This is a genomic window from Burkholderia sp. Ac-20353 (genome assembly GCF_017104785.1).
GTDB lineage: Bacteria > Pseudomonadota > Gammaproteobacteria > Burkholderiales > Burkholderiaceae > Burkholderia.
Genome location: NZ_JAAGPL010000005.1, coordinates 56825 through 152741, shown reverse-complemented (window position 1 = coordinate 152741; position 95917 = coordinate 56825). Strand labels below are relative to the sequence as shown.

The window sequence follows — 95917 nt, the reverse complement described above, 5'->3', positions numbered from 1 at the left end:
GTTTGCACTCGACGTTGAATTACGTCAGTCCGATGCAATTTGAACAAGACTGGCACGCCGCACAGCGAAAGGAAGCGGCATAATAAATGCTCGGTTAGCGGATACGAAATTCGCGGGCAACGTCACAGGAGCGGGTCGAGAGTGTGAGTTCGCTGAATACAGGATGCTGACGTTCGGCTACTCGATGCAGCCACTGTCAGCAATCCGCCACATTGCCGACGTCGAACCCAGGCCGCCCCAATGTCAGCAAAGGCCGAATTCCCGCCTTCACGCCACTCGCACGGCTGACGATCCGAGACTTGGCTCGCGCAGCGTATTGCAACACTGGAATTTCAGGTCGCCCATCCCGAAAACGCTCACCATTCTGTTGCTTCCCATCGCATATCATTGGGTGGGTTGACCAATAATTCATGGCGCATCTTGGTCGGACAACTTCAGTGGCGCGCACCCCAACCAAGGCGATGCCTTCAGCGTTGTCCGCTACGTCGGCTTCTATTGCAGACGTCCTTCGGCGATCCACTTCTTGGTCTGTCCCAGCGTCAGGCGATAACGAGCGCAGTTGTGGAGGTCGAGCGCACGGAGTTCAGCCTCAAGCAATGGCCGAAACTGTCCCGCCTGCTCCGGCGTCAACGACAACGCGGCGATCGCCTCGTCAGTGGTCTTGCTGTCACGCACGATATTTCCGATTGCCTCAGTCAGCGCTGCCCGGAACTGCAAACGCATCGGATCTGGGATCCCCATCGCTTCGAGCGTAACGGCGTACTTCTTGATCGAGCGTCGGTATGCCCACTCGAACAAGTCTGCGGCGATTGCGACGTCGCGATGTTCATAGACGCCCATCATCGCAAACGCGTAGTCCTGTGCATCGACGTCGAGAAAAGACAGGGGTGCGCAGTTGTACAGCATCAATGGAATATTGGCCGAGAGGCGGCTCGTGCGCTTATTGCCGTCCTCGAATGGTTGCAGATAGGCAATATTGACCCACAAAAAGAAGGCCGACTCGACCGGGCTCTTGATCTGCTGCGCCTTTGCGACGATTTGGCCAAGCATCTCCTCCAGCAGCGAGGGAACCTGGGTCGGCATGTATGTGGTGTCGCTGATGTTCACCACCTTCTGCCGAATGCTGCCCAACCCGTCTGCATCAGCGAGAAGATCCTGCATCAGGATCGCATGCAGGTTCCGAACGAGTGCCGTCGTCAAGCCATACTCAGGGACAGCATCGACCAGGAATTCGATCGCCGCTTTGTGGTTAAGCAGCATCACCGCGTCCAGATCGCCTCCCGCGATCCCGCTCTCGAATAGCTCCTTCGTCGCAAGCAAGGAATAGCGATTACCTTCAAGACGGGATGAGGACCACGACAAGTCGATGAGTAGTGGCTCCAGGACCTTGCGCGCATAGGTCCCCGCCGGCTGCTGCCCTTTCATGCGTCCTTCATCGGCCAACGCTTGGGCCAGTCGCGCTGGCAACAAGGCGCTCTCGTTGGGGCGATAGCCATCGACGAAGGCCCGTTGATAGGTCACGGGATCACGCGTCGCCAGTGGACGCGTCAGCAATGCGCGAAGTGCCTGACTTTGCGTCGACCACGAGGGGCCTGTCGCCGATGTCGGCGACGATACCGGGACAGCGGCGACTGCGGGAGCGTCCGCGAGCTGATACCGTGTGCCACGCCCGCGTCCGGCCCGCACCACCTCACCCGTGCGCACCAGGGTGTCCAGCTGACGTTTCACGGTGGACCAACTGGCTGACAGCTTCCCCGCCAGCTCCGACGAACTGGCCGAAGCGATTCCGGCGAGTGCGCGCTGGCGGAGGATAGCTAGGATCTCGTCCTTTACCGCCATGGCAATGCTCCTATCAGCTCAAATCAGCTCATTTTATCCAAAATCAGCTCACATTGGCTCACTATCAGCTCACGCCGATCAAATCAGCTCACAAGAATGCGAATTTGAGCTCATCCGGTCTCGCGTTCCTTGTGCGCCATCCTCGATGCCCGCAACCGACCTTCAAGGTACTCGCCGTCTGCGGCGAAGGATACGGCGCGGCGTCGGCGGCCTCGGTCGCCCGCGCTCTTTCAGGCGACCATGCATGCGCGGACCGCGCGTGCCGGCGGCCCGGCTTGCCCGCTCGTCAACCTGCCGACACCGCCTGCTCGCCGAGCCATTCGAGCAGCGTCTGTGTGACGAACGCCGGATTCTCCAGATTGGCGATGGGGCCCGCGTCGGGCGCGAACACATGCCGGCAGCCGATCACCCCGGCCATCTTCACGGTTTCGGCCGGCGGGCACGCCACGTCGTTCGCGCCGTACATCAGCAGGGTCCGCGCGCCGTCCAGCGCGGCGAGTGTCGACAGTGTGTCCGGTCGGCCAAAAATAATCCGGCCGAGCGGTACGATCGACTGCCGCAGTCGGTTCGTCGAAAGCTTTGCCAGCGCCTCGCGGAACGCGGCCGGCACGGCACCTGTCAGGTCTGCCCCGGGCCGGAAGAACAGCGGCACGATGGCATCGAGCAGCGGCGGCGCGATCCGGCCGGCGGCCTCGATCGCGTCGAGCATCGCGAAATAGCGCGTGCGCGTCACGTCGGGCTCGGCCTCGAGCGACGTATCCATCAAGACCAGCGCGCGCACGCGCTCGGGCTCGCGTAACGCAAGCTGTGCCCCCCACATGCCGCCGACGCTCAGTCCGACGATCGCGCATTGCGCGATGCCGAGCGCATCGAGCAGCGCACTCGCGTGAGCCGCCAGATCGCCCAGCGTTCGTAGTACACAATAAACTTGTCAACTTTGCGACATTAAAATCGTCAACTCACGGGTCCGCTCTACGTTGAATGCCGCGAAGGCTTGCTGGACAATGGTTTCCGGGACGCGAATTAAACATGTCAACTGGAAACCCGCTTGCCCGCCGTCATGCGCAGAGGCCTACCTTGCTTGGACAAGCTCCTGCCCGTTCAATCGTTTGGTACTTCACTTGATCTTGACGACGACCTTGCCCTTGGCGCGTCCCTGGGCCAGGTATTCAAGCGCTTCGTTCGCCTGCTCGAACGGAAACACCTTGTCGATCACCGGACGGATGCGTTCTGACTTGAGCAGTTCGCCAATTTCGGTGAGCTGAGCACCATCAGGGCGTACGAAGAGAAATGAGTAGGTGACGTCGTGCTTCCTTGCGAGGCGCATGATCTTGCGGCTCATCAACCCGAACACTAACACTAAGAAGAAATTCAGTCGTCGTGCGCGTGCGAACGCGGCGTCCAACGGACCGATGAGCGAGACAATCTTGCTCCCTGGTTTGAGGATACCGACGGATTTCTTGATCGCGTCGCCCCGCAGCGTGCCGAGCACCACGTCGTAGCCGTGCAGCACTTTCTCGAATTCCTGCTTCTTATAGTCGACCACCTCGTTTGCACCCAGCCTGGTTACCAGCTGAACATTGCCCGCGCTGGTGGTCGTTGCCACTTTGGCGCCAAAGTGCTTTGCCAGCTGGATCGCAAACGTGCCGATACCGCCGGACCCCGCAGGGACGAACACCTTCTGACCGGCGCGAAGATTGGCGCGCTCCTTCAAGGCTTGCCACGAGGTGAGTCCGACCATCGGAACCGAGGCAGCCTGCACAAAGTCCAGATTGGCCGGCTTTAGTGCTGCAACGCTTTCCGGCACCGCCGCGAATTCGGCGATTGAGCCTCTGCCAAGATCGAAGAGGCTGGCAAAGATGGCATCGCCTGGCTTGAAACGTGTCACGCGGCTACCGACCTCAACCACCACGCCGGCAACATCGCTGCCCAGCGTGGCCGGCAATTCGAACTTGAGGACGGGTTTGAACGTTCCCGCCGGAATCATGTTATCGATTGGGTTCAACCCCGCCGCGTGGACCTGGACCAGCAGTTCATCGGGTTTTAGCGTGGGGCGCGGAACGTCGGCGAACCCGATCTCGGGGGACTTGCCATAGCGTTTGAATGTAAGTCCTTTCATGTTGCTCTAATTCCAATGTGGTTTAAATGATGGGCCGAGTTCAGCGTACCGCCAACATCCGCGAAGCGCGTGGACGTGGTGATATGGGTGTCAGTCATCGGGTTACCTGTTACCTGTTTAGGGCTAAGCCGGGGTGTCGGTCGATAAGGCATGGCCTGGTTTTCGAGTAAGACAGAAGCCGTAGTGGTCAGGCTTCCGGTCGATAGCGATCGGCCGCGTGCGCCTGTCGAATGTCCGACATGAGCCCTTGACGCGCGCCATCCAGCGCGTCCCAGCGCCCGGCCACATACAGCGGCGAAATGGTGACCAGCTCGCGGTGATCGAAGCCGACCAATGCCGCATCAACCAGTTCGCCGACCTCCATCACCTCGGTAAGCGAATTGACGTCGATGCCGGCGCGCTCCCAGATCTCCGTGCGGGTCGCCGCCGGGAGCACCGCCTGCACGTATACGCCGCTGGGCGACAACTCGATATTCAATCCCTGCGAGAGGAACAGGACAAAGGCCTTGGTGGCGCCGTAAATCGACATGCCGAATTCGGGTGCGAAGCTCACCACCGAGCCGATGTTGACAATCGCGCCAGTACCCGACTGCACGAAGCGCGGAGCGACCGCGGCCGCGAGCCGCGTCAGCGCCGTGGTATTGAGCGTAATCAGGCGTTCGATGCCCTCAGCGGTCTGCTGCACGAAGCCGCCCGACTGACTCATTCCGGCGTTGTTGATCAGGAGGCCGATGCGAGCGTCATCGCGCAGGCGAGTCTCGACCACGACCAGGTCCGCAGGCCGGGTCAGGTCTGCCTGCAGCACGTCGACGGCCACACCGCATTCTTCACGCAGTCGCGCGGCCAGCGTATCGAGGCGCGCCTCGTCGCGCGCAACCAGCACGAGGTCGTGGCCCCGGCGGGCGAAGCGCTCGGCGTAGGTGGCGCCGATCCCGGAAGAGGCGCCGGTGATGAGAACCGTCGGAAGCGTGGTCATGGGTTATTTCCTTTGCAAGGGTCGTTCGGACGCGGGCGCAAGCAGCGCGCGCCTCATGCGGTGATGGACGGGTAGTCGGTGTAGCCCGCAGCGCCGCCACCATAGAGCGTGGCGAAGTCCGGCCGCGCCAGCTGGGCGCCGGTCTTCAGGCGTTCGACCAGGTCGGGGTTGCTGATGAAGGCACGACCGAAGGCGAACAGGTCTGCCCTGCCCTCGGTGAGCCTGGCGGTGGCGAGTTCCAGGTCGTAGCCATTATTGGCCAGATAGGTTTGCTTGAACCGGCGGCGCAGCGCGTCGTAGTCGAACGGCGCGACATCGCGCGGGCCGCCGGTCGCACCTTCGACCACGTGCAGGTAGACGATGCCCAGCGCGTTGAGCTGCCCGGCGATATAGTCGTACTGCGGCTGAGGATCGCTGCTCGAAATACCGTTTGCCGGCGACACGGGCGAGATGCGCACACCGGTGCGGTCGGCGCCGATTTCTTCCCCCACTGTCGCGACGACTTCCAGCAACAGGCGCGCGCGGTTCTCGATCGAGCCGCCGTAGGCGTCAGTGCGCTGGTTGGCTCCGTCCTTGATGAACTGCTCCAGCAGATAGCCGTTGGCACCGTGGATCTCCACGCCGTCGAATCCGGCTGCAATAGCGTTGGCCGCAGCCTGGCGAAAGTCGTTCACGATGCCCGGCAGTTCGGCGAGTTCCAGAGCGCGTGGCTCGGAGACGTCGGCAAATCCGTTGTTCACGAAGGTCTTGGTCGCTGCACGGATCGCCGACGGTGCGACCGGCGCAGCGCCGCCGGCCTGGACATCGACGTGCGAAACACGGCCGACGTGCCAGAGTTGCGTGAAGATGCGCCCGCCCCTGGCATGCACAGCCTCGGTGACCTTGCGCCAGCCGGCGACTTGCTCCGGTGTGTACAGCCCCGGGGTGTCCTGATAGCCCTGCGCCTGAGCTGACACCTGGGTGGCCTCCGTAATGATCAGGCCGGCCGAGGCACGCTGGGCGTAGTAGGTCGCGGCCAGTTCACTGGGCACCAGCCCCACGCCTGCGCGGTTGCGGGTCAGCGGTGCCATGACAAAGCGATTGGCGAGTGTCAGGCGGCCAAGGACGTAGGGCTCAAAAAGCGTCTTGTCGGTCATGTTGCGTCAGCCTCTGGTGGGAATACATCAATGATGACGATCACAATCCAATCTGTCGATGTTTTGATGACGATCGACATCAATGTATAATGGAGCCGTCACAGACATGAACCCACAGTGGTCAACAAATGAAGATCACCAAGGCACAGGCGCAGGCCAACCGGGAGCACGTTGTCGAGACGGCGTCCAGGCTGTTTCGGGAGCGCGGCTACGACGGGGTTGGCGTGGCCGATCTGATGGCCGCCGCCGGCTTTACCCACGGTGGCTTTTACAAACAGTTCCGCTCGAAGGCCGACCTGATGGCGGAATCGGCGGCCTGCAGCATCGCGCAGACCGCGGCACTGAGCGCGGGTGTGGACGCGCCGGAGTTCGTGCGGCACTACCTTTCCCGCGAGCACCGCGACACCCGCGCGACCGGTTGCACGATGGCGGCACTGGGCGGGGATGCTGCACGTCAGCCGGAAGCGGTCCGGGCCACGTTCGCGGCCGGCATCGAGAGCCTGCTGGCTGCGCTGAGCCCCGAGGGCACTGCGTTGGACGGTGCCGATCCGGACCAGGTGAGGGCCCGGTCCCTCGACATACTGGCGCACGCGGTGGGCGCCATCGTCATGTCGCGGGCCTGTCCGGACGACTCGCCGCTGGCCGATGAAATCCTTGCGGTTTGCCGCGACGAGATCCTCGCGTCACTGAGCGCGTCCGCGCCTTCGCACGACCGGCGTATCTCTGGCATTCAGCGACCAGCCGATCTCCAGAACACAGGCGGGGACAGCGCCAGGCTGACCGCCAGGACGATACAGAAGGTCAAATAGGCGGGCACCGCCTGCGCAGAGACAACTCCGAAGGCGAGCGCCGCGCAGCCCATCTGCAGAAAGCCGAGCAGGGCCGAGGCGGCACCTGCCTGCGGCCCGAAGGGCGGCAGCGCGACTGCGGTGCCCGGCGGATGGATCAGGTCCATCCCTACCAGAAACAGTGTCCATACCGCCGAGAAGTAGTAGGCGTCCACCCGGCCGATCAGCAGGGCGGCGCTTCCTGCGAACGCAATGACAATCCCGGTCCGAGCCGCATGCGTCGTTCGCGATCGATGTGCGCTAGTCGTGATGCCAGGAAGCCTGGCACCGAACACTACGAAAATCGTGGACGCGAAGAACAGAGCCAGCCCCAGCGGGAATTGGCGAGTCTATCGCCATCGACTTCCATGAAGCGCGTTAGCGCGGTGGCGTGCATCGGTCATGTTGGAATCCTTGGCAAAATTCCAGATATCCCGTGCTCGGTGCGACCTGCCGAACCATGAGGTCTTTGTCTCAAACGGACCCTTCGCCCTTCCGGCGCGCCACCCGCGGTAATTGCGTAGCCGTCGAACGCCTTCCTCGAAGCCTATTTGGCAAGGAACTCAAGCGCCTTCGGCAAAAAGTTGACCTGGTTCTGAAACACCCCGCCATGGCCGGAATCAGGATAGATAATGAGGTTGCTGTTCGGCAGGCGCTGCGCCAGCTCTTGCGAGTCCTTGCTTGGGACCATCCTGTCGCTGTCGCCGTTGACAACCAAAACCGGGTTCTTCACGACCGACAGGTCATCGGGTTCTTTGTGGCCCCAGGCGCGCAGTGCCTTCAACTGAGCAAGAAACGCCGTCACGGATATTTCCTTGTCACGGTTCTCCGAGCGTTCGTTCAATCGCGCCAGGAACGCCTTGCCAGCGGCGATGCCGTTGGGCGTGCGAGTGAAGAAAAGATACTGTTTCGGATCCTGATGGGTGAAAAAGCCGCGCAGCATGTCCTGAAAAGTGACGCCCGCCACATCGCTGATCCCCTCTCCACCGGCGGGACCAGTGCCCGCAAGAATAATCTTGCGGACCAGTTGCGGGTCCTTCAGCACGATTTCCTGGGCGACCATCCCGCCCATCGAGAAGCCAAAAAGGTCTACCTGCCTGAACCCCATCGCGTTGATGAATGTGATGGCATCCTCAGCCATCTGCTCAATCGAGTCCGACGGCGAGCCACTGGAAGCACCGACGCCCCGATTATCGAACGTGATTACATGATGCTCCGCCGCAAAGCCGTCTACCAGACGAGGATCCCAATTGTCCAACACGGCGGCCAGGTGGGTAAGAAACACCACTGGCGTGCCATCGTGGTCTTTTCCAAGCTCCCGATACGCGAAGTCCACGCCGCCCGCCGAGATGGTTTGCGTTGGCACGTTCTTCCAGTTGACCTCCAATTCCTGTTGCAGCGTCAGCGGACTTATCGTCGCGCTATCTGGCGAAACGTCGGTCGCGCCCGCAGCCGCTGAAATGAGTGTTGCTGCCAGAGCAAGTCCGAGGACGCTTGCCTTCAGTAGATGACGCATTGTATTGGTCTCCAGGGTGAGGTATTTCCAGGTGTAGAAAGGAGGCGTACGGTCAAGCCCGCATGCGCTTGGTGCGATAGTTGCCCCAACTGCTATTCACGAGGCTCTTGAGAAAGGCCATCAGGCCGCTTTCGTTCGGGCGGGGGTTGCCTCCATCGGCGATGCGCTTGAGTTGCCGCGTGTACCACAGCACTTCCATGATCCCCATGCGGTCCACCGGTTTAATGCCCGTGCTGATCGGTCGCACGCGCTGCGGGCTGTCGCGCCCTTGCAGCAGGGCAGCCGGAGCATCGGGGTCGATGGCCAACAGCCGCGCCAGACCGACAATGTCGAGTGAACCCGAACGCAGTGCGGCGTTCATGCCGTCGGCTGTGCGGAAGCCGCCGGTGACCATCAGCAACACCAGGCTCTTCGCGCGGACTTTCTCCGCGAACTCCAGGAAGTACGCTTCACGCGCGGCCGTGGAGGCCTTTCGCGGCTGCTGGAAGGCGCCGCTCATGGCCGGCGCCTCGTAGGTGCCGCCGGAAACTTCGATCAAATCTATGCCCGCCTCGGCGAGCGCGTTGATGGTGGCCATCGACTCCTCTTCGGTGAAGCCGCCGCGCTGAAAGTCAGCCGAGTTGAGTTTGATGCCCACTGGAAAATCGGTGCCGACCTGGCGGCGGATTTCTGCGTAGACCTCCATCAGGAAGCGGCGCCGGTTCTCCGGGCTACCGCCCCACTCATCAGTGCGCCGGTTGTGATGAGGTGACAGGAACTGGTTGATCAGATAGCCGTGAGCGCCATGGATCTGCACGCCGCTGAAGCCTGCCTTCTTGCAGATGGCAGCGCTGCGTCCAAAGCGCTGGATGATGTCGCGGATCTCGGCGGTGGTGGCTTCGCGCGGGGTCTCAAAAAACGCCGACATATCGTCGCGAAACGGGATGGCCGACGGCGATAGATTGCTGGCGTTCAGGCCCTTGGGCGACTGTTTGCCGGGATGGTTGAGTTGCACCCACAGGGCCGCGCCCTGATCGGTGGCCGCGCGGGCCCATTGCTTCAGGATGAGCATGTCGGATTCGTCCTCGATCACGACATTGCCAGGCTCGCCCAGCGCACGGCGGTCGATCATGACGTTGCCGGTCAGCAGCAGGCCAACGCCTGAGGCGGCCCAACGCCGGTACAACTCGACGAGCCTGGGCGTCGCATGGTTGTCGTAGGTGCCCAGCGCCTCGCTCATGGACGACTTGGCAAGACGGTTGCGGAGCACGCTGCCGTTGGGCAGGCGCAAGGGCTGGTTCAGCGGGCTGGAGTTAGATGTGGACGGATTGGCCATGGTTAGCACTCGGAAGGAGGGTTGCAAGGGGCGATTTCGCGGGAATGTGGGACATCGCGTGCTCGGTCAGCGCGGTGATGGTCAGGCTGGGGTTCACACCCAAGTTGGAACTGAGCATCGAGCCGTCGCAGACCAGCAGATTCCGATAACCGAAGACGCGGTTCTGGACATCCATCACGCCGCGCTCGGGAGAGTCCGCCATCGCACACCCCCCCATGCAGTGCGCCGTCGTGGGGATGTTGAACAGGATCTCGGTCAACAGGGTCGTGGGAATGCCGCCCAGTGCCTTTGCCCCCTTTTCAACAAACGCATTCGCTTCAGGAATAAACGTGGGGATCGGGCCGCCCTCGGTGCACAACCGCTTTTTGAACGGCCAGTACCAGCGGCGCTTGAACTGTATGTTGATAAAAGCGTCCACCGTCTGCATCACCACGAACAGGACGGTCTGGCGCGCAAATCCGAAAGGGTTGTGCACCCGCGCCGCTTTCAGCGGATGGGTCAGCAGCGTCCATAGCCATGTAAAGATCCGCGTCCACCCGGCACGCCCGCCGGACAGCAAGGTCATCATCAGGCCTGTCGCGTCCGAGCCTTCCGGGTAACGTACTGCACCGATGTGCGTGCGCTCGTCGATATAGACGCCGGCGCCACCTGCCACGCCGGGCGACATGCTCTTGTCTTTGGCTGGAAAGCGCACACCGACGAGGGACTCGGCATTGGTGCGCACGCGTTTGCCAAGGTCGTCGCTGATGCGCGGCAGGGAGCCGCTGTGCTTGAGCCGGAACAACAGCTCCATTGTGCCCAGTGAAGAAGCGGCAAATACGACACCGCGGCAGCGGAAGCTACGCCGCTGTTTGTCGAACCAGGCGGTCGAACGCTCGGTGAAGACCTCGTAGCCGTCGCTACCGTCCTCCTTGCCGTTGAGCGGGCGCACGTCCACCACCTTGGTTTCGGCAAAGATCTGCGCACCACGTTTTTCCGCGAAGTAAAGATAGTTCTTGTCGAGCGTGTTCTTGGCGTTGTGCTTGCAACCCACCATGCAGCCGCCGCAACCGACGCAAGTTCCGCGCTCCGGACCTTCGCCGCCGAAGTAGGGATCAGGATAGGTCTTGCCGCCGGCCTCGCCATTGGGAGCAAAGAACGTTGCTACACGGCCGCTGTGGTACGTGTCGCCCACGCCTTGCAAGTCCGCCATCTTCTTGAGCCGCAGATCAGCCTCGCCCAGAATCTTGTTCTCGGTCACGCCCAGCATTCTTTCCGCCATGACGTAGTACTGCGGCATGGTGCGCTTCCAGTCCGTCAGGCCTGCCCAGGAACCCTCCTCCCACACTCTGTCGGGCGGAACCAGCAAGGCGTTGGCGTAGGTGATCGAGCCGCCGCCGACGGCGTTGCCGCTCAAGACCATCACGTGGCGGAAAATGCGCATGTTGTAGAAGCCGAACATTTTCAGGCCAGGTTTCCACATCCAGCGCCGCGCGTCCCAGTTGGTCCTGGGAAAATCCTCGGCCGTCCAACGCCGCCCCATCTCCATCACGCCAACCGAATAGCCCTTCTCGGTCAGCCGGCAGGCGGACACGCTGCCCCCGAAGCCTGAGCCGATGACGATGTAGTCGAAGTCGTAGGAAGCATTCATTGCGGGCACCTCGCGCCCGCACCGGTGGTGCCATCAACGCGGGCATCAGCGTGCAAGATGTTCATGGTTTGTCTCCGTTTTTCCTGGTTTGACGGTTCGAATAGTGGAAACCGAACGTCCGCCTTGAGGACGATTTGCATCGCCAACGCGAACCCGCTCCTTATCAGCGCCCACACGCAATCAACTTCGACGCTTGGTTTTGGGTGAATTCGCCTGACATGCACAGCTCGGCGTCCGACTGTCGCGCGACGCGGCGGTCAGTCAATGTTGCGAAGCTCTCGTCGAAGCATCTTTCCCACGGTCGATTTCGGAAGTGCGTCGACGAAACGGATACTCTTGGGCACCTTATACGCCGCCATGCCGGCACGACAGTGAGCGACCAGAGCTTCCCCAGTCACGTCGGCTCCGCGTTCCTTGATGACGAACAGCTTGAGCGCCTCCCCTGTCTTTTCATCCGGCACGCCAATGCACGCGCACTCAGCGACGCCGGGAAAGGTGGTCGCGACCGCTTCCACTTCGTTTGGGTAGACATTAAAGCCCGAGACGAGAACCATGTCCTTCTTGCGGTCAACGATCTTGAGGAAGCCCTCGTTATTGAAGATGCCGACATCACCCGTGCGGAAGTAACCGTCAGTGGTGAACGCTTTGGCGTTTGCCTCGGGATCCTCCCAGTATCCGGACATCACCTGCGGTCCCTTGACACATATCTCTCCGGACTCGCCAATGCCGACCTCCCCGTCCTTGTCGCCCAGCAGCCTGACATCGGTGGAAGGCACGGGCAGGCCCGTGCTGCCAGTGAAGTCGCTAATAAACTGCGGGTTAAAAGAAACGACAGGCGAAGTCTCCGACAACCCGTAACCCTCGCGAATGAAGCTGCCCGTCACCGATTTCCACCTCTCCGAGATAACGTCGATCACCGCCGCCCCGCCGCCAGCGGAAAGCTTCAGTCTCGACCAGTCCACCTCGGTCAGGCGCGGATGGGCGGCCAGCCCGGCGTACAGCGTATTGACACCCGCAAACACTGTCGGCCGCGCGGCCTTCAGCACATCGATGCAAGCATCGGTATCTCGCGCGTTGACTACGAGCCAGTTTTCGGCGCCGACGGAGAAATAGGTCAGGAAGTTCACCATGAGCGCGAAGATGTGGTACAGCGGAATCGCGGTCACGACAACCTCCGCGCCAGGCCGCTGTGCATCGGGCATGAAAGCCTTGAACTGCTCGATGTTGGCGATGAGATTACGGTGCGACAACGCGGCGCCCTTCGACAGCCCGGTCGTGCCGCCGGTGTACTGCAGGAAGAGCAAATCAGTGCCGCTCACTGTCACCGGATCGAATTCGAGCTTCTCGCCCAGGTCGATTGCTGCCTGCAGAGTGATTCCTTCGCATGCCGACTCATTGATGGCGCCCCCTGGAATCGCAGCGTCACCGTCGTCCGGGCCCGCTGTGATCACGTTTCTGACGCGCGTCTTGCCAGCCACTTGCGCAAAGGTGGACGTTGAACCGCTGTGGACGACGATAACTTCGGCGCCCGCGTCGTTAAGCTGATGCTCGAGCTCCCGCGCCGTGTATAGCGGATTGACGTTGACCTGGATCCCGCCGATTTTTGCAATGGCAATGAAGGCGATCGGAAACGACAGCACGTTCGGCAGCATCACAGCCACACGATCGCCTTTTTTCACGCCGACCACTTTTTGCAGGTAAGCGGCGAATGCAAACGAGAGACGGTCGATATCCGCATAGGTCAGCGTCCGACCGACGCCGCGGAAGGCTGGCTTGTCGGAGAACTGGCACATTGCGCTTTGCAGCAGCGCATTCACGGAAGGATAGCGATCGGCGTCGATCTCGGGGGGAATCGAGCCGTACGACCGGATCCAGTGTCTTTTGCTCATTTGGGTCTCCATAGTCCGCTAATGCGAAGGCCTCATGCAGTCGGGCCCGCTACTGAGTCATGCCCGCTGGCGGAAACGTCAGGCGAGAGTCGCCCGAGTCGAAGACCAACGATGCGTGGACCGCAGGCTGCGGTTACGTCCATCAATATACACTTTATATAACGATGGTACTATACAAATAGTATAGTTATACATGTGACGAACACTTTGGGACCTAGACTCACCCGTGGTCGCGCAGGCCATGGGGCCTAGCGCCAGCGACCCGGCCATCATCGAGTTCGCGTGGCAGGTTTCCCGCCTAGTCGGTGACTATCGCGTTCCGCCCCGCTTCGCTTGCGCAGGGCCTTGTACAATGTGACATGCCAAACAAAACCTACGGTCAACTTTGCCCAATGGCCCGCGCGCTGGACGTCCTGGGGGATCGGTGGACACTGCTCGTGATCCGCGAACTCCTGCTGGGTCCGAAGCGGTTCAAGGATCTGCTGGCGATCCTGCCTGCCATGGGCGCAAACCGGTTGTCCGAGCGTCTTGCCATGCTGGTGGAGAGCGATGTTATCCAATCGACCAAGCTGCCAGCGCCCGCCGCGGCACCAGCTTACGAACTGACGGAATTGGGTGAACAACTGCGCAAACCGGTGATCGCGCTTGGACTCTGGGGGCTTAGCCTGCCGGTCGACGTGCGCATCGATCCATCGAGTGCCCGTGCGGAACTCATCGCACTGTGCCTGACGGGTTCGAGCGATCCGGCGTCAAGCGCCGGCTTGCGAGCGGTGTACGAATTTCACGTGGGGGCGGAAGTCTTCCATGTCCCGGTGAACGACGGGAAGGTGCTGGTGCGCTCCGGCCCTAGCGCGGAACCCGCCGACGTCAAGATACAGTGCGACATGGAAACATTCATGGCGTTGGCCCTGCGCCAGATCACCCCAGCACATGCGCTCCGCGAGGGGCGCGCAACTCTGCTGCAAGGAAGCCGGCAAGCTTTTACGCAGGTATTCAAGGTTCTCGAGTACAGGCCCTGAGGCGTTGCCTTGTCGGTCTTCGCACCATGCCAATCGGCCGGCTCGCGCGTGAGCACGCTTACCTTTGTCGCCGATGCGAGAAGAGGCAGTGAATAGACGACGGCATGCCGTTTTTCCACTGCCGGCCGGCGAGTCGCGATAGCGATATTCAGGCCGCCGCGCCGAACCCACTCAAAGCGGAACTCGGACCCAAGGCTGGCGGGTCCGTCTACGCCGGCTATTAGCGACGCGACATCGCTCGAAGCTGTCTCCAAATAAATTGCGGGACGCCGTGACAAACCTCTCATCTGCTGGCAAACAATGCCAGCATTGCGCCACTTAACCAGTGGGAGCAAAGCTGCGATCCCTCCGCTCCACCCTCAATGCCGTCGATATCTGCGGCGAACTCAACTGCACCTGCCGGGTGTTTTGCTACCCGAAGCCCCTGCGGGCGAGGCGGGCGGCTTCATTTAACCCCAAACCTGGAGTAGGAGCCGCACGGCATTCCGGTTTGCGCGTCATGCCAGCCTGCGACTCAATGACCCAAGGACCGAATGCCGGTGCTCCGAGCACTTCGACATTCACCCTGGTTCACTGAATCACGAAAATCGTGCGTGATCTGCGAGCCGGATCGGCATGCCGCGCCCCTGTCGGCTCTCCCCATGGCAGACGATTCGGGTTTCTACCGACTATACATTTAATATAGTGCATATACTATACGAATTGCATAGTTCAAGTGCCGCCGCTGTAAGTCTCACTTCAGATTATGAAAACGCACGCGCTTCGGAGCGATCGTTCGCGACGCCACTGCCCGCCGCAGGTGCGGGGACGTCAGTCGCTTCCCTCCATCACACCGGACGCTCCGCGCTCGGATCGCTGACCGAGCTACGGCCACATCTCGTTTATCCGTGAAGCCGACGCGATCACAGACGCGCGACCGCAGTGGCCAGACACGCTGCCAGTTTCGTAGAAAACGATCTGGACAACGGGACCTGAAATCCATGGGTCCGCCCAGCTTTGAACCGCACACAGGAGGCAATGATGTTCAGAAAGGGACGCTCTATCGCGCAGGCGATTGCATCGGGCAACTATCACCAGATCACGGTATACCGCACGACCGAATCTGGAACTCGCCGCATTGTGCGCCACTACGACCCGCCTGCGTGCGAGTCACTCGATGAGGTTGTCGAGAGCTACCGAGGGCTGTTTGGCAGCCTGAGCGAAGGCTTCACCGCAGAAGGCAGTCGTATCGCCGGTGGCTCGAATCGGGGCCGCTATATAGAAGACGTTTGCGACGTGACCGAGTGCCTTCGATAGCGCCGTCGCGGCCGACTTCGCAGTTCCTTTGCCGTTTCACCTCATCATCCATAAAGTTAAAACCGGAGGAGACAGCGTGTTGCAGAAACGAGTATTTGCAGTTGCCGCCGCACTGATGACAAGCACGGCCGCTCACGCACAACGCGCGGGAGATTTCGTCGTGAACCTGGGCTGGTTCCATTTCGCACCACAGGACTCCAGTAAGCCGCTCACGGTCAACGCACTCGGCACCAGCGTGACGGCGGCGGGCTCAGGCACATCAGTTGACAATGCCGATACGATCGGGTTCGCTGCTACATATTTTTTTACCGATCACATCGCCACCTCGGCCGTAGGAGGCATTCCGCCCAAGTTTCGGTTATCCGGCAGCGGGTCGCTCAGCGCGCTCGGACGGGCTGGCTCAGCATATGAGTGGAGCCCGACAATATTGCTGAAGTACTACTTCAATGACGCCAGGAGCAACCTGCGGCCGTACCTTGCGGCGGGTGCGTCTTACGTCTGGTTTAGCGGAGCGAAACTGGAGCCGGCGGCGGCTAGCGGGGCACTTTTATATTCGCCGATCCTCGGGACCGCCCTCGAGGGGCCGACTACCGTCAAGCTAAGCCGCCAGTTTGCACCGGTGATCAATGCGGGCCTGACCTACAACATCACCGAACATTGGTCGGTTGATGCATCGCTTTCGTATATGTGGCTGTCCACTCGTGCAACGCTGACGACGCAGTCGAAGCTGGGTACTGTCACGAGCAATGCGAAGCTCAAGGTTGATCCCATCATTTCGTTCGTGTCCCTCGCATACAAGTTTTAGCGCTCACCCATCCGTATGAGGCGCGGGATCGATCCCGCGCCTCATACGTTAGGTTAGTTCTAGCCACGCACTTTTAAACGCAAGGCCTGTTCGGGTTTATGTTCCTGCAGTCCGACCTGTTTCGCCGCCACATGTTAATCGACCTCAGCAATCTATCGTCACTTCACCCGGTCTTTTGCGGCTCATTTGCTACGCGGGTTTCACGCTGACGTGATTCTTCTCCTACGTCCTGCCGTGGGCCAGGATGGCCCACGCAGCGCGTGCCATCTTGTTGTCTCCTGGATCGCCTTCTGCCATGTAGACGGCACTTTGGCGTGACACATCACCGAGCGCGCGCCGTGGACCAACAGCGTGCGCAGATAACCGCCTCGCCGCAAATCGCGTTTTCCACGGACTTCATCACCTTGCCCGTGTCAGCAAGTCACCGCCGCTTCGGCTCACTTCCTCTCGCAGCCGAGGAAGGGCATGCCCGGGTACTGCCATGTCAACTCCACCGGGCCCTGCATTCCAAACATGCTCAAGCAGCTTCACCCGATATGAGCGGGCTGCGCTGGCGGGCGTCTGGAGGTTATGTCCCCGCACCAGGCCTGATTTGGCATGGTGGCCTGAAGTTCTGGTTCAACCGTCGGCGCTGCCGGCAGGTCGTGCTGCAACTGGTCGTCGCATTGAATCTGTGCTTTTGCCGGCAGCGAAGCCCGAGCTTTTTGCGCAGCCGCATTATGCGGTGAACTCCGACTCCCATGCCGTGCCCGTCGAGGTGTTTCTGCAGGCGCTCGGGGACAAAGCTTGCGCGCTGTGCTGATGCGCCGCCAGTACTTCTGTTCGAGGCGCGGTTCCTGCTGTGCCCACAGCGACACAAGGCCGTATGCGCCAAGCGTATTACCCGCTCGCCGAAACGCCCAGCAGCCGGCACATCGGCGGCACCGCATAGTCCTGTCGCATCTGCACAATGACGCCGCACCTCACCGCGACTCCTTCGAGAAGTAGACCGCCTTATTGCGACAGATCCGTCGCGGGTGCACTCGGGAGCCGATCCATCGCGTACTCGGCGAGGGCGGTGATCGTGAGCGCGGGGTTGACGCCTGGATTCGCGGGCAGCGCGGCGGCGTCGCAGACGATCATGTTCTCGTAACCGAACACTTTCAGCTTCGCATCGATGACGCCGGTGGTCGCGTTCGAGCCGATGACCGCCCCGCCGAGGATGTGCGCCGTCCATGGGGCGTTGCGGAAGGCTTCGGTCAGTGTGCTGCCCGCAACCCCACCCGTTTCGTCGGCGAGCCACTTCGCGACCTTGTGCCCGACGCCGAGGAATGTCGGGGCGGGGCGGGACTTGTCGATCTCGCTGACGAGCGTGTAGCCGTTGCCGGTGCTACGCTTCTCCGCGCGTAACCGGACCGCGTTGTCGCGAGGCTGCATGACGAGCATCGCCAGTGATCGGGCGCTCCAACCCTCGGATTGCTTGGTTGCCTTCCACCGTCTCGGGTGAAGGATGACGTTCGTCAGCCACTTGATGCGACGGACGAAGATGTTCCCCTTGCCTGTGAGGACGGTGAACTTGCCCTGCCATGCGTCGGCGTGCTTCCCGACGGTGAGGAGTTCGACCTGGGTGTCCCCGTCGAAGAGCAATCGGCTGGGCGCTGTGACGTCGCGCCATGCCTCGAGATCATGGGGGAACTGGACGCTGAGGAAGGTCTCGCTGTTTGTGCGGACCAGGTGCCCGAGTCTGTCGCTGATCCGCGGTAGTGATCCTCGGTACTTGCAGTCTGCGAGCAGCTCGTTGGTTGCGACAGCTCCGCCGGCGAAGACGACGCCGCGCGCAGTGTACTCAGAGCGGGCGCGGGACCCGTCGGGGCTGCGTTGCTCTACGACCAGCCGATAGCCGTCTGCGCCGTCGGCTGCGCCGAGGGGCCGAACGTCGATGACCTCCCGCTCCGGAATGATCCGGGCGCCCCGCTTCTCCGCGAACCAGAGATAGTTCTTCGTCAGCCTGTTCGCCGCGCCCGTGCGGCATCCGATCATGCAATCGCCGCAACGTCTGCATCCGGTCCGTGCAGGTCCTTCGCCGCCGAAGTAGGGGTCATCGACTGTCTTGCCGGGTTCGCCGAAGAACACGCCGGTCGGCGCAAGCCTGAAGCCGTCGGAGACCCCGAAGTGCTCGCCGATGCGTTTGGTCAGCTGGATCGAGACCGAGTCCCACGGGGATTCCCGCACGCCGAGCATGAACTCCGCCTTGGCGTAGTGCGGGTCAAGCGCCGTCTCCCAGGACTCGAGGCCTCGCCACTGGGGGTCGTTGTAGAACCCCTGCTGCGCACGGAAGAGTACCCCCCCGTACATGAGGCTCCCACCCCCGACGCCCGTCTGCGAGGCGGTCTCGACATGTTGATACGCGACATCTCGGAGGATGCCGTAGAGCCCTTGCTCCGGGGCCCAGACGAATTTTTCGATCTCGGTTGTCGATGTGGGTAGATCACTGTCCTCGTAGCGACGACCGCGTTCGATCACGCCGACCCGGTACCCCTTCTCGGTCAGCCGGAGAGCGGCGACGCTTCCGCCGAATCCGGACCCGACTATCGCCCAGTCGAAGTCGAACTCCGAGTTCGGCGAGGCCTGCGGTGCGCTGTCGCGCGTTGTCTCTGAGTTTGCATTCCTCATTAAAGTCTCCATATGCTTATGTAATACGCAAGTCCGTATATCGCACTGTTCGGTCAAAATGCCACTACCATCTTCGCCCAAACCGCCTCCCCGGCCGATCGATTCCGCACGAGAAACTCCTTCACGACGCGTGCCTCGACGCTGACCTTGGTGAACTGATAGCGTAAGCCGGGACCCATCGCGAAGACCTGCCCACGAAATCCGTCTCCGGCTACCGATTGAGCGTTTTGTACATCGTCCGTCGTCTGCTTGATGAAATAGCCGGAAATTCCGACGCGGGCCGCTGGCGTGACCGCATAGCTCGCCGAGTAGTCAAAGTGGAACAGGTTTCCGGAGTGGTAATTCGTGTCATTGTTCGGCGAATTGAAGCTGTAGGTCACCTTCGCGGACAATTCCACCCTCTCGTTCGGCAACCACGACACGGCGAACACCGGCCGCGCCGTATAATAATTTTTGCCGATGTTCAGAACCGCGTTCTTGTCGTACTGACCGGTGGGCAATACGAACTCGACGGCCGCCGCAGTCCGAAGCGTGCCGGTTTCCCACGCGATTAATGCCGGACTCACGACCAGGTCGCCGAGATTGGTTCGGTCGGATGGCATCCCGCCTGCACTCAGCGAAAGCCGTGCGACCGGCAGTACCGCATAGGCTCCGTAGCGTCCGCCCAGCAACGACAGATTCGACATATATACGACGCGAGGAATCAGCAAGTCGGCGTCGAGCTTAAACCCCGGCACCGAATTGTTGCCGTGCGAATCGTTGAAGTGCGACGCATGGTAATGCGAGTAATACAGGATGCCGTACAGGCCAGCTGGCGGCAACGCGCCGGCGAAAAACGCCTCGGCACCTTCGCCGATGTTATCGCTTCCCCCTTCTGTGGCAAACGCAACCGAACTTAATGCCATGCTCGCGCATACCACCAGAACGCCCAAGCTAGGCGTCACATTCCGCTTCATCCTTTGTCTCCATATTTAGTTATACGAAATTAATATGTTATTCCCGTACTTCTTGCTTCTTCGCACGGCGTGTGTGGCTCACCACATTCTGCAGGTTTAAATCGGCATGTACGGAAGCAACCCACGCATTCCCGCACGAGCAAGTACCGACCGCTTTTTTGACCCTGGTTTGCCGACTATCGACCTATCGGGGGACGCGCAGTTGCGATGCCGACCGCAGGCGAGAACATAAGCCGAACTTCATCACAGGGATTTTTAGAATACCGGTGCGCCTTGGGGGGCGCCAGTGGCACCACCGTCGATAACTAGCTCCGCCGCATGCATGCTGCTTGAGCGATCGGAAGCCAGGAAGAGCGCGGCGTGGGCCACCTCCTCTGCGTTATTGAGCCGGCCAATCGGGATGCTTCTGATTAATCCCTGCTCGATTTCCTGCACCTGGGCTTCCGTTTGCGCCAGGGTGTTCCAGATTGGAGTTCGCGTAGCACCAGGAACCAGCGTGTTCACGCGGATGCCTTTAGGCGTTAGCTCTGAGGCCAAGGAGCGCGCCATCCCCGAAATCCCGGCTTTACTCGCGGCATAGACTCCGAATCCGGCGTATCCCATCGTGGACATGACTGAGCCAACGAGAATAACCGATGCGCCAGAGCGCAAGTGAGGAAGGGCGGCCTGTACGGAATAGAAGCTGCCGGCAATATTTATCGTGAGGACACGTTCAACAGTCTCAACGGACGCGCCGTCCAAAGGGGTAGTGGATGCAACGCCAGCGCCTGCAAACAGGACATCGATATGGCCAAACCGATCACCAACCTCTGCAAACGCAACGCCGAGGGTCTTGGGGATCGTGACGTCTGCCTGAATTGCCATTACGTTGGCACCAAGCTGATTTTTAGCAGCGCTGAGGTTTAGAGAATTGTTGCTAATGATCGCAACGGCGGCACCCTCTGCGAGGAATAAACGCGCGCAGGCCAACCCAATTCCGCTGTCTCCGCCTGTGATAACTGCTACTTTATCTTTGAGTTGCATTCGTGTCTCCATCCATTGTCATGAGATGATGATGTGCAGGTTCCTGTCCTGCGCTCTCACCGGAGATGATTCAGCGACCTCCGTCTCCCAGTCGCTTGCCAGTACGACCGGAATGAGCCCAGCAGACCGAGCTTGCTGCTCGGCCAGATATCGCCGCCGCAAGGTGAACAGATGTTCGGCTCGCAAGCTACTGCCGCCATTCCCTCACGAAGCTCCTGGGCGAAATTCGGGTGACCCGTTCGGTGCCCGGCTTCTTCTCTTCAGGCTGTGACAAAGTGGTGCCCATCAGATCGGGAATGATGGGCATCACTTTGCTGCCTCTCTCACCCACCATCTATAACGGCCGATTCGAGCCGCTTAGGTTGAAGTCACCGACTCTGCAATTGCTTCTAGCACAGATGGGTCTTCAATCGTCGTGATGTTTCCTGGTTCCCGGCCCTCGCAAATTGCCTGAATCGTTCGGCGCAGTAACTTACCTGATCGCGTCTTTGGCAGCGCTGGAACGAAAAGAACTCGTGCGGGGCGCGCTATAGCGCCGAGATTGAGCTCGACAAGTTTCAGAATCTCGTGTTTCTGTGCGGACGCACCCTCACTGGTAGCGACAGCACTTCGATCCTTAACAGTTATAAATGCAACAGCCACCTGCCCTTTCAAGGAGTCGGCAACTCCGACAACGGCGACCTCGGCGACGTTCGGATGGCCACAAATACTCTCTTCTATCTCCCGTGTGCCGAGCCGATGGCCGGCTACGTTGATGACATCATCGGCGCGCCCAAGAATGAAGTAATAGCCGTCTTCGTCGCGGACGCCCCAATCGAACGTTGAATAGACATACCGTCCGCGAATCCTGGACCAGTAGGTGTTCACAAAACGCTCATCGTCGCCTGCAATCGTCTGAATGCACCCGGGGGGCAGCGGCCCATCGATGATGAGAATGCCTTTTCGATTTGGGACCGTTATCTCCTCGCCCGTTTCATCGTCGAGCAAGCGTACCGCAAACCCGTACATTGGTCGCCCTGGCGAACCGAATTTACTGTCCGCGCGCTCAACGCCATTCGCGAGTGCAAGGATTGGCCACCCAGACTCGGTCTGCCAATAGTTGTCGATAATTGGCTTACGTAAGGCATCATTTATCCATTTCCCTGTTGGCGCATCGAGAGGTTCACCGGCCAAATACAAGCTTCGCAAGCTGGACAGATCCGCCTCGAAAAGCGCCTCTTTTTCATGTTGCTTCATCACCCGAATGGCTGTCGGTGAGCTAAACATGGTACTCACCTTGTACTTCTCGACAAGCCTCCACCAGATGCCTGGATCCGGACGTGTGGGCAGCCCTTCGTAGAGTAGAGTTGCCATACCCGCGATAAGAGGACCATAAACGATATAGCTGTGGCCGACCACCCAACCGATATCGCTCGTTGCGAAGAACGTTTCCCCAGGAGAGCCGCAAAAAATGTACTTCATGCTGGCTGCGAGCGCGACGGAATATCCGCCAGTGTCCCGTTGAACGGCTTTCGGAGTACCCGTTGTGCCGCTTGTGTACAACGTGTAGCTTGGGGCGCTGGACTCTAACCATTCGCAAGGAACAGTGGCGCCAAGAAATTCCCGCCTCAAGGAGTGGTAAGACTCGTCTCTACCAGCACGCATGGGGGTCGGCGCGAGTCCCCGGTCGACGATGAGGACTTTGGCGGACGGCGTCGACACAAGTCCGAGGGCCTCATCAAGTAACGGCTTATATGGAATGACCTTCCCGGCACGGCATCCCGCATCGGCGCTGATAATCAGTGTTGGCTTGGCGTCTTCGATGCGACTGGCGAGGCTTGAGCTGGCAAATCCACCAAATACAACAGAATGGACGGCGCCGATACGGGCGCAGGCCAACATCGCGAACACAGACTGCGGGATCATGGGCATGTAGATCAAGACCCGGTCACCTCTTTTCACGCCTAGGGACAAGATAATTGCGGCCATTGTCTGCACTTCGGCGTGCAGCTCACTAAAGCTATAAGTTTCTTCCTGTTCTGTCTCTGTAGAGACCCAGATCAGTGCGGTTTGATCTGCGCGATTGGCCAGGTGCCGATCAATAGCGTTGTGGCACAGATTTGTCACTCCTCCGACAAACCATCTCGTGAATGGAGGCGACCCATAGTCGCAAACTCTTTCGAACGGCTTCTTCCAATCGATCAATGAGGCCTGGTCGGCCCAGAAAGCATCTGGTTCTTCGATCGAACGCCGATAGAACTCCGTATAAGTGGTCATCGCAGCATCTCCTCCCGTGTGAAGGCAACAAGCAACTGTTATCTCTATTCCTGAATTCCTTTTCCGACGCCTTCGTCTTTTGATGTTCGTAATTCATCTAGCCGATTCATGGCGTGCTTCCACGCCATGAGGTCCGCAATACGAAGGGATTCAGCTTCGAAACACAGTCGCCACCGGTGCCTCCATCCTCTGTATGGTTTGAATCTTGGCCGGGCTACGCTGAAGGGAACGTATCAGCCGCGCCCGATAAAAAGCTAGAGCCGAGCCGATCAGGTCGTTGCCAAGAAGTATTCGATCTTCGCGGCCACCTCTTCGGGATGCTGCTGATGCGGCCCATGACCCGAACTGGGATAGGCGAGCAACTGTGCGTTGGGCAGTTCGCGATACAGCATCCAGATGTTCTTGAAAGGGAAGAACGGATCTCTGTCGCCGGAGACGATCAGCGTGGGCTGACGAAGGTCTTTCAGCTTCTCATAGTGACCGGTCTTCCCACTCATGAAGTCGCCAATTAGCGACACCATCTTGCCGATGACCACGGGCGTTACCGGAGGTTCCTGGCCAGAAGTCCGGGTTGCTCGACGGTCAAGATAGGCCCGCGTTTCTTCGTCGCGCCCTTCCGCGAAAAACAGATACCGGACATCCTCGAGCGAGTACTCAGGACGAAGCGCAATCTCGAAGACGATATCGGTCGGCGGTGCCGCTTCCGGATTGCCACCTCCGGCCGCGCCGACAATGATCACCTTTCGCACGAGCGTCGGCTCATCGATCGCAATCGCCTGAGCAACGAACCCTCCCATGGAAAAGCCGAGCACATCGATAGTTAAAAAACCTAATTCCTTCGCGAAATCTGCGGCGTTGCGCGCCTTTTCGTCCACACTCGTCGCTGCAGACCCCGACGACGAGCCGACTTCCTGGTCACTGAATAGAATGACGTGGCGGGTCTTGGCCAATGCGTCGACAAAGCCCGGATCCCAGTCGTCGAGCGTGCCCCGGAACCGATGGAGGAACAGAATAGGTGTCTTGTCCGCCGGATTAACGGGTCCGAGTTCCCGATAAGCGTAGCGTACGCCCCTGACGTCCAGGTACTTGGTCGGGGTCGTCGCCGCACGTTCTGCCGTTGTGTCCATAGTTTCTCTCCTTTGTGTACTGGTGGGTAAGTTAATAAATCCAGTTGCCGTCGTCAAGCGATTTGTGTATCATGCAGTAAGAAAATATGGATCCTAAGATGCAATGCTTACGACTGAGAAAAAGAGAGGGCGCGGGCGGCCACGCGCGTTTAATGTCGATACGGCGCTCGATCGCGCCGTCGAGATTTTTTGGAAAAACGGTTATGAAGGCGCCGATCTGGACACGCTCACTGAGGCGATGGGGATCAACCGTCCAAGCCTTTATGCCGCCTATGGCGATAAGCGCGCCCTTTTTTTTAAGGCTGTGGAGCGTTACTATCAAACTTATGCAATGCTCCAGCTTCCCAACGAGACGGACGGGAAACGCTTCGATCCGTCGCTCTTTAGCGAAGCAATTGTTCATCTCTTCTACGATCACGAACGGCCCCGCGGCTGTCTCATCGCATGCGTGCTCTCTGATGAGGCCAATGCTCACGACGACGCAAAAGCAATCCTCAAAGAGCTTATCGAGCGAGAGGAGCGCCGCATCGAGAGATGGGCGCATACCTTCCTTTCGGGCGACTCCGCTGCGGTGAATGCGCGGTGTTGCGCAAATCTGTTGGTCGCAACACTTCATTCGGTCGCTATCAAAGCGAGCGCCGGAATTTCGCGTCAAAAAATCAGTGCCGACCTCGACGCCACGATGTCCATTCTCATGGGAATCCTGAACGCCTGATGTTCAAGGGAAAACCTAATCGACGAAATTGTCCACGTTGAGGGTGCAAAGCCTGTCAACGCTTCACACCGCCTCAACGCGATCAGTGAGCTACGCCGGCGCAACAAATCAGTTTTGGGGTGCCGAAACTCCGCGTGGTTGCATCCTTGGCGAGGCAGCGGTGACCGCAAGCCGCCAATTGCACGTGTGACTGGCGGGTCCATGCGTTCCGTCGAGACAGCGCGAAATGTAAGCGGGGCTTGAGCCTATAGCTGCCGCCCAAACGCCAATGAGTCACCGTCGACTTTGGCCGTTTACTCGCCGACCAACTTGGCTGGACGAGCGGCGGTTGCTCCTGGAAGCGGCCGTTGCAGCGGCGCCGGTCTGAACGGCAGTTGGGGTCCGACAACGGGCTCTGGTTCCTCCGGAAAACGGCTCTTGGCCGGGGAGCCCGTCGCGCATCCAGCGACGGTGGGCGGCCGGTTACAAGTGCACATGCAGACCGCGCCCCTGAGATAAAACCTGCTGTTATCCTGGGGCCCATGATTTCTGCCTAAACTGGCAGATATGGAAACGCGTCACCCTTCACCGTACGGCGTCGCGCCCGCCTCGTCCAACCTGCCAGATGCCGACGCACTGGCCGCGCTGCGGGCATGGTATGCGGGACTGTCCACCCGTCACGCAGTCCGGCGCTACCTTCCTGACACTTCGTGCGGATCCACCTCCGCGCGCGGCACCATCGGACGGATCCGCCGCGAACTGGTGGCCCTTGCGCGGCGTCTCCATCGCGATGATCTGGTGACCCTCCTCAGTCATCGGGCGGACGAGCGGCTCGAGCGCTCCTAGGTCGTTTCGCAGGCCATCGAAACGCTTCGGCGCACGCGTGTGCCCGAGCCCCAGATCGGCGACGAAATCGGGCGATGGCTCCCGACGCGGGTGGTCGCAGCGCTGCACGCGCACGGCATCGCGACGCTGGCCGATCTGACTGTGCGGATTCCGCGCCGGCGCCAGTGGTGGAAAGCCATACCCGGCCTCGGCACGGCTGCGGGGAAGCAGACCGAGGCTTTCTTTGCGGCACATCCGGCGTTGACGGAGCGGGCGCCGGCACTGATTGCGGCTACCGATCGCGGAACAGTCGTCCCGTGGAAGTCGCTGCGGCTGCCGCGCGAAATCGACGGGTCGTCGGGCGAATTCCGTGCGCCGCAACGCACCTGCACGCTCGTCGCGACCGACGACTACCAGGCCGTGCAGGCGTAGCAGTCGCTTCACGAGCCGGAATCGACCCGGCGCGCCTACCGGAAGGAGGCAGAACGCCTGATGCTCAGGGCGATTATCGAACGCAACCGTGCCCTGTCGTCACTCACAACGGAGGACGCGATCGCGTACCGCACCTTCCTGCGCCGGCCTACGCCGCGCAGCCGCTGGGTCGGGGCTGTCCGCGCCCGCACTTCGCCAGAGTGGCGACCGTTCTCGGGTAGCCTGTCCGCCCGCTCGACGGCGTACACGCTGTCGGTGCTGGCGGCGATGTTCCGCTGGCTGATCGCACAGCGCTATCTGCTCGCCAATCCGTTTGCCGGCGTCAAGGTGCGCGGCAGCCGCCGCGCGACCGTACTCGACACGACCCATGTCTTCAGCGACGGCGAATGGATGCTGGTTCGAACTCTTGCCGACGGACTGGAGTGGTCGTATGGATGGGGCGCGCCGGCGGCGCAACGCCTGCGCTTCGTGCTGGACTTTGCCTACGCAACCGGTCTGCGCGTGAGCGAACTGGTCGGCGCCCGTCTCGGCAACATCGGGACCGACACGAGAGGCGATCACTGGGTGAGCCTTTTCAGGAAAGGTCGCAAGCAGGGCAAGGTCGCGTTACCACCGGTCGCCCGCTCCGCGCTGGACAGGTATCTCATTGTACGGGGACTTCCTGTCACACCGGTCCGGTGGCGTCCCGACGTTCCGCTGATCGCCAACCTTGCGCAAGGCAGCGCGGCGGGCATCACCAGTGCACACTTATGGGAGGTGATGCGGCGATTCTTTACGCAAGCCGCCGACCTTGTCGAGGCAGACAACCCGGTGCTCGCCGGAAAGCTCCGGCGAGCCAGCCCGCACTGGATGAGGCACACGCACGCCACCCACGCACTTGAAGGCGGTGTCGCGCTGACTACGGTCCGCGATAACCTTCGCCATGCGTCGATTTCAACGACCTCCATTTACCTCCACAGCGATGAAGCCGAACGCGCACGACAGATCCGGAGCGTCTTCGCGGACCGATAGTAAAAGACGCAGCGGGTTGATCACCAGAAGTGCAGCCTGTAGGACTCCCCGCAAATTGCAATGCGCTCCTCACGCGTCATGGGCTGGTGAGAGGCTGGCGAATACCCCTTGTTTCCAGAGGCCCAGCGGCAATACGCGCATCGATACGGCGCTTCAAGAAGCTGCACGTTGATCACGAATGGTGCTTCGTATCCGCAACGTCGGCACGCAGTCTCCAGCGGCAGATGATGGGCCGGGCAGACATCGACGCAGTTGAACTGATGGATGACGCTGTGGTAGCCGCGCCCCATACAGCGGCGACACCGGCGAAGACGATCGCTGCAACGGCTTCGCTCCGAAGTCTGTATCAGTGATCCATAAAGCGTCCTAGGTGGAAGATCGAATGCATGGCGAAGCCGGCGGACATCGACCACGTCGGCCCGCGGCGCGACGCCCTCATATGGATCGATCTCAGGACCGAGCAGGCGCGCCACGATGTGACCCGCCACCGAATTCGCCCTGGCAAACTTCCAGAAGATCGAAACAAGCGATTCACACGGATCCACCCACCTGTGGCTGAAGACGTAGCCCATCGCCGGCGTCAGTTTATGCTCGTCCATCGTCATGATCGGAAAGTGCGGCGCTGAGCCGCGCTTCCCGTCAGGCGGCGACGAGAACGCGGCCGGTCGCATGACGGGACTGGACATAGCCGCAATGATGCACCGCATGCGCCCACAGCGCAGTGTCCGGCGTGTACTGTAGACCGTCCTCGAGCTCACACTCCTTCAGCACGATTTCGACCGCCCGCGCGAACGACTCCATCGGTATCTCGAGATTGCCGGGCAGGTTTGCGCGGTGATGCGCAGACTCGAACGCGTGCCAGAGGACGCCGGCGTCGCTGACCAGACGGTATCCGGTCTCGAATGCGCGCGGGACGTAAAAGCGCGTAAAGCTCCAGTCACTGCCCTCCGGATAAGCGGTCCTGTCGTAACCGTCGAGGCAGGTGGCCACGTCCTCCGCGTCGCGGATGCCGTAGAAAGACAGCTCATCGACCATCAGTCGCGCGACGATCTGCGTCTTTCCGGCGATCTGCAGGCCGGTCTTCTGCACGAGAAGCTCCTGCTGACCCACCAGGAACGTGAAAAGCTTGATCTGCTGACTGTCCAGTGCATCGTGGACATCGCGCAGCCACTCATATTCGTTCTCGTTGTAGCGTTGCGCCTCGTCGCAAAAAAAGCAGTACGGTTCCGCTGCCGGCGCGGGCGGCCGCCTCGCGTATTCTTAGCGAGAGTCGCATCCGCTTCGACGGGTTCGAACCCGCGTTGGGATCAGGGTCCCCAACGGCCTCGAGCAGGATTGCAAAGAATGGGACTTCGGCATGCCGGGGCTTATGCTCACACTGCGCGTGATAGCTGGTCATCTTCGGATAGTTGCGCGCCAGCAGCAGTCTCACGTACTCGATCGCCCGCGTCTTGCCGATGCGGGATGGCCCGTAGATCAGCGCACCCATGATCCTGTAGTGCGGACACCGGACCACGAGTTCGTAGAAAGCCTGGATCGCCGGGGTCGCAATGCGGTAGTTGCGGGTAGCAAGCGGATGCAGCGATGGATCGATCGGTCTCGGAACGTCAACTAACATGATGCACCTCCAGTTTCTGCTGACGGGTTAGAACACCTGGCCTGAGGCGATCGAGTGCTTGCGCATGCGAACCCCCGTGCGAGGGCTCGGTGCCAGGGCCACGTCCGTGGGCTTTTGAATAACAGATGCAAAAGCGGGTGCCGCAGGCGCCGCCGCAGTGCGCACTGGCCCGGCTGGCGTGCGAACGGTCGGCGCACCTGCCAGTACCCGGACGGTCTGCGCCAGATCATTCGCCGCCCGGCGGCTCTTCTTGGCCTGCGCGAGTTTGGCCTGGACATACGCTTCAATTGGATTCGAGTCGATTCCGGCGCGGGATCGCCGTCTGCCGCGCAACTTGAGGATTTCCTGCCGCAGCTTCAGGTTATGTGGCATCACGCCCCATGCACCTTGCGCATTCAGGACGCCCAGCTCCGTGCCGTCTGGCAGGAACGCCCGCACGCTACGCAGATCGTCCGCGTTCAGGTACAGCAGCAGTTTCCTGCCTATCAACCGGGTGCTGGCAGCCAGGACGTCATTCGTATAGCGAACCCCATACATGTTGATATGCGGTCGCACGCCTTGCGGTAGGTACGCTCGGACGCTGCCGTGGCGCGCGGACTGCATCAGGCACAGCGTGCGACGATGGTGTTCGGCCAGCCATGTCACCATGACCTGTTTGCCCCGAACGAAATACTCCATCGCCTCGAGCGGCGTGACATTGTTCAGGCCGGCATGCGGGATGCCGTGATAGCTTGCGATCGCATATTCAACCAGCTCCTCCAGCTCATCGAGCGACACGTAGAGATGCAGGTTGCCCTTCGGATCAGCCAGTTCACGCCGGAGGTCGCGCGGATGGGAACCCGTATAACCCGGCAACCGCGAAGAAAGCCGGCTCGCGACTGTTCCGAAAAATCGCTCGATGTATGGACGCTCGTCCGGGCTGTACTTCGGCCCCGCATCAACACAACAGCCAACGAACTCACAGAGCGCTGTGAGCCTTTCATTCGCCCGATTCGCCTTCGCGTTGTCGAGCCTGATCCACTCGCACGTCGCCCACGCCAGTTCGTGCAGCGCGTCAAACAAGATGAGAGCAGCGCGTCAATCAGGATGAGAGTACTGGCGTGGCGGCAGCGGTGAAGGGCGTAGCCCGGAACCGCTGCCGCCACGCCGCGCCGAGGAGCCCCCCGTCATTGGAGAGCCTTGTCGGTGGTCGCGGTAGATCGGGTATGAACTGAGTCTTCCATGTCAAGGGAGGCGCAGTGCCCGGACGACACATCAACGACCACCAGATGAGGCTCTACATGAAGTACAGACTCAAGGAAGGACCAGCTCAAGCGGCTGCGCGCGCCGGGTTCAGCGCCGCCACGGGTTATCGCATCGAACAGGACGGGCGACTGCCATCGCAGAAGAAGGCGCCCCGCGAGCGCCGGCGCGCAGATCCGCTGGCTGCGATCTTTGACGCCGAGATCGTCCCGTTGCTGCAGTCCGCGCCGGGTATCCGGCCGGTGGCCGTACTGGACGAGATGCTTCGGCGCCATCCAGACCTCTCGCGCAACGTGCGCCGAACACTGGAGCGACGTATTCGCGACTGGCGCGCACTCCATGGCAAGGAGCGTGACGTCGTGTTCCGTCAGATACACGAGCCCGGTCGCCTCGGCTTGTCCGACTTCACCGAGATGGACAGCCTGGATGTCACCGTGGCCGGTGTCGCGCTGGAACATCGCCTGTATCACTTTCGCCTGGCCTGCTCGGGCTTTGAACACGCTCACGTCATTCTCGGCGGCGAGAGCTATGTCGCGCTGGCCGAAGGGCTCCAGAACGCACTCTGGGCACTCGGTGGCGCGCCGCGCGAGCATCGCAGCGACAGCCTGTCCGCGGCGTTCCGCAACCTCGAGCGTGAAGTGCGCGACGACCTGACCACGCGCTACGAAGCGCTGTGTGTTCATTACGGGATGCAGCCTACGCGCAACAACCGTGGCATCGCCCACGAGAACGGCTCCATCGAGAGCCCCCACGGCCACCTCAAGAGCGCGGTGCGTGATGCGCTGCTCCTGCGCGGCAGTAACGACTTTGCCGAGCTCGGGGCCTATCGCCGTTTCATCGACGAGATCGTCGGTCGCATCAACGCGCGTAATGGCAAGCGCATTGAGGCCGAGCGAGCGCTGCTTCAGTCACTGCCGGCGCAGCGTACGAGCGACTACGAGGAAACGCGCGTGTACGTCAGCTCCACCGGTGGCTTCGTCCTGCGCAAAGTGTTCTATACCGTCCCGTCGCGGCTGATCGGCCATCGCCTGCGTGTGCGGCTGTACGACGACCGGCTGGAGCTGTTCCTGGGCGGCACGGCCCTGATGACGCTGCAGCGCGGCCGGCCGGGTCCCAATGGCAAGCACGGCCACATCATCAACTACCGGCACATCATCCACGCGTTACGCCGCAAGCCCATGGCGCTGCTCAACCTGGTCTACCGCGATCAGGTCTTTCCGCGCGAAGCCTATCGAATGACCTTCGAACGCCTGCGCGAGCAGCTGCCGGAGCGTGCGGCATGCAAGACCATGGTTGAACTGCTCAGCCTGGCCCACGAGCGCAACTGCGAGGCGCAACTGGCACAGGCGCTGCAGCAGTGCCTGGACGATGGACAGTTACCCGATCTGGACGCACTAAATTCGCGTTTCGCACCGAAACCCGCAGCCGTGCCGCAGGTGCACGTCCAACTGGCTTCGTTACGCGACTACGAGGCCCTGCTCGACCTGGCAACGGAGGTGGCAGCATGAGTCATGATTTCGACGCCACCCGCCTGTCGCTGCTGCTGAATGATTTGCGCCTGCCCGCCATCAAGCAGATCTGGTCCAGCTTTGCCGAACGCTCCGATACTGAAGGCTGGCCCGGCGCTCGCCTGCTTATGGCGCTGGCCGAACACGAGATCGCCGAGCGCGATCGACGCCGAATCGAACGTCACCTCAAGGACGCAAAGCTGCTGCCGGGCAAGACGCTGGAGAACTTCGATTTCGACGCGGTACCGATGGTGTCCCGGGCGCACGTCTCAGCGCTTTGCGCTGGCGACGGCTGGTTGCGCAACGGCACCAACCTGATTCTTCTGGGGCCGTCCGGGGGAGGCAAATCGCACTTGTCGTCAGCCATTGGACTGAGCCTGCTGGAGAACGGCTGGAAGGTCCTGTTCGCTCGTACCACCGACCTCGTGCAGCGGTTGCAGGTCGCACGCCGCGAGCTGTCGCTGGAGTCTGCCATCAACCGGCTGGATCGCTTCGATGTCCTGATTTTGGATGACTTTGCATACGTCAGCAAGGATCAGGCCGAGACGTCGGTGCTGTTCGAGCTCATCAGCGCCAGGTATGAGCGCCGTTCTCTTTGCATAACGGCCAACCAGCCATTTGGCGAATGGGACAAGATCTTCCCCGACAGGGCCATGACGGTGGCCGCAGTCGACCGGCTGGTCCATCACTCGACAATCTTCGAGCTGAACGTCGAAAGCTACCGTCGGCGTGCCGCCCTGCAGCGCAAGCAACAGGGACCGGGACGCCCGGCCAGTATAGCGACACCAAAGAACGTCGGCGTGCCGCCGCGACAGGAGGATCAGCAATGACGAACAATTCGCAACTGACGGCCGTAACGCGTGACGACGCATCCGACAGTTCGATGGCGCCGCCCAGCGCGCTCACTGGAGCGCAACGGCAACGTGCATACCGCTTGCGGCGCAAGCGGGCCGTGATTGACGCCATTGGTGAGGAGGCTTTGGCGTCACGCGTTACGTTGCTGGCCCTGCTCAGTGACGGACTGGCCGCGCTGGAAGCCAACTGCACTTCGACGATGCTCGTCGAGATCAAACGCGAGAGCGTAAAGCGCGTGCTCAAAGCCATCGTCACGCGTTACGGCATCGACCTCACCGACTGACGCGCTGTTCTCATCCTGATTGACGCGCGGCATGCTTCACGTGCCGGCGTCAATCAACAAACGCTTGCCAGCGACAATTAAAAACGCGCGTCAATCAATAACCGCTTGTCAGCGACAATCAACATCGGCATCATCAACCTCGCCGCGACATTCTCATCTTGTTTGTCGCGCGTCTCTCATCCAGATTGTCGCGCCACAAGTTCGGGCAAACGATGTGGCGCAAAACCCTCATGCGGACCATAGTCAAGCCCGGGTATCGAAAATGACCGCTTCAAATGCGGCTCAAGCGCCTTCTCTACAGTCTTGATCACGTCGTAACGGCTGTATTCGCTCGCGAGGACGATGTGGTGGCCCAACACCATCCGCGTGCAAACGTCGATGATCACCAGCAGCCATACCCGTTCGATCTCGAATTCGTGCTCGAAGCCCAGCGGATCACGCACGAGCACCTTCAGACGGATGTCGAGCCGATGCCCGTCAAACTCGACAACCTGATACGGCCGCGTCGTGGCTGGAGTCGCATTCTCGTCGTGCCGTGGCAGACCTTTCAGATGCGATGCACCCGCCGAACGCGCAGCGGTCCCGAAACTGCGCAGCATCTCCGCTTTCAGTCTCTGCGATAGCGACCGGATCGCGTTCCCCGCCGTGTTGAAGGGATAGTCCGCCGCCGAGAGTCCAACAGCGCGGCATTGCTGCAAGAACTCGTCGTGCAGCGATCGCAGCCCACGCAGGCGGGTACGAAGGCGGCCGTCCGTACCGACCTGTTGCAGCAGGACACGGCGTTGTTTTACCTGTAACAGCAGCCATGCTGCCAGCGCCGGATATCGCTCGAAGAGCAACGACAAGGCACCCACGGCGCCGCGACTGCCGCGGTCACCGTGAACATTCACGGGACTTGTCCTGACATAGTCCGAGATGCGCACGTGTTTCAAAAGCGCGCGAAACCCGAAGATGCGCCCGTCAGGATGCTGTGCCAATCCCCTCTCAAGCAAGCGATAGAGTTGCCTTCTATTCACGCCTGTCGCCAGCTCGATGTCCCCGATGGACTCTCCTCGCGCATAACGCTCGACGGCACTCACACGAAGCTGGAAAGCGCGACGCTCTTCGTCGCCAAATTCCGTATAGGCGACGCTGGGCCATGCCGCAACGTCCAGAGCCTGAAAATCAGTGCGCCGCCGGTTCATGCCACATCTCCAACTGCGACAAACACCGTGAGCAGCGACAATTCGTGCGTGCGTAGTTCCGGTGCCCGCACACGGCCGGCATGCAGCAAGCCGAAAACTGCGGCACGTACGAGAACTGGATCTCCAGTCGTGAACTCGCGCTCAATCGAAAGTAGCCGATGCGGACGAGCAACAAACCGCTCAATCGCGCTGCTGAGCGACGGAGGTATGAGGCCACGCGTGGTGATGAGGGAAGAGAGCATACGCTTCCAGTTCGCGATCCACGTACGAGAGGCAGCGATTTCAGACGACTGAACCGCCCTGACCGTCAGCCCCGCATGCTCGAGGAGCGCGTCAGGTTTTGCAGATGGCTCGGATGCCAAATCGAATAGGATAACTAATTCATGACGATCAAAGTAACGCACCCAAAAATCCGCGAGATAGCGTTTCCCTTCAGATTGGATAAAACCCGGTCGCTCACAGAACGCGGTGACCGCTGGATCTGCCTCACGGATTGCCGCTGTGCACCGCAAGGAACCTCGGAGGGACCGCCCTATAATGTTGCACAGGCATACGTTCTGATCGCGCAGGATCTCCGAGATGGAGGCCACAGAGCGCCTCGCTTTGAAGATGCGGTACGACGGCACCGTATGCTTGCAGCGATCGAGGAATCCGCCCGCACCGGCGAGCGGCAGCATCTTTCGTAACTGACGCAAATGACCTGACGAAGAGAATAAATGGCGTAGTCGACTTTGTGAGAGGTCGCGCCCAGCCTCGGCACGCAATTGTAGGACGGCTCGTTCTTGAAGGTACCCTGGTTTTATTCTGCAATCCTAACGATAACAAGCAATACGACGTCGCTGCAGAGACTGGCGCAAACTTAATGCAAGTGTCAATTCGCATATCGCGAGAGCGTGCAAAAACTGGGGAGACATATCTCGTCAGAATGTCGATGCGACAGGGCCAGGCGCCAAACCCCAAGATTTTTACAATTCCTGTCGTTTCTTGTAGTTAATCGTCTCGAATAGCGGAACCAAGCGACCTCAACAGCGAGCGAAGAAAGCGCCATACGGTGGCAACTCGATGCCATCCACACGCCGCTGCCCTTGGAAACCGTGACCGTCCAGCGGTTCGAACCTGGCGATGTCCGGCGGCGTCACCACGATCGTTTCGCCGGACAGGTTGAAGATCGCGAGAATCGCGTCGTCGCCATACTCGCGAACGAATCCGATGGAATCGCCCGGTGTCTCGACGAAACGGATCGCTCCTCGGCTCAGGGCGGGATGTGTGCGCCGCCATGCGATGAAGCGGCGGCAAGCATTGAGCGCGGAATCTGCGTCGGCGTCCTGGACGTCGACGGCATCCGCCCGGTGCGCGTTGGCCAACGGCAACCACGGCCGGTGCGTCGAGAAGCCGGCGTGCTCGGCAAGCGAATTCCACGGAATCGGCGTACGGCATCCATCGCGCCCTCTGCCCTCCGGCCAGAACGCAATACCGCTTGGATCCTGCAGGTCTTCGAATGCAATGTCGGCCTCGGCAAGACCCAGCTCCTCGCCCTGATAAACGCATACGCTGCCGCGCAACGACAACAGCAACGCCATGATCAATTTCGTGAAGGCCTTCGGCGCATGTGCGCCGCCCCAACGGGTCGCGACCCTCGGCACATCGTGGTTGCCTGTCGACCAGCACGGCCAGCCGTCGCCAATGCAGCCCTCGAGCGTCTCGAGCGTCCGTCGGATGGCCGCCACGCTGAATTCGTCGGTCAGCAAACCGAAGCTGTACGTTTCGTGAAGACGATCCCGCCCCTTCGTGTACTCCGCCATCAGACTCAACGGCTCGGCGTGGCCGATCTCTCCGAGTAATACCACGCCTGGGTATCGATCTGCCAGCGTCCGCAGTTCCTTGAGAAACTCAATATTCTCCGGCCGGTTCTTGTCGTACAGGTGCCTCTGCCGATCGTATGGATTGACGGACGGCGTACCATGAGCGCGCTGCGCCCCGCCATCCAATGCCGGGTTGTTTCGCAATCCCGGATCATGCAAATAGAAATTCGTCGCGTCGAGCCGGCAGCCGTCCACGCCGCGATCGAGCCAGAAGCGGACCTCGTCGAGAATCTGGCGCCGGACATCCGGACGATGAAGATTCAAGTCCGGCTGACTGCTCAGGAAATTGTGCAGGTAGTATTGCCTGCGGCGCGTATCCCATTGCCAGGCCGGACCGCCGAATACTGACAGCCAGTTGTTCGGCGGCGTTCCGTCGGCCTGCGCATCGGCCCACACGTACCAATCAGCCTTCGCATTCGTGCGGTCCGCCCGACTCGCCAGAAACCACGGGTGCTGGTCCGACGTGTGGCTGAGCACCTGGTCGATGAGCACCTTGATGCCCAGCGCATGCGCGCGGGACACGAGTGCATCGAAGTCGTCGAGCGTTCCGAAAATCGGATCGACATCTCGGTAGTCGGACACGTCATATCCGAAATCCTTCATCGGAGAACGGAAAAACGGGGAAATCCAGATCGCGTCGACGCCGAGGCGTGCAACGTAATCGAGCTTCCCGGTGATTCCCTTGAGGTCGCCGATACCGTCGCCGTTCGAATCGGCAAAGCTGCGCGGGTAGATCTGATAGACCACGCTGCCTCGCCACCAATCGCGAGCCTCCTGTGACGGTGCGTCAAGCGCCACGATGCCCTGCTTCATCCATGAACCTCGTTCGTTTCGGTCGTCGCAGCGACGCGTGTCGTGGCCCTGGCAAAAAACATCCCGGGTCTTTTGACGGCTTCCCTCAACAAAGTATGTCTTTTCCGTCAGCCAGCGACAGGCCGATTTTCAGCGGTTCGAGGTCTCGGGAGCGGCGTTCAACTCGGCAGATTTCGAAAGACCCGGTTTCGCCATAGCCTGTGGTGGCGTCAATGCGGATTGTGACCTTCACTTCCACCTCCTGCGGTGGTGACTGCCGAAAGCCTAGGCGCCCTACGTTGAATACCCAAGGCTTCTAACGCTCCCTTCAATTCGGTCTTTTACACTTGACATTGCCGAGTGTCTGCCGGGATGTTCACCTCGCTCCCGCAGTATTTCGTTGGTGCGATGTCACGCGCCCCCAGCATTTCAGACCTTGTTGCCTGAAGGGTTCTGGTTTATCGTTTTAATCACTACATTTTACGTATTGAATAAAACATTCTAACCAATAGCTCCGCTCCCCTCTCTCGAAACCAGGATTGACAGTGCAGATACATGTACGCAGGCTCATAACTGCGTGAAACATTGAGGTTAAATGCGCGGCGAATCCCCTGAAATGCCTTATCCAGCTTGGCCCTCATAGGATTCTCTGTTCCGCCCCGGGTTGTTCCACGGCGGCGAAGCGTCGTGCGATAACTCGTGTACAAGATCAGACTCCGACGGGTCCTCAAGACCGTTGGTCGCGCCTTCCTGACCCTGCGTAGGGAGATTTGCGAGGCCTGCTGCGTGTTGAGGGGTAGATAACGGACTTGTTTCCCAGCTACCGAGCCACTCATACTTCACTCTACGCAAGCCTGCTCTTGTAAGGCAGCACAAACGGTCACACCAAAAGCCATGGCGATTGTCGGCCGCGACATGTTCAGCCCCCTTAAATCGGATACCTCGAGGCGTCGCAACGCGCTGTTCGGACACATCCGGCGGATTCGTAGTGCACCGGTTCGGCCAAGAAAGTCTTCACGCAGAAATGCGGACATGCCGGCCGGCGCACCAGTCTGCAGACATCGTTTTGTGTCGTGTGTGTCGTGCGGCGCCGAAAGGCGCAAAGCGTGGGACGTACGGGCAGGACTGTTAGTTGCGCATTGATGCACGAGTGTCATGGGAAGGCCTCCAGATCGCGCCGGTTGCGCTGGCACTCCGGTCCGCGCGCAGCCTGCCAGCTCTCCTTAGTCTCGTTTGCCCACAGCACCGGACTGTCAGCGCCTGCAACGTCAGCGCGGTGGCCACCCAGTGACTCAATCACGCGCCCTTCCCTACGTCATAGGTTTCGGGAGTGCTCTGAATTTTGCGGGTCTCGACTCGCTCGACACCACGTCAATCAATGTGACCGCGGAGATTCGCTGGCAGGTCTGCAAGGCCCAGACATTCCTGCGAGAGTCAGCCAGCTGAGACAGCTTTGGCTCTCGCGCCACGAAGTATGTCGGCGGCCGCCCTGCTATATCAGCGAGTGGCGCGATAATTTTAAAATAGCTATATTCAGACTAATAAATATCTCGCAATCGGCGGGGCACCGTCGAGCCAGTGTGATCGCTCCCTGTCACGGAGATTCCATGTGGAAATTTTGGTTGATCACGACAGTCATCAAACCCGTCCCCGCGGTAAGACTTTCGGTCCGACAGATAAGATCCTGCAGATCAATTCATGATGCTTTCAATCTTGCATACTCGCGATTGATAAGCATCGCGCGTTTCTGAGAGCAACGAAAATACTTCCGGATAGAGGCCACCGTGGCGCGAACCTCGCCCAACTCTATTCCAGCGTGTAAGCGCGTCAGATCGGCCGTCACATCCTCTGTCTGCAATGCGGCCGTAGCATCGCGATCATCGCCCGCGGGTAACGATGGCGCCTGCCGAACGATATCGTTACTCGCTTCGTTACTCCATCGCGCCTGAGTAACCGCGACTGGCGTTACTCTGTCGTTACTCACGGGGGCGTGAACCGACAGAGTAGCAGGCTGAGTAACTCCGTCGCGACTGGCATTGCTAGTGCCGTAACGCTTCCCTTCGAGAGAATTGATGGGTTCCTCGCTTACTGCTTGCGGCCTCATTGCAACACCGACGTCGTTTTGGACAGGCTGACCAAGATCCGGATCAGCCAGCGCAATTGTCCATGACAAGCTCCCAATTCCCTCGACAATCAGTCCCAACGCAACCGCCAGACAAAGGTTGATGGCGCCGACGTCCGCGCCGACCAGACTTGCTATGCGTATCGTCACTGGGTCAGCCGCAGCAGCGGTGCGATTGGCGCTTATCTCTGCTTGCTCCGCTGCTAGGGCATCCGCAAGGCGTTGTCCACGCTCAGACTGAGCCAACTCGACATCCAGCGCAACCAGGCGTGCCGAAGCCACGACCCGCCGGTAACGCAAGCGGTCGCAACTCTCGCGGCAGTGCAGTGAATCAATCCATGCCAATTCCCGCTGCACCAACGCCTTATCACTGGCGATTTTCGTCGGATCTCGACCTTGCGCCTGGGTTGACCGAGCGCCAGCCGGATCTTTGATCGTCGACGCACGGAGTTGTCCCGCATGGTCCTGAGCAAGGAGAAAGAAGGTGGCGTGGCCGTACGCCGTCGCAGCTAGGCAGAACACCCAGAAAAATAGCGAAGCGCCTTTGGCGAATCGACCGAGAGGCTTCGACATCGCTGGCAATAGATGCGCACCGAGAAGAAGTACAGCGCCGGCCAGCACCCATGCGGCCTTTTCGAAGATCGTTCCACCTCGATAGACGGCCGCAATAGTACTGACGACAATCGACGTAAATGTAGCCGCAACCGCAACGAAATAGGCGACGGTTCGGCGTCGTCCTGCTGCAGCAATGCTGGCGCCGTGGCGGGTGTCGAAATGGGTTAGGGTGAGTGCGTTCAAGGTCAGATGCTCATCATTGTTTTACATGCATTCCAGAGCGGGAGACGTTCAGAGTCGCCGAGCCGAATTCGTCGCGAGTGAGGCACCGCAACCTCCCGATTACCGCAACCCACCAAACAAGTGAATCAAGCTCTCGCGCAGCAGACCGAACTAGCGCAATCCATCAGTCAACATGTGGAGCGAGAACATAGCGGAACGGCGACCACATCGAGCAACGCGGTGGCGCGATCAGGCTACGCTAACGCGCCGACCACTGAGGCCATGACCCGCCGCCACAACCCGAGGTGGCGAACCTCTTCCTGGACCGGGAGAAAGGCATGCGCTCTCAAAGCCGAGAAGCCGTAGCGATGTTTCCACGTGGAAACCCAGCCCAAAACCGAACGAATCGGCGCCCGAAATACGACAACGAACCCTCATTAAGTGTGACCAGGAAACCCCTAACCAACCAGAGGTCCGTAATGTTTCCACGTGGAAACTCACACAATGATCGAAAGCACCGACACCCTCAGCCATCGAGGCACATACCTTGACATCGACCGAAAACACCCTTCCAACCAAACTCACGAGAGGTTTCCACGTGGAAACCAACCCACGGATTGACCGGCTCTGCGCAGATAAAATTTCGCCCATACCACCTCAGTTTTAATATATGCGGCCAAACCGTACAGCGAACCGCACCGGCAATCTCACTACAAGCCACCCCGCAGAGAATTCCCAAAAACACGCACCCAAGAGATCGAATCTGGAACATAGAACTACGAGAAACCTACGGCGCCCGATTACACGCTCGACTCCCAGTCACAAAAATTCCGAAACCTTGAACTTCCCGCGAGATCAATAACGTCACCGGACACGACCATCAGCATTCGGTTTCCACGTGGAAACCTGGCCACTTCAGAGTGAGTCTGATGCGAACAATCGAGGCGCCATTTGCTCAATCGGTTCGTGGGCAGAGTTCTATATCACGGCGAGCCAAGATTCCAGTGCCACGAAGATTTCACGAAGAACTACAAATGTTGTTGTTATTGTAACAAACACGCCAGATTTTTTTATTGCGTTTTTTGCCGAAATAATTTATTTTTGGCGATCATCTTTGAAAGAGAGAACGACATGGGAATAGTCATAGCCGTTGCCAACCAGAAGGGCGGGAGCGGGAAAACCACGATCACCCTCAACCTGGCAGGCGCGTATTGCGACGACGCCCCAGACCTGCGAGTCCTCGTGATCGACGCCGACTCCCAGAGTTCAGCCGTTCGTGCTACCGGTGCCGGTGATGTGCCGTATCCCTTCACCGTAGTGAACATGGCTGCGGCAGGATCGAATCTCAGCCGCGAGATCAAGCGGATGGCACAGGACTATGACCTTGTCCTCGTTGACTGTCCGCCCAGCGTTCACGACAAGAACACCGAGATTGCAATCGGCGCGTCAGACTTCGTGCTTGTTCCCATGGATGCCTCGGCTCTCGACGCGTGGAGCACGATCGGCATGCTGCAGCTGGTCCGCCGAACGATCGGTAGCGACCCGAAGGGATGCGGCATCGTGTTCAACCGCGTGAATACCAAAACCACCGGGTATGCGGAAGTCCGCGCCGCAATGGGTGAGGACAACCCGTACCCGATTCTCGAAAGTACGATCGCCCTGCGCGAGATCTACAAAACTTCGATCGGAATGGGTGCGACGGTGTTCTCCGTAAAGGGGCAACGAACTGCCAAGCAAGCCAAAGAGGAGATCATGGCCGTCGCAAGGGAAATTCTCGGTATCAAGGGCCTGCTGGAGGCGTGAAATGTCGAACAAGGATCAAGCTAAACCGAAGCAGGGACTCTTGGGTGCCTCCATTCGCAAGGGCATTGCCAACGAGAAAGCTGATGTGGACGGGCGCCTCGATGCGACCGGCGTGACCTCCGTCGAGGATCGGGCCGCTGCGCCTACCGGCGCAGCAATGTCGGGGGATCCGCTCGCGAGCACGTATGGAAGCCGAACTAACGCGTCGGCCGTATTGCCTCGCGTGCGGGTTCTGTTGAATGAACTCGTCTCGAACCCGTTCAATCCGCGTGAGTTCTACAGTCCGATCGCAATCGATGACCTAGCTGTCCGAATGAGGCGGGAAGGGCAGCATGTCGCGATCACCGTCACACGCAATCATCGGTTTCCCGGGAAGTACGTGATTGTCGATGGCGAATTCCGCTTCCGTGCAAAGAAGAGTCTTGGCGAGCAGTCGATCGATGCAGAGATCGTCCCTGATCTGTCCGACAAAGATCTCTATCTCATGGCCAGCAGCATCAACAAGAATCGAACCAAACAAACCGTGTTCGATGATGCCGTGGCATGGGAACGCCTTCTTGCACAAGAGGTCTTCGAAAATCAGGATGCCCTTGCGGAACACCTCAGTATCAACAAGTCCCTGGTTTCGAAAACGCTACTTATCGGCAAACTGCCGAAGAACTTTCTTCAACAGCTAGCGAGTGCGGAAGAGGTTGGCCTCGCCCATGCCTACAACATCAAACTCATCCTCGATCGTGCCGACCGCGCCACCGCCGAATCCATCCTCGAGCGTGTGCTCGCCGGGGAATACTCGGTGCGTCGACTCGAAGAGTATGTGAAAAAGCTCGATGGCACTTCACCCCCGCGCGCCGCAAAGACGCACTATAGCGGCAACGTTCCTTTCAAAACGGCAAGCGGCCGGGACATCGGTGCACTCAAGCGTTATCGCGATGGACGTACCGAACTGAAACTGACGAGTCTCAACGAAGATCAGCAGACCATCCTCGTCGCACAATTGGAGAAAGTCGTACGCGACTTCGTCGCAACACACCTCGCTGATGAGCGAGCAGGGGAGAGCGCCTAACGGAACAATGTCCTTCAGGCACACGATTCGTGCGTTTGTGCCTACAGACACAAGGCTGGCCAGCTAAGAACTGGCCCCTTCCCTTCATGGCAACACGACAGTTCGCGCAATTCGCATTTTGCAAAGCGAACAAATCGCCCGCTAGTCGCGTTCCGGTAAACGGCTTACGCGATTGGCTTGCCGCCCTGAAGCACAAAGGTCAAGAGGTCAGCGTCCGTGGGCTCTCCCCAAACAGCAGTAGCAAGCCACCCGAAGAAAGCCGCCTCGGCCGATTTCTTCACCTTCTTGGAAGCTGACAGCCTGAGAACCTCTGATGGCTGTTGCTCGTTGTACTGCGATACATACTTCGCCTGCTCCGTGGCATCCAATTCGTTGAAAAAACCGCGAATCTGCTCAGTCCGGTGAGCCGCATACTGAGCGTGCAGTTTGATCTTCAACTCATCGCCTGACTCGACCGGTGCTTTCGGTGGCTTTTCCGCGGGGGTCGACGTATTGGCCACTTCCCAGCCACCCTCAACAGCCTTTCGGAAATATGCTCCAACTTGAGCGACAGGCTCGACGCCAGTTTTCTTAAGGCGTTGCTCCGTGTAATCAATCGCTTTACGAATCGCATCGTTACCATGTGTCGATGCTAGCTTGCGTGCCTCGGCCAGAGGAATTCCAAGCTTCGTCATGCCGCCGACGAGATCCAGATCCTCCTCCTGCGTGATCTCGGGCTTGCGCTTTGGAGTGATCGAAAACTGGACAGCCGCAACCGCGCGGCCATTCTTAAATTCGGCCATCTCAATTTCGTGGTCAGAGACCTCGTTGATCTCGATGAGCGCTGGCTGAAGGACACGACTCTTGAAAATCTTGTACTGCGAGTACGAGCCTTCTCGCCAGTCGAGGCCCAAAAGCAGATCCCTAATCGTTTCGACGCTCATTTTAGGGGTCCGGCCTACCCCTTCGTAGCGAACCACGTTTTCCCAAAGCGTTAGGGCATGTCCCCGCTTAAACGACCTTGCGATCCGCATGTCGATACGCGCATAGGTCTGCGGGTTCATCAACAGCTCGCGCATGTTGTCCGAGAACTGGTACTTCAGTGTCGAGCCCGACATCTTTGCACCGGCAATCAAACCGCTCGCATTCCACTCAGGCTTCCCGGACAGGTGGTCCCAGTTGACCACAAAGCCAACTAACGAGTTGACCGTCGCTTTAACGTAGTCTCGGTTCTTTGTATTCAGGCCGACGTCCTCGATCAGATCCAAGATCTGGTATTCGAACCATACACGTTCACCCTGCTTGTTTTGCTCGATGGCGTTCTTGATCAGGGCGTTGAACATCTTGCCTTGTTGCAGCGAAATTGCTCCGGCCTGCGGCGCGACATGTACCGCGGGGACCGCCTTCCTAAAAGGCTCCGGTAGATCTGTCAGCGGGAACAGCGCGATCTGACCCGGGTCTGTGGGAAGGGTGATTTTTTTTTTGGGCACGTCAAGTCCGGAGCGCAGATGAACGAAAGGTAACAATACCCTGTTCCGCATTCACCTTCAAGCGCCTAGGAGATGCGCTTCCGCAAGTACACCAGAACCATAGGAATGCACCATTCTCAAAAAGTCACTGGCTTCCGTGCTGAAGCCAATCGAAATTCATTTAATAATCAAAGATCTACATGAGAGTTAGCGCACACTCACTTAAGCTCAAAGAACCATGGGCGTTGACCTTAAATCGCGAAAGGCCCTCAAAATCACGCAGCATTCGCTTGGCTTCTGAACCATAGACATGCACCTTAGCCCCGCTTTTGGTCGCTCAGCTCTACAAGCCCCGGCCCAGGAGCCATGAACCGCCTCCGTTCCTAGAGCCTGATAGACGTGTTCTTCGTTGGGTACCATAGACATGAACCCACCCATCTAACATGAGAACAAAAAATATTTAAAATCATAGACTTATTAAAACATCTTCTAGTGGATCATCAGAAGTTCTTGGAACCATAGACGTCTACCAATCATCGCTCGACGAGGGTCAGCGCTGACGCCATTGCCCGGACGGACCATAGGGATGGACCTCTGGCCCATATCCATTCACCTCTGGAACCATAGGTATGACCTGTCGAAACCATATCCATAGACCAGAAGAACCACAGGAATGCACCAAAGGAACCATAAAGATAGACCCGACCCTCTTGAAAGCCTTGTCAGATAAGGATTTCACTCCGCGTAAACGTAGTTAAAGGGTTGAAAGTGTTTATCGAAAACACGTAAACGCCCGAGTGCTCTCAGATACAGAACCAGAGGCTTTCACCCATGGTGCCTAAGCTGATGCACAGGACCATAGACGTTCACCCATAATTCCTAGCCGATATGCGGAACCATACGTATTCACCCATGGCGGCTAACGGATGTGTAGGACCATAGGCGTTCACCTACGGTACCTAGTTGATATACGGAACCATAGGCGTTCACCATGATTCCTAGCCGATATGCGGAACCATACGCGTTCACCCACGATGCCTAGCTGATGTGCGGAACCATAGACGTTCACCAATAGAGCCTGGCTTTTTATCCAGAACCATAGGCATGCACTCGTGAAAGCCAACGCACATGCGGCCACATGGTTGGCAACTTGGGTTGCCCGAACGTGCATCCCTATTTAGCCGTTCGCATCGTGAGCACCACAAGCTCCGGTCCGCAGTTCGGCCGCATTCCGACAATTGACATCTCATCGCCCTGAAGGCCGAGGATTCCGACGGTACCCGGTCGAGATGGCCCGGCTCACTTCGGATTGGAAAGGACTTTCCCCAACCATCGTGGCATAGCGATATGCCACGATGGTTGGTGCTGGCCTTCCGGAACATCGCCTGCTGGCGTCGTTGCATGAACTGATCGTATCGATCAGACATGGTCAAGGACGCCTGCGGGGGTTCGCGTCCTCTTTGCCGCCTGGAGGCCGGGCCTTGCCCACTTCCCGGTCAAAACTTGCGTCGCAGAAGTGCACCTCACCGCTGCCTCCTACGTCGATCGGGTGGGAAGCGAAGGATCATTTCCAACGATGCTTCTACACTCGGAAGGTGGGTGATGAGGTCTTCAATGCGAGGAGACTTGATCTTCAGAAAGGAGCCACTGCGGCTAACCGTGATGGACACTAATCGCTCGCTAGCAAGCGGATGCCGCCCCGACGCAATAAAAGAGAGTACGTCTGCGGTCGACATTCTTTGCCCGCCATACAGCCACGATGCTCGTAGGCGAGCGACATCAGCCCCTACGGCACGAATTACCTTCTCGAGTGCAGACGCGACCCGGAAAGAGATACGGTTTTTGCCGCCAACAGCTTCAATGACTTCGTCAGGGAGCTTGGATGCGCGTAGCGCCTTGGAAACATGATCTTTGGACATACCGATGGCCTGCGCGATTGCCGCCTGATTCGTCCACAAGCGGCTATCCAAGGCTCTTTTGTAAAAGTTGCCTAGATCGATGACGGATGCCGCGGATTTGCGAAGTCGCGCGTGCTCTTCGATGAGTTGGGTTTGTGGATCTTTGGCTTCGAACTTCATCGGTGGACCGCTCATTTCTTGATAGGAAACAAAGCAAGGGGACGTGTGAGTACATGGAGGTCGCTCAACCGGGTGAGCCCCTCGCGTTGCTAACTCGTTGATCTGCTGGAAAGTTGGTTGGTGTTTTTCCGTCTTACGCGTTAGACGAATTCCAATGCTAGCGAGGCGACGCGAACGGGTGGCATGGAATGAGGGGGATTTTTATGGCTCTTTCAGGGAGATCCTTCTCAACCGGTTGAACTCCACCGGCGAATCGATGACGCCGTCACGGCGTTTCCGTACCTGTGCGCCACTCAACGAGCAGCTTGCACAGTCCGACATAACCGAGCCTCTTCTCGTTGCGCTCGTAACACTGCTTCTGCAATGCTCGTGCCTTATCGATGTCGTCCAGCGAAGCAGCGCATCTTGCGCTGCTGTTCGCCGGTTTCCAGCAACAGTTCGTTTTTGAAGGTTTGAAGACGTTACACGATCCGATCATATCGTCGAGAACACGCTGTCAAGGGAGCCTACAGTGTTCACTAGGCTTACTCGCCGTTAATGCTTGCCGCACACTGAATCAAGACCCAAAAGAGGCGTCAATTTCGTGAGCTTTCCGGCTGAAGGGCCTCAACCGGTTGCACGCTCTGGGCGGCCATTCGTCGGTCGGGGCGGACCTCTGGAAAGGCCGTCAAAATCGCCCCTCTTTTGCCGGGATGCGTTGTTTCTCGGGCTGTTCCAATTGATCCGGTCCAATTGGAACAACCGCCATGCGTTTCCCTCGACTCTTCCCGCGAAGCAAGAAGCAGGTCGCCCTGTCGCCTGCGCCCGGGTTCTACTCGAACGAAGATCCTGAGCAGGTCATCTTCGATCAGTCCACGCGCCTGCGCGTGGAGGCGAACCATTGGAAAACCTTTTGCTTCATCCTCGCGTTCGTTGCGGGCGGGGCGGTGTACACGCGCAATCCCGCGCCGTCGGTCGTCAAAGCCTACGGCGTGTCGTCCGATGCAGCCGGCCACCCGGTTGTCACCCAGCTGACCGCCTACAACCCGGACGACCAAACCAAGCGCACATCGCTGCGTGAGAGTGTCGAGCGCTGGTTCACGATCGAGCCGGTCCTGAGCGACGACATTCAGAAGTCGCGCATGGCCAAGAACATCAACGCGGTCAAGAACCAGATGACGGGCAACGCCCGCAACCAGTTCGGTGACTGGCTCAGTAACGACAAGCCGTTCCAGCAAATCACGGCCAACCCGAAGCTCGTTCGCGAGGTGAAGGTGACGAACGTGTCGCTGCTGGAGGATTCCACCGCCGTCGTCGAGTTCACGACGTCCACGACGCAGTCCCCGTCCGACAAGCCGACCGTCCAGCGCTTTGCGCTGACGATGCGCTACCAGATCGCCCCGCCGACGCAGGAAGACGCACTCGGCTCAAACCCGTTCGGGATTTACATCCCGTTCTTCACTCTGCAGAAGACCGCGGCATGATCCGACCACGTACCTTCCAATCCTGGGGCGCGCTCGCGCTTGTCGCACTGAGCGCCCACGCGTTCGCCGCAAAGCCGGCGTCGGCGTCGGCGTCCTCGGCGATGTTGCCGCCGGCGCCGAACTTCGACGTCGGCAGCATCATCGGTGATCCGATGAGCCCGGTGAACCCGTACAACGCCGGCACCGATCCGATCACGATGCCGGGCGATGCGCGCATGGCGGTGTTTCCGTACAGCCGCGACCAGATCTTCCGGATCATGACCGCGCCGCTGAAGCTGACCACGATCGAGCTGGCGCGCGGCGAAGTCCTCAACGCCGATCCCGCGATGGGCGACTCGATCCAGTGGGTCATCGACACCGATGGCGCGAACCACGTGTTCATCAAGCCGACCAAGCCCGGTCTGGTCAACACGCTGCATCTGTCGACGAACCAGCGCGAGTACGACATGACGCTCGTCTCGTCGCCGGTCGGCGGCCTGTTCTATCAGACCGTGCGGTTCAACTACCCGAATTCGTTGATGGCGAAGGTGCGCGCACGCGCCGACAGCGGCGAGGACAATGGCAGCCCGCACGCCAACGACTCGGGGCCGATCGGCGTGTCGCCGGACAAGCTCAACTTCGACTACACGGTGTCCGGGTCAGGGGCGATCAAGCCGGAAACCGTGTTTGACGACGGCAAGTTCATCTGGCTGCGCCTGCCGCCGAACGCGCCGTTTGCGGTGCCGATCGTGCGCGACCACGGCGACATTGCCAGCCCGAACTTCATTCGTCGCGGCCAGTACATCGTGATTCAGCAACTGGCCGACGAGATCACGTTGCGCGCGGCGTCCGAGGAAGTCACGGTCAAGCGCGGGCGTCGCGGCCTGTTCGGGTTCTGAGGCGCGTCATGGCGAAATCGAACGAGTCCCTGTCCTCCGACCAGGCGGCGATCGTCAAGGGCAAAGTGCCGCGCAATGCGCTGATTGCCGTGGGTGCGATCGCGGCGGTCGTGATCGGGGCGATCGGCTTCTACTACCAGGTGCAGGAAAGCCATAAGGCGGAAGCGGACGCGCGTGAGCTGAAGAAGACGCGTGCGGCGGAAGTCGTCGACAAGAGCAACCAGACGGAAGACGTCGACAAGATTATTCTTGATCAGCAGGCGGACGCCCGGCGTGCGGCTGCTGCCGCGCGCGCCGCGTCAGCAGCGGCGGCCAGCGAGCCGCGTCCGACCTTGTCGGCCGATGCGCTCGTACCGTCCGCCCCGGGCGGGGAAATCAAGGCGAAATCCGATGAGGACGCGATCTACGCGTCGCCGGTGTTCCGGGCCGGCGTCAAGGCCAAGGAATCCACGCCGCAGCAGGCGTCGCCCAATGGCCTCCCCACTCCGCAGCAGATGATGCTGCAACAGGCCGCGGCCCAGGACGCCGCGATGAACGCGGCCAACCTTCAGGCGGCACTCGCCGCGAAGGCTGGTCAGGGTGGCGGGGCGATGACGACGCAGCAACGTGACACCGATTTCATGAAGTCGGTCGCCGGCGAAAGCGATAACGGGCGGGACTTCCCGCGCACCGGCTTTGTTGGCCGCGCGCGTGGCTGCACGCTGTCGCCGCCGGCGCATATTCCGGTGCTGTCCGTCGAAGGGCTGAACTCGGATCGTCCGGGCACGGCGTCGCTCGTCGTCGAAAAGGACGTGTACGACAGCATCACCGGCACCTGCCTGATGATTCCGTGGGGCACGACGATCACGGCCCCCTATAGCTCGGATGTCCAGCCGGGGCAGGAGTCCATTCTCGTCGCGGCGACGGAAATGCGGCTGCCGAATGGCAAGCACGTTCCGCTGTATGGCGCGCAGGGTGCGGACGCCGATGGCGTGGCCGGTTTCTCTGGCCACGTCAACAGCCACTTCCTCAAGATCTATGGGACGTCGTTCCTGACGGCCATCCTGCTGCGTCGTTTCGATGGTGGCGACTCCTCCACGACCACCGGCCCGCTCGGCGTCACCCAAGTCGGCAGTACGGCCGGGCAGGTTGCCGCGCAGACCGCGCAGTCCGTGCTGAGCCGCTACCAGAACATCCCGCCGACGATCACCACGAAGCCCGGCGAGCGCCACTTCATGATCAAGGTGAATCGCGACATCACGCTGGAGCCGTACCGCAATGATTAAGCGTCTGCTCCTCGCCACCTCCCTGGCCATGACTGTCGCGCAGGCGGACGCGGCCGTGATTTCGCAGGTCATCAGCCCCGCGAGCTTCGTGATCGCGCAGGGCCAGACCCGCGAGATCGCGAAACTCGCGGGCAAGCCCGTGTACTACTGTGGCCTCGAGCCGTTCATCGCGTGGGCCGCGCCGCTGGTCGGTCAGCCAGTGCGCAGCACGCCGGAAACTGGCATCACGATCACGATCGACGGGCGCGACGTGCCGCTCACACAGCTGCTCGTCGAGCGGGGCTGGTTGCAGCCGCCGATGCTCGACGATGACGCGCAGGCCGCGATGACCGAGCGCCGCGGTGGCTGGGCCTGCGCTGATGCGGTGACGCCGTTCGACCTGCTGTTCACGAGCGTCGATCCGAAGGTGCTCGCGGGCATCGCGCTCAACGAATCGGCATATGGCGCTCGCGCGTGGCCGTGGACGCTTAACGTGGCGGGCCAAGGCTACTTCTTCAAGACGCGGACCGAGGCGTATAAGGCGATCGAGATGCTGCTCGCGCACGGTCGATGCGACTTCGACGTGGGCCTCATGCAGGTGAACTGGTGCTATCACGGCAAGCGCTTTGCGTCGGCGTGGGACGCGCTCGCGCCTGCCACCAACATCCGCGTCGCCGAAGCAATCCTCAACGAGAACTATGCCCGCACCGGTTCCGTCGAGAAAGCCATCGCGTACTACCACAGCGCCAACCCGGCTCCCGGCCGCGCCTATCTCGCGCGGTTCGCGCGGCACCTCAACCAGATCGAAGCTGCTCGATGAAACGCGCTCTCACTCAACTCGCCTGCGTTTGTGCTGCGCTCATCGGGAGCGCGTCGACCCATGCGGCCAATACGGATCCGTTCGACTTCGACTACGAGATCCTGGGCGGGATCGCCGAGCGGCCGGCCCTGATCTTCAACGATGGGGCCAAGACCTACATCCAGCCGCGCGCCGGACAGGTGATCACGGCCGATGGCGGGCATCACGAAGGCCCGTACGTTGTGATCGACAGCACGCCTCAATCGATCACCTACAAGGTGGCGGGCCGTGCGGCGACCGCGCGCTGGAAAAAAGCCAACACGTTTATCGGCGGCACCGGGGCGCTCGCAGCATTGCGCGACGACCAGCAGGCCGGTTTCGACGGCTTCACGAATCGTCTCGTGCTGATCGGCACGCACGGCAGCCTCGAGCCGGTGCGCCCGCTCAACGCATCGATGCCGGTGGCAAACGTGGTCAAGGCGTTGGTGCCGCAAGGCTGGACGGGGTCGGCGCATAAGGACGTGGACCTGACCGCCAACACCGCATTTGCCACGCGCGACGGGGAGAGCTGGATGCAGGCGTTTGACCGCCTGATGTCGCAAACCGGGCTGTACGCCGATGTCGATTTCGCAGCGCGCCATGTCCGCTTGCTGCGCGATGCGCCGAAGTCGGCTGCCCTGAACTATGCGCCGGGCGAACACGGCGCCGACGAGGCCGGGCTGGCTGCGGTCGTCGCGCGCGTTGCCGAGCCGCCGGCGAGCGCGTCGCAACTTGCGGAATATTTCGGTGCGCAGGCGATCCGGGATGGCGACGACACGCACACGCAGATTCGATTCGCCTCGCGCCCGGGCAAGGACGTCTCGTTCCTGACGCTCGACGGCACCACCTTGCACCCCGGCTGGGACGGCACGACGAACGTGATGACGATCGACCGCGCGGCACGCTTCGTGGTGGCTGACGCGACCCATCGTGTCGAGGTCGTGCGTGAAGCGAAGACCGTGTACGAGTTCGACGCGCCGAACCGCGCGCATCTGGAAGACGTGTTCGATCGGGAAGGCCAGACGTATTTCAAGTTCGCGGAATCGGTGGTGCAGGTGCGTGTGACCGATGCGCGCCAGTTGGGCAGCGGCGAACAGAAGGGCCGGTACTACAAGTTCGACGGCACGCCCGATCAGTACGTCGTGACCGCCGACGGTAACACGGTCAACGTGAAGCGCCGCCACGACGTGACGTACCGCGAAGGTGCGCCGCTGCCCGCGAAGACGACGGCGCAATCAAGCGGGGGCGCCGCATCGTGAGATTCCTTCGCTTGATGGTCACGTTGGTCACGGCGGGCGCCGCACATGCGTGCTACGCCGACTGTATCGACGACGCGGCCGCTTATCAGCACGTCAATGCGCGGCTCGTTCGGGCGATCGCACAGCACGAATCCGGCATGCGGCCGTACGCGATCAATCGCAACATCAATGGCAGCGAGGACATCGGCCTCATGCAGATCAACTCCGCGTGGTTGCCGAAGCTCGCGCAATACGGCATCCGCCGCGAGCACCTGTTCGATGCGTGCGTGAACGCCTATGTCGGCACGTGGATTCTAGCGTCGAACATCCGCCAGTTCGGGCCGAACTGGAAAGCGGTCGGCGCGTACAACGCCACGACGCCGTCCAAGCAACTGGTGTACGCCAGCGCGATCTACCGCCGTCTCATGCAACAGGGGCAATAACCATGCAGCTTAACGTCCAGACGCGCGCGGTCGCGCGCGTTCTCCTCACCGTGGCCTTTGCCGGGATGGCGATTGGTTCGCGCGCGGCGATCGAACCGAAAGCGGCCGCATCCGCCGACGGTTGGCAACTCCTGTCCGCCGGCCCGAAAGCCAGCACGCCCGCGCCGGGTCCGGGGTCCGCATCCGCCGCGCCGATCGCCGACGCATCTTCGCCGTCCACCGCCGTGGCAGCGGTAGTCCTGCTAGGCGCCGCGGCGCCGACCGCGCCCGCCACGCTGACTTTCAACGTCACGCCGCAGGACGTGAACCTGCGCGACGCGCTGGATCGCTGGCTGCAGACGCAAGGCTGGCAACTCGCATGGAAGATCGACGATGACTTGCCGCTCGAATTCAACGCGACCTTCACGGGCGATTTCACGTCCGTGCTGCAACAGGTGATGAAGGCGACGAACCACATGCGCACGCCGACGCGCGCGTGCCTCCACACCAATAACGTCATCCGCGTGATCGCACGCGCGGGCAACTGCCAGGACTGAGAACCATGCGCATGCACCTTTTGAAATCCGCCGTGGCGATTGCGGCCGCCGTGCTGGCCTCGGGCTGTGCGGTGACCCAGCAGGACGTCAACGATAGCTACGACGCCGCGCACCGCACGATTTCGGATGCACTGGCCAAGGGCCCGGATTCGATGGCGCTCGTCGAGGACGTGCCGACCGCATTTCTCGGCGACCGACTCGTGCCGCTCGCCTACGAGGCGACGCTGCCGGCCGTGTTCCGCGAGAAGACCGTCACGCTGCCGGCGAACCTCGGGATCCGGCAAATCGCGACGCTGATTTCGACGGCCACCGGTTACCCGGTGCACCTGAGCCCGGACGTGTTCGTGCCACGCGACTCGCTGGTGCCGGGGCAGGGCGACGGGAAAACGCAGAACCAGAACGGGGCCGGGAAGACCGAGGAGCCGATTTATCGGCAAGTCTTTACCGGCAAGGTCGGCCTGTACCTGCGCAACATGACCACGGACCTGGGCCTCGACTGGTCGTTCGATGGCGGTTCGATCAACGTCTCCCGATTCGTGACGCGGATGTATCAGATCGCCGCGATCCCGGGGAAGGTGTCGATCAAATCGACGATGAGCAAGGGCATGGACACATCGACAGGCAATCAGGCGGGCGGCGGCGGCGGCTCGGGCGGCAATACCGGTTCGTTCTCGGCGCAGACCTCGACCGGGCGCGAAGGCGACTTCGATCAGATTGGCGCGATCACCGCCGAGATCGAGAAGCTGCGCTCGCCGATGGGGCGCGTCAGCGTCAATCCGCAGAGCCGCCTCGTGATGGTGTACGACACGAAGGAAGCGGCGGACAACATCGGCAAGCTGCTGCAGCGCGAGAACTCGATCTCGACGCGTCAGGTCGCGATCACGGTGCGCACGATCCAGATCGCACTGCAAAAGGGCAGTCAGGCTGGGGCAAACGCCGACGTCGTGTTCAACGCGATGCATGCGGGCCTCGCGCGCTACGCGATCAGCTTCGCGTCGCCGACGTCGCTGGCCTCGGGGGGCGGTTCAGTCGGTGTCTCGGTGCTGCGACCGGACGCGCCGTTCTCCGGCACGAACGCGGCGGTCAATGCGCTGAACCAGTACGGCCGCACCGTGCAGGACAACACGATGACGAAGATGACGCTCAATGGCCTGCCGGTGTCCGTCGCATCGTTCCAGAGCGACGACTACCTGCGCTCGACGTCGCCCTCGGCCGGCTCGCTGACGGCGACCTCGGGTGGCGTGCCGGGTCTCACGCCGGGCACGATCACCACCGGCGATTTCGTGAACGTGCTGCCGGCGGTCAACGACCACAACCAGATTGTGCTCGCGTACTGGGCGGACAGCTCGAAGCTGAATGGCCCGTTCACGAGTGCCGGCGTCGGGTCCGGTCAGACGCAGCAACAGATTCAGTTGGCCCATACCATCGGCACCAAGGATGACCAGACGATCGCGCTGGCAGACGGGCAGACGGTCGTCCTGTATGGCGCGATGACTGATCACGCCGACAGCACGACGAATGCGGGGATCGGCGGGCTCACGGGGGCCTGGAACAAGTCGAAGACGTTCCAGATCATCATGCTGAAGGCGACGGTCGTTCCGTCGATGTAACGCCATGATGCACATCACGGAACCTCTGCCGAGCGACAAGCGCGCGCGGCTCGTCTTCGGCCTCGACTGGCGGGCGTACCCGGTCAAGGGCGGGAAAATCGAGCGTCGCCGCTATGCGGACGCGTTCGGTTCGACTCACTTCGTCGAATACAAGGTCGGCGAAGAACTGATCGGCGGCTTCACGATGCTGGAGTCGGCCGACGTCAAGGGCGCGCGGCTGTATTCGGGCGCGGCCCGCATCGCGCTGCACGAGCGGATCAAGAACCGGCCCGCGGCGCTGGTGCTGCTGCAGGATGGTCTGCGCGTGCACGCGGTGTTCGTGGTGCGCGGCGCGGTGCGCAGCGATGAGGTGTTGTCGCCGGAAGCGGCGCAGGCGCGCCGCCTCGAGATCGAGCAGGAATGCCTGCGCGGCAATCTGGCGCTCGCGACGCTCGGCGCCGGTGATCGGGTGGGCGACGTCGACGAGCCGTTTCAGGCGAGCGAGCTGCTCGCGAACCGGAAGGCTGGGCGCATCGCCAAGGTGCCGGTGTCGATCCCGACGGCGATCCCGGTGCTGGTCATCGTGGGCGCGACTGTCTTTGGTGGCCTGAAGCTGACGGACGTGCTGTCGCCGCCACCGCCCCCGCCGCATGTCCCGACGTTTGACGAGCGCTACGCCGACGTGGTGCGCAGCACGTTCGCGCATGAGTTGCCGCGCGCGTCCGAGCTTGCGCCGGCCTTGCTCGCGGCGGTTGGCGCGACCGAATCGATGCGCAAGGGGTTTGTCGTGAAGGAGGCGGACTGTCCGTCGTCGGGCTATTGCACGATGACGTTCCGCCGCCAAGGCGGCACCTTCGAGGGCTTTGATAGCGCGGCGACGGAGGCGATGCGTCCGGTGACGTTCTCGCGCGATGGACTCACGTCGACCACGCGCGGCCCCGCCGTGCCGAAGGTGGACTCGCTGTCCGCGAAGGAATCGTCCCGGTGGCCGTCGGAGCAGGCGTTCATCAAGGCACTGCAAACGCCGCCGCAGCGGATGTCGTCCCGACCGTACGAAATCCAGGCGTACGGGTACACGGTGACGCTCACCGAAGCCCATTCGCTGATCCCGGTTCCTGGAGACGGGGGCGCGGTCGGCCACCTGATCAAGCAGGGCGACTGGACGATCGAGGGCTTCCGATGGCAAGCCCCGCTGCTCGCGAAGCTGCCGCCCAACATGTCGCTCGAATCGCTCAAGGTCGAACTGCGCCTCGCCGACGCGGCAGGGACATCGACGAAAAACGATAACGGCGACTCGCCGTATGGCGTTCATTTCACCGCGCAGGGGAAATATTTTGTTCTCAATTAAGCATGCACTCGTCGCGGCGGGCATCGGGGTGGCCGTGACCGCTCACGCCGATCCGGCAGCGCCGCACCTGTCCCTCGACGATATCGACCAGATCGCGCGGGCCAATATCGCGCGTCAACTAGGCGGCGCATCCGGACCCGCGACGGCGTCGCCGAGTGTCGGCGGCATGACCACGCCCCAGCCTGGCATTGCGGCGAGCGGCGCGGTTGCCGCGGGGCCGTCGAAGCCCGCCGCGAAGGCGCCGCCCGCGCCGCGCGCGCACGCCGAACCCGTCTCGTTTCTCGGGGCCTCTCGCGATGACACGGGCTCCTACGTTTTGTACCAGTACCGAGACGCGATCTATCCCGCCCGCGTTGGATCGACGCTGCTCAATGGCTGGAACGTGAAAGGCGTGGACGGTTATGCCGTCACGGTGGCCGAAGGCAAGCACACGTGGAAAGAGCCGATCCGTGCTGCCGCGCCGACGCCGTCGCCATCGACGAGCGCGATTCGCTCGCTCGTCGATATGGGCGGGCCTCTGCCGGCGGGTGCGCCGCTGCCCGCCATGCCGCTGGGAGGTCCGCAATGAGCATGTTCGGGAATCTGGAGTCGCCGGAGCCGACCAAGCTCGGCGTGTTCGGCAAGCTCAAGGCGTGGAAGGCCGGCTTCGTTGACACTTCGGCCGCCGCGATACCGATCGTTGGCAAGGCGCCCGTCGATCCCGAGGAACCGGTGCGTTCGACCGAACCCCGTGAGCCTCGATTCAAGTCGGCCAGCAAGCCCGTGAATCCTCGGCACGCGACGGAAAGTCAGCCGATGACGATGGGGATGCGCCTGCGGATGGCGGAAGCGGACATCGAGGACGTCGATGCCGTTGACCACACTCGGAGCGCGACGGCTCGCAACGGCGACACATCGAGGGACGTAGCGGATCAGGGCCATGCCGATGGTGTGCCAATCACACCGGCGATCGGAGACGACGCGCCGCAATCGCCGGTAGCGGACGTCGGCGCGAGCGCACGCTCGAATCGATCTGATTCGCAGGTCGTTCCGGAACAGCCGAGCCCGGAACAGACGACGGACCATGTGCGGACGGCTGAGCCTGTTGCCCCGCGTTCGAAGTGCGCAGCCGATGAGCCGCCGTCGATCGATCGGATTGGCCTCGATCTGGTCGAGCCGTCTGTCTCGGAGCTCGCCAGCGGACTGCCGCGCTTGGTGTCCGCCGAGGCGCTCACGTTCAAACGGATTCTGTGTCAGCGCGATCCGAATGCCGCGCTGCGGATTACCGATGCGGCGCGCCGCGAGTTCATCGCCGTCGAGCTGCAGGCGGGTATCTCGATTGCGGTGACGACGCAACGCTTCCACGAAAGCCAGCTGTACGCAACGTACCTGAAGGATCTCGCGCGCGCGGATATTGCCGTGCACGAAGAAATGGTTGCGGACGAGGAGGTGATTGCCGCCCTGTACGACAAGGAAAAGCAGCGCGCGGCCAACGTGGTGCCCGAAACGTCGCGTGCCATCGGCACGTTCCGCGACGTGATGGAAGCCGCGCACGCCTATGATGCGAGCGACGTCCACTGGGAATACCGGGACTACCACGATGACGTCGAGTTGCGGGTGCGCGTCGACGGCGATCTCTACTCGTACCGCAAGATGCCGAAGGCGCTTGTGCGTCGCGCGTTGTCGGCCGCGTATCAGGATCTGGTCCAGCGCAATACCAACTCGGGCGAGACGTTCCAGCCGAGCGCGCCCCAGTCCGCGATGATCCCGCTCGTCGCGCACATGGATATCGTGAACATCCGCTGGCAGAGCGCACCGCTGGTCGGCGGGTTCGACGTCGCGCTGCGGCTGCTCGACGGCAATTTCAAGAATTACAAGGTGCTGCGCCCGGAGGAAATGGGCCTGGAGCCGAGCCAACTGGCGATCATCGAGACGCTTGGCAAGGTCAGCGGCGGAACGACCTTCCTGACCGGCGAGACCGGTTCGGGGAAGACGACGCTGCTGCGCGCGCTGTCGTATCTGTTGCCCAACCGGGACCTGAAAAAGCAGTTTGCGGTCAACGAGCCGTCCGAAGTGCCGGCGCCGTGGTTGTCCGATATCTCGATCCAGCGTCGGCCAGGGGAGACCGAAGAGGACGCGAACCGCAAGATCGTCGAGGTGATTCGCACGCTGATGCGGATGGATCCCGACGACCTGACGATCGGCGAGGTACGCGACGCCGTACTGGCCGGCCTCGTTGCGGAACTCGCGCTGACCGGTCACCCGGTCCGCGCGACGCTGCACGGCGACAACATCATCGGTGCGGTCATGCGGCTCGTCGGTGGGCGCCTGAAACTGCCGATGGATGAAGTTGCGTCCGGGAAGTTTCTCAATGCGGTCGGCAACCAGAAGCTGATTTCGAAATTGTGCCCGCATTGCAAGCGGCCGGCGCGCGATGTGCTGTCGCCGCGCCAGCTTGCGACGCTCGAGACGAAGTTCGGGCTCGATACGTCCAACATGGCGTGCCGCGACGAGGAAGGTTGCGAGCATTGCCGCCGGCCGGGCTTGCTCACGCGAGCGGGCAAGGTCGCGGCCGGGATCAAGGGGCAGACGCTCGCGATGGAGTTGTACCAGCCGACGCCCGAATTCCTCGATCGCGTGGCGGCGCGCGACTGGCGCGGGGCCGAGCACGTGTGGCGGACGAGCCGCAAGACCGCGTTCGGCGATGCCGACATGACGGGCAAGACGGTCTACGAACACGCGCTGTACAAGGCCGCGTGCGGTCTGATTGATCCGCGATTCATCGACGAAAAGATGTGCGCGTTCGACACGTACCGGGTGTTTCCGGATCAGGACGGAGTGCTGCCGTCATGATCAAGTCGTTCGTCTATTCGCTCTTCATGATGCTGCCGGCGAACGAGCGCGTGCGCGTCGCGACCTGGCGCTTCCGGGCCATGCGCGAGATGTTCTATCGCGAGACGCGCCTGGACGTGGCGAAAAAGGGCCTGCGCAATAGCGAGACGCTGCTCGAGCGCCTGACGACGCTCGAACAGCGCCATCGCTCCCGCAAGAATCTGGTGTGGCCCGTGTTCCAGAAGATCGCTCAACGGATGCGCGCGGGCGACGACTTCGCGCTCGCGATCAAGCCGTTCGTTCCGAGCGACGAGTTCACGTTGCTGGAGCTGGCCGGTCAGTCGCCTCGGGACGACGCGGCGATCCGCGGCCTCGAACTCGCGGAAATGGCGGCGCACGCAAAGGGGGTGCTGTCCGCCACGACGTCGATGCAGATGGCGTACCCGGCTTTCCTGATCGCCTACCTGTACGGCTTCTGCGTGCTCTTCGGCGCGGAGATCCTGCCGGCGACGCTCGACGTGAAGCCACTGGAGCAATGGACCGGGTTTGGCCGGTTCGTCTACACGGTGGACACGTTCTGTGCCGATTACTGGTGGCTGACCGGGTCGATCGTGGCGGCGTTGGTGACCGCGTACTTCTACACACTCAAGCGCTGGACGGGCGAGGTGCGCAGGCGTTTCGATGCCATGCCGCTCATGTGGCGCAATCGGCGCGATCTGCGTGCTGCGTTGCTGATCGTGTCACTGGCCGGGCTGTTCGACTCGAACCTGACATTGCGCGCGTCATTGGACAGGCTGACGAAGTCTGCCGATCCGTGGATGCGATGGCATCTGCGCCGCATGAGTACGCGGCTGACGGCTAACCCGGATCAACCGATGCGCGCGCTCGACACCGGGATCTTCTCGGAAGTGACGATCGACATCATGACGGACGCGGCCGGGCGCGATCAGTTCGTGGAGTCCATCAAGGATCTCGGTCAGAACTCGCTGGCCCGCGTCGTCGAAGCGGTTCGGCGCAATGCGAAGGTCACCCATTACGTGCTCCTCGCCTTCGCCGTTTCCATGTTTCTCACGCTGGGTGTGGGGTCGTATATCGCAACGGGCGCCGTCGCCTTCGATGGACCGTCCACATCCTTCAACCGCAACTTCAAGGAGTAGCAGACATGAATCAAACCAACAGGAAACCGATGAACCGACCGCTCGTCATTGGCAAAGGCCGTCGCCGCCAGAAGGGGGAGTTGTCGCTCGTCGAAGCGGCCGGTGTGATGGCGGCTGCCGCATTGATCACGCTGGTGGTGTTCATGGCCCGCGGTTACATCATGGATCGCATCCACGCGTTCCAGTTCAAGAGCGAAGCGCAGGTTTTCCGAAGCGGGATTCAGGACGCGACGTCGGGCGACATCGATTACTCCGCCACCACGATGCTGACGTTGACCCAGAACCACGCATTCGATTCCGCTGGCCGGCGCCTGAATACGACCACCGGGGCGTTGACTGGGCTCTTCGGCGGCAGTGTGACGGCGGCGCCGAACAAGGTGATTGCGACCAACGACGCGGTGGCGGTTACCTATCCGGTACCGGCAACGGTCTGCACCCTCGCGGCTGACGCGATCTCATCCGCCTACGCGATGGTCTCGGTCAACGGCACGACGATTTCGGGGCCGGGGACGCCGTTCACCACCGCTGCTGCTGCGGCCGCCTGCACGTCGGCTGGCACGACGGCCACCGTCGTCATGTACGCGACGCACAACAACTAAGGACCGCCGATGTTCAGCCTCCTCGAGATGGCGATCGTCCTGGCCGCCACGGCTATCCTGACAGTGCAAGGCATCAAGGATGACGTGGCGAAGCGCCGTGCCGAGGTGCTGACGGCTGAAGGTAACAACGAAGCGGTCATCAATGCGGCACTGGGAAACTGGGTAACGGACAACTACAACGCTCTGGTCGCCCAGTTGGTGGCCCCGGGCCCGACGCCAGTCACACCGCCGACGTTGGCGCAACTGCAGTCGGCCGGCTATCTGAAGGTAAATTACGCGGCAGGGCCATTCTGGGGCGGTTCGTACATGATCCAGATGAGCGTGGGGCCGGCCGGCTGTTCGACCAGCTCGACCGGCTGTCACGTGAGCTATCTGCTGTACCCGTCGAATCCGGTGACGAAGAACGGACAGCCGGATGTCGTGGGCGCGGCCGTTGTTGCGCAGGCGGCCGGCAACGGGTTCGGGTTCTCGAAGGCGCAGAACTCCGCGACGATCAACGGGTTGAACGGGGCGTGGAACGCAGCCAATCCGGTGCCGGGCGCGCCGCCGGCCGTCGTGCTGGCGACGAACGGGCCGACGACAGACGGCAATTCGGTCTACATCCGGCGCGATGGCTCGCTGACGTGGACGGGCGATCAGAACGTCAACGGCGTCAGCCTCCACAACGTCAACAGCATCGACGCGACGGGAACGATCGCGGCACCGACGCTCTCGGCCTCGAACGTCGCAGTGAGCAACGCGGTGCTCACGCCTGGCACGCTGAATGTCCAAAACGCGGCTGGCACGGCGCCAGCGCCGATCAACACCGGGGCGGCGACCGTCAATGGCAACGCGACCGTCACCGGCACGGTGACGGCGGGGAACGTCGCGGTGCCGCGGGCCGCGTGCGTGGGCACCGGCATTGCATCGGCGTATGACGGGTCGGGGATGCCGTTTGCCTGTCAACGTGATCCGTTCACCGGCGCGCGCGTATGGCTGCCGATCGGCGGCTCATGGCAACAGTACGCGCGATATGTGGTCTGGCATGGAACGTTTGTGTGGGCGCCCAGTTGTAACGCTGGCGGGACGCCGGAGATTTTGCTTGCTCCACAGGGCGTCCAGATCGATCCGACCACCGCCTTGAACTTCAATGTGAACGGCGCGGGACCTTGGACGGTTGTCATTACCGATGGTAGCGGCACTCCCATATGGGTTCCTGCCGTCGCGACGACTTATTGCGCTTACTAGGAGCAGAAATTGGGAGTATTGCTTACAGGGGTACGTGCGGCTCTGCTGTCGGCGGCGGCAGTCAGCGCGAGCTCGGCGTTCGCGGGGCCGGCCCGTTGTTCCTACGGGAACCAGGATTCGACCTGCACCACGCCCATCTCATCGGCGCCGATTCCGCAACCGCAGTGTCCGACGGGGGCAGGGTGGACGACTGCGGCGTCGTCGGTGTGGCAGGGATCGCATTGGAGTGCGCCGCAATGCAACTATCAGGCACCTCCATCGTGTCCAGGAGGCTACACACAAACTTCATCGCCCTGGTGGGACGGCGCGAATTGGGTGGGTCTGGCGTGCGCGCCGAGTATCCCATCGGCATCGCTGCCAGATCAGCAGCAGGCATGCGCCAATGCAGCGGCGGGCTATGGAAAGTTTATTAATCCTGTGTCAGCGTTTGGCAGCCCGCTGTCCGAGACCACTAATCAGGTCGTCAATGATATCAACACGCAGCCGTCTCCGATGATCTGCGGTGCTCCAGGCAGTAGCTTTGGCGCTACGGCTTATGGAAGTTTGCCGTCGTCCAACGGACCATTCGATTTATACAAAATGGGTTTCGGTACCTACGTAAATCCTGGCGACGGCCACGTTTATGGTGCGAGCAGCCAAGTGTTTGCCTGCATGCTAAATCCGGGCACGACGCAGGTTGTTGGGTTCATGTTATCTCAATCTCAAAACGCAGGAGGGCCGTGCGGAGGCGGAGGAGGACATTGAACGCGTAAGCACAAGCCCGCCACACGCGATGCGGTGGCGGGCTTCGCCGAGGTCGCTCAACCGATGACGTTACCGGTCGTGAAGGTGAAGTTGCGCGAGAACGCGGTGCCGTTCACCGTGCCGGTGATCGATACCGAATACGTGGTGTTCGGCTGAAGTGGCGAAGTCGGATAGGCGACACCTTCGAACTTTGGCAGAAGCTTGTTCGGGTCAGTGGACGAGTCGAGCACCTTGAGGTTGATAACGTTGCCCGACGTATCGGTCATCGTGCCAGATTGCATCAGAATCGTGTCGGTCGCGTTGCCAGCTACCGCAACTGGCGTTCCCCACGGGCCGGATGTGTTGGGTGGGGTCGGCGACTCACCGCCTGCCTTATAAGCCACGCCTGTCGTGCCTTGGCACGGGAAAGTCAGCGGACCAGAGGTCGTCATAGGTTGGAAGTTCGCGATGGTCAAAGAGCCTTGGATCTCCGGGAACCCGTTGAACGTCGTCTTGTTCATACCGACGCCAATCGTCGTGATCGGCCACGCCGCGATCGCGATGTGATATACACCGGCCAGCCACTGATAGACCAGCTGCTGGCCGTATTGAACATCGGTCAGCGTGGCGTTGGTGTAATAGCCCGCGCTCACACCCATAATGGCGATGCTGCTGCTCGGGTATCCGAAGTGTGCCGCGCGATCAACATACGTTACGCCTGTGAACCCCACATTGCCCACTACTTCCGTATCCGACATCGCATTGTTTGCGCCGAGATACTGTGCGTGAGCCATAGCCGTTTGGTCGAGGGTCGTATTTTCTGTGAGTGCCGGGAAGCCGCATGTCTGGCGCTGCTGGTTCAGCAGCGTGAACGCCGCTGACTCCATGCTGCCCGCCGCGAAAGTCGGGGTAGTCACGTTATTGCTCGTTGGCGTCTGAGCTGCGGGTGCGCTGCCGCTTGCATTACCGCCTGCGTTGCTGCCCGTCGTCGTGCTGCTATTGTCGCCGCCGCCTCCTCCTCCGCAGCCAGCGAGCGCCAGTAGCACCGCCACCGAAAGGGCCGACAGGCCGACCGTCGTGATTTTCTTCATTCTTTGTTTCCTCGTTTTGTTGTTGGATACGCACGGCGCATACCCTTGATTTCATCTTATCGACCGCCGCAAAAAGTCAAGGCAGCGTGCGGCGCGTCGTGAAGATCTAGGTGTGAGTCGTCGGCTGCTTGCCTTTGACCCGGCTCGTATATATCGGACGTTGCCGCCACAACTTGAATGCCTGCTGCCAGAAAAAAACCCGCCACAAGGGCGGGCAGCGGTCGGCGGCGATCAACGTTGCCACGCCTTTCGGTGCTTTCGATGGAAGATGCGCAGGCCCACGAAGGCCGTCACGAGTGCAACACCCGTGGCACCGGGGGCCTGGGCCGTCATCTCCGGCACCAGTCGTCCCGCCATGTACAGGCAAAACAATGCGGTGGCGACCTTACCCACCCACGGAGCGGAGAGCAAGGCGAGCGGCTGGGGCCGCCGGTTCGTGGCCGAAGCCTCGTAGGCTTCGTTGATCTGCTCGAGATCGAACCCATCGGCAAGACGCGCGCGCTCGTCCTGATAAAAGCGCTCGTATCGCTCGAAGCGGCCATCGCCGCGGCCGGAAAGCCACGCGGCGTTGCTCTCGGCGCAGAGGTAGGCAAAGTCTTCCATCGTCCGGTGCTCAGTGCGCCCGATCGGCGACCCACGGTATCGCGCCGATCGCGTTCGGGATCAGCCGGCCGTCGGCCTCGGCCCAGTACTCGTTCGTCTCCGGATTGAGCCAGCCAAACTGAGCGCGACCGTCCGAGCTGAGTACCACCAGCCCGGCGGGCAGGTCAGTCGGGCGTTCAATGTTGTCCATGGCTCACCCGGCTACGGCTGCCGCGACGCTTCGGCCCAAGCTGGTTATTGCACGCCGGGCAGTCGAAGCTCTGCTGCATTTCGATCTTCGTGTCGTTGTTGCTGACGACGTAGTGGGTGCGGCAGATCCGGCACGGCGCGATCGCGAGCCGGGTGTCCGCCGCCATCGCACGCGTGAGGTTGCAGCCACGATCCGCCGAGATGGCACCGGCGCCATCGAACAACTGCTCGTAGACGTCGTTGGTCGCGATCAAGGCTTCCGGACCGTTTGCGCCTGCGGCCAGCGCGGCACGGTACAGCCACGTGAAGATCGTCGCATTGAGCCGGTTGTGCGGCGTTTCCACGAACCACGTGAGGGAGGTCGGGACATTGCCGCATGGCGAACTGATGCCGTGCATTTCGACGTAGCGCTGGCGCATCGCATTCTGGTTGAGCCGGAACAGTGACGAAACCGTCGATGCGCGGCACTTGTACGCCATCAGCGCGTACGCGTACATCTCGTTCTTTTCGCGCGGCTGTCGCAGCTCGCTCCAGCTGGACCCGCGTGGCATCTCGCCGGTTTTGATCGGCGAGGTTTGCATGACGTGATGCGCGACCATCTCGTCCGTCAGCGTCTTGGCCGTGAACTGATACCAGAAGGTCGGCGTGTTGAAGCGCCAGCGGAACAGCGGCAGGCCTTGCATGCGGTGCAGCGCGAGACGCAGCTTGTACGGCGGCACCGACACCAGATAGTTGGCGAGCTCGGTCGTGATGCCCAGGAGCGGGGCAGCCAGCACGCTCATGTGGATGACGCTGGTGATCAAGTCCACGAAGATGCGGTTGTGGTGTTCGATCATCGACAGCGACAGCGCCTTCAACTTGGGCATCTTGCGGCGCAGTTCGTCGACGGCGAGGGTGGTCGGCGTCTCGTCAATGAAGCAGCGCCAGTCCTCGACCGTCTCCAGCGTCGGCGCGATCATGAGAAACGGCGTGCGCAGCAGGTTGCGCAACGATGGCGCGTTGTGCTTGAAGTGCTCGATTTCCTTGCGCTCGACGCGGAGGATCTCGTTAAAGCGGCCGTCCTCTTGCAACAGCCAGATCATGTGGTCGACCAGATCGAAGTTGGTGATCTGGATACGATTCGTGAGCCATTCTGGTACGTAGTGTCGTTCGACGGAGCGGTACGTATCCCGGGCGGTTTTCTTATTCATTGTTGGTCTGCTCTCGTTTTTCTCTCGCGGGCGTCGATGCGCCCGTGCTTTCCTATTAGGCTGCGCGGGCGGCGGCAGCGTGCACCTCATCGCCGAACTTGCCGATCAGGTCGGCAAGCGCCTGGAACAGGTTTTTGAATCGCGCCGGATTCCCGTCTGCCGTCACGAGCAACTGCGCGCTGTGATAGTCCTGGACGAACGCGCCGAACTTCTCGATGAGGCCGCGCACCTTGGTTTCCAGTGCCGCGCTGGCTTCGATCGCCGACTGGTGCTGCTTGGCCTTCACTTCGAGCGCATTCAATTCGCCGGTCTTTGCGTCAAGCTGCGCGGTGACGTCGTTCAATTCCGTCAGTTTGGATTGGAGGGCATCGGACAGGTTTTTGTAGGCATCCGGGACGGTCGGCACCGCCACCTTCTCCTTCGGGGGATTGGCGCGGATCTCAGTCAGCTCTCGGCTCATGCGCTCGACTTCGCGCTCACGATTGGCGAGTTCGTGCTGCAGCGTGCTGACTTGCTTGCTCACCGATGCAAACTCGACCGAGGTGGTCTCAGCGTTTTCACGTTCCTGCGCCTGCTCGAGCCGAACGGCTTCGAGGGATTTGGTCAGCCGCTTGATTTCGAGTTCCGCGACGTCCAGTCGGCCGACGGTCGTGGTCAGGTCATTGGTCACGGCGTCGATGCGGGTGTTTTTCTCCTCGAGCTGATCGCGGTAGTCCGCGATCAGTCGCTTGACGTCGAGCTTGGACAGGTCCGGGTTTTCGCGCCGCGCATCGATCACCATGTCCACGACGTCGTCGCCAATGTCGTTGCCGACCAACAGCGCCATGTCGCTATGCGTAAGGATCTCGATGGCGCCGATGTTGTTCGAGAATTTCTCGTAGCAGCGAATGTACAGCCGGACGGACGATTTGGATTTGCGGAACACGCGGGTCAGATACCCGTAGACCAGCTCCTTCGCCCGGCTGTGCACGCTCTTCGTATCGCCTTGTTCGGTCACGTAGTGGCCCAGCACGCTCGTCAGGATGTGGACGAAGTTACCGCCGATCCGCATATGCTCTTGCAGGATCTTGCGGGTCGAGTGCGCAACCTCCTCGCTCTCCTGAACAATGGTGCGGATCAGATTGTCGGGCAGCCCGGCGAACAAATCTCGTGCGACGTCGCTGAGTTCGCGCTGGCTCGGAATATGGGCGAAGGTGGCGGACAGATCGAAGTCGTCGTCTGCGTCATCGGGCACCACCGATGCGCCGTCGGGGACGGTTGGGTCAAAAACGTCGTCGGTGTTGGGCTTCTTTGGATGCTTCTTCGAATTCATTTTTCTCTCCAGATAACCAGTCAGCCGCACCGACCGGATCCTCGGAGGCGCAGAGACCAAACCACGAATGCGTGTAGAGGGGTGGCACACCCCAGAATACGCGGCGATACTTTTCCACCGGGGTGAAAAGCTGCACGAAATCACCCCGCTTTCAAGCGGGTGGATGCATTTGTTACGGGAGTAAGGCTTTTCGGCATTTTTTTCCTAGACTTTAGGGGTTGACCCTTATATCGGTAAAAAATGCCGAACGCGCTGGCGATGATCCGCCAGCGCGGTGTCGTCATCCATACCGATACAGAGATGCTGAATCGCGTCCCATGCCGCCGGTACGTTGATGGCCGGCTTGCCGGATTGGTCGAACTGCTCTTTCTTGCCGCGCATCCAGTGCGCCAGGTCGTTGACGCGAATGAGCGCGAGCGGCAGATCGGGCGACAGGGCGCACGCGCCGTTGGAGAACACGCCAACGCCGTGGATGTCCCAAACGGCGGGCAGCATCGCGCGCAGGAACGCGACCTTCGTGCGGTTTTGCGCGAGTGGCGAGCGCCGTTCCTCGAGCTTGCCGTCCGGCAGGTGACACAGGAGACTGGTTGCGTCCGCACCCGGGGCGATCCGGCCGGACCAGTTCTTCGTCTCGATCACAAAGATGCCGAACGGCGTCACGACAAGATGGTCGACCTCGGCCGTCGGGAATGCCGTGCCGGGGGCGTGGTGCAGGAGCACGGCACACGGATGCACGTAGTAGTCGTTGCCGCAGAGCCACGGCAGGATGGTCCGGAGTTCGGACAGCACACGGGCTTCGCCGAGGTCGCCCGACGTCTCGGCGCGCGTTCTCGGCACCGCAGGACGCTTCGAGATGACGGGACGGCGGAATGCGCGATACGCACACCAGAGAACAAAGATCAGAATGACGAGAGTGGACATGGGGAGCGTCGAAAGTAGTGGTTGACGCTTCCAGTCTGCCGCGCGAATTGAGAAGTCAAGTCCGCGCAACCGGCAAAAGCTATACGTTTTTCTGGAGCTTTTCGCCTGAAGGGGCTCAACCGGTTGAACTCCGGCCGCCCGCGCGCAGGAAATGCCCGATCGTCGCCAAAGCTATATCCGATTGGCGAGCATTCACGCCCGATCGTTGCCGCGCCCGCATTACGCTTGGATTATCTCGCGTTCCCCCGACGCATCGACCTTCGTAGCTGACGGGCTACGTCCATCCGCGAATTCTTGCGCCTGTTCCCCCCATCGACGTTGAGCATTTTCGTGCGGGCCCGCTCGGGCCGGCACGAAAGCGCTTCACGCCGATTTCCTTGCTCAACCGAGCATCGAAACCGCGGACGACTGTCCGGACATTCCCTTGTGCGTCATTTCTTCGGAGAGACAAATGCTGAAGTTCCTGTTCCAGAACGCGATCAAGTCGCCGTTCAAGCTGTTCGCCATCTGCATGGTCGTGTATCTGGCCACGATGTCGTTCTTCGTCGCCGGCCTTCTCGCGCTGCTGGCGGGTTCGTGGCTGCGCACTGAAATCGCCAAGCAACGCAAGGCGATGGAGGAGGCGCAAGCGGCTGAACGTGCTGAAGCGGCGGAAGCTGCGAAGCTCGCGACGCAACGTGTCGCTCAAGCGACCGCTGCAGCGGCGAACGACGATGTCGCTAACACGACACCGCCGAAGCGACGCTACGCCAAGTCGGCGGTCGTCCGTCCTCTCAAGACAGGCTCCTGATCGGGCGCCGTATCACCCGCAAGCCGAACGGATCACACCGTTCCGCTTGCGGGCCTCTACCCTTGCCGGGAACCCGTTCCCGGTTTCCGGAGATGAGGTTGCCCGGCTGCACCGGAGCCTCTGATGGAAACTCGCGTGGCTGCCTGGCAGCTCGATATCTTCGGCGGGGAATCCCCCGTCGTCATCCCGCCCCCCAAACCCGATCCCCTTCCCGACCCGCAGTTCTGGAGCGCCAGCGTGCGAGACCAGTTGGTCGACGCATTGATCTCGCTGGCCTGCGATAGCCGTCGAGGCGATCGTATGCCTGAGTCGCTGATGGACTGCGCGGATCTGCTGTCCGAGCGGCTTCGGAACCGCAAGATCGACCTCGACGATTACTACGCGACCCTCGGCTGGATCATGGGGTACTGGCATGGCGCGTTACCGTATGAGTACGTCTGCAGGGTCAACGGCGTCGATCCGGAAACGATGCAGGACGTCATCCTGAGTACGCCGCTGCTTGCGCGCGACCTCGCCGAACTGAAGCGCATTTGCTTCGGTTCGTTGCTGTAGGAGGACGCATGGCACACCCAGCAGGTTTACTCGCCCGCGTGATGGCCGACCTCTTTCCCGGCAAGCCGCGGACTCAGCCGGCCGAGCCGCCCGCACATCGTGCGTGCGCCAACGCCCCAAGCGGCCCGCGGATCATCGGACAGGGTGCTTCGAACGAAACGCACGTCACGATCGACGGGATCCCGCACCTGTTCGTCGACGAGGGCAACCTTGTCGTCGAATTCGTGCCGGCGTTCGACGAGCATACGGGCGAGACGATGTTCGGCGTCAAGATCCTTCCCGAATTGACGCCGCACTGGTCATGGGTCGCGGAGCACAGCGGCACGCTGAAAGATGCGATCGCGGCCGCGATCCGTCGCGTTGGCCAACCGACGCCGCACACCGCCCACCACGGCGGCCCGTCTGCTGTTGAGGATGCGCCGCGTGTCGATGCACCTCGTGCGGATAGCGCACCGGCGCCGCGGCGCGCGCCGCGCGCGGGACGCGACGATTCGCAGGGGTTCACGGCCGTCGTCGGCCGCATCACGTGGTGGGGCGAGGACCGATTCCCCGACCGCCACTCCAATGGCGCGCGCTTCTACACCTCGTTTGCATTGCGCCTCGACACCGCACACGGTGAACGCACGTTGCAGGGCGAGGGGCTGAAGGAAGCGATCGCCGAATGTGGCTGTCAGGTGGGCGAGCGGGTGACGGTACGGCGCCTGCGCAAGGTCAAGGTCCCGGCATTCCGCGAGGACGGCTCGCCGAAGATGGTGAAGGGCCAGCAAGTCATGTGGGACAAGTGGCTCTGGTCGATTTCTAAATAATGGAGTGATTCATGGCATCAGTGAACAAAGTGATTCTGGTCGGTAACCTCGGTGCCGATCCCGAAGTGCGGTATCTGCCGAGCGGCGACGCGGTCGCGAACGTGCGACTGGCGACGACCGATCGCTACAAGGACAAGGCGTCTGGCGACTTCAAGGAAGCGACCGAGTGGCATCGGGTTTCCTTCTTCGGCCGTCTGGCCGAGATCGTCAGCGAGCACCTGAAGAAGGGATCATCGATCTATGTCGAAGGCCGCATCCGTACCCGTAAATGGCAAGGCCAGGACGGGCAGGATCGTTATTCGACCGAGATCGTCGCCGATCAGATGCAGATGCTTGGCGGGCGTGGTGGCAATGCGCAGGGCGATGGCGTCGAGCAGGAATCGCGTCACGTGCCGGCGACAAGCGGCCGCGCAGCGGTACCGCGACCAGCGGCGCAACAGCAACCGTCGAGAGCCCCGGTGTCGTCTGGCGGTGGCGGCGGATTCGCGGAAGACGACGACATCCCGTTCTCCGTTTGGCACCCCCGCAAAGCGTGGGCCGCGATCTGATCCCGGAAAAGCTCCCCTTCTCGTCGTTGTCTCCCGTTTTTTCTCACCTTTAGCGTGTGGCGTGCCTTCTGGCACGTCACATGCCGTTCCTTTCTCCCCTCATTTCCTCGACGTCCTGACGTTGCTGAACCAAGCCGACGCGCCCCGCGCGGCTTCGTTGAGCAAGCGTTTCCACGCCTGTCTCAGGCATCGACCCAACCCGCAATCCGACCAGGAGAGTGACTCATGACTGTGAAGTGGTTTCACCGCTCGCGCCGCGCAGCGCTCTCCATGTCACGTCGATTCGACGCGACTGGTGGGGTGCTGGGCAGCCAGAGGGCATGTGATCCACCCGTGTTGTCCGCCACGTCGATCGATGTGGCGAACGTTGTTCGCGTTTTCGCGATAGCGCAAAAGGAGATTGAATCGTGAGAGGGCTGAAGAAGCTGGTTCTCGAAGACCAGAACTGGTCAAGCATCTTTCCGCACTATCTCGACAGCCGATTTCTGGGTGGCGAGGGAAAGCGGTGGTGGACGTGCCCGCTGTGTGACGGCGAGGATTCGTTCAGGCTCTACCCGCCGGAGAGAGACCCGAAAGGCGGTTGGTACTGCGCTCGCTGCGCGAAGGGCGGAACTGGCGTGTCGCTCATCCATGAGGTGACCGGAAAGCCGTACCGCGAGATCTACTATGAGCTCGAGACCCGCAAGTACAACGGCGGCATTCCCGTCGAGGTGGCGCGCAAGGTGAAGCCGGTCCCGGTCCGGCCTGAGAAAAGCGACGAGCAGAAGTGTCGCGAGATGCAGGCCGCATGGGATGGCGCCGAGCCGATCACCGAGGCGTCGCCGGTATGGACGTATCTGTCGACGCGCATTCCTGGACTGCAGATCGAGTGGATCGGGAAGGACGTGCGTTACCACCCGGGCATGGAGTACGTCGATGCCTGGGGAAAGAGGCAAGGGAAGTTTCCCGTCATGCTGCTGCGTGCGCGATCGCAGGCCGGAAAGCCGTGTCGCCTGCATCGGACCTATCTCACCGCTGAAGGCGCGAAGGTTCCCTTTCTGACCAAGAGAGGGAAACAGCGAGCCAAGCTGGAGATGAGTGCGCCCGATGGGAGTTTTGGTTCGTCGGTGCGGCTCAACACCACCCGGTCGCGGACCCTCGCGCTGGTCGAGGGATCGGAGACGGGGTTCGCGGTGGTGGCACGGTATCGGAATCGCATCGAGGTCCGAAGTTTGCTGAACTGCGGCGGCCTCGAGCGTGCAGACATCCGCTGGGACGATTACGACCACGTGATCATCTACGCGGACCGGGACCGGGTCGATGCGCGCCGCGGCTATCGGCCGGGCGAGCATCACGCCTCGGTCCTTGCCGAGTACGTTCGGAGTCTGGGCAAGCGTGTGTCGATCGTCCGTTCGGTGGTTGAGGGCGCGGATTTTTGCGACGTGTGGGCGCAGCAGCACAAGCGGCGGACACAACGTTACGAGCTGGCGTGTGCGAGGCGACTGGCGCGCGACGAGATGCGGAAGCGGAACCTCGCGCGCGTGCATGGCGGTAGCGCGTGTAGTTTCGCTTGATTTCAGTGCCGGCGATTGCCGGCTTTATTTGGTTGGCCCGGTGGGGATACGTCCCCGCCGGGCCGTATTGCACCGGGCCTCATTCGGAGAATGATGATGGCCTTTCGTGTGTTGCTGGGAGAGTTTGAGATCGTCGCGACCACGGGCGCGGCGAATGGCAGGCAGCCGACGGGGTTGTCGAAGGCGGAATCCTTCGACGTCATCGATCGGCATTGCAAGGGCGATGACCGTTACGTACTGCGGGATGAACCCTTCGAGCCTGCCGTGGACTTTTGCATGGCGTGGCTTGAGCAAAAGGCAAAGAGCCGAAAACACTGATCGAACAGCGTCACCCTTCGGGGTGACGCTTTTTTTTTGTCCAATGTGTTTGATTCACCGGATGAACCGCAGGTAGAACGATAGTGCCTTCAGGAGCGGACGCCACAGCTTGTAGAGGCCAGTCGCCCACACAAAACCGCCGGCGCCGCCGAACATGAATAATGGACCGGGGAGCCAGTCGATATGCCGGCTTGCGCAATAGCCGCCAAGCAGCCAGATGCAGCACGACGCGATCGCAATGCACGCGCGTCGCAGCAGGAACGCCAGAGCATCGGACGGGGCGCGGCCGTTCAGCGCGCGGTCGATCGGCGAGTTCATTCTTCCTCCGCGGTGGCTTTGTAATCGGACAGCGCGCAGCCGAGGTAGTAGCCGGCGACGCAGAAGGCTCCGAACGTGAGCCAGAAAATGGGCGACGTGACCTTGTCCATGATCGAGCCGTCGCGAATCCAACCGATGAGTTCCAGCATGGTGTTCTCCTTGTTGCACCGGTGCAAAGCGCGGAGCGCTTCGAACACCGGTATCGTGATTCCATCTTCGCACGAGGATGGCGAAGTCAAGTCGGCCTAGAGGAAGGCCGCGAACCCGTCCGCGACCATACCTGCCAGGTCACAGTCGGCCATCGCGGTATCGGTGCTCGGCAGGTCGAAGGTCGGCGCGAGCGGTGGATTGGATCGCCGTTCGCGGCCTGTCGCGGTCATCTCCGGCAAGTCCGGTTCCCGGCCGCTCGGCGGTTCGAACGCAGGCACGCTTCGCGAATGCGGCGCAGCGCCGACCGTGTCGCCTCGGCACGCCGCTTCCGCGAGCAACCGAAGCACCGCCGCCCGATCGCGCGGCGAGCTGATCGCCGAAAGCCGCGCGAAGAGCAGCGGGCTGGTCACGTCGTCGATGACCAGCTTCATCGCGAATTTTTCGCTCATACGGTCGCAGTGGCGCGGGCACGCTCGCGAGCAAGGCCGGCTTCGCCCACAATCAGAAAGCCCTTCGCGTTCGCAAGGCAGGGGTTTTCGATCACTTCGATGCGAACGCGCGGAAACGCCTTGCGGATCGCTGTCGCGTACAGCGCTGCGCCGCCGCCGGACAGGATGATCGAGCGCACGTCCGTCAGTTGACCGACGTTGTTCTGCATCTCCTTGACCACGCCGGTGATGATCGCTTGCGATCGCTCGAGGTAGGGCGCGAGATCGATATCGTTGCCGTAGAAGAAGAACGGCGTGCGCTCCCGCAGTGCCTTGTCGATGCGTTCGAGATCGTCAACCTGCTCGTCCTGGTCGCGCGAGATGAGCGCCGCGATACGCTGATAGATCTGGGAGGCCCCGCCCGGGATGCCGCCGCTGCGCTTGTCATCCATCGTGAAGCCGTTTGCGTATACCCAATCGGTCGTGAAGTAGCCGACATCGACCACGAGGTGCGCATTGTTCCGGCTGAACTCGGGTTGTTGATTGCTGGCGGCCGAGACGAGCGAGCCGAGTGGCTGCGGAATGACGATGACCTTATCGACCGTCACGCGTGCGACACCGAAATCCAGCGTGCCCGCGAATCGCTCCTTCAGATCGGCGGAGTATTTCTGCATGTTGTGAACCGGCAGGCCAAGCACCAGCCGTTTGATGTGCGTGATGCTCGCGAAGTGCATCGCGCCACCCAGCAGCGCGGCATAGTTGCTCGACAGGACATAGTCGTTGGAAAGCGCGCGGCCGGTATTGCCGTAGGCGGCCGTGAGCGCGACGTCGGGGCCGACCTCGTACTCGACCTCGTCGATCACAATCGTGGCGACCTTGCGGGAGGCGAGCACGCCCTCGCCGAAGTTCGACAGCGAGCGGCTGGCCGCGAGCGGCGCGAGCGACGGAAACATGCCGGTGGCGATGGAACCGCTCGACGCGCGGTGAGCGTACTTGGTGTTGCCATAGCCGACGTCGACAGCAAAGACGGAAGTTTTCACAAGGACTCCATATGGGTAAGGGAAAGACGGAAATGGCGGGAAGTGACACTTATCTATCAGTTAAGTGTCACTTCGCGTCCGACGACCCCCGTCATCCGGCCAAAGTGACACTTGTCTAACACTCAACTGTCAGATCTCACGGATTCAGTCTATCGAGCGGTGTGCAAAGTGAAGTCGCGGAAAGCTGCGCGGTTCCGGCTAGCTTTCGATGCGCGATGAGCGGTGTTTTTGCCTATCCTTGTAGTCACCTACCGCGTCACAGACGCATCGAAGCCGAGCGCCAGGCGCTCGCTCGTCCCTATCGGCCCGCAACGGGCCACTCAAGCAGTCAAATGTCCGGGCCGCAAACTGAAGCGGCCTTTTTCTGAATCAGATCAATTGCACAGCGATCCACCATGAGGACCACTGGACAGTGCGATATCCATACGATTGGCGGCGGTTTGCCGCAATGGGACGCAATGAGGACATGTGGACGCCGGACACCGGACAGTTCGCAAGGCCCTCATGGACGTCTGGACGCACCCCGACAGCAAACGATGCTGGGTGCACTCAGGAAGCCCGATACACCGCGGCCGACATGAGTGTGCTGGTGGGTGGGGGAAGTCATGCGACCGGCGAAGGTCCGGCATCGCGATTCCCTGAACGGAAGAGATAACGGTCTGAGCCGCCGTACCCGAAGGAGCTCAACAGGAATTGCCCGGCACGTAGCCCGGCGTCCACAACCGCGCAAGCGGCGGGCGGGCGTCGAGACGCAAGAGCGTCAGGCTGGCAGGGTAGCCACGAAGCTGATCCGCGCGGGGAGTGATCCGCGCAGCGCGACCGGAGACGGGCGCGATGGACGGGCGGTGTCTTGCGCGAAGCGCGGGATGCGTCGGTCGAGCAGCAGGTTGGACAGTCGGAGTGCATGTTCTTCCCATGCACCGGGCTGATCGGATGGAATCGCTAAAGGACAGGAAGCAGCAGGACCGGGTCGACGGAAATCGGCCCCGCCGCGTTATGCGGCACGCATTGCGCCGCGGCGCGCGCCGCAACGACATCAGGTAGGGGTGTCGGGTGTGCGCTGGCGGCATTGAGCAACGAAGCAGCGGCGAGTGCCGCACGGAGAGCAGAGCATGGCCGCGATATTGAATGTGCGAGCCGTCGTGAATCGATATCCGCTATCGCCGGAGTTTCGAGACGCGCTACTGGCGCTGTTTGATACGCACGTAGCGGAGATCCACAGCACGACACGGATCAGTAACCGGGCGCTGTCGATCAAGACACAGGAGAACCGCGCAACGGCGATCTGCAAGGCGTTCGCCGAGTTGCGGCAGGGTGGCTTCGCGCTGCAAACGCCGTGGTCGCTGAAGGCCAAGCATGTGGAATACCTCGTCACACGGTGGGTGGCCGACGACCAGTCTGGCGGTACGATCGAGAACAAGCTGACGTACCTGCGCGCGCTCGCGCAATGGATGGGCAAGGCCAACCTGGTCGGGACGCTCGGCGACTATGTTGACCGGCGTGCAGCCGGGTTGGTGCGGAGCTATGTCGCGACGCAGGACAAGTCATGGGCGGCGCACGGCGTGGACGCGGCCGCGAAGATCGACGAAATCGCCCGGACGTGCCCGTACACGGCTATCCAGCTGAAGCTGCAGGCGGCATTTGGCCTGCGCGTCGAGGAGAGCTTCATGTTGCGACCGCTGGAGGCCGTTCGTAATCCGCAGACCCTGGCGGTGACGCGCGGCACGAAGGGTGGTCGGCCGCGCGAAGTGCCCATCGAACGGAAGATTGCCATCCTCGAGGAGGCGGCCTGGTTGAGCAATGGCGTAACGGGGTCGACGGTTCCGGCGGGACGGTCGCTGAAGCAGTGGCGTTACTGGTATTACTACGTGCTGGAAAAGCATGGGGTGACGAAGGCGGGCCTCGGCGTCACGAGTCATGGGCTACGGCACGAATATCTGCAGACGCTCTACGAACAGGTGGCTGCCGTGCCGGCGCCGATCAAGGGAGCGGCGGTCCGTCCCGATCCGGCCGCGCACGAAGAGGCGAAGCGCCGCGTCGTGGCCGCTGCCGGGCATAGCCGCGAATCCAAGGCGAACGCGTATTTGTCGACCTTCGCGAAGCAAACGGCGCTGCGCAAGTCGCTGCCCACGGTCGATGCAGTTGAGGCGGCTCTGCAGAAAGCCGGCGGCAACAAAAGCCACGCAGCGGCCGCGCTCGGGATTTCGCGGCAAGCGCTTTACCGATTGCTCGCGTCGACGGACGCGCGGGAATGACGGGGAGCGGAGTTAAGGGGGCGATGAAGCCGGGGAATGGCGATCGAAATCGTGTGTGTTACGGACACTGGAGGGGCATCGGGGCTCGGTAACATGAACTCTCTCTCGTGCCCTGGTCTTGGCCCTCGGATTCGACCAGAGCAAATTTTGAAGCCGGCTTATGCCGGTTTTTTTTCGCCGGTTTCAGTAGATGCCGCTTCCCGACCCACTTCGGCCCCTCAACCCACAGTAACCCCCGACGACAGCTTTCACAGGTATATCGGCCATTCACTCGGTCACATCGGCCGATGGGTGCTCCGTGCCATCTGATAGGACGAGCGGCCTTCGGCCACCGCTATATCGAGCGCTCGACTATCTGATCTTTGCGACGACGCAGTTGATGCTGTCGCTATGAACGAGGCCTCTATTAGCGACATGTATCAGCCGTGATACATACTCCGGCGCTTCGCAACCGCCGATTCATTGCAAGCGCAAATGGTGCGGCGCATCGCGGACGGCAGCGGCGGCAGATTGCTCGATTCCGTTTCAATCCTGAAACGTTTTTCCGGCGTTTTTCCCATTCCGTTGTTCTGATCGACCGTCGGGCCACCAGTCGAGCGGTGCGGCCAAGTGTTTGGCACGGCGCTTGCGACTGCGATTGCTGCGGCGCACATACGGGCGGTCGCGTGATGCATTCGTGGCTGTTTGCGCGGCGTATGAAGCGAACATCGGGAGGGCGCCATGAGACGGAAAGATATGCGACTTCAGTCGCGTCTTAATATTCTGATGCGCGGCGGTGCTGTCGCCATCTTTCTTGCCGCCATACTGATCGGCACGGCGGCGCCGGCGTGTCACGCGGCATACACAACCGACTGGCTGGCGAACACTTACGGGACCAACACGAGCCACGTCGGCAGCGTCGCGCGTTCGATGTGGACCGCGCCTGAAGGCGTCATCTATACCGCGTCCATGTGGGACGAAAACGAGGGCGGCGTCGCGATCTACCAGAACGGTCAAAGCATGGGCTCCATCGGCGCGCACAACGAATTCCAGGGCGGCGCGATTACCGGCAACGCCACGTCGATCTTCGCCGCGTTGCAGTTCAAGGCCGCTTACGGCAGCGGCGCCGTGGGGCGGTACGACCGAACCAGTCGGACCCGCGATCTTCTCATCCCTGTCAGCGCGACGACGACGGAACGGCACGCCGATGTCGTCACCGGACTCGCGACGTCCGGCTCGCTACTTTACGCGAGCGACTTTCCCGGCAATCGCGTGCGCGTCTACACCACTGACGGCGGCTGGCAGCGCGATATCGCCGTCTCTGGGCCGGGCGCGCTCGCGCTGGACGGTGCGGGAAATCTCTGGGTCGCGCAGAAGAACGCAGGAGCGGTCCTCGAATTCAATTCCGCGGGCGCGCCGCTGAACACCATCCAGATGTCCTCGGCCTCCCGTCCGTCCGCGTTGTATTTCGATGCGTCGACCACGCATCTGATGGTCGGCGACCAGGGTCCCGACATGAACATCAAGATCTACGATGTCTCTAGCGCGCCATTTCTGGCGGGCACGTTCGGCGTTCAGGGCGGCTATCTCGACACGACCGCGGGTACCAAAGGCCAGGTCGGCGACAAGCGCTTCACCCGCGTCGTCGGCATCGGCAAGGATTCCACAGGCAATCTGTATGTGCTCAACAACCCCTGGGGCGGAACCTGGGATCTCGGCCGCGACGGCGGCACCGACATCCACGCGTACGACAGCGTCGGCAATCTGCGCTGGAAACTGCAGTCTCTCAACTTCGAGGGGATCGCCGCGCCGGACCCGGCCACCGACAGCGCCTACTTTTATAGCGGCACCAATCTCTATACCGGCTCCGCCGGCGGAACCTTCGTCGCGAACACGGTCGATCCGATCACCTATCCGTCCGATCCGCGCATCAACTTTTACGATCACGAACGCGGTGAGCATTTCGGCCAACTCGCCGCCGTCGGCGCAAACCGGATCCTCGTGGCGGCCAGCCAGAATCCCGACACCTTCTACTTCTTCCACTTCAACAGCGCAAGCGGCTACATCGCGATCCCGGACGCCACGCTGCCGGGCACCGCGTTCAATGCGACCGCCAGGGTCCGCAACGGATTTTGCCTCGACAGTAAAGGCGACGTCTGGGCCGGACTCGACAAGACGAACGCGATCTGGCGTTACCCGCTGACCGGCTTCGATGCCAGCGGCAAGCCGAATTGGGGCGCTGGCGTATCGACGCCCATACCGGGCACGATCGCGCCGTTGACGCGGATCATTTACCTGCCGGAGAGCGACACCATGATCCTCGCGCAGGGCATCGTCGGCAGCACGGACTGGACGGCGATCGGCACGCGGATCGAGGTGTATCACGGCTGGCTCGCGGGCAACACCAGCGCGCCCAATCCGGTGATCAACCTCACCAGCGCCAATCCTAAGTCGATCACGGCAGCCGGCAACTATCTGTTCGTCGGCTACGTCCACGCCGTGCCCAACATCGACGCGTTCAATCTCACCACAGGCAGCCTCGACAACACGTTGATCAACAGCAGCCCCGGCACCGTGTACGTCGGCAATGACGTGGATTCGATGTATGGCCTGCGGTCGTATCAGCGGTCGACCGGCGAGTACGTGATCACCAAGGACAACTACAACGGCTCCAGCATCATTGTTTATCGTTGGACCCCCTGATCACTTGCTCCTCCTCCTCCGGAGGAAGGCTAGTGGTCGCGTTGTTTGACTCCGATAGGCACGGTTGAGGGCGGTCAATGTCCTCAGCAGAAAAGGGGGGAGCGCTGTTGTCGGCGAGCAGGTTAACCCCGTAGACAGGTTGCGGATACGAGCAGTCCCAGTCTGGCCGCGTAGACCGCGTTGCCGATGATGCGACGCGGCTATTGAGGCAGCGAGCGCCCGGTGTCTGGGTGCGGAGCTGACGTTCGAGTGTCCGCCTGAGGCTGCATGCGAACGGCAGAAAATGGCCGAACCCGGTCCGACGAGGGCGGCAAGTACCGCGTTCCCCGTAAGTCGCGATGAACTTTCTTTACCACCGATCGCGGTCGGGCATCGCGTCGACAGCCATCGCAATCCGGTCCTCGAACAGGCAGTCGCCATGTTCCGGGGGCGACGAGATCTTCGGAAATTGCACGTAGTCGTGGCCGTCGATTTTGATCCACTTCGCAAGCTGTACCAGCTTGCGGTAGCGTGCGGCGTCTTCGAGTACCGGCGCGATGGGCCAGGTGTCGATAGTCACGATTGTGGCGTCGACAAGCCGCTGCGCCAGCATCTTGAAAATCGGACCGAGTTCAGTCCAGTCGCCGTCGGCACGAGAAAGGAGATCGACGACCATCTGCGCGTCGCATGCGCCGAGCTCGCGCTCAACGAGGGCGCGCAGGTCACCCGATTCGACCGGGGGACGATTGAGCCGCCCGTTCCAGAGACTCACACACCGATGCTTCGCACCGAGCTCGTCGTCCGTGGTGACTTCCCACGGCGTCTGCATGCCGCAGCCGATGCAGTAGATGCAGACGAGCTTCTCGGTCTTGGGCGCTTCGGGCGGGCGCGGGATCACATCGCCAATTTCCGGTGGGCCGGCGTAGCGACCGAATTCACTGAAGTCCCAGAGGCGGTTCTCACCGCAATCGATCAGGCGTTGTGAGCGCCCGATCGTTGGTCGTCCGCCGCAGTGGTCGCAGGGATAGAGATGCTCCAGCATCTGTAAGCAAAAAGCAAAGTTGGCAAAGCGTGAATAATAAGCCCTTTCCGGGCTGGAAACAGCGGTAGATGCTGTTGCTTTCAGCCGTTTCGATTTCTGATCGTAACAGCGCTGTGCGGTCATGCCGGTTCGACTATCCCGATTCGCGTGCGGGCTACCGATTCGACGCGTTCGATGAAACGAAGAAATGCGTCATCCTGGCGATGCGCTACCGTGGTTGGGACGACGAGCCCTTTGCCGTCCGGTATCCCCTTCCCGGCGAAGAGGCGGCGCAGCGAATCGTCGCTGTCGACGATCCAGAAATGCCACTCGCGCACGAAATGCCACCAACTGCGCGCGCGTTCAAGCTCGGCCCACGTGCAGGCGAAATCGAATAACGACCCGAAGTTGGTGAAGAACGCGCAGCGCACGCCGTGGTCATCGGCGGCTGCGACGACGACCTGGCGGCCGCATGAGATTGAGCCGGGTTCGCGGCAGGCGATCGATAACGCGGGAAAGTGCGGACCCCAGTCGCGGGTGCGTGCGACGGCGCGGTCAAGAAACAGGGCTTTGCCTTGCATGTTGGTCTCCATGTGCATTGAGCGTGCATCCATCTTGCCGGCGGTGAGGCAAAGTCAAGGAACGTCTGCGGCGGTTGGCTAAAGCGATAGCCTCGCGATGCCGTAATCACCGGGCAATGCAACCGTTTGAGCGTGCCGACATGAAGCCCCCGAAGACCGCGATTCGATCCAAGTCCGATCTGTTGCCCATTCCCGCCGCGGATCGGGACAGGATCGCACTCGCGTGCTATCTCGCCCTGAGTACCCTCAAGGCTGGCCAGGGTGACGCGCATACCCTCGCCGTGCTGACCCACGCACTCATCGCGGTGCACTTTCTGTTGGAGGCGGGTGTGGGGGAGGGGGGCGGGAGCCGGGCGACTTTTGCAGCTGCGCAGAACACGATCAATGCGTGCGATGCGGGCGCGGCGATCGCGGGCCGATGTGCGCTGGCGACGTCTGCCTCGGCGGGCGCGATCGGTGCGTTGATCGCGCTCTACGATCGGCAACTGAGAGTGGCACCACGCGCGACCGTGGCGTGGGTCGTCGCGCAGGTGAAGGCGTATTGGCGTGATTCGTCTGACGAGCCGCGGGAGCTGGAACGGCTCGCGGCCTAGCTTGAGTGATGACCCCGGGCGACGCGGAGTCGCTCGATACACGCAGGGTTTCCGGGGCCGTGCCGGAAACCGGATCGGAACGGAATTTCCCTCATCGTTGTACTCCGCCGCGCCCCGCACATGGAACCCAAGGCCGGGCTCTTTTTGTTATCGGTCACGCCCTGGGCGTCGTGGTGCGGGTGGCGGCAGCAGTACTGACGTGAGCGGGTCCTCGATATTCCATTCGACGACCGGAATACCGTCACGCACTCGAATGGCGCGCTTCTTTGCCTTGCGGGCCTCGTACTCAGGCATGCCGTTCATCCCGTACATCTCGATGTGGGTTGCGGGTACGACATCCGTAAGAATGAAGTCGGGAAGCATTGCGTCGCCATCGCGGCACCGGATGGGCTTCTCGAACATACGCCGCTCGGAGACAAGTCGGTTCGCCATCGCGACCTCGTGTATCGAGTCGCACGTGATGAAGCTCGCCGAGCAGAGCATTGCAGCGAGATCGACAGCGACGTGGTGTTTGCCGTTGGTGCTGCGCTCGATGACCAGGCACGCGATGACCTTGGCCTCGCGATCGCCGATCGCCCGCCACGCGTGCGCGTACTTCTGCTCGACGCGCGCGATCAGTGCGTTGCCCGCGTAGTAGCGCTTCGCGCTCTGACGCAGCGTAATGGCGCGGCCGAATTGGGTCGTGCCCACTTCAGCGACTTCGCCGACGACGATCCCTCGGCGGTTCGCGCCGTTGTGAGCCGCCACTCGCGCGAGAAACGCGTCGAACTCGGCGTTGATCGCGTCGCGGTCGGCCTCCTGGAACCGCCGCATGATGTGCAGGACTTCGTCGGCTGGCTGGCCGTTGATCACGGAGTCGCCGATCCCGGCCAAAATCTGGGCGTTGCACGCACCCCAGTTGCGGTGGGTGCCGACACCACTCCATCGATTCAGATCTCCCGCTTCCCACAACGCATGAGTGAATCCAAGCAGCGGCGCCGCGCGGCGCGAGACCTTTCCGGGTGCGACGCGCGGCGTGCCTTTCGACGCCGGGACGATCGTTCTTTGCTCCAACGCGACATCGAGCCTGGCGCGCAGACCGTCGGGCGTGGCCGTGATGCCCGGCAGCGATTTGCCGGCGTGCGATCCCGTTGGCCGGGCGGTCTTGTGGAAATCGCAGTCCCGACGGTGCAACGGCCCCTCGTCGGGCCATCCGGCGAGATGGAACAGCGTGCCGTAGCGCCGAATCACGAGCTTGAGCGGGGGGCGATCTTCGTGGCATCGACATTGTGCGAAACCGGGTGTGATCTTCGCACGTTCGAGCTGCCGGGCATACCGCGCGGGATTCTCTTGGAGATCCTCAAGGAGCGTGGTGTGGCCGGCGAAAGAGACGGAGGGCATGCAGGGCTCCGATGCGGTGGTTAGTGGGACGGTGGCGTAATGACGGCCGGCGGCACGTGCGTGCGGCCCGTTGATTTGTCGATGAGATGCCATTCGCCGCTCGACAGGCGTTTGACGTGGCAATACGGGAATCGCTGCTCCATCAGCATGGTGTCGTTCGCGTCGCGCTGCTTTCGCCAGTGCTCGATCAAATGGAGAATCGTGCCGACCGCCGAACAACCGAGAAGAAAGGCTGCCAAAGCACCGCCACAAATCCAGCGGACCGGCGAACTGAGTCGACTAAACAGCAGGGCGGCTTCGGCGAATATTGCGATAGCCACCCAGACGGGGACGAGCGGTTGCATCGTGGTTCCGGGACAGGTCGGCGACCCACGGATCGGGTCGACTCTCGATTGTGTCGAGCGGCCGCTGAAAATTCGGGCGGAAAGCGGCCGAAATTCCATGATCTTTTGACGGTCGACAGGGCCAACGCTCCGGTCCGCGCGCTTCGCCCCAAAAGCGATGCGTTTTTCTGGAGCTTTCTGCCTGAAGGGGCTCAACCGGTTGATTTGGATGCCCCCTGCCTAATTCTTGAGCAGCGGCGCGAGAGGCCCGTGTGGCGGGCCGGCACCGCAGTTTTCCACAGTGTTGTTCAGCGATTTTGTGGGTATCTGGCGCTGCGCCGCGCGGGGTCGCGCGGATCGAAAGGGGGCGCGTTTCGGCAAGCATTGAGCCGGATGAGCGCCGGCGCCGCGCGATACGATCACTCCACCTACCGCGTCATCGACGCATCGACCTTCGACCGCCGCTGGCGGTCTTTTTCTTATCACCCGCACGGGATCACTCCCGTCGGGCGTGCTCTCCCGTTGATCCTGGAGAGCACCATGTCCTATTTCTGTACCTGCGCCCGCGAGGTGCTCGCATGAGCCGCAAGAGCGCAGAGCGTAAGCACGACCAGACCGCCGACCCGTATCAGCGCGAGTTCGTGCAGATGATCAAGGCATTTTCGTACGGCCAGCACACGCATACCGTGTTTGCCGACTTCGTCGAGCTGGCGGCGCTGTCGATCAGCAACAGCGTCGATCGTACGCAGTTCGAGGCGCGCGAGAAGCGCTATCTCGAAATCGTCGGGAAGTACAAGCGCGAAGATGTCGAGCGGTTTCCCCGCATGCTCGGTGCGCTGACGCTGTCATTCGAGCACCGAATGGGCCTCGTGGAGAAAGCGGGAGCGGCTGCGGTACCTGTCTTCGACGGCATGACTGACCTGCTCGGCGAGACGTACATGATGCTGGAGCTGGGCAACGCACGTGCCGGGCAGTTCTTTACGCCGTACCACGTGTCGCGCCTGATGGCGATGATGACGACCGGCGACGGTCAGCCGCACATCCAGCAGCACGGATTCATGCGGGTCCAGGAGCCTGCGTGTGGTGCCGGCGGCATGGTGATCGCGACGGCGGAATCACTCGCGGCCGCCGGCCACAACTACCAGCAGACGATGCATGCGACCTGCATCGACATCGATCCGGTTTGCGTGCACATGGCCTATCTGCAGCTGTCGTTGCTGCACATTCCGGCGATGGTGGTGCACGGCAACGCGCTTACCGGCGAGGTGTGGGGCGTCTGGTATACGCCGGCTCACATCATGGGCGGCTGGCGGTGGAAGTTGCGTCGACGCGAGCGCGAGCTGGTCGAAGCGGCGCTTGTCATCGAGGCGCCGGAGGGGCGCACTCCGCCGGTCGACGACGTGCCCGAGCGTGAGCCGGCGGTCAGCGACACGATCGAGTCCGACGTGGCGAGGCCATTTGTCGGTGACGAAGACGGCGATGTCGCCATTGCCGAGCCGGAAGTCACCGTGGAACGCATGTCAGACACGGCGTCGATCTTCGACCTGTTCGAGGACGCTATCGAGCAGACCAGTCCCGCTGCGATCTTCGCGGCGATCGACCAGATGGCATTGTTTTAGCGATCCTATCTTGAATCCAGCCCGATCCTCGCGATCGGGCCTTTTTTTTGAAAGCGGGGCCGAAATTCCGTGCTTTCTCGTCCCTCGCTCAATTCTCGAGCGGTATCGTTGTCCCATCTACCGCGTCCCTGACGCATCGAAACCGCCGGGCAATCCGGCAATCCATTTGTCCAACCCTATCGGGAACCACTCCCGACAGGGGGCAGGTTCCCACTCGGAGAACCTGTCATGCAACACGCCAACCTGCAACAACCCACCCTTCCCCTCGGTCAAATCGTTCTCGGTCCGAACCCTCGGACCTACTTCGATGACGCCGAGATGGAAGAGATGCGAGCGTCCGTCCGCGCACGCGGCGTCGATACCCCGGTGCTCGTGCGCCCGCTCGACGACGGCACGTTTCAGCTGATCGCCGGCGGACGCCGGTACAAGGCCGCGATGGACGTGCACGGCGAGACCTACGACATGCCGGTCTCGATCAAGTTCGTGGACGAAGTCGAGGCCGAGGAAATCGCGCTGGTGGAGAACATCCAACGCGCAGATATGTCACCCGGCGAGGAAGCAGTCGCCGCGGCCAAGATGGTCGGCCGCTGCAAGGGCGACCGCGAGGAAGCCGCCCGTCGAACTGGCTGGAGCCTTCAGACGCTCAATAGTCGTCTTGCTCTCATGAACTGCAGCGTGAGCGTGCTGGAAGCGCTCAATACGCGCAAGCTCAACCTCGGCCACGCCGAGCTGCTCGCAGCCATCTCGAAAGAAAATCAGGACAAGGTGTTGCCCATCATTGTCGCTGAGAAGCGGTCGGTCGCCGACGTGAAGAAGATGGTCGAGTCCGTTTCCTGTTCGCTGAACGCGGCGATCTTCGACAAGGAACAGTGCACCAACTGCGCGCACAACTCGTCGACGCAGTCTGCGTTGTTCGGCGAGTCGATCGCGGACGGCAACTGCACCAATCGCGCCTGCTACAACGAGAAGACCGAGAAGCAACTCGATGCGACGGCCGCCGGCCTGCGCGACGAGTTCCCCTTGGTTCGTATTGTGCGCGCGGGCGACAACAACACGCGCGTGCAGATCGCGGTCGAAGGTCCGAACGGTGTGGGCGAGGCGCAGGCGAAGGCCTGTCACTCGTGCCAGAACTACGGGGTGGCGGTGAGCGCATTGCCCGATTCGATGGGCAAGGTGTTTCGCGGTCAATGCTTCGATACCGTCTGCAATATGAAGAAGGTCGCGGCGCGGATTCAGGCCGCGAAGGCGGCGAATCAGTCAGCGGCAACCGCGAAAGCGGGAGCCACGGCCGACAAGGGTGCAGCGAAGGCGAGCGGCTCGAAGTCCGAGCCCGCAGCCGTCACGGTCGTTGCGGAATCCGACCGGGTGAAGCAGTACCGTGTCACCGTCTGGCGCAAGGCACTGCGCCGCGATATCGGGACGAACGGCGTGCTCGCACGTCAATACCTGATCGCGGTCGTCCTGGCCGGATACGCGCGGCAGATCAAGGATGACACCTTCCGGCTTGTCTTCGAGAAGATGACCGACGAGAAGGTGCCGTCCGGCGATCTCGCGAAGGCGGTCGATCTGGTGCAGGCGACGAGTGAGCAGCAACAGGCGGATCTCGTGACCGGCATGATGCTTTCTGCGATCGAAGGTCTCGACGTGTTGTACCTGACCCAGCTCTGCAAGCAACACAAGCTGGATCTGGCCAAGCACTGGAAGCTCGACAAGCCCTTCCTTGAACTGTTGACCAAGGCCGAGATGATGGTCGTGGCCGACGAAATCGGACTGCGCATCGCGATGGGCGACGACTTCAAGAAGGTGTTCGCGAAGTCGAAGTCGGAGGTGATCGAGGCACTGCTTAACGTCAGCGGTTTCGACTACGCCGGAAAGATCCCGAAGGTTCTCAAGTTCTGACATACGGAGCGGCCGTCGGCCGTTTGCGTCCTTCATTTGCGCCGCCACCGTGCGGCGCTTTTCATTTCTATTCTGGAGATTCTCATGTTTCAAGCACTCGTACCGCTGATTCGTTCAGCCGGGAAGTTGGCACTGTCACTCGCGATGGACGGCGACAACGTGGTGGTGTTCCTGACGCCGCAAGGCGGCAAGGACGCCACGTTGCGTCAACCGCTCATCCTGAAGGCGACGGCTGCCGAGCTGGACGAAGGGTTCGCCGCGGCGGTCACCGCCTACTCGACGGCGCACAGGTCGCTCGAGGAGCAGGTGGCGGCAACGAACGCGATCCTCGATGCGCAGAAGGCCACGCAGGTGACGAAGGCGCAGAAGGCCCTGACCAAGGGTTCGAATGTGTCGAAGACCAGCGAGGCAAGTGACGAGGGTGACGAGAGCGACAACGACGACGAAGGCGATCAGCCGGCGCCGTCCGCGTCGCAACCCTCCGTTGCCGAGTCGAAGCCGGCCGGCACCGATCTCGCGTCGTTGCTCAGTTAAGGAGGTAGCTCATGTCGATCAGCATCGCAGCGGTCGTTCGCGAATTCCTCTACAACGGCATGGCCTTGATGGATCCCGGTCCGGCGTTTTCGCCCGACCAGGTGCGAGATCTCTATACCGCCCAGTATCCGGAACTGACGACGGCCGCCGTCGACGGACCGCAGATCAAGGGTGAGGTGATGGCCTACACGTTTGTCCGCGCGGCGGGCGCGAAAGGCTCTCATGCGTAGGGACGCTCTGCTCAAAGCCCTGTCCGCACCGGATGGTGGCTTCAACCAACAGGAACCGGCCGAAAGGCCAGTTTTTTTATATGACGAGGAAATGCGGAAATGTTCTTCGATCCTGCACTCCCTGATTCAAGCATCGCAGCAGGCTCGGCCGCGGCCTGGCAACCGCCACGCGCTGCCGCTGCCCGGCGTCGACCTGCCGTTGATCTTCTGACGCTTACGTCCTTCTCGACGGAGGTGCCCGGGGCGGTGCGGTTGCGATGGCGGGAAGACGTGCACCTGTCGGAACTGGTCCTGCAGCATTTCCAGTACGGGCCGCTACGGGCGGGTGACGTTCACGATCCGGCCGACGCTGGCGACGCGTTCCAGCAGGCGTTTCATGCGTGGATGCAGCGGCAGCATGGGCGGTTTGACCGGCTCCGATTCACCCCGAGGCTGTTCGACGCGCATGCGGTTCGCGACGTCCTCGATGTCATCGGTAACGGGAACAACGATGACGACCCGACGCCGCTGTTCTTCGGGTTCGCCCTCGAGGAGGAGTGGGTGTACTCACTTGAAGGCGCGCTCGAGACACTTCGGTCGGTCCATCCGTTGCTCTTCCGGACGGTGATGGCCGCGTTGTACCGCGCATCGGGTCGGACGATGTTCATCCGACTGCCTGACTGGTTCATGCACGAGTTTTCGTGCTGGTACTGGGACGGCGATCCGAACAGTTCGGACAAGGATGCGGACGAAATGCTGAAGGAGCGTTTCGACGACGACACCGAAACGTGCAACGCGTATCTGCCGTCGGTTGTGCGGCCGCAGCTTTGTCCTGACGATGCCGACCCGTGTGTGTTTAGCGGCGGCAGATGGCGTGATCGACGCGCCCTGACGGACCCGGAGCTGGTGCAGCTTCGCGCTCGCAGCAAGGGCATGCCCCGGCGCGTCTGCACCGAGGTGCTCAAGCTGCGTGCACTGTTGCGGCGTAGCCGAACGCGGAATCTGTTGCACGTGAGCTATGAAGCAAATCCGGTTTACGCGCTTTGCTCGGTGATCGTCGAGGACAACCAGTTTGTCGGTGACCTTCTCGATTGCCATTTCGACAACGAAGCCCAATCCGGTAACGCGACGACCTACAGCGGATTCTCTCGTCTGGCGTCGACTCTGAAGGCTATCCAACGCCAGTACGCCGACCTGGCACTGGCATTTCGCATTCTCACTCACCTTGACCGGCTTCTCGCGCTGGTGAGCCATCCCATTTAAAGGAGTTTCCCATGTCTGGTATCGCGACCGGTCGAACCGGTTCGGATGTCGCGTTGTCGCACGCTCTGCTGCTGTATACGGGCAACGACGGCGCGCATTTCGCGACGGCACACGCTGTCATCGCTGACCGCAAAAGCGGTCGGCCCATCATTGGCGCTGGTCGGCCGCTCGACCGGAAGGTGCTTGTTCAAACGCTTCGCCAGCTCGCCGAGCACGCTGCACCAAAGGCGGAATTTTTGCCTGCGACGGTGCTCGGGGTCTCCCCCGACGCAGTCACGTGGTGGTGTCCGCCAGCGATGCGTCGCGTGTTCTTCGAATGCGAAAACCTCGGCAAGCGCAGCGCCGTGGTGCCGCATCCGGGGCTGGTGTTCCAGGCCTCGAATCAGGGCTTCCGCGTGTTCGCCGTGGCAGGCAGCGATCGTCCCGTTCGCGAGACGCCGTTGTTCGAGCCGCCGTACTTCAACACGTGGGACCTGGGCCGGATCTGCATCGGCAGTGCCCACGTCCCGAAGCGTGTGGATGTGGCGTCGATCGATGGCTGGGAAGGCGGGTTCTTCGATTCGGCCTTTACGCATCCGAATGCCGGCGGCAAGCGGATCGAGTACAAGGACGGCGAGTACGCGTTCTGGCGCGACATGCTCGACGGCAAGTTCGGCGAGACGTTTCCGCTGAATGCGCTGGTGCCGATGAAGCGGACGGTGGCACAGCTGGTGAGCGGCCAAATCGGGAGGGTTGAATGAACCCGATCGATACCGTTCTCCAGCAGTCATTTCCGTCCGTGATGGTGCCGTCTCGTGAGCCGGTCGAACCGATGGCGCGGGCCGGTGAGCGTCTGCTCATTGCGTCCGATGGCGTCTATCTCGAAATCCTGCGTCCGTGGATTCATCTGGTACGTCGCATCGCGCAATACGAAGTCTCGACAGCCATCCCGTACGAAAGGGTCGAAGAGAAGACGGCGCTCTTGTGTGGACAGATTCCGGCCGAGCTCGTCGCGGATTTTCATGCGATGGCGCGGGCGGCGCTGCCGAACGAGGTTGGCGCGTGGATCGTCTGGAATAGCGCGACCTTAGCCTTCCGCATCGTTGGTTTGTCGTCGCTGTCGCACGGGCCAGGGCATCTCGTCTACGAGCGGCCGAAGCTTGCTGACGGCGAATGGCTGGTGGTGGATTGCCATTCGCACGGCGCTGGCGCCGCGTTCTTTTCGCGGACCGACAATCAGGACGACCGTCACGACGTGAAGTTCGCGCTCGTGCTGGGCCATTGCGATCGTACGCCGTCCGTCGCGCTGCGGCTTTGCGCGAAGGGGATCTTCGAGACGTTCGAACGTGCCCTGGAGTCGTGGGCCGCGGCACTGACGATGGAGGTGGTGCGATGAGCGAGGTAATCACGCACTGCATTCCGGCCGACATGATCCGTCGGCCGTGGCGCGTCGTGGTGGTCGGCGCTGGCGGGACCGGGAGCGCTTTTCTTCCCAGTCTCGCGCGCCTGCATCACGCGATGATCGAGCTTGGCCACCCGGGCGGGATCGAGTGCACGGTGTATGACGACGATACAGTCAGCGAGACGAATGTCGGGCGGCAGGGGTTCTATCCCAATGACGTCGGGCATTACAAGGCGCTGCTACTCGTGAACCGGCTCAACAACCTGATGGGGACCAACTGGGTTGCGCAGCCGCAGCGCGTCGATTCGTCGGTGCGCATCGTCGCCGATATCGTGGTGGGGTGCGTCGATTCGCGTCGCGCGCGGCACGCCATTGTGCAGGCGGCGAAGCGGGGGCGTTGTCACTACTACCTCGACTGCGGTAACGAGACGGATCGCGGCCAAGTCATTCTCGGCGAATTCGGCAAGGCGCGGCACGACCGGTTGCCCCATGTGGGCGACCTGTTCCCGGACCTGCTGAACGCGAAGAACGACAAGGGCGACGACACGCCGTCATGCTCGATGGCCGACGCGCTGCGCAAACAGTCGTTGGTCATCAATCAGGCGATCTCGGTGCAGGCCTACAACCTGCTCTGGACGCTATACCGGACAGGGTCGCTGAAGTATTCGGGCAGCTTCGTGAACCTGGAATCGGGGCGCACCAGCCCGATACCAATCGATCCCGCTGCATGGGCGCGCTTTGGCTACGACGCGCCTCCCCAGAAGAAGCCACGGGCACGCAAGCGCCCGACGGCTAAAACTGGTGGATAGACAAACCGTTCCTCCTATGGGGAAAGGTTTTTTTCATCTGGGGCGACCTTTCCTACACCTAGGCGTCCCATCACCAATGGAGCTTTACCGATGTTCAAATCTTTGTCTTCCAACTCCGCTGATACGGTGGCCGCCACCACGAGGAAGGCATGGCTTGGGGCCGTGGGCATCGCGGTGCTTGCCGTTCTGCTCGGGTGCTTGAACCGCTACCTCGGCTTTGCCCACCCGCACCATTCGACGGTGCGCCTGGCGGAGGTCGCCGCGTTCGGCAAGTGGGCGCCGGCCGCAATCGAGCATTTCATCGGCGGTTTCGGGCTGCTGTCATTATTGACTCTGCTGGTCACGCCGTGGAACGCTGCGACGCCCCGCTTCCGCATGTTGGCTAGCGCGGGCCTCGCGGTGGTCTATATCGTGTTCTCGACGATTGCGCAGGACGGACACGCGTATCTGGCGACGCACGACAGCGAGCAACTGGCGCAGATAGTGGCCGATGTCCTGGCTATCGCTGCCGCGATGTTCTGGCTCGCTCGACCCGCATCGGGTCCAGCGGTTCACACCCCGTAACGCTGTTCACGCCGGCCCGGGCCGGGTCGGTGCTTTCATTTTGCCGCGGCGAGTTACGCTGACCGCGATCTCCCACATCCACAACGCGCCTCCCGAGCTATCGGGGGCGCGTTTTTTTTCGTCAAATCGGGGCGTGGCCGCCGCGCTTTTGGCTGAAAGCGGGGCGGATTTCCTGACCATTTCTCCTGTTGGTGGCGTGGCGAGTCCCTAAACTAGCCGTATCACCCGCGCATTCTGCGCATCGACCCAACCGTAACGGCTCTGCCATTACGTCCTTTCGTTTCAAGCCCGTTCGGGAGCCCATCCCGCCGGGATCAGGCTCCCTCTCTTCTATCCCCGTCAGGGCATCCCTCCTGACGGAACGGTTGCCCCTCATTTTTTCTGGCAACCATCATGTTCAAAATTCTCCTCTCCGCGCTTGTTCTCTCCTGCCTGTCCGCGTGCGCCTCGGTCGACTTCGGTTCGCCGGACATCTACCAGCGCTATGACGTGCAGCACGCAGGCACGATCGAGCAGGGCACGATCGTCAGCATTCGCGGCGTCACGATCGACAACGGATCCGACAACTCGGGCCTGTCGTCGTTGCTCACTGCCGGCGTGAGCGCTTTTCTCGGCTCGCGCACGATCGGCGGCGGCAACGGCCGCTATATCGCCGGCGCCATCGCCGGTGCCAGTGCCGGATTCATTACGCAGAAGGTGTCGGCAGTCTTGCAGCGTCACGCAGGCGTCGAGATCGTTGTCCGTACCGTCGCCGGCCGAGTCCTGGTCGTCGTGCAAACGGACGACCAGCGTTTCACCGCGGGCGACCGCGTGATGCTCGTTAGCAGCAACTCCGGCCTGCGCGTCACGCGCTAAGGCCACTCCCCATTTCCGGCAGCAGCCGGTCCTTTCATGCAAAGCGAGGCGTCCCGACCGGGACCCTCGCTTTTTTTCTATTCGAGGATGTGATGTTCAAGGTACCCAATGTTTTTTACGCCGATCGGCGCAGCGCTGGCGCCGTGTCGGATGCGGCGCTCACGCACCATGCAACCCGGATGCTCCGCCACGTGGCCCGGGATCTCCGGTTGCGTCACGGCGATCACGAAATCGTCGCCGAACCGGCGCGCCGCGGACGCGGCTGCCGGATCACGCTGCGCACAGGTTCGATGATGCTCGAAGTAGCGGACACGCCGAGTCGACGGACGGTCGCGGTGTCGTTCAGGACGCGGCGCGGCCGCAACGACCTGTCGGGCGGTGTCGACAATGTGGTTCCGCTCGACCAACTGGCCTCGAAAGACGGTTACGAGGCGCTGCTGGGCGGGTTGCGGCTCGTCGACGGTCTGGACAATGAGCGTCGCTAGGGGGGCCGATGGAAATCGTCGATCTCGTTATCGAATATCCGTCGGGGCTGTCGATCATCGATCGAGCGACCTACATCGCCGATCTGAAGACGGTGCACCCTTCGCGGCGCACGACCTCAATCCTGCGGGAACTGAGTGTTACTGAAGCGCCGCCGACCGCGTTTGCGTCGATCGACGGTGTGGAAGTGGAAGTCGAGGCATGTGTCGACGGCACCTTCAAGGTGACCGGTGAGGCACCTGCCGAGGAGCCTGCGCGGGGGCTACATCGCGACGCACGTAGGGCACGCGTGGACGAAGGATCAGCGCCAGCAATTCGGTCGCTACGTCCACACGCTGTCGGCCGCCGCGCTCGCGGGGGCCGTCGGTCTCTGGCATTCGACCAGCGCCTGGACGCCGGTGGCAGTTTTCAACGTCGTAATCCTTGTCCTGTTCGCTGTGGTACTCTTCTTGGCAGGCATGGATTCCATGAACGGAGATTGATGATGGGTCTTGGACTTTTCGTATTGGCGATCGGCGTGGTCGTGTGCACCTACGGGATGTACATGGTGAATCTCGGCCGGAAAGCTGATCGGGAGCGCCGGCATCCGCGCATCCCCCGTTACAAAACGCATTGATCTGAATCGCCCAGCGCGGGCGATTCGCTAACCGTAAAAGGCCGCTTCCCTTCGGGGGAGCGGCCTTTTCTTTTGGAGTTTCCATGTCCGATGTACTGGATTTACCCGTCGAGCCGGCGAGCGCGCCGTTCGATCCGGTTGGCAAGACCGTGGCTGCAGTTGCCGAGCTGATCGAGCTGGCGCTGCGCATGGCAGGGATCGAGCTCGAATGGGTGGCGATCGCGAACGGGCTCCGCCACAAGAATGAGGCGACGTATGGCATGGACCCGTGTGCCGAGTGGCCTACCGTTAGGCCGCGGCGGCAACGGATGTGTTTGTCGGTCGAGCTTGCGATGTCCGAAGGCTGGATCATGCAAGTCGACTACGTGCACTTCGTCGAGGAGGGCGAAGGCGGACACTGGCGAAGCGTGCCGGTGATGCGAATCATGACGCTCTCTAGGTCTCAGGCTTGGGCGGTCGCCGCGGTTGTCTCGCGCCTGCTCGACATCGACTGAATCAACACTTTTCATTCCCATCCGGGGCAACTGCCCGGATGGGGTGGTTGCCCCTCCAATCAAGGACAACCACGATGTATACGATCCACACTCCCCACGAGGCGATTCACGCCGACACCCTCGCGCAGGTCTTCCACATTTTCTTTCATGACCCGCGCATGTGCATCTACGAGACGCGTGAAATCTCGCTCTCGAAAGGCGACGTCGTGCTGCCGATCATCCGGTACAACGGCATCCTGACCGTCCGTCAGCAAGGTTCAGCCGAATCCATCTTCACGTCGATGTTCGAGGAGATTCGCGACCGCTGGTTCTCCGACGGTGGTGGCCAGCGGCACGTCTGGCAGATCCCCCGCAAGCAGTGGGAGATCTTTCATTTCGTGTTCAACCTCGGCATCAAGCCGGCCTGGCTGCTGTCGGGCGAGCAGCTGGAGGCGGAAGTCGAAGCGGCGCGCGTCGCGGGCGGCAGATTTTCGCTGTCGGAGGTCTGTCGACGCGCATCCGACGCGGTGTTCGGCTTCGGCTCCGAGGGACCGCGATCGCTCTCTGGAACCGTCAACGGTCGCCACGAAGTCCACGTGGTTCAGGCGCTGCTGCTCGACAAGCCGATTCCCGACGCGGTGCTGGAGACCTACCGGGCTGATCCGAAGCGACTCGGCTTCGACCTCGAGTGGGCGGCCGTGGTGCTCGACGCGCCGGTATTGCGCAACGCGTTGCCGTACGACGTGTTGCGCGCCGCGGTTCGAATCATGCGAGACGAAAAGCGCGTGATCGACGCTGAGATCGGCGCCGACCTGGTCGCCGCGTTGCGGGAGTTGCCGGCCACGGCGACGGCCGTGCAGGTCGACGATCGCCTCTACGAGGCGGGAATCGTGGGCCGGCTCGTGCTTCCTGAGACTTACCAGCAACCGGTCAATCTGGGCACACCGGTATCGCCCCTTGCGGAGCGCTACCGGACGATCCTCGCCCAGAAGACCCTCGAACGCGAGCTGAACACGATTGAGGCGGACTTCCGGGACGGCAGGCTGTCGAAGCGCAAGCGTGCGTTGCAAGTGGAGATCGCGCAATTGGGCCCGGGCCGGTACACGTTCCAGTGGCCCAACGAGTTTGCGAAGGACGTTGAAACGCACGAAATGGCTAGGCTGTTGCAGGTTCTCGACCATCCAGATGGACAGAACGAGGCGACCAAGCAGGTGATCCGCGAGCAGTTTGGCGTGTCGCTTCGTGGGCTGAACTCGAAAGGGCGTCGGCGCGCGATTTTCGCGCTCTGCGGTTATGACGAGGCGGCGCAGGCCGAGTGGGAGGCGCAGCGCGCCGTCGCACGCGCCCGCGCGAAAGCGGCGGACGCGGCGAACGACGCGAAGGAGCGCGCATTGCGCGCGCAGTATCAGTGCCCAGACCGCTCGATCATCACTGGCGTCCAGCACGTGGATCGGGCGGTGGCCGATGGGTTTTCGGAGATCCGCAGCTATCGGCACGGCGCGTCGACCCGTTACGCGATCGTGAATCCCACCTCTCGCGAGGCGCGGAACCTGCGTGCGAACGACGGGACGCTTCAGTACGCGCGTTCGTTGCTCGAGCCGCTCGCGGCGTGATGAACCGCCCAAGGGAATCCGCTTAGGCCGTGACCTAGATCTACTTGAACCAACCGGCGCTTGCGCCGGTTTTTTTTCGTCCATGCAGGCAAGCATCGAGGCAAAGCTGGGTCGATTTGTCGACCTTTCCGGGCGCCCGGGACGCCCGCCCCCCCTAGACTGGCTATATCCATCGCGTCTCTGACGCATCGACCCGCCGATCTCCGGCAAATCATTTGCCCCGACGGGACCGCGTCCCTCCGGGCGTTGTTCATGGGGCGACATCTCACGAGGTCATCCATGACACATCGGGAAATTGCCCCCACGTCCGCATCGGACGACGTTTCAATCGCCAAGGTCGAGGCCGCCATCAACGTGTGGCGGAACCTTTCTCCGGCACCGGTCGAAAACGATGAACCACTGATTCTCTGCGCAGAAGCGCGCATTCTCGCTGATGTGTACGGCGTGATGATCGTGCGCCGGTTGGCGAGCGTGCCGCTGTCATCGCTCACGGCCGCGCAGCGCAAGGCGCTTGCCTGCGCAACCGAATAAGCATTCTCCGGCGTCCTCGGACGCATCGAACCGCCGCATTGCGGCATCTTCCAACGCCCCGCAGGGTCTCGTCCCTGTCGGGCGCGACTTCGTGGGGCCTCTTTATTTCAAGGTCTCCCATGAAACTGTCTCCCGCGCAGCTTATCGAGCTGCTCAGCCTTTACATTCCCCAGCGTTTCCCGGTGCTGATCAGTGGCCGGCCCGGCATCGGCAAGTCCGACATCGTCGAGGCTGCGGCCGCTGCGACCGACCATGAACTGCTCATCAGCCACCCAGTCGTCGAAGACCCAACGGACTCGAAGGGGCTGCCATTCCCGTCACCCGACGGCGAACATGCGCGCTTCCTGCCGTTTGGCGATCTCGAGCGCGCGCT

86 protein-coding genes and 7 pseudogenes (1 of these 93 only partly in view) are annotated in these 95917 nt (G+C 61.5%); 52 read left to right on the top strand and 41 right to left on the bottom strand.

Going from position 1 to position 95917, the window contains the following annotated elements; all coding sequences use genetic code 11:
- Positions 1–492 precede the first annotated feature (492 nt).
- The 5 genes and pseudogenes from G3N94_RS02420 to G3N94_RS02400 form a co-directional block, all read right to left on the bottom strand.
- Entirely contained in the window at positions 493–1839 is a 1347-nt protein-coding gene (locus G3N94_RS02420) for a Fic family protein (protein ID WP_205790477.1), read from the bottom strand.
- Between the two features lie 286 nt (positions 1840–2125).
- Positions 2126–2749: pseudogene (locus G3N94_RS02415) on the bottom strand (alpha/beta hydrolase); the annotation flags it as partial.
- 207 nt (positions 2750–2956) lie between these two features.
- Positions 2957–3958 (bottom strand): NADP-dependent oxidoreductase, encoded by a 1002-nt coding sequence (locus G3N94_RS02410; RefSeq protein ID WP_205790476.1) that lies wholly within the window; start codon positions 3956–3958, stop codon positions 2957–2959.
- A 187-nt stretch (positions 3959–4145) separates the two neighbouring features.
- Positions 4146–4934 carry an SDR family oxidoreductase gene (locus tag G3N94_RS02405; protein ID WP_205790475.1) on the bottom strand — a complete coding sequence of 263 codons (789 nt, stop codon included), beginning with the start codon at positions 4932–4934 and terminating at the stop codon, positions 4146–4148.
- A gap of 53 nt (positions 4935–4987) precedes the next feature.
- A complete protein-coding gene (locus tag G3N94_RS02400) occupies positions 4988–6070 on the bottom strand; it encodes an alkene reductase (RefSeq protein ID WP_205790474.1) in 1083 nt (360 codons plus the stop codon).
- 128 nt (positions 6071–6198) lie between these two features.
- On the opposite strand from G3N94_RS02400, the gene G3N94_RS02395 reads away from it, so the two are divergent.
- Positions 6199–6879 carry a TetR family transcriptional regulator gene (locus G3N94_RS02395; RefSeq protein ID WP_205790473.1) on the top strand — a complete coding sequence of 227 codons (681 nt, stop codon included), beginning with the start codon at positions 6199–6201 and terminating at the stop codon, positions 6877–6879.
- A gap of 565 nt (positions 6880–7444) precedes the next feature.
- Here G3N94_RS02395 and G3N94_RS02390 read toward each other — a convergent pair.
- The 4 genes from G3N94_RS02390 to G3N94_RS02375 form a co-directional block, all read right to left on the bottom strand.
- On the bottom strand, positions 7445–8413 hold the full coding sequence (locus G3N94_RS02390) for an alpha/beta hydrolase (RefSeq protein WP_205790472.1): 969 nt from the start codon (positions 8411–8413) through the stop codon (positions 7445–7447).
- A 52-nt stretch (positions 8414–8465) separates the two neighbouring features.
- On the bottom strand, positions 8466–9728 hold the full coding sequence (locus tag G3N94_RS02385; RefSeq protein ID WP_205790471.1) for an NADH:flavin oxidoreductase/NADH oxidase family protein: 1263 nt from the start codon (positions 9726–9728) through the stop codon (positions 8466–8468).
- Positions 9706–11358 (bottom strand): GMC family oxidoreductase, encoded by a 1653-nt coding sequence (locus G3N94_RS02380; protein WP_205790470.1) that lies wholly within the window; start codon positions 11356–11358, stop codon positions 9706–9708. The genes G3N94_RS02385 and G3N94_RS02380 overlap by 23 nt, the downstream gene beginning before the upstream one ends.
- A 257-nt stretch (positions 11359–11615) precedes the next feature.
- Positions 11616–13247 carry an AMP-binding protein gene (locus G3N94_RS02375; protein WP_205790469.1) on the bottom strand — a complete coding sequence of 544 codons (1632 nt, stop codon included), beginning with the start codon at positions 13245–13247 and terminating at the stop codon, positions 11616–11618.
- Between the two features lie 359 nt (positions 13248–13606).
- Between G3N94_RS02375 and G3N94_RS02370 the strand changes: the two genes are divergently transcribed.
- From G3N94_RS02370 to G3N94_RS02360, 3 genes are all read left to right on the top strand, one after another.
- Positions 13607–14266: a winged helix-turn-helix transcriptional regulator gene (locus G3N94_RS02370; protein ID WP_346778629.1), complete on the top strand. Its 660-nt coding sequence runs from the start codon at positions 13607–13609 to the stop codon at positions 14264–14266.
- Between the two features lie 1017 nt (positions 14267–15283).
- Positions 15284–15562, top strand: coding sequence for a hypothetical protein (locus G3N94_RS02365; protein ID WP_205790468.1), 279 nt, complete (start codon positions 15284–15286; stop codon positions 15560–15562).
- Between the two features lie 76 nt (positions 15563–15638).
- Positions 15639–16367: an OmpW family outer membrane protein gene (locus tag G3N94_RS02360; RefSeq protein ID WP_346778628.1), complete on the top strand. Its 729-nt coding sequence runs from the start codon at positions 15639–15641 to the stop codon at positions 16365–16367.
- Between the two features lie 222 nt (positions 16368–16589).
- On the opposite strand, the pseudogene G3N94_RS42125 reads toward G3N94_RS02360, so the two are convergent.
- The 7 genes and pseudogenes from G3N94_RS42125 to G3N94_RS02330 all read right to left on the bottom strand — a co-directional run.
- Positions 16590–16741, bottom strand: a pseudogene (locus G3N94_RS42125) (IS110 family transposase); the annotation flags it as partial.
- Between the two features lie 192 nt (positions 16742–16933).
- Positions 16934–17354 (bottom strand): annotated as a pseudogene (locus G3N94_RS42120) (IS3 family transposase); the annotation flags it as partial.
- Positions 17355–17360: 6 nt separating this feature from the next.
- Entirely contained in the window at positions 17361–19019 is a 1659-nt protein-coding gene (locus G3N94_RS02350; RefSeq protein WP_205790466.1) for a GMC family oxidoreductase, read from the bottom strand.
- 53 nt (positions 19020–19072) lie between these two features.
- Positions 19073–19975, bottom strand: a complete 903-nt coding sequence (locus tag G3N94_RS02345; protein WP_205790465.1) for a transporter — start codon at positions 19973–19975, stop codon at positions 19073–19075.
- 255 nt (positions 19976–20230) lie between these two features.
- Positions 20231–20998, bottom strand: coding sequence for an SDR family oxidoreductase (locus G3N94_RS02340; RefSeq protein WP_205790464.1), 768 nt, complete (start codon positions 20996–20998; stop codon positions 20231–20233).
- A gap of 357 nt (positions 20999–21355) precedes the next feature.
- On the bottom strand, positions 21356–23254 hold the full coding sequence (locus tag G3N94_RS02335; RefSeq protein ID WP_205790463.1) for a propionate--CoA ligase: 1899 nt from the start codon (positions 23252–23254) through the stop codon (positions 21356–21358).
- 269 nt (positions 23255–23523) lie between these two features.
- Complete coding sequence (locus tag G3N94_RS02330) at positions 23524–24381, bottom strand: alpha/beta hydrolase (RefSeq protein WP_205790462.1); 858 nt, start codon at positions 24379–24381, stop codon at positions 23524–23526.
- A 103-nt stretch (positions 24382–24484) separates the two neighbouring features.
- On the opposite strand from G3N94_RS02330, the gene G3N94_RS02325 reads away from it, so the two are divergent.
- Together G3N94_RS02325 and G3N94_RS02320 are read left to right on the top strand one after the other, a co-directional pair.
- Positions 24485–25096, top strand: coding sequence for a TetR/AcrR family transcriptional regulator (locus tag G3N94_RS02325; protein ID WP_205790461.1), 612 nt, complete (start codon positions 24485–24487; stop codon positions 25094–25096).
- A gap of 546 nt (positions 25097–25642) precedes the next feature.
- Positions 25643–27343, top strand: a pseudogene (locus tag G3N94_RS02320) (site-specific integrase).
- Positions 27344–27363: 20 nt separating this feature from the next.
- Here G3N94_RS02320 and G3N94_RS02315 read toward each other — a convergent pair.
- The 3 genes and pseudogenes from G3N94_RS02315 to G3N94_RS02305 all read right to left on the bottom strand — a co-directional run.
- On the bottom strand, positions 27364–27942 hold the full coding sequence (locus G3N94_RS02315; protein WP_241021514.1) for a TniQ family protein: 579 nt from the start codon (positions 27940–27942) through the stop codon (positions 27364–27366).
- Positions 27943–27982: 40 nt separating this feature from the next.
- Positions 27983–28961 (bottom strand): annotated as a pseudogene (locus G3N94_RS02310) (ATP-binding protein).
- 27 nt (positions 28962–28988) lie between these two features.
- Positions 28989–30011: pseudogene (locus tag G3N94_RS02305) on the bottom strand (integrase); the annotation flags it as partial.
- A gap of 218 nt (positions 30012–30229) precedes the next feature.
- Between G3N94_RS02305 and istA the strand changes: the two are divergent.
- The 3 genes from istA to G3N94_RS02290 are packed head-to-tail and all read left to right on the top strand — an operon-like array spanning position 30230 to position 32849.
- On the top strand, positions 30230–31711 hold the full coding sequence (gene istA, locus G3N94_RS02300) for an IS21 family transposase (RefSeq protein WP_241021513.1): 1482 nt from the start codon (positions 30230–30232) through the stop codon (positions 31709–31711).
- On the top strand, positions 31708–32541 hold the full coding sequence (gene istB / locus G3N94_RS02295; RefSeq protein ID WP_205790458.1) for an IS21-like element helper ATPase IstB: 834 nt from the start codon (positions 31708–31710) through the stop codon (positions 32539–32541). The genes istA and istB overlap by 4 nt, the downstream gene beginning before the upstream one ends.
- The gene (locus G3N94_RS02290) at positions 32538–32849 is read left to right on the top strand and encodes a hypothetical protein (protein ID WP_205790457.1); all 312 of its coding nucleotides are present in this window, start codon (positions 32538–32540) and stop codon (positions 32847–32849) included. The genes istB and G3N94_RS02290 overlap by 4 nt, the downstream gene beginning before the upstream one ends.
- A 197-nt stretch (positions 32850–33046) precedes the next feature.
- Here G3N94_RS02290 and G3N94_RS02285 read toward each other — a convergent pair.
- The 5 genes and pseudogenes from G3N94_RS02285 to G3N94_RS02265 form a co-directional block, all read right to left on the bottom strand.
- Positions 33047–34033, bottom strand: a pseudogene (locus G3N94_RS02285) (integrase); the annotation flags it as partial.
- Positions 34030–34710: a hypothetical protein gene (locus G3N94_RS02280; RefSeq protein WP_241021512.1), complete on the bottom strand. Its 681-nt coding sequence runs from the start codon at positions 34708–34710 to the stop codon at positions 34030–34032. The pseudogene G3N94_RS02285 and the gene G3N94_RS02280, both read right to left, overlap by 4 nt.
- A 345-nt stretch (positions 34711–35055) precedes the next feature.
- Positions 35056–36708: an alpha-glucosidase gene (locus tag G3N94_RS02275; protein ID WP_205790456.1), complete on the bottom strand. Its 1653-nt coding sequence runs from the start codon at positions 36706–36708 to the stop codon at positions 35056–35058.
- A gap of 85 nt (positions 36709–36793) precedes the next feature.
- Positions 36794–36940 carry a hypothetical protein gene (locus G3N94_RS02270; RefSeq protein WP_205790455.1) on the bottom strand — a complete coding sequence of 49 codons (147 nt, stop codon included), beginning with the start codon at positions 36938–36940 and terminating at the stop codon, positions 36794–36796.
- Between the two features lie 1443 nt (positions 36941–38383).
- On the bottom strand, positions 38384–39607 hold the full coding sequence (locus G3N94_RS02265; RefSeq protein WP_205790454.1) for a hypothetical protein: 1224 nt from the start codon (positions 39605–39607) through the stop codon (positions 38384–38386).
- A 1080-nt stretch (positions 39608–40687) separates the two neighbouring features.
- On the opposite strand from G3N94_RS02265, the gene G3N94_RS02260 reads away from it, so the two are divergent.
- Both G3N94_RS02260 and G3N94_RS02255 read left to right on the top strand, forming a co-directional pair.
- The gene (locus G3N94_RS02260; RefSeq protein ID WP_241021511.1) at positions 40688–41389 is read left to right on the top strand and encodes a ParA family protein; all 702 of its coding nucleotides are present in this window, start codon (positions 40688–40690) and stop codon (positions 41387–41389) included.
- Position 41390: 1 nt separating this feature from the next.
- Positions 41391–42452, top strand: coding sequence for a ParB/RepB/Spo0J family partition protein (locus G3N94_RS02255; RefSeq protein ID WP_205790453.1), 1062 nt, complete (start codon positions 41391–41393; stop codon positions 42450–42452).
- Positions 42453–42616: 164 nt separating this feature from the next.
- Here the strand turns inward: G3N94_RS02255 and G3N94_RS02250 are convergent, their stop codons facing one another.
- Together G3N94_RS02250 and G3N94_RS02245 are read right to left on the bottom strand one after the other, a co-directional pair.
- Positions 42617–43957, bottom strand: coding sequence for a replication initiation protein (locus G3N94_RS02250; protein ID WP_241021510.1), 1341 nt, complete (start codon positions 43955–43957; stop codon positions 42617–42619).
- A 1466-nt stretch (positions 43958–45423) separates the two neighbouring features.
- The gene (locus tag G3N94_RS02245) at positions 45424–45978 is read right to left on the bottom strand and encodes a hypothetical protein (protein ID WP_205790451.1); all 555 of its coding nucleotides are present in this window, start codon (positions 45976–45978) and stop codon (positions 45424–45426) included.
- A 746-nt stretch (positions 45979–46724) separates the two neighbouring features.
- Between G3N94_RS02245 and G3N94_RS02240 the strand changes: the two genes are divergently transcribed.
- The 14 genes from G3N94_RS02240 to G3N94_RS02175 are packed head-to-tail and all read left to right on the top strand — an operon-like array spanning position 46725 to position 61349.
- On the top strand, positions 46725–47441 hold the full coding sequence (locus G3N94_RS02240) for a type IV secretion system protein (protein WP_205790450.1): 717 nt from the start codon (positions 46725–46727) through the stop codon (positions 47439–47441).
- Positions 47438–48319, top strand: a complete 882-nt coding sequence (locus tag G3N94_RS02235) for a TrbG/VirB9 family P-type conjugative transfer protein (RefSeq protein WP_205790449.1) — start codon at positions 47438–47440, stop codon at positions 48317–48319. The genes G3N94_RS02240 and G3N94_RS02235 overlap by 4 nt, the downstream gene beginning before the upstream one ends.
- Positions 48320–48327: 8 nt before the next feature.
- Entirely contained in the window at positions 48328–49584 is a 1257-nt protein-coding gene (locus G3N94_RS02230) for a TrbI/VirB10 family protein (protein WP_205790448.1), read from the top strand.
- A complete protein-coding gene (locus G3N94_RS02225; protein WP_205790447.1) occupies positions 49577–50383 on the top strand; it encodes a transglycosylase SLT domain-containing protein in 807 nt (268 codons plus the stop codon). The genes G3N94_RS02230 and G3N94_RS02225 overlap by 8 nt, the downstream gene beginning before the upstream one ends.
- Positions 50380–51660, top strand: coding sequence for a hypothetical protein (locus G3N94_RS02220; RefSeq protein ID WP_205790446.1), 1281 nt, complete (start codon positions 50380–50382; stop codon positions 51658–51660). The genes G3N94_RS02225 and G3N94_RS02220 overlap by 4 nt, the downstream gene beginning before the upstream one ends.
- Positions 51661–51674: 14 nt before the next feature.
- Complete coding sequence (locus G3N94_RS02215; protein ID WP_205790490.1) at positions 51675–52082, top strand: lytic transglycosylase domain-containing protein; 408 nt, start codon at positions 51675–51677, stop codon at positions 52080–52082.
- Between the two features lie 2 nt (positions 52083–52084).
- Complete coding sequence (locus G3N94_RS02210) at positions 52085–52618, top strand: toxin co-regulated pilus biosynthesis Q family protein (protein ID WP_205790445.1); 534 nt, start codon at positions 52085–52087, stop codon at positions 52616–52618.
- A gap of 5 nt (positions 52619–52623) precedes the next feature.
- The gene (locus tag G3N94_RS02205; protein WP_205790444.1) at positions 52624–54228 is read left to right on the top strand and encodes a type II secretory pathway protein; all 1605 of its coding nucleotides are present in this window, start codon (positions 52624–52626) and stop codon (positions 54226–54228) included.
- A gap of 4 nt (positions 54229–54232) precedes the next feature.
- Positions 54233–55555 (top strand): hypothetical protein, encoded by a 1323-nt coding sequence (locus G3N94_RS02200; RefSeq protein WP_205790443.1) that lies wholly within the window; start codon positions 54233–54235, stop codon positions 55553–55555.
- A complete protein-coding gene (locus tag G3N94_RS02195) occupies positions 55509–56123 on the top strand; it encodes a hypothetical protein (RefSeq protein WP_241021509.1) in 615 nt (204 codons plus the stop codon). Before G3N94_RS02200 ends, G3N94_RS02195 begins: the two co-directional genes overlap by 47 nt.
- Positions 56120–58387, top strand: coding sequence for an ATPase, T2SS/T4P/T4SS family (locus G3N94_RS02190; RefSeq protein ID WP_205790442.1), 2268 nt, complete (start codon positions 56120–56122; stop codon positions 58385–58387). The genes G3N94_RS02195 and G3N94_RS02190 overlap by 4 nt, the downstream gene beginning before the upstream one ends.
- A complete protein-coding gene (locus G3N94_RS02185; protein WP_205790441.1) occupies positions 58384–59523 on the top strand; it encodes a type II secretion system protein in 1140 nt (379 codons plus the stop codon). The genes G3N94_RS02190 and G3N94_RS02185 overlap by 4 nt, the downstream gene beginning before the upstream one ends.
- 5 nt (positions 59524–59528) lie before the next feature.
- Positions 59529–60122: a type 4 pilus major pilin gene (locus tag G3N94_RS02180; RefSeq protein ID WP_205790440.1), complete on the top strand. Its 594-nt coding sequence runs from the start codon at positions 59529–59531 to the stop codon at positions 60120–60122.
- 9 nt (positions 60123–60131) lie between these two features.
- Positions 60132–61349, top strand: a complete 1218-nt coding sequence (locus tag G3N94_RS02175) for a hypothetical protein (protein WP_205790439.1) — start codon at positions 60132–60134, stop codon at positions 61347–61349.
- A gap of 800 nt (positions 61350–62149) precedes the next feature.
- Here G3N94_RS02175 and G3N94_RS02170 read toward each other — a convergent pair.
- The 6 genes from G3N94_RS02170 to G3N94_RS02145 all read right to left on the bottom strand — a co-directional run bounded on the left by G3N94_RS02170 (position 62150) and on the right by G3N94_RS02145 (position 67447).
- Positions 62150–63163 carry a CAP domain-containing protein gene (locus G3N94_RS02170; RefSeq protein WP_205790438.1) on the bottom strand — a complete coding sequence of 338 codons (1014 nt, stop codon included), beginning with the start codon at positions 63161–63163 and terminating at the stop codon, positions 62150–62152.
- Between the two features lie 231 nt (positions 63164–63394).
- Positions 63395–63766, bottom strand: coding sequence for a hypothetical protein (locus G3N94_RS02165; protein WP_205790437.1), 372 nt, complete (start codon positions 63764–63766; stop codon positions 63395–63397).
- 10 nt (positions 63767–63776) lie between these two features.
- Positions 63777–63956: a hypothetical protein gene (locus G3N94_RS02160; protein WP_205790436.1), complete on the bottom strand. Its 180-nt coding sequence runs from the start codon at positions 63954–63956 to the stop codon at positions 63777–63779.
- Positions 63943–65145 (bottom strand): FlhC family transcriptional regulator, encoded by a 1203-nt coding sequence (locus G3N94_RS02155; protein ID WP_205790435.1) that lies wholly within the window; start codon positions 65143–65145, stop codon positions 63943–63945. Before G3N94_RS02155 ends, G3N94_RS02160 begins: the two co-directional genes overlap by 14 nt.
- 55 nt (positions 65146–65200) lie before the next feature.
- The gene (locus tag G3N94_RS02150) at positions 65201–66457 is read right to left on the bottom strand and encodes a hypothetical protein (protein WP_205790434.1); all 1257 of its coding nucleotides are present in this window, start codon (positions 66455–66457) and stop codon (positions 65201–65203) included.
- 225 nt (positions 66458–66682) lie between these two features.
- Entirely contained in the window at positions 66683–67447 is a 765-nt protein-coding gene (locus G3N94_RS02145; protein ID WP_241021508.1) for a nuclease-related domain-containing protein, read from the bottom strand.
- A 382-nt stretch (positions 67448–67829) separates the two neighbouring features.
- Here G3N94_RS02145 and G3N94_RS02140 point away from each other — a divergent pair, with 382 nt between their 5' ends.
- From G3N94_RS02140 to G3N94_RS02110, 7 genes are all read left to right on the top strand, one after another.
- The gene (locus tag G3N94_RS02140) at positions 67830–68168 is read left to right on the top strand and encodes a hypothetical protein (protein ID WP_205790433.1); all 339 of its coding nucleotides are present in this window, start codon (positions 67830–67832) and stop codon (positions 68166–68168) included.
- Between the two features lie 123 nt (positions 68169–68291).
- Positions 68292–68720, top strand: coding sequence for a hypothetical protein (locus G3N94_RS02135; RefSeq protein WP_205790432.1), 429 nt, complete (start codon positions 68292–68294; stop codon positions 68718–68720).
- Positions 68721–68728: 8 nt separating this feature from the next.
- Positions 68729–69526 carry a hypothetical protein gene (locus G3N94_RS02130; protein ID WP_205790431.1) on the top strand — a complete coding sequence of 266 codons (798 nt, stop codon included), beginning with the start codon at positions 68729–68731 and terminating at the stop codon, positions 69524–69526.
- Positions 69527–69537: 11 nt separating this feature from the next.
- Positions 69538–70074: a single-stranded DNA-binding protein gene (locus G3N94_RS02125; protein WP_205790430.1), complete on the top strand. Its 537-nt coding sequence runs from the start codon at positions 69538–69540 to the stop codon at positions 70072–70074.
- Between the two features lie 225 nt (positions 70075–70299).
- Positions 70300–70485: a hypothetical protein gene (locus G3N94_RS02120; RefSeq protein WP_205790429.1), complete on the top strand. Its 186-nt coding sequence runs from the start codon at positions 70300–70302 to the stop codon at positions 70483–70485.
- Positions 70482–71627: a primase-helicase zinc-binding domain-containing protein gene (locus G3N94_RS02115; protein WP_205790428.1), complete on the top strand. Its 1146-nt coding sequence runs from the start codon at positions 70482–70484 to the stop codon at positions 71625–71627. The genes G3N94_RS02120 and G3N94_RS02115 overlap by 4 nt, the downstream gene beginning before the upstream one ends.
- 96 nt (positions 71628–71723) lie before the next feature.
- Positions 71724–71945 carry a hypothetical protein gene (locus G3N94_RS02110; protein ID WP_241021507.1) on the top strand — a complete coding sequence of 74 codons (222 nt, stop codon included), beginning with the start codon at positions 71724–71726 and terminating at the stop codon, positions 71943–71945.
- Between the two features lie 54 nt (positions 71946–71999).
- Here the strand turns inward: G3N94_RS02110 and G3N94_RS02105 are convergent, their stop codons facing one another.
- From G3N94_RS02105 to G3N94_RS02090, 4 genes are all read right to left on the bottom strand, one after another.
- A complete protein-coding gene (locus G3N94_RS02105; protein WP_205790426.1) occupies positions 72000–72263 on the bottom strand; it encodes a hypothetical protein in 264 nt (87 codons plus the stop codon).
- Entirely contained in the window at positions 72260–72412 is a 153-nt protein-coding gene (locus tag G3N94_RS02100; RefSeq protein ID WP_205790425.1) for a hypothetical protein, read from the bottom strand. The genes G3N94_RS02105 and G3N94_RS02100 overlap by 4 nt, the downstream gene beginning before the upstream one ends.
- 96 nt (positions 72413–72508) lie before the next feature.
- Complete coding sequence (locus G3N94_RS02095) at positions 72509–72844, bottom strand: hypothetical protein (protein WP_205790424.1); 336 nt, start codon at positions 72842–72844, stop codon at positions 72509–72511.
- A 14-nt stretch (positions 72845–72858) separates the two neighbouring features.
- The gene (locus tag G3N94_RS02090; protein ID WP_205790423.1) at positions 72859–73881 is read right to left on the bottom strand and encodes a PRTRC system protein D; all 1023 of its coding nucleotides are present in this window, start codon (positions 73879–73881) and stop codon (positions 72859–72861) included.
- Positions 73882–74993: 1112 nt separating this feature from the next.
- Between G3N94_RS02090 and G3N94_RS02085 the strand changes: the two genes are divergently transcribed.
- Positions 74994–76136, top strand: a complete 1143-nt coding sequence (locus tag G3N94_RS02085) for a helix-turn-helix domain-containing protein (protein WP_205790422.1) — start codon at positions 74994–74996, stop codon at positions 76134–76136.
- 419 nt (positions 76137–76555) lie between these two features.
- Here G3N94_RS02085 and G3N94_RS02080 read toward each other — a convergent pair whose 3' ends face one another.
- Positions 76556–76810 carry a hypothetical protein gene (locus tag G3N94_RS02080; protein ID WP_205790421.1) on the bottom strand — a complete coding sequence of 85 codons (255 nt, stop codon included), beginning with the start codon at positions 76808–76810 and terminating at the stop codon, positions 76556–76558.
- Between the two features lie 61 nt (positions 76811–76871).
- On the opposite strand from G3N94_RS02080, the gene G3N94_RS02075 reads away from it, so the two are divergent.
- Entirely contained in the window at positions 76872–78818 is a 1947-nt protein-coding gene (locus G3N94_RS02075) for an SMP-30/gluconolaconase/LRE-like region family protein (RefSeq protein WP_241021506.1), read from the top strand.
- A 349-nt stretch (positions 78819–79167) separates the two neighbouring features.
- Here G3N94_RS02075 and G3N94_RS02070 read toward each other — a convergent pair whose 3' ends face one another.
- Complete coding sequence (locus G3N94_RS02070) at positions 79168–79962, bottom strand: Lar family restriction alleviation protein (protein ID WP_241021505.1); 795 nt, start codon at positions 79960–79962, stop codon at positions 79168–79170.
- A complete protein-coding gene (locus G3N94_RS02065; RefSeq protein ID WP_205790420.1) occupies positions 79959–80399 on the bottom strand; it encodes a hypothetical protein in 441 nt (146 codons plus the stop codon). The genes G3N94_RS02070 and G3N94_RS02065 overlap by 4 nt, the downstream gene beginning before the upstream one ends.
- Positions 80400–80539: 140 nt before the next feature.
- Between G3N94_RS02065 and G3N94_RS02060 the strand changes: the two genes are divergently transcribed.
- The gene (locus G3N94_RS02060; protein WP_205790419.1) at positions 80540–80992 is read left to right on the top strand and encodes a hypothetical protein; all 453 of its coding nucleotides are present in this window, start codon (positions 80540–80542) and stop codon (positions 80990–80992) included.
- 147 nt (positions 80993–81139) lie between these two features.
- Here the strand turns inward: G3N94_RS02060 and G3N94_RS02055 are convergent, their stop codons facing one another.
- Together G3N94_RS02055 and G3N94_RS02050 are read right to left on the bottom strand one after the other, a co-directional pair.
- Entirely contained in the window at positions 81140–82372 is a 1233-nt protein-coding gene (locus G3N94_RS02055; RefSeq protein ID WP_205790418.1) for a DUF1173 family protein, read from the bottom strand.
- Between the two features lie 20 nt (positions 82373–82392).
- Positions 82393–82716 carry a hypothetical protein gene (locus G3N94_RS02050; protein ID WP_205790498.1) on the bottom strand — a complete coding sequence of 108 codons (324 nt, stop codon included), beginning with the start codon at positions 82714–82716 and terminating at the stop codon, positions 82393–82395.
- Positions 82717–82764: 48 nt separating this feature from the next.
- Here G3N94_RS02050 and G3N94_RS02045 point away from each other — a divergent pair, with 48 nt between their 5' ends.
- From G3N94_RS02045 to G3N94_RS01965, 17 genes are all read left to right on the top strand, one after another.
- The gene (locus G3N94_RS02045; RefSeq protein WP_205790417.1) at positions 82765–83277 is read left to right on the top strand and encodes a hypothetical protein; all 513 of its coding nucleotides are present in this window, start codon (positions 82765–82767) and stop codon (positions 83275–83277) included.
- On the top strand, positions 83274–84314 hold the full coding sequence (locus G3N94_RS02040; protein WP_205790416.1) for an N-6 DNA methylase: 1041 nt from the start codon (positions 83274–83276) through the stop codon (positions 84312–84314). The genes G3N94_RS02045 and G3N94_RS02040 overlap by 4 nt, the downstream gene beginning before the upstream one ends.
- A 228-nt stretch (positions 84315–84542) precedes the next feature.
- On the top strand, positions 84543–86213 hold the full coding sequence (locus G3N94_RS02035) for a PRTRC system ParB family protein (RefSeq protein ID WP_205790415.1): 1671 nt from the start codon (positions 84543–84545) through the stop codon (positions 86211–86213).
- 84 nt (positions 86214–86297) lie between these two features.
- A complete protein-coding gene (locus G3N94_RS02030) occupies positions 86298–86747 on the top strand; it encodes a PRTRC system protein E (protein ID WP_205790414.1) in 450 nt (149 codons plus the stop codon).
- An 11-nt stretch (positions 86748–86758) separates the two neighbouring features.
- Entirely contained in the window at positions 86759–86977 is a 219-nt protein-coding gene (locus tag G3N94_RS02025; protein WP_205790413.1) for a PRTRC system protein C, read from the top strand.
- A 99-nt stretch (positions 86978–87076) separates the two neighbouring features.
- The gene (locus tag G3N94_RS02020; protein ID WP_205790412.1) at positions 87077–88219 is read left to right on the top strand and encodes a PRTRC system protein F; all 1143 of its coding nucleotides are present in this window, start codon (positions 87077–87079) and stop codon (positions 88217–88219) included.
- An 11-nt stretch (positions 88220–88230) separates the two neighbouring features.
- The gene (locus G3N94_RS02015) at positions 88231–88959 is read left to right on the top strand and encodes a PRTRC system protein B (RefSeq protein ID WP_205790411.1); all 729 of its coding nucleotides are present in this window, start codon (positions 88231–88233) and stop codon (positions 88957–88959) included.
- Positions 88956–89594, top strand: a complete 639-nt coding sequence (locus G3N94_RS02010; RefSeq protein ID WP_205790410.1) for a PRTRC system protein A — start codon at positions 88956–88958, stop codon at positions 89592–89594. The genes G3N94_RS02015 and G3N94_RS02010 overlap by 4 nt, the downstream gene beginning before the upstream one ends.
- Positions 89591–90409 carry a PRTRC system ThiF family protein gene (locus tag G3N94_RS02005; RefSeq protein WP_205790409.1) on the top strand — a complete coding sequence of 273 codons (819 nt, stop codon included), beginning with the start codon at positions 89591–89593 and terminating at the stop codon, positions 90407–90409. The genes G3N94_RS02010 and G3N94_RS02005 overlap by 4 nt, the downstream gene beginning before the upstream one ends.
- A gap of 90 nt (positions 90410–90499) precedes the next feature.
- A complete protein-coding gene (locus G3N94_RS02000) occupies positions 90500–90973 on the top strand; it encodes a hypothetical protein (protein WP_205790408.1) in 474 nt (157 codons plus the stop codon).
- Positions 90974–91366: 393 nt separating this feature from the next.
- Positions 91367–91828: a hypothetical protein gene (locus tag G3N94_RS01995; RefSeq protein ID WP_205790407.1), complete on the top strand. Its 462-nt coding sequence runs from the start codon at positions 91367–91369 to the stop codon at positions 91826–91828.
- Between the two features lie 92 nt (positions 91829–91920).
- The gene (locus G3N94_RS01990; RefSeq protein WP_205790406.1) at positions 91921–92313 is read left to right on the top strand and encodes a hypothetical protein; all 393 of its coding nucleotides are present in this window, start codon (positions 91921–91923) and stop codon (positions 92311–92313) included.
- A gap of 8 nt (positions 92314–92321) precedes the next feature.
- Positions 92322–92927 carry a hypothetical protein gene (locus tag G3N94_RS01985; protein WP_205790405.1) on the top strand — a complete coding sequence of 202 codons (606 nt, stop codon included), beginning with the start codon at positions 92322–92324 and terminating at the stop codon, positions 92925–92927.
- Between the two features lie 83 nt (positions 92928–93010).
- On the top strand, positions 93011–93421 hold the full coding sequence (locus G3N94_RS01980) for a hypothetical protein (RefSeq protein ID WP_205790404.1): 411 nt from the start codon (positions 93011–93013) through the stop codon (positions 93419–93421).
- Positions 93376–95013: a hypothetical protein gene (locus G3N94_RS01975; protein ID WP_241021504.1), complete on the top strand. Its 1638-nt coding sequence runs from the start codon at positions 93376–93378 to the stop codon at positions 95011–95013. Before G3N94_RS01980 ends, G3N94_RS01975 begins: the two co-directional genes overlap by 46 nt.
- 279 nt (positions 95014–95292) lie before the next feature.
- Positions 95293–95544 (top strand): DUF3717 domain-containing protein, encoded by a 252-nt coding sequence (locus tag G3N94_RS01970; protein WP_205790403.1) that lies wholly within the window; start codon positions 95293–95295, stop codon positions 95542–95544.
- A 119-nt stretch (positions 95545–95663) separates the two neighbouring features.
- A protein-coding gene (locus G3N94_RS01965; RefSeq protein WP_205790402.1) for an ATP-binding protein crosses the window boundary here: on the top strand, positions 95664–95917 show its 5' portion. The gene runs 772 nt beyond the window's last position; 254 of the gene's 1026 nt are visible here — the first part of the coding sequence; its start codon is at positions 95664–95666; its stop codon lies beyond the right edge, outside the window.

What these genes read in the sequence shown, in the direction of transcription:
- G3N94_RS02140 (WP_205790433.1), top strand. Translation starts at nt 67,830, where the DNA reads ATGCTGAAGTTCCTGTTCCAGAACGCGATCAAGTCGCCGTTCAAGCTG.
- istB (WP_205790458.1), top strand. Translation starts at nt 31,708, where the DNA reads ATGAGTCATGATTTCGACGCCACCCGCCTGTCGCTGCTGCTGAATGAT.
- G3N94_RS02100 (WP_205790425.1), bottom strand. Translation starts at nt 72,412, where the DNA reads ATGCTGGAACTCATCGGTTGGATTCGCGACGGCTCGATCATGGACAAG.
- G3N94_RS02315 (WP_241021514.1), bottom strand. Translation starts at nt 27,942, where the DNA reads ATGGACGAGCATAAACTGACGCCGGCGATGGGCTACGTCTTCAGCCAC.
- G3N94_RS02020 (WP_205790412.1), top strand. Translation starts at nt 87,077, where the DNA reads ATGTTCTTCGATCCTGCACTCCCTGATTCAAGCATCGCAGCAGGCTCG.
- G3N94_RS02325 (WP_205790461.1), top strand. Translation starts at nt 24,485, where the DNA reads ATGCTTACGACTGAGAAAAAGAGAGGGCGCGGGCGGCCACGCGCGTTT.
- G3N94_RS02380 (WP_205790470.1), bottom strand. Translation starts at nt 11,358, where the DNA reads ATGAATGCTTCCTACGACTTCGACTACATCGTCATCGGCTCAGGCTTC.
- G3N94_RS02290 (WP_205790457.1), top strand. Translation starts at nt 32,538, where the DNA reads ATGACGAACAATTCGCAACTGACGGCCGTAACGCGTGACGACGCATCC.
- G3N94_RS02170 (WP_205790438.1), bottom strand. Translation starts at nt 63,163, where the DNA reads ATGAAGAAAATCACGACGGTCGGCCTGTCGGCCCTTTCGGTGGCGGTG.
- G3N94_RS02095 (WP_205790424.1), bottom strand. Translation starts at nt 72,844, where the DNA reads ATGAAGCTGGTCATCGACGACGTGACCAGCCCGCTGCTCTTCGCGCGG.
- G3N94_RS02410 (WP_205790476.1), bottom strand. Translation starts at nt 3,958, where the DNA reads ATGAAAGGACTTACATTCAAACGCTATGGCAAGTCCCCCGAGATCGGG.
- G3N94_RS01990 (WP_205790406.1), top strand. Translation starts at nt 91,921, where the DNA reads ATGTTCAAGGTACCCAATGTTTTTTACGCCGATCGGCGCAGCGCTGGC.
- G3N94_RS02110 (WP_241021507.1), top strand. Translation starts at nt 71,724, where the DNA reads ATGGCCTTTCGTGTGTTGCTGGGAGAGTTTGAGATCGTCGCGACCACG.
- G3N94_RS02420 (WP_205790477.1), bottom strand. Translation starts at nt 1,839, where the DNA reads ATGGCGGTAAAGGACGAGATCCTAGCTATCCTCCGCCAGCGCGCACTC.
- G3N94_RS02330 (WP_205790462.1), bottom strand. Translation starts at nt 24,381, where the DNA reads ATGGACACAACGGCAGAACGTGCGGCGACGACCCCGACCAAGTACCTG.
- G3N94_RS02160 (WP_205790436.1), bottom strand. Translation starts at nt 63,956, where the DNA reads ATGGACAACATTGAACGCCCGACTGACCTGCCCGCCGGGCTGGTGGTA.
- G3N94_RS02405 (WP_205790475.1), bottom strand. Translation starts at nt 4,934, where the DNA reads ATGACCACGCTTCCGACGGTTCTCATCACCGGCGCCTCTTCCGGGATC.
- G3N94_RS02105 (WP_205790426.1), bottom strand. Translation starts at nt 72,263, where the DNA reads ATGAACTCGCCGATCGACCGCGCGCTGAACGGCCGCGCCCCGTCCGAT.
- G3N94_RS02190 (WP_205790442.1), top strand. Translation starts at nt 56,120, where the DNA reads ATGAGCATGTTCGGGAATCTGGAGTCGCCGGAGCCGACCAAGCTCGGC.
- G3N94_RS02395 (WP_205790473.1), top strand. Translation starts at nt 6,199, where the DNA reads ATGAAGATCACCAAGGCACAGGCGCAGGCCAACCGGGAGCACGTTGTC.
- G3N94_RS02335 (WP_205790463.1), bottom strand. Translation starts at nt 23,254, where the DNA reads ATGACCACTTATACGGAGTTCTATCGGCGTTCGATCGAAGAACCAGAT.
- G3N94_RS02230 (WP_205790448.1), top strand. Translation starts at nt 48,328, where the DNA reads ATGGCGAAATCGAACGAGTCCCTGTCCTCCGACCAGGCGGCGATCGTC.
- G3N94_RS02245 (WP_205790451.1), bottom strand. Translation starts at nt 45,978, where the DNA reads ATGAAGTTCGAAGCCAAAGATCCACAAACCCAACTCATCGAAGAGCAC.
- G3N94_RS02390 (WP_205790472.1), bottom strand. Translation starts at nt 8,413, where the DNA reads ATGCGTCATCTACTGAAGGCAAGCGTCCTCGGACTTGCTCTGGCAGCA.
- G3N94_RS02055 (WP_205790418.1), bottom strand. Translation starts at nt 82,372, where the DNA reads ATGCCCTCCGTCTCTTTCGCCGGCCACACCACGCTCCTTGAGGATCTC.
- G3N94_RS02165 (WP_205790437.1), bottom strand. Translation starts at nt 63,766, where the DNA reads ATGGAAGACTTTGCCTACCTCTGCGCCGAGAGCAACGCCGCGTGGCTT.
- G3N94_RS02000 (WP_205790408.1), top strand. Translation starts at nt 90,500, where the DNA reads ATGTTCAAATCTTTGTCTTCCAACTCCGCTGATACGGTGGCCGCCACC.
- G3N94_RS02010 (WP_205790410.1), top strand. Translation starts at nt 88,956, where the DNA reads ATGAACCCGATCGATACCGTTCTCCAGCAGTCATTTCCGTCCGTGATG.
- G3N94_RS02035 (WP_205790415.1), top strand. Translation starts at nt 84,543, where the DNA reads ATGCAACACGCCAACCTGCAACAACCCACCCTTCCCCTCGGTCAAATC.
- G3N94_RS02085 (WP_205790422.1), top strand. Translation starts at nt 74,994, where the DNA reads ATGGCCGCGATATTGAATGTGCGAGCCGTCGTGAATCGATATCCGCTA.
- G3N94_RS02385 (WP_205790471.1), bottom strand. Translation starts at nt 9,728, where the DNA reads ATGGCCAATCCGTCCACATCTAACTCCAGCCCGCTGAACCAGCCCTTG.
- G3N94_RS02275 (WP_205790456.1), bottom strand. Translation starts at nt 36,708, where the DNA reads ATGAAGCAGGGCATCGTGGCGCTTGACGCACCGTCACAGGAGGCTCGC.
- G3N94_RS02210 (WP_205790445.1), top strand. Translation starts at nt 52,085, where the DNA reads ATGCAGCTTAACGTCCAGACGCGCGCGGTCGCGCGCGTTCTCCTCACC.
- G3N94_RS02060 (WP_205790419.1), top strand. Translation starts at nt 80,540, where the DNA reads ATGAAGCCCCCGAAGACCGCGATTCGATCCAAGTCCGATCTGTTGCCC.
- G3N94_RS02365 (WP_205790468.1), top strand. Translation starts at nt 15,284, where the DNA reads ATGATGTTCAGAAAGGGACGCTCTATCGCGCAGGCGATTGCATCGGGC.
- G3N94_RS02225 (WP_205790447.1), top strand. Translation starts at nt 49,577, where the DNA reads ATGATTAAGCGTCTGCTCCTCGCCACCTCCCTGGCCATGACTGTCGCG.
- G3N94_RS02180 (WP_205790440.1), top strand. Translation starts at nt 59,529, where the DNA reads ATGAATCAAACCAACAGGAAACCGATGAACCGACCGCTCGTCATTGGC.
- G3N94_RS02200 (WP_205790443.1), top strand. Translation starts at nt 54,233, where the DNA reads ATGATGCACATCACGGAACCTCTGCCGAGCGACAAGCGCGCGCGGCTC.
- G3N94_RS02030 (WP_205790414.1), top strand. Translation starts at nt 86,298, where the DNA reads ATGTTTCAAGCACTCGTACCGCTGATTCGTTCAGCCGGGAAGTTGGCA.
- G3N94_RS02220 (WP_205790446.1), top strand. Translation starts at nt 50,380, where the DNA reads ATGAAACGCGCTCTCACTCAACTCGCCTGCGTTTGTGCTGCGCTCATC.
- G3N94_RS02195 (WP_241021509.1), top strand. Translation starts at nt 55,509, where the DNA reads ATGGCGTTCATTTCACCGCGCAGGGGAAATATTTTGTTCTCAATTAAG.
- G3N94_RS01995 (WP_205790407.1), top strand. Translation starts at nt 91,367, where the DNA reads ATGTTCAAAATTCTCCTCTCCGCGCTTGTTCTCTCCTGCCTGTCCGCG.
- G3N94_RS02150 (WP_205790434.1), bottom strand. Translation starts at nt 66,457, where the DNA reads ATGAATTCGAAGAAGCATCCAAAGAAGCCCAACACCGACGACGTTTTT.
- G3N94_RS02350 (WP_205790466.1), bottom strand. Translation starts at nt 19,019, where the DNA reads ATGAGGAATGCAAACTCAGAGACAACGCGCGACAGCGCACCGCAGGCC.
- G3N94_RS02080 (WP_205790421.1), bottom strand. Translation starts at nt 76,810, where the DNA reads ATGCATCACGCGACCGCCCGTATGTGCGCCGCAGCAATCGCAGTCGCA.
- G3N94_RS02175 (WP_205790439.1), top strand. Translation starts at nt 60,132, where the DNA reads ATGTTCAGCCTCCTCGAGATGGCGATCGTCCTGGCCGCCACGGCTATC.
- istA (WP_241021513.1), top strand. Translation starts at nt 30,230, where the DNA reads ATGAGGCTCTACATGAAGTACAGACTCAAGGAAGGACCAGCTCAAGCG.
- G3N94_RS02240 (WP_205790450.1), top strand. Translation starts at nt 46,725, where the DNA reads ATGCGTTTCCCTCGACTCTTCCCGCGAAGCAAGAAGCAGGTCGCCCTG.
- G3N94_RS02185 (WP_205790441.1), top strand. Translation starts at nt 58,384, where the DNA reads ATGATCAAGTCGTTCGTCTATTCGCTCTTCATGATGCTGCCGGCGAAC.
- G3N94_RS02205 (WP_205790444.1), top strand. Translation starts at nt 52,624, where the DNA reads ATGCGCATGCACCTTTTGAAATCCGCCGTGGCGATTGCGGCCGCCGTG.
- G3N94_RS01985 (WP_205790405.1), top strand. Translation starts at nt 92,322, where the DNA reads ATGGAAATCGTCGATCTCGTTATCGAATATCCGTCGGGGCTGTCGATC.
- G3N94_RS02075 (WP_241021506.1), top strand. Translation starts at nt 76,872, where the DNA reads ATGCGACTTCAGTCGCGTCTTAATATTCTGATGCGCGGCGGTGCTGTC.
- G3N94_RS02130 (WP_205790431.1), top strand. Translation starts at nt 68,729, where the DNA reads ATGGCACACCCAGCAGGTTTACTCGCCCGCGTGATGGCCGACCTCTTT.
- G3N94_RS02255 (WP_205790453.1), top strand. Translation starts at nt 41,391, where the DNA reads ATGTCGAACAAGGATCAAGCTAAACCGAAGCAGGGACTCTTGGGTGCC.
- G3N94_RS02005 (WP_205790409.1), top strand. Translation starts at nt 89,591, where the DNA reads ATGAGCGAGGTAATCACGCACTGCATTCCGGCCGACATGATCCGTCGG.
- G3N94_RS02235 (WP_205790449.1), top strand. Translation starts at nt 47,438, where the DNA reads ATGATCCGACCACGTACCTTCCAATCCTGGGGCGCGCTCGCGCTTGTC.
- G3N94_RS02025 (WP_205790413.1), top strand. Translation starts at nt 86,759, where the DNA reads ATGTCGATCAGCATCGCAGCGGTCGTTCGCGAATTCCTCTACAACGGC.
- G3N94_RS02340 (WP_205790464.1), bottom strand. Translation starts at nt 20,998, where the DNA reads ATGCAACTCAAAGATAAAGTAGCAGTTATCACAGGCGGAGACAGCGGA.
- G3N94_RS02280 (WP_241021512.1), bottom strand. Translation starts at nt 34,710, where the DNA reads ATGCTGCCGCTCGCCGGTGCGGGCGGATTCCTCGATCGCTGCAAGCAT.
- G3N94_RS02120 (WP_205790429.1), top strand. Translation starts at nt 70,300, where the DNA reads ATGACTGTGAAGTGGTTTCACCGCTCGCGCCGCGCAGCGCTCTCCATG.
- G3N94_RS02015 (WP_205790411.1), top strand. Translation starts at nt 88,231, where the DNA reads ATGTCTGGTATCGCGACCGGTCGAACCGGTTCGGATGTCGCGTTGTCG.
- G3N94_RS02370 (WP_346778629.1), top strand. Translation starts at nt 13,607, where the DNA reads ATGCCAAACAAAACCTACGGTCAACTTTGCCCAATGGCCCGCGCGCTG.
- G3N94_RS01980 (WP_205790404.1), top strand. Translation starts at nt 93,011, where the DNA reads ATGTCCGATGTACTGGATTTACCCGTCGAGCCGGCGAGCGCGCCGTTC.
- G3N94_RS02065 (WP_205790420.1), bottom strand. Translation starts at nt 80,399, where the DNA reads ATGCAAGGCAAAGCCCTGTTTCTTGACCGCGCCGTCGCACGCACCCGC.
- G3N94_RS02070 (WP_241021505.1), bottom strand. Translation starts at nt 79,962, where the DNA reads ATGACCGCACAGCGCTGTTACGATCAGAAATCGAAACGGCTGAAAGCA.
- G3N94_RS01970 (WP_205790403.1), top strand. Translation starts at nt 95,293, where the DNA reads ATGACACATCGGGAAATTGCCCCCACGTCCGCATCGGACGACGTTTCA.
- G3N94_RS02375 (WP_205790469.1), bottom strand. Translation starts at nt 13,247, where the DNA reads ATGAGCAAAAGACACTGGATCCGGTCGTACGGCTCGATTCCCCCCGAG.
- G3N94_RS02215 (WP_205790490.1), top strand. Translation starts at nt 51,675, where the DNA reads ATGGTCACGTTGGTCACGGCGGGCGCCGCACATGCGTGCTACGCCGAC.
- G3N94_RS02125 (WP_205790430.1), top strand. Translation starts at nt 69,538, where the DNA reads ATGGCATCAGTGAACAAAGTGATTCTGGTCGGTAACCTCGGTGCCGAT.
- G3N94_RS02155 (WP_205790435.1), bottom strand. Translation starts at nt 65,145, where the DNA reads ATGAATAAGAAAACCGCCCGGGATACGTACCGCTCCGTCGAACGACAC.
- G3N94_RS02400 (WP_205790474.1), bottom strand. Translation starts at nt 6,070, where the DNA reads ATGACCGACAAGACGCTTTTTGAGCCCTACGTCCTTGGCCGCCTGACA.
- G3N94_RS02135 (WP_205790432.1), top strand. Translation starts at nt 68,292, where the DNA reads ATGGAAACTCGCGTGGCTGCCTGGCAGCTCGATATCTTCGGCGGGGAA.
- G3N94_RS02040 (WP_205790416.1), top strand. Translation starts at nt 83,274, where the DNA reads ATGAGCCGCAAGAGCGCAGAGCGTAAGCACGACCAGACCGCCGACCCG.
- G3N94_RS02050 (WP_205790498.1), bottom strand. Translation starts at nt 82,716, where the DNA reads ATGCAACCGCTCGTCCCCGTCTGGGTGGCTATCGCAATATTCGCCGAA.
- G3N94_RS02345 (WP_205790465.1), bottom strand. Translation starts at nt 19,975, where the DNA reads ATGAAGCGGAATGTGACGCCTAGCTTGGGCGTTCTGGTGGTATGCGCG.